Genomic DNA, 115,343 nt, shown 5'->3' with positions numbered 1-115,343 from the left:
ATGGGCGCCGACGATTACATACCAAAACCATTCAATCCACGCGAACTGGTCGCACGCATCAGTGCAGTGCTGCGCCGTGTCACTCCCGATGAAGCGCCAGGCGCACCATCAGAAACACCGCAATCATTTACCTTCGGCGAATTCACGCTGGATCTGGGTACGCGTACCTTGAAGAAAAATGATGAAACCGTGCCGCTGACAACCGGCGAGTTTTCCGTCTTGAAGGTTTTTGCACGTCATGCGCGTCAACCGCTTTCGCGCGAAAAATTGATGGAACTGGCACGTGGTCGCGAATATGAAGTCTTCGATCGCAGCCTCGATGTACAAATTTCACGCCTGCGAAAATTGATAGAACCTGATCCATCGACACCGCTTTATATCCAGACAGTCTGGGGTCTGGGCTATGTGTTCATTCCAGAAGGCAAGCCGCGCTAAAACCTTGGCCCGCTGAAAAATTCAAAGGATGTCGATACCTTTACCACTTACGCGCCTGAGCTGGATAAAAAGCGGCCTGTTCTGGCGTACCTTTTTCCTGCTCGCCTTTTTGATCGCGGCCAGTATGGCTGCCTGGGTCGCCAGCTATCGCGTGGTTGAACAAACGCCACGCGCCAATCAAATTGCAGCACAAGTCATTTCCGTCGTCACCATTACCCGCGCCGCACTCACTCACTCCGCCCAGGATCTTCGTCGCGAATTACTGTTCGATCTTTCCAGCAATGAAGGCGTACGCGTCTATCCACTGGAAGATACCGACGTAGTCGAACCTCCGATTGAAAACAGTCTGGTGCTAAGCATTCAGGCAAATGTACGCGCAGCCTTGGGCAAGGAAACGCGCTTCGCCCGCACGGTCAATGATGTGCCTGGATTCTGGGTCAGCTTCAATATTTCCGAGGACCAATACTGGCTGATGCTTGATCGCGATCGCGTAGAAGGCACTTTCGGTGTGCAATGGATAGGCTGGGGGGCGGCTACCTTGCTCTTGTCCTTGCTAGGCGCATTGATGATTTCCGGCTTGATCAATCAACCTTTGGCACGCCTCACCGCTGCCACTCGCTCGATTGCCAAAGGACAGCGCCCTGCTCCATTGCCTGAACGCGGCCCGACTGAAATTCGTGAAGCCAATCACAGCTTCAATCAAATGGTGGATGATCTTGCCCGCGTGGAATCCGATCGCGCTGTCGTCCTCGCAGGCATTTCGCACGACTTGCGTACACCGCTCGCCCGCATGCAACTGGAAGTTGAAATGGCGGGCTTGCCGGACGATGCGCGCAAAGGCATGCAATCCGATCTGCATCAAATGGATGCCATCATCGGCCAGTTTCTCGACTATGCAAAACCTGTCGATAGCAGCCATTTTGAAGTCATCGATTTAACAGCATTAATCAACGATGCAGCGCATGAAGCTGCACGACTCCCGGACGTCAATATCAGCAAAACAATAGAAGACAAGGTCACCGTTCTTGGCAATACCATCGACATAAAAAGGATAGTCAACAACCTGGTTGAAAATGCACGTCGCTATGGCAAGGCAGGCGATGCTTCACATGTCGACATTGATGTCTGCTGCTGCGTAGAAAACGATAAAGTCATTCTGGAAATTGCCGATCATGGAGCCGGTGTCCCCGATGATGAAATCAGCCGCTTGTTGCGTCCTTTCACACGGATGGACAGTGCGCGCGGTCAGGCGAACGGTGCGGGATTGGGCTTGGCCATCGTCGACAGAATCGTCAGACGACATAGTGGAAAACTCAATCTATTCAACCGGAATGGCGGTGGTCTGACAGTACAAATCGTATTCGCAAATCCAAAGAAAAAACACGGTGCTTTTCCGATTTGAAGCATGAATAAATACATGCATGAATTAAGAGTAGCGATCAGTTAAGTACGAACGAATCAAGTCAAGCTGATCCGCCAATAAAAAAACGCACATGCCTGCAAGCGATGTGCGTTTTTTTATTGAGCCTGATACATTCAGGCTTTATTTCTTAAACCTTGTCTTCTTTAATCTCGGTCACAACACCGTCGATGATATCGCCATGTGACGATTGTCGGTACGCACGCTCAGCTTCAAAACGTGCTTTCAATGCACGGCGTCTTTTATACATCAACACCGGGATCAGCAACCAGCTCAACAGCAACACCGTGACAATCAGCAGCAAGCCCACCATCAATACGACACCCAGCATCAACCACGCGAACAAGCGTGAAAAGAAGCCGCCCGATTGGCTGCGACGGAACATTTGTTGCCAACCTTGCGCATGCTGACTGAAAAGAAAAGATGCCATCTGGTGTTACTCCTGAATCACTTGGTAAAGCCGGTCAAAATAAAAAACGCTTATTTACACTATGCGTCAATCCGGCCGATGCTGCAATAGATGGTGATGTTTTTTGAGAATTCAATGTTTTTTAACGGATTGTATTTTTCACACCGTTTTACCGCATTTATTCGTCATGATCGCCGGTGATCGGGCCATCTTTAAACAGCGCATCACGTAATTCTTTGTCCATTTTTGGATCGCGCCTGCGTATCCATTCAAGCACCATTGCCGCATGCTCTTTTTCCTCGTCACGGTTATGTTTCAGGATCTTTTTCAGTTCGGGATCGGTAACGGCATCAACGCGCTGGCTATACCAATCAACCGCTTCCAGCTCCTCCATCAGCGACGTGATCGCCCGATGCATGTCCATGGTTTCTGCTGATAACTTATCAACTGGTTCGTGATAGCCTTCATTCGACATATTTCCATCCCTTTTCAAGCCATGTTTCCAGATAAATAATTAATACTTATTCTGTAGACAGGGTAAATGGAAATAAATTTCAGCTATTTTCATCAAGTTTGATAAATCAGTGCGACCGCTTCGGCAGCAATCCCTTCTTCGCGTCCCAAATAACCCAGTTTTTCATTGGTTTTCGCCTTGATATTGACTTGATTGATCGCAACGCCAAGGTCTGCGGCGAGGTTCGCAACCATCAGTGGAATATGCGGTGCCATCTTCGGTTTTTGCGCAATGATGGTGGCATCCACATTACCGATACGAAAACCAGCCGCCGCCACGCGCTTGGCCGCTTCACGCAATAACACGCGCGAATCAGCACCGACAAACTCCACTGCCGTATCCGGGAAATGTCTCCCGATATCGCCCAAGGCTGCTGCACCCAACAAGGCATCGGTAATCGCATGCAGCAAGACATCGGCATCAGAATGCCCCAGCAAACCTGTCGTATGCGGAATCGTGACGCCACCAATAATCAGTTTGCGGCCTTCGACCAGCGCGTGGCAATCATAACCCTGGCCGATCCTGAATGGCATCACTGCGGGAGTCACGGCTGAAATCGGGTTGCTCATACAAGTCCTTTTAAATAAAGTTCGGCAAGCGCCACATCATGCGGCAGCGTTACCTTGAAGTTGCGTGCATTGCCTTCCACCAGTTTTGGTTGCAAGCCCAATGCCTCGATCGCGCTCGCCTCATCGGTGACAGTGGCAGCCTGCTCCAATGCGCGTCGCAATAATCCATAGCGAAACATTTGTGGCGTCTGCGCTGCCCACAAGTGATCGCGTGCCACCGTTTGCTCGACACGGCCACCGCTGCCAGAGCGCTTCAAGGTATCCACCACCGGGACAGCCAGCAAGCCGCCGATTTCATCGTCCTGCAAGCTGTGTATCAAAGTATCGATCAAGGTAATTGTGAGGCCGGGACGTGCCGCATCGTGCACCAATATCCAATCGTCATCGCTGACCTGATCCCGCATGGCATGCAGGCCATTCAACACGGATAGATGCCGAGTTGCACCGCCCACACGCAGTACGGTGAGACGAGACATATCTACCGGCAAAGTAGTATCGATATACGCATCGTCCTGGCTCACCACAACGAAGGTATGCGTCACGGACTCGGCAATGGAAAACGTATCCAGCACCCGTCGCAGCATAGGTTTGCCTGCGATGGAAACATACTGCTTCGGAATTTTTTCGCCCATGCGCGCGCCAACACCGGCAGCAGGAATCAGTGCGAAATAACGGGGAGGATTCATAACAAAATAAGGGGAATGTGCACGGGTGCGCTCTATTGGTGGAAAAATCGATAACTGGTTTGCGCACGTGCCCAAGCAGAGCAGGACTCCGCCACGGGGCTTGGTTTATAATCTCATCATAATTTTTCACTGTCAAATGAAGTGCACGAAGGCAAGCATGCCGGCATTTTTTGACCACCCTGACATGCGTAATGTCGCTATTTGATGTCCTTCGACCTAAAAAAATCTCTTCCCAAGCCCGGTTCGCGTTTTGTCCTACCCTCAGTTCACGGTTCGGCAGACGCTTATGTACTGGCGCAAGCCGCCGCAGAACTGAAATCGCACAAACGCATGCTGACAGTCGTCGTTGCCAGCGCCAGCGATGCGCAACGCCTGCTGACGGAAATCCCGTGGTTCATTAGCGAAGGGCAGGAAAAGCTGCGCTGCCATCTGTTGCCGGATTGGGAAACGCTGCCCTATGACGCCTTTTCGCCGCATCAGGATCTGGTCTCCGAACGACTCGCGACGCTGTATGAAGTCTTGAATGGTCAATGCGATGTCCTGATCGTACCGGCCACCACTGCGCTGGTGCGCATGGCACCGCCCTCCTTCCTCGCGTCCTATACCTTCTTCTTCAAGCAAGGTGAGAAGCTGGACGAAGCGAAGCTGAAGGCGCAGTTGCAGCTTGCCGGCTACAGCCCCGTCAAGCAAGTCATGTCGCCTGGCGAATACTCGGTGCGCGGTGGCTTGATCGATATCTATCCTATGGGTTCCGTGCTGCCGTATCGCATAGACCTGTTTGGCGACACGATAGACACGATACGCACCTTCGATGCGGATACCCAGCGCTCGCTGTATCCGGTGAAAGAAGTACGCTTGCTGCCGGCGCGCGAATTTCCGATGGATGAAGCAGCGCGTACCGCTTTCCGTGGTCGCTGGCGCGAATTATTCGAAGGCGATCCAAGTCGCTCGGTGATTTACAAGGACATCGGCAGCGGCATTGCTTCCGCCGGTATCGAATATTATCTGCCGCTGTTTTTCGAAGAAACCAAAACGCTGTTCGATTATCTGCCGACGGACACCACCTTTGCCTTGGTCGGCGATATCGATGCAGAAATCAAGCGCTTCTGGACAGATACGCAATCACGCTACCGCTTCCTCAAGTCGGATAGAGAACGTCCTCTGTTGGCACCAGAGCAAATATTCCTCAGTGACGAAAACTTTTTCACGCTGGCCAAACCGTTCGGGCGCTGGGTTATTCAAACTGAAGACGTGGCGTCGGAGTTATCAGCCTCATTGCCGAACATCGCCGTCAATCGCCGTGCCGATGATCCGCTGGTCAATCTGCGCGCCTATCTACTGCAAACCGACAAGCGTGTCCTGATCTGCGCAGAAACCAACGGCAGACGCGAAACGCTGCAGCAATATTTCAACGAATACAATCTTGCTCTCGCACCAGCCGACGGCTTTGCCGACTTCAGCACTGCAACTGCAAAACTGATGCTGGGTGTGGCACCCATGCATGCTGGCTTCGAACTTGGCAATACACTCGGTGGCCTCGCCTTCATTACCGAAACCGAGTTGTACGCCGGCTCAGGTCGCCGCGTCGGCAGCAAGAAACAGGAAGGCGCAACGCAAGTCGAATCGATGGTGCGCGATCTGTCCGAGCTCAAAATCGGCGATCCGGTCGTACACGTCAATCACGGCATAGGTCGCTACATGGGCTTGACCAGCATGGATCTGGGCGAAGGCGAAACCGAATTCCTGCATCTGGAATATGCGAAGGACACCAAGCTCTACGTCCCGGTTTCGCAACTGCATGTGATCTCGCGCTACTCAGGCGCATCGCCTGACGATGCACCGTTGCATGCGCTGGGCTCAGGTCAATGGGAAAAAGCCAAACGCCGCGCCGCTGAGAAAATCCGCGACACCGCTGCCGAATTATTGAATCTGTACGCCCGTCGCGCACTGCGCGAAGGCCACAGCTTCGAATACTCGGCACACGATTACGAAGCCTTTGCGGAAAGCTTCGGTTTTGAAGAAACCGTCGATCAAGCCGCCGCTATCAATGCCGTCATCAAGGACATGACTAGCGGAAAACCTATGGACAGGTTGATCTGCGGTGACGTTGGTTTCGGCAAAACCGAAGTCGCCTTGCGCGCTGCATTCGTCGCCGTCCTTGGTGGCAAACAGGTAGCGATTCTGGCACCGACGACGCTGCTCGCAGAACAGCATGCGCAAACCTTTGCTGATCGCTTTGCCGACTGGCCGGTGCGGATTGCCGAACTATCGCGCTTCCGCAGCGGCAAGGAAATCACGCAAGCGATGAAAGGCATGGCCGATGGCACGATAGATATCGTGATCGGTACGCATAAATTGTTATCGGCCGATACCAAGTTCGCGCGCCTGGGTCTGGTCATCATCGATGAAGAACATCGCTTCGGTGTACGACAGAAAGAAACGTTGAAAGCATTGCGTGCAGAAGTCGATGTATTGACGCTGACGGCAACGCCGATTCCGCGCACCCTGGGTATGGCGCTGGAAGGCTTGCGCGATTTTTCCATCATCGCCACTGCACCGCAAAAACGCCTCGCGATCAAGACTTTCGTACGCAGTGAAAACGCATCCGTGATACGCGAAGCCTGTCTGCGCGAATTAAAGCGCGGCGGCCAAGTCTACTTCCTGCACAACGAAGTCGAGACCATCGAGAATCGCAAGGCAATGCTGGAAGAGCTGATGCCGGAAGCACGTATAGGCGTCGCACACGGCCAGTTACATGAACGCGATCTGGAAAAAATCATGCGCGATTTTGTCGCGCAGCGTTTCAACATTCTGTTGTGTACGACGATTATCGAAACCGGCATCGACGTACCAACTGCGAACACCATCATCATGCACAGAGCCGACAAATTCGGTCTGGCGCAATTGCATCAGTTGCGCGGTCGCGTCGGCCGTTCGCATCATCAGGCATATGCGTATCTGCTGGTGCATGACGTACAAGGTTTAAGCAAGCTGGCACAACGTCGTCTCGATGCGATTCAACAGATGGAAGAACTTGGTAGCGGCTTCTATCTGGCAATGCATGATCTGGAGATACGCGGTGCCGGCGAAGTATTGGGCGACAATCAATCGGGCGAGATGACCGAGATCGGCTTCCAGTTGTACTCGGACATGTTGAACGAAGCCGTACGCTCGCTGAAGAACGGCAAGGAACCGGATCTGGCCGCGCCGCTCTCCACCACGACCGAAATCAATCTGCACGTGCCTGCGCTATTACCGAGCACCTATTGCGGCGATGTGCACGAGCGGCTATCGATTTACAAACGCTTGGCGAATTGCAAAACGCAGGATGCCGTCAACGATCTGCAGGAAGAGTTGATAGATAGGTTCGGCAAGCTGCCGGATGCGGCACAGGCATTGGTGGAAACACACAGGCTGCGCGTTGCAGCGGTGCCGGTCGGCATCATCAAGATAGATGCGCATGCAGAATCCGCGACACTGCAATTCGAGCCGAATCCGCCTATTGATGCAATGCGTATCATCGAGCTGATACAAAAGAATCGCCATATCAAATTGAATGGCCAGGATAAATTGCGTATTACCGCGAACATGCCCGACCTCGCCGCGCGCGTGCTCCAGATCAAGAACACGATACGCGCACTGCTAACATAACGATCCATCTTTAACCGACATCGCCATGAATCTGATTTTGCAAGGCTTGACCGTACAACGCCATATCGTAGAACAAATTGCCGGTCTGGCCCGTCCGCGTTCCATCGTCGCTATCGGCGATCATGCGTATCGCTGCGTCGACGTCAGCTACAACGATGAAGTGAAATCGCAAATCGATATGGCCGCATGGGCCGCGAAACTTGATTACGCGTTCATGGAACGCAGCCGTGTATTGTCCGACTTCAAGTTGGTCGCGATGGATATGGATTCAACCCTGATCACGATCGAATGCATAGACGAGATCGCCGACATGCAAGGCTTGAAACCGCAAGTCGCAGAAATCACCGAAGCTGCCATGCGCGGCGAAATCGAATTCAAGGAAAGCCTGACGCGTCGCGTCGCCTTGCTCAAAGGATTGGATGCAAGCGCATTGCAACGCGTCTACGACGAACGCCTGACGCTCTCGCTGGGAGCAGAGAAAATGCTGGCAGGTATACAAGCGGCAGGCATGAAGACCTTGCTGGTATCCGGCGGTTTTACCTTCTTCACCGATCGGATGAAGCAGCGCCTCAATCTCGACTACACACATTCCAATCAACTGGAAATCGTAGACGGCAAATTGACCGGCCAGGTTATCGGCGGCATCGTCGATGGTGAAGAAAAAAAAGCCACCGTCGAACGCGTCTGCAAGGAGTTGAACATTTCGCCACAACAGGCAATCGTCATGGGCGACGGCGCCAACGATTTGCAAATGATGCGCATCGCCGGCTTGTCGGTTGCATTTCGCGCCAAACCTGTCGTCAGACAGCAAGCGAATATCGCCTTGAATTTTGTTGGTCTTGATGGCGTGTTAAATCTGTTCCACAGCTAGAGGCTCCCTGTCAGTTCTGACATTGACGCAAGCGCGTTCAGTCGCGCTTGCGCACGGCCATCTAGCGCCTTGAATTTCTTTTCAGCAACCTCTCCGCATTCCATGATGAAAAGCCTTTGCTTTTCCATTTTTTAATTCTGCATCTGCGCCCCCAAAACTCCAGAAAAGCGAGCAAAATAAGGTAGATTTTGCTCATCAATACATTTCATCTATCGATTAATTTTATGCATCAATAAGCTAGGGAGCCGCTGATATCGTAGCGGGCTTCCAGACTGCAACGATCAGCCTGGGTTAAAAAAATAGTAAGCCAACCAATCAAAGGAAAAGATCATGATATGGCAGCAAATCTACGACCCGCTTAACAGCTTCGGTTTCTCTACACTGGCGGCCGGCATTCCGGTTGCGGTCCTGTTGACCGCACTTGCGTTCTTCCATATGAAAGCGCATCTCGCAGCCGGCCTGGCGCTGGTAGTCGGCATCGTGATTGCCGCTTTCGTCTTCGGCATGCCGGTTGCGATGGCCGGCAAGGCAGCAGGTTACGGCATTGCCGCAGGCCTGTTCCCGATCGGCTGGATCGTGCTGAACATTATTTTCCTGCACCGACTAACCACGCTGAACGGCTATTTCAAGGTATTGCAAAACAGCATAGGTAGCATCACGGAAGATAGGCGCCTGCAATTACTGCTGGTTGCCTTCTGTTTCGGCGCCTTCTTTGAAGGCGCAGCCGGTTTCGGCACACCGGTGGCAGTTACCGGCGCGATCCTGATCGGCCTCGGCTTCTCGCCGCTAGCGGCATCCGGACTGGCATTGATCGCCAATACGGCACCGGTCGCTTATGGCGCACTGGGCGCACCTGTCATTGCGCTGTCTGCAGTTACCGGCATCGATTTGCTGGACCTGTCTTCGATGATCGGACGCCAATTGCCGTTCTTCTCGGTGCTGGTACCGTTCTGGCTGATCTGGGCATTTGCCGGTTTCCGTGGCATGCGTGAAATCTGGCCGGCGATTCTGGTCGCAGGCGTATCGTTTGCAGTACCGCAGTTCATCGTCTCAAATTACCACGGACCATGGCTGGTGGACGTGATTGCCGCTATCGTTTCGATGAGCTCGCTGACGCTGTTCCTGAAGGTATGGCAACCAAAGAAAATCTGGACCTCGACTGCCTTGCGTAACCGTCATGACAACTCCAAGGATGACATCAAGGACGAACCGATCGTTGTAGATAATTCCGTTGTCGCCAGCATCAGCGTGGCGAAATCGTGGATGCCTTGGGTAATCCTGTCGGTATTCGTGTTTATCTGGGGTACGCCGTTTTTCAAGAAAGCGATTGATACGATCTGGTCATGGAAGTATGCAATTCCAGGTCTGGACAAGATGGTCATGAAGATGCCGCCAGTGGCGAAGGAACCGTTCCTCGAAGCTGCCGTGTTCAACTTCAATGTATTGTCGATGGCAGGCACCGGCATCTTGGTATCCTCCATCGTCGCCGGCGTAATGATGGGCTATTCATTCAAGCGCCTGCTCAAGGAATACTGGCACACGATCGTGCTGGTACGTTATTCGCTGCTGACCATTTGCGCGATGTTCGGCATCGGTTATCTGACCAAATACTCCGGTCTTGATGCCACCCTCGGTCTGGCATTTGCACATACCGGCGTGTTCTATCCTATGTTCGGCACACTGCTGGGCTGGCTGGGCGTGGCGCTAACCGGCTCTGATACCGCTGCCAACGTACTGTTCGGCAGTCTGCAAAAAACCACTGCAGAACAACTGGGCCTGCCGCCAGTTCTGATGGCATCAGCCAACAGCGCCGGCGGCGTGATGGGCAAGATGATCGATGCGCAATCGATTGTAGTGGCCTCCACCGCAACCAAATGGTACGGCCACGAAGGCGACATCTTGCGCTACGTGTTCTTCCACTCGATCGCGCTGGCCATCCTGGTTGGCTTCCTGGTGACATTGCAAGCCTATGTGATACCGTTCACACACATGGTCGTCAAATAAACCCTAGTCAATGCAAGAAAAACGGAGCCCTCAGCGGCTCCGTTTTTTTGTGCCAAGAATAAGTTGACGCAGACGATGCGATGTTTGACTATCGTCTGGAATGTTTGCAAAAATATTGCAAAAGGAACTTTGTTTTCCTTCGTGCATCAGATATGACTGAATACATATAAGGACGCGCCATGAACCAGGAACTCGTTTTAGACAGTCCATTGCAATCAGCAAAAAATCTCGCGTGGTGGTTGTATATCGCGCATGCTGCCAGTCTGATATTTTCGCTAGGTGCTTTTTCCTTCATTCCGCTGATCATCAATTACGTCAAGCGCGAAGACGCGGCCAACACCTTTGTCTACAGCCATCACGGCTGGCAGATACGTTCGTTCTGGTGGTATCTGGTATGGATGACACTGGGTGGAATTTTGTTCATGACCGTTATCGGCATCCCCGTCGCCTTCCTGATCTGGACTGTGGCGTGGTTATGGAAACTCTATCGCCTGATCAAGGGCATTGTGGATTTGAACGACAACAAGACTATGCCTTGAAGTATTGTTTCCACCCATAAAAAAAAAGCATCCATCCGGGTGCTTTTTTTATTCAGGAGAGACAAGACAGGTTTGCTTTCCCGTTTAAATTTACTTATGCTGTGAATCAAAAGACAGGTAATGAGATACAGCCTGAGTTATTGCCATTCGCAGTAAATTGAAAAACAGACTGTAGCAACATCAAGCGTCATTCATTAATCACATCATTTGCTTCATTCATCGCGATGAATACTTTTGGTCCGAGACAGGTTGATACTTCCAGCTGGCGCCGCTGGCTCAGCGAAGCATTACATTTATCCAGCAAACATTTCGTACTGAATGTCACCCTCGTTCTTTTTACACTGGGTATAGCCAGCCAGTTCCCTGCACTGGTACTGACAATTATTTCTCCTGTCCTGGTCGGCGCCTTTGTCCTTGTGGCATATAGCGCAGATTCATCCGTATCAATTGCAAAGATACTGAAATCATCGCCCTTGTCCCTGTTGCGCATCCTGCTTTGTTCCGCAGCAACGGTACTGACGCTGAGCATGGCGATGTTCATCATTCTTTATATTGTTCAAGGGACCGCTATTCCCTCAGCAGAGCCGTCTGTCTATATTGAGAAATCGTATGCAATGAGTGAGTTCATGGCTGGCTCGAAAGCGCTGTTTTCCATCGGTATCTGGCTGCTGGTGATCCTGCCCTGGTTTGCGATTCCGCTCATCGTATGCACCGATCTTCCGCTCAGACTGTGCCTGGATCACACCTTCAAGGCTTTCAATCAAAACAAATTTGTTGTCATCGTCGTCTTTGTCTGTGCCGTGTTATTGATGGTCGGCGCCCTGCTCCACGGTCTTACCGTGGTGCCGTTGTATCCTATTCTAGGTGGCATTCTGTACGCATCGTACAGACACATTTTCCTCGGCCTTCCACCGCTGGAAACGGCCAGTGAAAAAGTAAAATTGCCGCACTTCGTGCGCAGCCTGCAGAACAAGTAGGCTTGCGCTAACAATGCCATGCCTTAAGCACAGCTTCATCAATAAAAAAGCATCCCGATGGATGCTTTTTTTATTTCGTACATCACAATTTTAAACGGCTAGCGCTTCCCCTACATCAGCACTTGTTTCAAGCGGCACAACCGGATTCCAGCAGGCCAGTCGTTCGCCACCGACAGAAAGAATCGCCGGCCTTTCGCTTAAACAACGCTCGCTCGCATTGTCACAACGCGGCGCAAAGCTGCAACCCGGCGGCAATGCTGCCAGATTCGGCGGTGCACCCCGTACTGCTGGTAAAGGTTTGCCACGATTGTCGTGACCAACTGTCGATGCCAGCAAACCTGCGGTGTATGGATGGCGCGGTGTGGTGACAATACCCTTGACTGTGTTTTCTTCAACGATGCGACCGCCGTACATGACAGCGATGCGATCAGCGACTTCGACCGCAGCACCGATGTCATGCGTGACAAAAATTACCGACATGCCTGTCTCTTTTTGCAGTTCGCGCAACAGCAGCAAAATCTGAATCTGCACTGAAGCATCCAGTGCAGTCGTCGGTTCATCCGCCAGCAACAATTTAGGTTTGCATGCAAGTGCCAGTGCAATCATTGCACGCTGCCGCATACCACCCGACAGTTCATGCAGATACGCATCGTAACGACGACGCGATTGCGGAATTTGCACGCGATCCAGCATCTGCAAGGCACGTTGCATCGCTGTGTCCTGGCTCACAGCTTCGTGTGCGCGTATCGCTTCGGTAATTTGCTGACCTACCGTGTAGACCGGATCGAAAGCCAGACCCGGCTCTTGGAAAATCATCGAAGTCGTGCCGCCACGATACATCTCCAGCGCACGACCTTTCAACGCCAGCACATCCTGTCCATCGACTTCGATATGACCGTTAATGCGCGTGGTGCGTTGCGGATGCAGACGCAACAAGGTGCGCAAGGTCACGCTTTTGCCGGAACCTGATTCACCCAGCAAGCCCAATACTTCGCCAGCCTGCAAATCGAAGCTGACATTATCCAGCGCATTGGCGCGCCGGTTGCCATGAAACTCCACGCTCAAATCGCGTACTGATACCAAGGGTTTGTTCATGCTGCCACCTCTTCGATTGCTTTTGTGTGGCCGGAAACCGGATCGTTCATATGACATGCGACTGCATGCCCTTCACCATTTGCAACTTGCAACAAGGCAGGAATTTGCGTTGCGCAAACAGCTTCCGCATGCGGGCAACGTTCACGGAAGCGGCAACCGCTAGGCGGGTTGATAGGGTTAGGTGGATCGCCAGCCAGCGGTGAATGCTGGGTACGGTTATCCGGATCCATCGACGGCACTGCCGACAATAACGCTGTCGTGTAAGGATGGCGAGCGCTGCCGTAAATCTGCTCGACCGGCCCCATCTCAACCACCTGCCCCATGTACATCACCATCACATCGTCGCTGATGTAATGCACGACGTGCAAATCGTGCGAGATGAACAGATAAGTCAGGTCGTGTTCAGCCTTGAGTTCCTGCAGCAGATTCAAGACTTGCGCCTGCACTGATTTATCCAGCGCCGCAACCGCTTCATCGAGAATCACCAGACGCGGTTGAAATGCCAGCGCGCGTGCAATGTTCACGCGCTGTCTTTGACCACCAGATAATTCATGTGGGTAACGCGAGGCGAATTGCGATGGCTCCAGCCCGACGCGCGCCAATAATGCACGCGCCTGTTCGTTCGCATCTTTCTCGGATACGCCATGCACTTGCGGACCGTAGGCAATCGTATCGCCTATCGTCAGACGAGGATTCAACGAAGCGAATGAATCCTGAAATACCATCTGCAGATTGCGGCGAAATTCCTTGAATTCGATACCGCCAAATTCCGCCACACCGTCGCCATCAAAAATCATGTTGCCGCTATCCGGATCGATCAGACGTGCGACCAAACGTGCCGTCGTCGATTTGCCGCAACCGGATTCACCGACTATGCCCAGCGTCTTGCCTTTGGCGACGGAAAAACTCACCCCATCGACTGCGTGTACGAATTTTTTTTCACGCTGCAAAACACCTCCACGCACCGGGAAATATTTTTTCAAATTTTTCACTACCAGCAGCGGCTGCGCAGGACCGCCGCGATCAACTGAATTAGCTGCTGGACTAACACCAGTAAGGTTCATGTCATCAGGTTTCATTTGCGTATATCCATGGCTGAACGAACACCGTCTGCCAACAAATTGAAGGCAATCGACGTCATGAAAATAAACACGCCTGGCAATGCCGCAACCCATGGGTTACGGAAAATTGCCGAGCGCAATGTATTGAGCATCAAGCCCCATTCCGGCTCAGGTGGACGCACGCCGAGACCGAGGAAGGACAAGCCAGCTGCGAGGATCATGCTGACGCTGAGCAAGCCGGTGGCATACACGAACACTGGCCCAAGTACATTACCGAGCACATGCACACGAATGATAGAGAATGCACTGGCACCACTCATGCGCGCCGCTTCTATGTAATCAAGCTTGCGCACTTGTGTGGTGACGCTTTCTGCGACGCGCACAATTTGTGGTACGAACACCAGGGTCAGCGCGAGAATACTGTTGCTTATGCCAGGTCCCAATGCGCCGGAAATCGCCACCGCCAACAACACCGATGGGAACGCATAGAACACATCAAGCACACGCATGATGATCATGTTGAGCTTGCCGCCTACATAACCGGCCAACAAGCCGATCGAAGTACCGATACCAAACGCGGCCAGCACCGGCAGCACACCCATCATCAAGGACAGCCGACCGCCATGCATCAAGCGCGTCAACATGTCGCGACCGAGTTCATCAGTACCCAGCCAATGGCCTTCGCTACCTATAGGGAGCAAGCGGCGAATCATGCTGCCCTTGAATGGATCGGCCGGTGCCAACCAAGGTGCAAACACCGCAGCACCGACGATCAGCAAAATCACCAATGCCGCACCCATTGCGACTGGGTCACGCAGCAATTGGCGCAGCACGGTGGTCCAGTAACCGCGCGGCTGCGCTGTCACGACAGGCATCACCGGTTGTGGAAAAAATTGAATAGAAGAAGCCATGGTTTTAACTTTCTCAGCGACCCATGCGGGGATCAAGTAGGGGTTGCAGAATGTCGACCAGCAAATTGAGCGCGACGAAGAACATGCAGAGCACGAGGATCGTGCCTTGCAACAACGGCATATCGCGCTGGAAGATGGCGGTGTTCAATAAGAAGCCGGTACCCGGCCATGCGAATACAGTTTCCACCAAAATCGAACCGCCCATCAGATAGCCGATCTGCAAACCAGTTACCGCCAATACAGTCGGTGCGGTGTTTTTGGCGATGTGGCGGAAGATCGTGCCATTGCTGAGACCGCGCGCACGCAGCGCGACGACAAATTCCTGCTCCAGCATTTCCGCCACCAACGCACGCACGGTGCGTGTGATGATGCCCATGGGGATCACAGAGAGCGTAATTGCCGGCAGAACCAGGTAACGAAAATGTTCGAGATCCCACGCCCAATCGGAGGAGCCGCCAGGCCCTGCGCCCATCGCCGGAAACCAACCCAGCTGGGTGGAAAAAATAATCGTCAGCACCAAGCCCAGCCAGTAATGCGGCACACTGACGCCGATCACGGAAATAAAGGTAGCAATACGATCAATCACACTGCCGTGCCAGTAACCGGCCAACGCACCAAGTACGCAACCGGCAATCACGCCAGCCAGACCAGCGACACCGGCCAGCAACAGCGTATTACTCACTGCGCTCATGACTTCAGTCACGACTTCACGGCCTGATGCAATCGAGGTACCAAGATCTCCCTGCACTGCGCGTAACAGCCACATGCCGTATTGCACAGGCACTGGTTTATCCAGGCCATAGGCGCTCTTCAGCGCGGCGATGACATCGGCAGGTGCATCAGCAGGCGCGATCGCATTCAGCGGATCGCCAGGTGCCAGATACACCAGCATGAAAGACAAGACCGTCACACTCAGTGCAATCGGAATCGCGTACAGCAGACGTTTCAAAATATAGGAGAGCATAAACAACTTTCAGCGATACAGCTTGATAAATACAACTTGATAAAGAATTCAATGCCTCGGAGCCGTGACGCGATACAGCTTGCGCTGCACCGCGTCCGGGAGGACTTCAAGGGAACTGCATCACTACAACTTCAAAAAATCACATGCAAAATTACATGCAGATCGTGATCACATACGAATGGTGGTCAGATCCTGGAACCAGTGCTGTGCCTGCACGAAGCCTTTCACCTTAGGCGAAATCGCGTGCGGGTTGACGTCATGCACGACCCACAACATCAATGCATCGTCGACCATGGTTTGATGCACTTGTGCCAGCAATTTGTCCTGGGTTTTCACATCGAAGCTGGTACGAATCTGATCCAGCATTGCATCCATTTTCGGATTCGAATAACCACCCCAGTTGACGCCATTCGGTGCGATGTAACGACTATCGACGAAACGAGTCAGCGCGTAGAACGGATCAGCTGTCACGTAACCCAGATTCAAACCGGTCACGCCTTTGCTCGCATTGATATCGCCCTTGGCACCACTACGCCATTTCAGGTACAGGGTTTCCAGTTCGACGACTTCAAACTCGACTTGAATGCCGATCTCGGCCAGGCTTTGCTGGATGTATTCATTCATAGGCAGGGACAACATTTGACCGGTACCACCCTGAGCGATGGCTATCTTCGCTTTCAACGGTTTGCTCGGGCCATAACCGGCTTGCGCCATCAAGGCACGTGCAGCAGCCACGTCATACTTGATCTTGAAGGTCGGATTGCCAAACCATGTACTGGTCTTGTCGAGCTGGCCAACTGCAGGCGTCGCCAAACCATTCATCAATGCCACGATGCCGTCTCTATCGATTGCCAGGTTAGCTGCCTTGCGCACACGAATATCCGTCCATGGCGAACCTGGGAAGGTGCTGAAGTGATACGGCCATACGTGTGGTGTAACGTTCGTCACCAGCTTGAAGCCGGATGACTTCAGTTGTGGCAATACATCAGGCGGTGGTGTTTCTATGATGTCGACCTGACCATTCAGCAAAGCGTTGGCGCGGGTCAATGCATCAGGGATAGGCAACAGGATGATGCGATCGGTTTTAGCGATACGTGTCTTGTCCCAATAAGCTGCGTTCTTGACCAGTTCAGCGCGTTCGCGTGGAACCAGTTTGTCCAGCTTGAAAGGACCAGTGCCGGAAGCCTGCGATGCAAACTTGTTCCAGTCCTTGCCGACTTTTTCCCATTGCGCCGGGCTGGAAATCAGGAACCATGGCAATTGATATGGGAACAGCGCGTCTACATCCTTGGTGGTGATTTCCACCACGTAGTCGCTGATCTTCTTATACGAAGCGATCGATGGAATGCGTGGACGCACCTGCGCACTTTGCTTGGCATCGAACTGCGGCGATTTATCGGCGAGGACTTTATCCAGATTCCAGATCACGGCATCCGCTTTGAACTCGGAACCGTCATGGAACTTGACCCCCTTGCGCAGCGTAAAGGTCCACTTCTTGTTGTCTTTAGGATCGACTTTCCATTCCGTTGCCAGACCTGGAACCAGCTTGCCCGGACGCGAATCGATATTCGCTTCCCACGCGACCAGCGGATCATAGATCGTGTGGCCGGTGAATTGATATGCGCCGGCGCCGCGATCAGGCTGGCCGGTTGTCAGCGGAATGTCCGCCATTGAAATACCGTAACGGGCTACCGTTTCAGCGTGCAGGCCCGAATGCAGTGACAGGGCTAAAGGAACCGCCATCAACAAGCGGGGAATCCATTTATACGAATGCATGGCAATCTCCATTTAAAAGACACAAAAATGATGTGACATGTCAGACATAAGCATGTCGCATGCCAGTTCGTGGCTTTATATGAAAATCCCAATAAAAACGCGCTTATTAGGCTATGTTGACGCGCAAACAAGACTATCTACCTAGCTGCTGCACCCCGTTTACAAGTTACTTATAGGTAAAGGCACCATTTTGGAACAGGCCTGCCCCGTCATGGGAGATAGCAATAAATGGTGATGGCAGGAAATGGAATTGAAATGAAGTCTGAATACGAATGCAGCAATTAATCTGCGCCACAAATAAAAAAGCATCCCTAACTGGATGCTTTTTTTCATAATGCCTTGAAGGCTTGCTCGATATCGGCGATCAAATCCTGTGGATCTTCCAATCCGATATTCAAGCGCACCAGTTGCCCTTGATGCGGCCAGTTATGTCGCATGTGCTGCATGCGGTATGGCACCGCAAGACTGTTGACGCCGCCCCAACTGAAACCGATCTTGAACAGCTTCAGGCTATCCACAAAACGATCTGTCTGCGCTTCGGCATAGCTTGGGTCGAACAAGATAGAAAACAATCCGCCGGCACCGCTGAAGTCGCGTTTCCATATTTCATGCCCCGGGCATTCCGGCAAGGCGGGATGCAATACCGTGGCAATTTCCGGTCGAGTCTGCAGCCAGTTTGCGATCTTGCGCGCCGCTGCATCATGCGCCTCGAAGCGCAACTTCATTGTAGGCAAGCTGCGTAACACCAGATAACTGTCATCTGCGCTGACACCAAAACCAAGTCGCATATGCGCCAGTTCCAGCCGATGATTCAAGGTTTGATCCTGCGTAATCACCGCGCCCATCAATACATCGGAGCCGCCGGACTGATACTTGGTCAGAGCCTGCATCACGATATCCACGCCCAGATCAAATGCGCGCAAGGCGATTCCTGCTGACCAGGTGTTGTCGAGTGCGACCAGCACACCTTTCGCATGCGCTGCTTCGCAGATCGCGGGAATATCAGGCACTTCCATCGAGACTGAACCGGGTGCTTCGGTCCAGATCAATTTGGTATTTGGCTGAATCAAATCGGCAATGCCGCTGCCGATCAAGGGATCGTAATAGCGCGCAGTAATACCGAAGTCGTGCGACAGCCAGTTGGCCAGTTCGCGATTCGGGTTGTAGACATTATCGGGAATCAGTACATCGTCGCCGCTTTTCAAAAAAGCGAAGTCGACCATCGCAATCGCCGACAAGCCGCTGGGCGCAAGCAGACAATGCTTGCCGTCTTCTATCGCAGCGAGGCGCGCTTCCAGCGTAAAGGTGGTTGGTGTGCCGTGCAGGCCGTAGGTGTATGCAGTCTTGTCCTGCCAGCTGCGTGAGCGCATGCTGGCTACATCCTTGAACAATACCGTCGATGCGTGGTGTATCGCTTGCGGGAATGCGGCGAATCCTTCCGGCGCCACATACTCATTGTGTATCAGTGCGGTCTGGAAGGATGTGCGATCTGTCACGCGATTCTCCGATAAGGAATTATTGTTTACTGACTACGCCCTTCTGGACTGCCTTGGACAAAGTTTGTTTTTGCGACGACTTTTGTACTGGCGAAATAATTTTCAGCGAAAACGGTTTAGTAATCGAGCCATCCGCCGACATCCATGTTCCTGCGAGGACATCGCCTTCCAGCTTGCCATCCCACTGCCCGGAAATATCCTTGCCATTCACGGACTCTTCCATGAAAAGAACGCCATCTTTCTCGATTTCACCAGCCAGCAATATCTTGTTCGAATTGCCGAAAATGAAGTACTCGCCCTCATGTCCTTCATCCACTTCTTCTTTTGGACGAAGATTGACTTGTATCTGTACATCACCGACGGTACCTCGCAAGGCGACCGGTTTCTGGAAAATGACCGGGGCAGACGATACCGCTACAGGTATTGATGCGGGGACTACCGCAGTTGGTGCAACTGCTACTGCATCTGCAGCAAAACCATTCGCTGCCAAAGCCAGCGTTGCAATCAGCGATGCGATAAAAACTCTTTTCATCATGCCTCGGCCCACAAATCATGCGCATCGGCGCCAGTGATTTTCACATCGACGAATTCGCCGACCTTGTATTTGATATGCGGCTCGTACGGTGCCTTGACGTAGACCACGCCATCGATTTCCGGCGCATCGGCACCGGAGCGTGCGGTTGCTGCACCGGTGCGACTGACTTCATCGACCAGTACGCGCATGGTTTTGCCGACTTTTGCCTGCAAACGTTTTTTGGAAATTTCTTCCTGCAACAACATCACGCGACCGCGGCGTTCTTCACGCACTTCTTCCGGCACTGCATTTGGAATGTCGTTGGCGGTAGCGCCTTCGACTGGCGAATAAGCGAAGCAACCGAGACGATCGATTTCTGCTTCTTTCAAGAAGTCGAGCAGGTATTCAAATTCAGCCTCAGTCTCACCCGGGAAACCGGCGATAAAGGTAGAACGAATAGTCAGGTCAGGACACATCGCGCGCCATGCCTGTATGCGTTCGATATTCTTTTCACCGCTGGCTGGGCGCTTCATGCGCTTCAACACATCCGGATGCGCGTGCTGCAAAGGCACGTCCAGATACGGCAGGATCTTGCCTTCGGCCATCATAGGAATGATCGCGTCCACGTGCGGATATGGGTACACATAATGCAAACGCACCCACGCGCCATACGGAGCCGCCAGTTCGCCCAGCGCCTCGACCAGTTGCGTCATGTGGGTCTTGACCGGCTTGCCGCTCCAGAAGCCCATGCGGAATTTGATATCCACGCCGTATGCGCTGGTATCTTGCGAAATGACCAGCAATTCCTTGACGCCGGCCTTGAACAGATTTTCTGCTTCCATCATCACGTCGGCAATCGGACGCGACACCAGATCGCCACGCATCGATGGAATGATGCAGAAGCTGCAACGATGGTTACAGCCTTCAGAAATTTTCAGATACGCAAAATGTTTAGGCGTCAGCTTGACGCCTTGCGGCGGCAGCAAATCGAGGAAAGGTGCATGCGGCTTGGGCATGTGCAGATGCACGGCATCCATCACTTCGCCCAGTGCGTGCGGACCGGTAACAGCCAAGACTTTAGGATGGACTTTCAGAATGATGTCGTCGCCCTGCGCATCCTTCTTCGCGCCTAGGCAACCCGTCACGATGACTTTACCGTTTTCATTCAGCGCCTCGCCAATCGCATCCAGCGATTCTTGCACTGCGGCATCGATGAAACCGCAGGTGTTGACGATGACCAGATCCGCGCCGTCGTAGGACTTGGCGGTGTCATAGCCTTCTGCGCGCAATTGGGTGAGGATTTGTTCTGAATCGACCAAAGCTTTCGGGCATCCGAGGGAAACGAAGCCGATTTTTGGCGTTACTTGAAGTGCGTTGGTCATGGCTGAGGCGGGCAAAAAGCGTGCTGTGTAAACGAAGCCGCTATTGTACCCTTTTGCCCGGCCAGCCTGCCACCGGATGCGACTGGCCCGGCCATTCGGTAAAACGTGTTGTTTTACTTACTACTTTACTGATCGTTTTACTTATTCTTGTCACTTGGCGGTGCTGGTGGTGCAAAAGGGAAAGCACCGAACATGTTTTTAGACTGATTCTGCATCTGCTCCTGCATCTGCACGAACAGGTTTTTGCTCTGCTCGATGTAATTACTCATCATCCCTTGCATCATCGGGCCCTGCACATTCATGAATTGCGTCCACATTTCCGGACTGAAAGGTTTGCCTTCGTAAAGGCCCTTGGAATTTTCCGTCAGCTTGTTTTGAATATCGATGAAGGCCTGGATATTCTTTTCCAGATACGAACCCATCATGCCCTGCATCGCGTGACCATAGTAACGAATGATTTGCGAGAGAGCCGCGCTGGAGAACATAGGCGAACCGTTCGCTTCTTCTTCCAGAATGATCTGCAGCAGAATGCTGCGCGTCAGATCTTCATCTGTCTTGGCATCGACCACCGAAAACTGTTCGCTATCGAGCACCAGTTGTTTGACGTCGGCGAGCGTAATGTAGGAACTGGTTTGCGTATCGTACAAACGACGATTCGGATACTTCTTGATTAAACGCTCGGCAGTTTTTTTAGTACTCGTCATCAGAATTCCCAACTTGTTGCGTCGCAACGCATTTATGTCTATCGTCTCAGAAAGCGAGCGGCGCCCACTTTTGCAACTCATTATAGTGCTAAAAAACAAAGGTTTACGCAACTCGTGCCAGGTTTTACATTCCTGCCGCAGCGCAAGAAAACCCCTCTTTCTGAACTTGCTCTTCTTTAATTCAGGCCGTCAGCTCGCTTTTGCCTTCACATAACGGCCAGGTGCAGGTTCTATCACCTTGAATTTAGCATTACCCAACTCGCGTGACGCCTTGATTTTTTTGCCTGCGTGTTGCGCCAGAAAATCAATCCAGGCCGGCCACCAGCTACCGGCAACTTCGGTCGCGTCGGCCAACCATGTCAAGGCATCCGCATCATTTTTCGTCGCGGGTTTGTCCTTAATCCAGTAATGCCGTTTGTGCTTGTCTGGTGGATTGATAACACCGGCGATATGACCGGATGCACCGAGCACGAAATGATTTTGCTGCGGTTTTTTATGATTCAAAATATTGATCGATGCGTAGGCACTGGTCCACGGCACGATATGGTCGTCGCGTGAAGCATAGATAAAGGCAGGGACATCAATTTTTCCGAAATCAATTTTTTTGCCGGCCAGTTTGAACTTGCCGCATTGCTTCAGGTTATTTTCCAGATAGGTATTGCGCAGATACCAGCAATACATGGGGCCGGGAAGATTAGTGCAGTCTGCATTCCAGTACAGCATGTCGAAAGGTTCAGGATTTTCACCCTTCAGATAATGCGAGGTAACGTAATTCCAGATCAACTCATTCGACCGCAAGCTGGAAAAGGCTGCGTTGAAATCCAGCCCTTTCATCAAACCGCCATGTCCTATGGCCTGCTCTACCTCCTTCACTTTCTCTTCATCGATATACACATCGAGCATGCCGGTATCGGAAAAGTCTATGAAGGTTGTCAGCAAAGTCAAACTGGCAGCTGGCTTGTCGCCACGCGCGCAAGCCAGCGCCAAAGCATTCGTCAGCAGCGTACCGCCAACGCAAAAACCCAGCACATTGATTTTTTCCTGAGCTGAAATCGCCTGTACAACTTCGACCGCTTTCAACACGCCGGTTTCGATATAGTCATCCCAGGTTGCATTCGCAATCGATGCATCCGCATTACGCCATGAAATCAGGAAAACCGTATATCCCTGCTCGACCGCATAACGCACAAAGGAATTATGCGGCTGCAAATCCAGGATGTAATACTTGTTGATGCAAGGCGGCACCAATAGCAAAGGCCGCTCATACACGGTAGGCGTCAGCGGCGAGTATTGCAGCAGCTGGAACAACTCGTTTTCAAAAACAACTGCACCTTCGGTAATGGCCACATTGCGCCCCACTTCAAAGGCTGTTTCATCGCTCTGCGAAATACGGCCCTTTTGTATATCTTCAAACAAATGCTTGAGACCGGCACTCAGACTTTCACCATTAGTCTCTATGATTTTTTGTTGCGCCTCGGGGTTGGAAAAAAGAAAGTTGGCCGGCGACATCGCGTTCACCATTTGCTCAACGGCAAAGCGGATTTTTTGCTTGGTTTTGGGCGGCACGTGCATCGCATCTGCCATCGCCGCCAGAAATTTCGCGTTCAACAAATACGCCGCCGCATTGAATGCATGCAAGCTGCTCGATCGCCAAGCTGGATTGGAAAAGCGTCTATCCGCAAGCGGCGGCACTTGGGCTGTCAGCATCTGCTGCCATAGCGTCGCAAACTCTTGCACATAACGTCCCTGCAGTTCGGCTGCAATGGCAGGATCAATCACTGGATCGATGTGCATACCTGCTCCGCTTGCTGAGGATTTTGGCGATTCTGTTTTATTCATGTTGGCAACTCTCTTTTCGAGTATCTTTGCGTTTTGAATTCCACTTCATGCATCCATGTACATTATTGCCATCGCCTGGATCTACGTCGTTTTCATGATGGCTATCACGGAAACCACGCCTATCGCTGGGGTCATGACTTTTCTGTTTTATGGCGTGCTGCCCGTGTTGATTATTGTATACGTGATGGGCACAGGTGGGCGCAAACGACGTGCGCAGGAAATGCAGAGGCAGCACGAATTACAACAAGAAGCCTTGAAGCAAGAATCGCTAAAGAAAGAAACTGACGAGGCTCAGCTTGCAGAACACAAGCCGGAAATTTGAAGTGCGGATTTAAAGCAGGATTAAAGTTGAAATTTACAGAAGGTTTGTTGCAAGCTACTCCAGCCAGATCAATGAGGCCATGCGCCCAGTAACGCCATCGCGACGGAAGGAGTAAAAGCGCTGCGGCTCGCACACAGTACAAAACTTGCCGCCGGTTACCTGCGTTACACCTACATGTGCCAGCGTCTGCCTTGCCAGTTGGTAAATATCAGCCAGATATTTACCCGGACGTTCGGTTATCGCTTTAAAAGCACTTTGCATGGCCGCATCTTTCGCAATGAATGCCTGCGCCACGTCCTCACCCACTTCAAACTGTTGCGGACCGATTGCCGGCCCCAGCCATGCGTGCAGATTGCCTGCACCCGCCTCTCGCATGGCCGCGACTGTATTTTCCAATATGCCACCAGCCAGACCGCGCCAACCTGCATGTGCCGCACCGACTGCACGCCCTTCTGCATCGGCAAATAGCACCGGCAAACAATCGGCGGTCATGATGGTGCACACCACACCTGACTGTGTAGTGAAACTTGCATCAGCTTGCGGTGCGTCCTGCACTTGCGCCGCATCCAGCACCGTGGTGCCATGAACCTGCGTCAACCATGCCGGCTCGGCTGGAAAATATTTGCGTATTTGCGCGCGATTCTGTTGCACATGTTCAAGTGCATCGCCGACATGTACGCCCAGATTCAAGCCGCCCCCACCTGCGCCATCGCCATACGGCGACAGACTATGACCACAGGCGCGCGTTGTCGCCAGCGCGCGCACCGATGGCAAAGTTAGGCCCCATTGCGGCAATATGATTTCCATTGTCAGGTTTTATCGCGAACGTGAATTAAAAAGAAAAGCCAGCGGCGATCAGGAAGCGCCGAATGAAAAAGTACTTCACAACAACACTCCCTGATGAAGCACGAATCAATAAGTCTTGATGCCGGTACGCGCAATCAACTCCGCAAAATCTTGCGGCAATTCCGTCGACCATTCGACTGTTTCGCCGGATACAGGATGGATTAATCCCAAACGCCGTGCATGCAATGCCTGGCGTGGAAATACCGTAGTCAAATGTTGCTTGCCATACAGCGCATCACCAACCAACGCGAAACCTATCGATTGCATGTGCACACGAATTTGATGCGTACGTCCAGTTTCCAGTTGGCAAAGCATCAGGCTGACCGGGCGGCTATCCAGCATGCCTGTTGCCAGACGCTGGAAATGCGTGACCGCAGGTTTCGCCGTCAGATTTTCGGAAACCGCCATCTTGACGCGATCACGCGAATGACGACCGATGGAAGCATCGATTTTCCCGGCAGCATTCGGCGTACCCCAAACCAGCGCCAGATACTCACGTTTGACGGTGCGCGCCTGCAACTGGCGTACCAGATCGGTATGCGCAACCAAGGTTTTTGCTACTACCATCAATCCTGTGGTGTCTTTATCCAGTCTATGCACGATACCGGCGCGCGGCACACCGGCAATCGCCGGCATGTAATGCAGCAAGCCATTCAACATCGTACCCGACCAGTTACCGGCCGCCGGATGGACGACCAGACCTGAAGGTTTGTTCAATACCAGAATCGCAGCATCTTCATGCACTATGTCCAGATTCATCGCTTCCGGTTTGAAAGCTTCATCTTCAGGGGCTGGTTGCGGATAAATGACCACTTTTTCGTCGCCATACATGGTCATTTTGGCACGTGCAACTTCGCCATCCACGTTGACGTGGCCGCCATCTATCCATTGCTGCAGGCGGCTGCGGGAATATTGGGGAACAAGGGTAGAAAGCACCTTGTCCAAACGGATGCCGCAAACTTCGGGCGTCAATTCAAGCTCTATCGGAGCGACGTCGAACAGGTCGCCATCCATTTCTTCGATGCTGTCCAAATCTGTTGCGGGCATCGTTTTATTCACAATCGGTGTTTCAGTTGGGTTCACTGCAAGTCCCATCGGCTATAATCATTCATTGTCTGGCGGTATCCTCGCAAAATCTCATGCAAAAACAAATGTTAAAACTTACTTACATCGCTCTTGCCTTCCTGTTGTCCGCGTGCAGCCTCACACCGGACCAAATTGACGAGACCAAAAACTGGTCGCCGTCCAAATTATACTCGGAGGCCCGCGATGAGATGAGTGCGGGTGACTTCACCAAGGCAATCAGTCACTTCGAAAAACTCGAATCACGCTATCCATTCGGCACTTATGCGCAGCAAGCCCAGATGGAAATCGCCTATGCTTACTATCGCCAAGGCGATCAGCCACAGGCACTGGCCGCCGTCGAGCGCTTCATCAAGTTGCATCCAGATCATGCCAATGTCGATTACATGTACTACCTGCGCGGCCTGATCAATTTCAACGATAAAAAAAGTATATTTGATTTCGTATCCAGCCAGGATCCAACTGAGCGCGATCCGAAAGCTGCACGTGAAGCCTTCGATGCATTCAAGCAGTTGACAGAACGTTTTCCTGACAGCAAATACACACCGGATGCCGCCGCACGACTGGCCTACCTGGTCAACGCAATGGCGCAATACGATGTTCACGTCGCCAGCTATTACTACCGTCGCGGCGCCTATCTTGCTGCAGCGAATCGGGCACAGGCAGCAGTCAAGAACTACCCGGGTGCCCCAGCGGCCGAAGGTGCTTTATATGTCATGATGAAATCATACGAAGCATTGAACCTGCCACAATTGCGCGACGATGCAGAACGCGTATTAAAAACCAACTTCCCTAACAGCATCTATTTTTCGGGTGGACCCAAGAAGGATGTGCCTTGGTGGCAGATCTGGAATTAAATCTTGCGCAATTAAAAAAGCCTCGCAATGCGAGGCTTTTTTAATTTAAATTTTAATTTTCAATTCGTCGCCTGAATACCCAAGACTTTTCATTCGAAGCGGCTTTGTCAAAAGCATAGCCATCGACATTAAAGGATTGAAGAGCTTGCGGGCGTACCACGCCTTTCACTGCTGCATAACGCGCCATCAAACCACGTGCACGCTTGGCGTAAAACGAAATGATTTTGTATTGTCCATTCTTCCAGTCCTGAAAAACTGGTGTGATCACCGGCACGTTCAACAATGCCGGCTTCACTACTTTGAAATACTCTTCCGACGCGAGGTTGATCAAGGCAGAAGATTTTTGTTCGGCAATCACATCATTCAGCGCATGGGTTACCGTGTCACCCCAGAATGCGTATAAATCCTTGCCTGCAGGATTCGCGAGTTTAGTTCCCATCTCGAGGCGATACGGCTGCATCAAATCGAGAGGACGCAGGCTTCCGTACAAGCCGGATAAAATGCGTATATTCGACTGCGTATAGGCTAGTTGTTTGGCATTCAAACTGGCCGCGTTCAATCCCTCATACACATCACCGTTAAATGCGAGCATGGCCTGCTTGGAATTTTCTAACGTGAACTTGGATGACCACTCGGCAAAGCGATGGGCATTCAGTGCGGCCAGTGGATCCGAGATACGCATCAAGCTGGCTATCTGATCCGGCGAATACTCGCGCAAGATAGAAATCAGTTCCGCAGATCGCTTGATGAAATCAGGCTTGGTACTAATCTCCGTATTGGCAGGTGCTTCATAATCGAGTGTTTTGGCAGGCGATAAAACAATAAGCATGTATAGTTCCGACGAAATAATTTTGCCTATGATACCGAAGATGATGAAGCCCAAGATAATGAATCCGAAGATAGCGACGCGCATCGTCCTCGATACAAATGTCTGCCTGGATCTGTTTGTCTTCCGTGATCCTCGCTGGACGCGCCTGCACGCAGCGTTGAAAGATGGCAGCGTCGAAGCAATCACGCGCGATGACTGCCGAATGGAATGGAACATCGTCTTGCGCTATCCACATTTGAAACTGGATGACGCAGCACGCACACAAGTCGCCGCTGAATTCGACGCACTGATACGTTGCACACCGATGCCTGAACTAAATGATACCGCGGTCAAACTTCCGATCTGCAAGGACAAAGACGATCAAAAATTTCTGGAGTTATCGCGCGATATCAATGCCGATGTCTTGATCACCAAAGACAAGGCGCTGTTGAAGCTCGCCAGAAAAACACGCCGCGATGGTTTGTTCTCCATCATGACGCCAGAAGCGTGGACACTGGAAATTTCTGCCTTGCCGCAAACGACAGAATGATTGTGCGTGTAACAGGCTTCAATATGAACGCGACTGCCAGTCGCCCATCGTTCAGCGCTTACGCAGAATAAAATCTGCAGCAGAACATCATGGTGCCAGCTGCTTCAATTTCTGTTCGACGAAAGCCTGCAAATCGGCCGTCAACGTGGCGCTCTCGCGTGCACGGATAAATGCTTCGCGTGCTTCGGCCGCACGATTCTCCGCCTGCAGGGAAATACCCAAGCCCATCCACCACAAACCGTTTTGCGGCATCTTGCGTACAGCGGCAAGGTATTGTTCCACTGCATCCTTGTGCCGCCCTTCGCGCTGCAGCAAAGCTGCCAGAAATGCCTGGTATTCCGCCCTGTCCTGCGCATAAGGCAAGGTGCGCTGCAAGGTGTTGATCGCAGTCTGCTGCTCCCCTTTTTCAACTTGCAGGCGCGCCAGTATCATTGCAAAGCCAGCTTGTTTGTTGTCGAGATTCAAACCATCCTGGGCACGACGTGCAGCCTCGTCCTGCCGCTTGTTGCTGATCAATAGCGCAATCAATGTTTGCCGCGCGCCTGCATTTTGCGCATCGGATTGCAATGCCTGTTCGAGCAGACTGGTCGCTTCCGCGATGCGTCCCTGCTGCATCAATCCGGTCGCCCTGCGATAATCGTTTTCAGAACGCTGCTGTGGCGTCAGCTCCTTGATTTGCTTGCTCAGCATGGCTGGCGCATCCGGTGCTGCAGCTTTGTCCGGTGCCACTTGTCTGCTTGCTGTCTGATTACCGGAGTCACGTACAGATAGTTGTGCATCAGACGTCGTTTTTGTTTTTTCTGCAGCTGGTTTGTTTACCATGACCGGTGCCGCAGACACGGCAAGATTCGGCTTGCTGTTGCCGGCTTTGCCAGCGGATTTTTCGACGATGCTGATATCAGCAATCGTGTCAGTTGCGGCCAACTGCCTCGTTTCACTACTTGCCTGCGTAGCGGGTACAACCACTTCAGGCATGACCATCAAATCCGGCTCAAGCTTCAATGTCAACTCGGGTGGTGCAGGTGTAGGCACAGGCGTCGGCAAGGGTGCAGCGACAACGCTTGCCGGCATAGTCTGAACAGGTGGTGCAGGACGCAGCCATAACCACAGCAGTACGCCACCCAGCAATATCGTCGATATTGCTGCGACCAACCATGCAGCATGGCTTTTTCTTTCCTGCGGTACCGCCCGTACCTGTCCGGTCATATCACCAGCCACAACGCCATCCGCATGACGCTGCTCCAGATCCTGCAACATTTGATTAATAATACTCATCGCAAATAAATCCAGACCATACCCGTCAAGGCGATCAAAAATCCGCCACCTGCCAACCAAAGCACACGCGGCGGCAACATGCGGCGCGCCGCCTCCGTATCTTTTACCGCAGCACGAATATGCTGGGCGCGCACTTGTTGCCGGCCTTCTCCGTACGCCAGCATCAAGGCCTTGTGCGCAAGGATGTTCACCAGCCGCGGAATGCCGCCGCTGGCCTTATGCAAGGCCCGAATCGCATCGCGCGCCAGCAGACGGCTACCGGAAAAACCGGCAACATTCAGCCTGTGTACCACATAGAAATCCAGATCGTCGCGTGACAAGGGGCTAAGGCGATAGTGGAAGGTAATACGTTGTGCGAGCTGTCTGATTTCAGTCTGCTGCAGTTTGACATCCAGCTCAGGCTGGCCGAACAAGACGATTTGCAGCAGCTTGCGTTTTTCCGTTTCAAGATTCGTCAATAAACGCAATGCTTCCAGACTTTCCAGCGGCATTGCCTGCGCTTCGTCGAGACACAGCAATACACGCTTGCCGTCGCGCGCCAGCACCAATAAACGGTGATTGATCGCCTTCAGCAATTGATGCTGATCGATTTCTTTTTCCAGTTCGATTTCCAGCTCATCCGCCAGCGCCAGCATCAGGCTGCGCGGTTCAAGATAGGGATTCGGGATATAGGCGGTGACAAAACTATCGTCCAGCGATGCCAGAAATTTACGGCATAACAGCGTTTTACCGGTGCCAACCTCACCGGTAATCTTGATGAAACCTTCACCGCTTTTTGCCGCGATCAGCAAGGTGTTCAACGCCTGCTGATAATTCGGGCAGGCGAAAAAATAACTGGTGTCGGGCGTAATACCGAAAGGTAATTCGCGCAAACCAAAGTGATGCTTGTACACGTTACTCCCGCACTTTATCGCGCGGCGCCATGCCTTGAATCCGGCCTTGCGCATCCAGAATATCCTGCGCCCAGCTGCTTGCATTATGGATGATGGTCGGTTTCAACAGGATGACGAGTTCACGCTTTTGCGTTGCCTGGCTGGTATTGCGGAACAGATTCCCCAGCACCGGCACATCGCCTGCACCCGGCAACTGCGAACGATCGGATGAAGATCCCTGCCGCATCAAGCCGCCCAGCGCAATGATGTTGCCATCTTGCGCGCGCACCACGCTGTCAGTTTCGGAGGTATTGCTTTTCGCCAGTGGCAAAGTCAGCACGCCGCCGCTGGTGCCCAGGTTGATGATTTTTTCCGATGTTTGTACATCGCTGACCGACGGATGAATGTGCAGGATGATATTGCCCTGTTCGTCGATCTGCGGCGTAACGTCCAGCACAACGCCGGAAAAGAACGGTTGCAGCGTAACGTTCGGCGTCACGGTATTCCCTGCCGTCCCTCCCGAGCTAGTGATATTGCTGCTGACATTCGTGACGAAAAACTCATCGGTCCCAACCTTGAGCACCGCCTTCTGATTATTCAGTGTTGCAATGCGCGGGCTGGACAGCACATGCACATTGCCTTGCGTTTCCAGGAAGGAGATCAAGGCAGCAAAATTTTTGGTTTGTAATGCCAGACCAAACATGCTGCCAAGATTAGACGCGCCCGATACCAAATCCTGACCGGGCACGGCCGTCAGCGCACCGCCCGAGAATGTTCTTGCTGCCGAATCGATACTTGATGCACCTGTAGCCACTGCGCCGCCAGTTTGCAATACGGTACCAGGCGTGATCGAACCAGCAGATATGCGGCTGCTGCCTGTCCTGAAAGCCGACCAGTTCACCCCGGTTTGAAAGCCGTCGTTCAATTCCACTTCGAGAATTTTTGCTTCCAGGATCACCTGCCTGTCTACCGAAAGTTGCGTCGCTTTCAAATAAGCTGCAACGCTGCGCAATTCGTCCGGCATCGCCTTGATGACGACCACGCCCGATTGCGGACTGATGACAACACTGCGTCCATCCTTGCCGCTGCCGACAATCGCATCCAGCGCAAATTTCAGCTCGGCCCAGAAATCGCTGGTAGAAGTCGTGCTGATCTTGCTGCTTTCCAGCGCAGTGAGATTGGCACCGGAATTATTGCTGTTTGAATTATTGTTGTTTGACGTATTCGCGTTGTTGCCGTTGTTTTGCCCCTGTACGCTGACCGAGCCGGAAATCACGCGCGTATCCGAAGTACCCTTGCGATTGCCAGTCAGATAGTTGACCTGGAAGATACTGGTTTGCATGGTCAACGGCTTGATGACGATACGCGAACCTTCCACCTTGTAATCGTAACCGTACAAATCCTTGATCGCATCCAGTGCCTCAAACAAGGTCACATCCTTCAGATTGGCCGATATCGTCCCGCTCACCTCTGGATGAACCAGCATGTTGTAGCGCGTACCGATCACGATCGAATTGAAGAACTGGCTGGCTTGTACATTATTGAACGCCAGACTGAAACGCTCTTCCAGCGGTTGCCGCACTTGCGGCATCTCGATATTAATCGGCGGCAGAAGCGCGGCAGCAACCGCATCCTGTTTTGCCGGCTGAACGCTGGCCTGAGCGGCCTTGCTCATCTCGGCATTCATCAAATCGTAGGTTTCTCGTTTGGATGTCGGTGCTGCACATCCAGCGACAGAAATGACCACTATGGCTAATAGAATTTTACGCACGCTTGCCTACCTCTTCACTTCCGATTATCAGGATTTTGACGGCCATGCACAGACGTCAATCGCTTACCAATACCTGCGAACAGTTTCAACGTTTGAAGCTCGCCGCCATTACGCAACACAACTTCGCTTTCAGTAATCTTTATCAAAGTAGAACCGTTGAATTTCTCGCCCAATTTGACAGTCTGGCCGCTGATGATGGCCGCTTTGCGCGTCGGCGAAATAAACACCGACTGCAAAACCGGTCCACTGCTGGCACCGGCTGTCGTGCCGTCCTGCATCAGCAGGCTGGGCGGTTGCGTTGGATCTCGCAATTGTTGTGCCCATGCGGAAGGAAGCCATGTCAGACTGCCGGCCAGCACGATCAGCAATACCCGCGCGCTCATAGATTCAGCCATTTCTTGTCCAGGCTTAAGGTAAACAGCGTCAAGGTCAGCGTTGCCTTCGGATAATCGTCCACCGTCAATTCCGCATTTCCCCAGAATATCTGCCATGGCATGTCTTCCAGCGATTTCATGTACGCCATCATGTCCATGTAGCTGCCTTGAACCTTGAGTTCGACTGTATGTTTGAAAACACCTTTCACGGCATCGGTTTCTTCATCAGCCAACGACGATATCGTCAACGCATCAGGTGCCGGCTTTTCATCTGCATCGACAGCGTCATTCAATCTTTTTACCGGTAACGTTTTCAACGACAGCAAAAGCAATTTGTCATTTTTCTTCAATACACTTTCGAGCAAGGCCGTCATCCTGTCCGGCGGAACCAGACCTTTCTGCACATCGCCCAAGGCATCATTCATTTGCTGCGCACGTTGACGCAAGGCCTGCATGCGCACACGAATGTCGTAATCCGGATCGTTTTCCTGCGCTTTCACCCTTTGCTGAATTTGATTCTGAATATCGGCAATCTTCGCCTGCTGTTCCTTGATCTGTTGCGACAACTTGCTCTGCTTCGCATATTGCGGATCGAGCAGTGCTGCATTAATCAGCAGCACCAGAATCAGCACGGCAATTGCAAAAATGATGACGCGCTCACGCAGAGACATGGTGTCGATCTTCAACGCCAGTTTGTGCCATGCCTGCTTCATTTTCCTTCCCCTGCTGCTTTGCGTATCTGCTCTTGCAAATTGAACGCCGGTTGACCGAAAGTATCCGATTCGTCAGCCAGACCTTTTTGCGGTTTCACACTGGAAGAATGCAGATTGAAATTGATGTAGGCAGCCGGTGCCGCCGGCTTTTCCCCCGGCGCTAGCGGCTTGTCGCTCTTGGGCAGCTGCATTTCCAGCGTGGCAAAAGAAGCGCCCTGCATGACCGGCTCTGCCTTGAGCCGTGTCAGATAGGCCGGCACCAACTCCGGACGCAAGGCGCCGCCCTGCAGTGAAATCGTACTGCCTGCTCCCTGTATCGTAAAACCGGTCAGCCATACGCCATCGATAATCTGATGCGCAAACGCGCGCAGGTAATCGGCATAGCCGTCGGTATTACCCAACTCGCCCTTGCGTAAAACATCCGACACCTGTTGCAAGGACTTCACTTGTGCCTCGGCTCGTCGCAACCTCGCTTCCAGTCGCATGTCCTTTTCTCGCGGTGCATAGTCTGCTGTCACCTTCGCCAACTGGTTCTGCGCCAGTTGCAATTGCGTCGTCACCGATTTCTGTTCGTTCTGCAATGCTGACAATTGGTAGGACGCATAGGCAGTCAGCAACAAGGCTACAGCCAGAATGACGCCTAATACCTGCGCCATCGTCAGCGCGGAAAAATGCTTTTCCTGCTTGAGGAAAATCGGATTGAATAAATTGATCTGCTGGCTCATAGCGCTACCGTTTCCTGCCGCAGTGCGGCACCCAGAACCATGAAATAGCGCTGTTGCATTTCCAGAGATTTTAATTCTGGCGTTTTTGTGAAATCCAGAATCGTTGCAAGATCCAGAATTTCAACCGAGATATACAAATTCTCAGCCAGATGAGAAGCCAGCTTTTCAGCTTTCCCGGACAGCGGTGCCAGCAACAGTTTCGACAAGCTTATATAGTGGTATTGCCGCTCAAAATGATCCAGTGAACGTTGCAACTCCAGCGTCACACGTTCGTGGAAGACCTGTCTCTGCTCCTCGTCCGTTTGCATCAATTGCTCAAGCGTGACATCGATACGCCGGGACAGATAAAGTTCACCCGCGTACGTCATGGTCAACAGACCGCCTTCCGCATTGAACGACAACAGCGCCACGCCGCGCTCCGGTTGCTCCAGCAAGGCAGCCAGGTTACGTTGCGCCATCTCGGGAATATCGATGACGCGCAGAGAAATTTTTGCATCGATGAAAATCGTCTGCCGCTGTTCGATCAATTGATTGCGCGCCGCCACCGCATACATCGCATGATTGCGGTTACCGGCATGCTTGTCGAGCGGGACATCCAGTACATCGACCGTTGCATCGTCGATATGGAAATCCAGCATGTCCTTCAAGCGCCAGCGTATTGCGGTCTTCAATTCATCGGCTGGCACATTGGGAGCTTCAACCGACAGCAATTGATATTCATTGGCCGCCATCAGATTGATGCAGTGATAGCGCTCTGCATGCAATTCCTTGGCGAGTTTTTCCAGTACGGCCGGAACCTCGGCACCTTGCAATGCAAAAGAAGTCGCCAATTCCACCACCGGCCTCGCCGAAGGCGAGCGCTTTACACTGGCAACGCTAACGCTATTCGGCTGTATAGATACAACCATCCAGTCTGCGATCTTGTTTTTTTTGCTGAACAAACTCATCCTGAAATTTTCGTCTAGAACCTGCGTGAACTTAGGGGATTAAACTATTGATGTCAATCGCTTTCCCGTCTCACAGCATCATAAAAGGAAAGGAAAAACGATTAACAACGTATTTGTAAATTTTCGTCAACTATTCGGTTAAATCATCAATAAATCTCGCGCAGATAAACCACTGGTCCACTTCTGAAGATACCGAGAGTAACGCGTGCACCCGGATCGTCATCGTAAAGAGTGCCGTTCCATTTGCCCTGCAGCCACGGCATATTGGCAGGTGTCGCCGTACTACACACTGTGCCCGGCGTGTTGTCGCTAGCCAGATCGATGCAAACATCCACGCTACCTTTTGCAGTTGGCGTAGGAAGCGGTTTTTTCACGATAATGGAAGACTGGCCTGCAGCAAAGGAAAGTGGCGACGCGATGAAATTATTTGCCGGCATATTGCTCGCATTCAGACCAAGCAGCTGATTTTGCAGTTTGATGGCCGATGCATCTATAACAGTGCAATTGTCATCTGTGTTGGTCACAAAGCCGGTGCCATTTTTCCAGTACTCTGCGCTTGCCTGTAACGATGCATTCATCAACTCCGAACCGTTGACGTTCGCCAGTTTCAGGCGGCCGAAGCGAAGCGCAGTTGTATTCGACAATACGCTATTAGTATTGGCCACCGTCGCGACGCCATTCAAGGACGTAATGAACACTCCATCTGTGTCATTGATCGTCGTTCTGAGTGAGAAATTCTCATATGATCCATCCGGTGTGGTGGCACGTACGAAGTTGTAATTATTTGCATCTATCGAATAAAAGCCACTATTCCATTCGGAGCCATCCAGTTTAGGCAGCACAGGAATACCTGATGATGTCGATACCAGATAGTCTCCCGTGCGACTGATTGCCGCACCTGCGTCATTACCGACGATAGAAAACTTGGAAAGAGGGGAATATCCGGTGCCATAGCGCACGAGTTGTGTACCGTTTGCACTCATGGCCTGCAAGCCAATAGTAACTCCCAGCGCAGGCTGTCCCATATAGGTAAATTTGTTTTCGCATGCCGCCGTCAGCGTGGCCGTCACATCGTAATGATCCGGCCTGAAACGCCCTGCTGATAGCGTGCTACTGCCTATGGTGCATCCGTAACGTCCACCGCTGGCTGCATTTGTTGCACTACCATTCAGGCAATCCGGTGAGGTACCGTGATTAACACCATTCACGACACCCGTTACCTGATCAACAGCAGTAAAGTCGGGATCAAAGACAGCAGTAAAGTCCGTAGGCGCGATGTTGAAATCCAGCGTTCCAACATCGTCATATTGGAAGGTGCCTTGTGACGTTGTGCCACTTGCCGCAGAAAAATCCCCACTCAAAGGAATATTGGTGCTTCCAGGAGTTGCTGTTACCTGCGTCAGATTCAATGTCGGGGTTCCATCGTAACCCGTGACTGAAGTTGCAGCGATATGAAAATCTGTGCCGGCCGCATAGGGACCGGGCGTACCTGCATCGGTGGATAGATTAAACTGTTGCGGCCGTATTGCAAAATTATCTGTCGAACAGGTTGATATCCCACCTGAGGTCATCCGAGCCTTTACATTCTTTGCAGCATTCGCATAGTTAATCCCATTAACTGTTCCAATTCCATTAGTCAGATTGATCGTCTGCGATGTGACCAAACCGGCGGCCGTACCATCACAATTGCCAGCGATGGTCGGATCCACCAGTGTCACTGTGACAGAACCGTTATTGGAAGTATCGATCGCACTATTTCTAATTGCCAAAATACGCAAATTGAAAGAAGTATTCGCCAACTTGGTATAGATCGGAGTGGCCGGCGTGTTAGTACTTGTTTCAACCGCATCGAAACAGGCACTGACAAAACTCACATTGCAATTTGTTGCACCGGTATCGCTCAAACAAGTTGTTGCATTACCTGTGATTGGCGACGTCGCCGTGCCGCCAATGCTCACAATGGCAGCGCTACTGGTATTGGTCTTGTTCAATGTCACCGTTGTTTGTCCACCGGTAAAAGTGACCGGATCCAGCGAAAAACTGGGGGTGCCAGCACCACTTGTTCTGGTAGCTGCAAGATCAACCGTGACCGTACCAGTATACAAAGCCGTACAAGCAGCATCAGCACAAGCTTTGACCGTCACTCCTCCCGAGCCACATATCTTGCCAGGATATTCGAGCTGAATATGGTGTAACGTCAATGCTCTCTGCGTAATGGAGCATACCTGCAGCGAATCAATTTCATGGATGTTGCCACTGCCGCCAGTCGCTCCTGTGTAGGAGATACTCCAATTGGTTGGTACCGCCGCTTGCCCGGACTCAGCCTTGGCATCAAATGCCGGCACAACAAAACCATAACTGTTGCCAGTGCCGGTGGTATCGCGTTCAACTGAAGTCCATGCATGAACACCATCACTATGATCAACGATGATGCGGTATTTGTGTCCCGGCGCAGCGGTTGCAGATGCGGCATTATCAATACCCACTGGCAAGGTTCCGGTGCCGCGTAAATATGAGTAGCCAGTGAAACCGCTACCCGAACCGCGAATAGCGACGGAATCTGGTGTAAATCCTGGTGCGCTGCCTCCTGATCGTCCTTCGGTGTTACTGGAATAATTGCCGAACTCATCCAGTGCAACTCCAAGCCAGCCGCCGGAAAAACCTTCGTGCGTCGTGTCACCACCCAGGCTAGTCTGCTTCGGTGCATAACCCAACGACCCGCCGAACGCACCGGCGATCGGTGACTCCGCAGCGTCTGACAACACAATGCCCATACCATCTGCGCCCGTACCAGCATACGAATATTGCATGAACTCGATAACGATCTTGTTGCCCGCGGCAGGAAATAACCTCTGCAGTGTCGCGTAGGTCGATACCTGCGCGGAATTATTGGTTAGTCGCAACCTGTTATTCACAATAGCCGGATTGCCAAACGTTCCGCCTACGTTACCAACCAGCCAGTCAGTGCCGGGAGCACCATTCGCCCGATCGAAACCATCACCAAAGCAGGACAAACCACCCGAAGGATTGATTGCCAATGATTGTGTCGCACCCAAATCCGCATTGCCATTGGCCGTGGCCTGTCGCGTACCGGTAGCGCCAAAAGCCGGGCGCAACTCATAATTCATTTCCATGGCAAGCCCCGCCGCATCCGGCACTGGTCGCGATGCAATGTCCACTGCCTCGGTCATGCCGCCGGGCGGCGTCCAGGTGCCTGAACTACTGTATTCATGCACGGTTACCAGCATGCTATTGACTTTACTGGTAATGACACTGGGCGCGATGTGAGTGGTCGCGCTGTTTGTCGCCGCACCGGCTTCATTCGCGATGGGCGTCACTAAATCCACACCGCTGAATGCCGTAATACCGCCTACGGCACCCACATGTGTACCACCGGAAAACGTCCATGAAAAACTCGCGGGGTCGCTGGCAGTTGCAATCCGGTAGTAAGTTTGCAAAGTGCTGGAATTAGCCCCGCTGCGCACGACCTGCCGCACCAAAATCCAGCCGCTGGGCGGCGTCACAATGATCGTACTTGACCCAACCGAGACCGATGCAATCATGAGGTCATCAGCCAACACACCAGCCGGTTTGTTGATGGTCAGGACATTGCCGCCAGCCGGACGCAACGCCAGCAATGCCCCCGTGCTCTCTGCCGCAACGTTAGTGGTCGCCACAACAGGGCCTACTGTTTGCGGCGTTGGCGTTAGCGGCCCTGTATCGAACAGCCCGACTCCTGAGTCAAGAGCATTACCAGTCGTGGAAAAAATACGGTTGGTCCATGTACGGCCACCAGTCGTCGTCATCGTCAGCGATCCCGGATTCTCTGCCATATGATTGGCGAACAGCACCCATGCGCCATTGGTAATGACATTAATCGAACCCGATTCGATTGTGGTATCGCTGACAGAAGTGGCAGATGAAAAAGGAACGTCGAACGGCGTTGTCTGATCGATTCCCCGATACGATGCGCAACGAGAAATAATGCTATTACCAGCGGAATGACCAATCGTTGGATCAGCGAGCGAAGTATTCGCCGCAATCCGCCAGAATAGCGATGCACGATGCCCATTGCCGCTGGTGAGCGAATACAGGGTATTCCAACCGCTTGAAATAGTATGGGCAACGTTATCGTGCGATTCCACCACACATAAAATCAGGTCGCCGGTTTGATAAGTAGGCAGACCTGGGGAAATACTACCCGAACTGGCATTGTCCACACTCCCGCGACCAACATAACTGATACCGGGACTACCAGCTTGCAGAGCGGCCGAACTCGCGGCGCGGAACACCACCTGCGCAGAAGCATCGGTGGTAAGCCCCAACAGAAGAAATATGCAACAGACAAGCGAAAACAAGCCGCAAAGCGCATCTTTGCAAAATCCTTTCTTTCCTTGTTTGCTATCGTATTCCATCGTTTTTATTTGCTTCTAACATTTGTTTAGATTGAATTGCACACGCGACACAACCAACGTTCATCAAAGCCATTTACAAACGCGCCTGCACCACACGCTGCACATAATCGCTGCTATTAGGTGCAGCATTCGGACACACCCCACCTGCCGGTATATTGCACGCCGTCGCCTGGATAACCGCGCCATTGATATTCAATCCCAAACCGTTATCCGGCGTACACACCACCGTCACGGTAAAGCCGGCCAGCGATGTACCTGCAGGCAGCACAATATTGTTTGTTACGGCACCTGCGCAATAAGCCGGCACCTGCAACCTCTGATACACACCCCACTCCATGCCTGCACGCGCGGCTTGATAAGCACGCGTACCTTGCACGTCCAGTGCCGAGCTTTGATGCTGCACGGTTGAAATCGTGACCATCGCTACGCCGAGTGCAGCCAGCACCACCAGCAGGAAAATGGCGCTGACCAGACTGAAGCCGCGCATCTTGCGCGTGCATGTCATGCCTTGAGATTTGGCTCGCAAGGATCGTTGAAAAATCATGGCGTATTGTCCACGCGAATCTGATGAAACAAGGTAACGGTACCGCTACCTGCACGTTGCATGCCAAGGGTGATGCCGACCAGCGCGCTACGCACATTGGCAAGCGTGGCGTAATTGAAATTGCAAGCTGTTATTCCATTGGCCAACAAACCTCTACCTGCGCCAGCTACCGGTTCAGTCGTCGGCTGTATCGCCTGAATGGCGTAACCGGCATAACGCGTTAGCGCGCCGGTTGTCAGGTTGCAGGCATAGGTCACCGGGGTACTAACGACCTGGAAGCGATGCGCAGGTGAACGCATGGTGACCGGCGTCTGCGCCGCGAAGGGATTGCTTGCCAAGGTAATCGTGCGCGTGATCGCGTTGACCCCGGCAATCTGGGCACGATTACAGGAGCCTGTACAGTTGTAGGCATTTGCCGGCTCCTGCCCCAGGTTGTAGATGACAAGCTGGTCGCCGTTTTGAATCTGTTGCGCAGCTTCTGTCGGTAAAGGACCGACCACTCTGAAAGACGTATCTGCGGTATTCGAGAAATCAAGAATGTCGCCGCCTGCTACTGCATCCTCTTCATCCAGATAACGACCGCCCGTGCGAGTCAGCAGCAACTCAAGAAAATTGGTATTGCCAACCGACGCGACGCGTACGCTGTTCGGCAGCGCCAGACGCAGATCGCGTGCCATACGTCGCACTGCGGTATCTGCTTGATCCGCCAATTCCGCACGGCTCACCATATCGACATAACCCTGCACCGGCGTACGGAGAAAAACTGCGACCACTGCGCCTATGATGCCGGTAATGACGATGACGATGACCATCTCCACCAGCGTAAATCCGCGCCGGTATTTTGCAGATGAAAACAAGAGGGAAAGAGATCGCTGGCTCATGGCATCAGATTCGGTGCGTAACGGGTTCGGTAGGCATCCAGCCTTACTGTATCGGCGCCGTAATTCACGTTGATCGTAATCAGCAAGGAGTCTGTCGCTGGAATGCCGTTGAATGCCTGTTGCGTAATTGTGATCGTCGACGTGTAGGCGTTCAGATTCGGAATTGCAGCACCGTTCACATCCGAGATGGCAATAGGCTGTGCCACACCGTATGCGGTGACGTAATCATTTACATTGTCGAAAGGACGTACATTGCCAGCCTCTGGGCCTACGCCTTCCGGCACAGTACATTCCCCTGCACTGCCCACCGATTCCGCATTCGGGTCGGCCGGATCGCAAAAGGTAAACCCCGCCAGCGATACGCTTTCCAACAATGCTTCCGCAACTGACAAAGCCTGCTTGCGCAATTGCGGATCGGCGCTGTGGCTCGTTGTGACGTTCATGACTTGCAGCACACCTATCACGGCGATGCTGACGATGACGATGAACATCACCAGTTCCACCAAAGTGAAACCGGAGCGTGTCTTGCAAAAAACCGGACGGCTATTAATGGACATAGCCGGTTTCCGGTTCTATCGTGATTGTGCTGTTCAAGCCACCACCAGTCATGGTGATGGTCAGAAGGGTAAAAGTGGATGCGGGATCCACGTTACCTATATTGAACGGACGGCCCAAAGCATTGAAAAAGAAACTCTGATTTGCCGGTGCAATCACAACGTTGGCAGGCAAGGCATCACACATCCATATGGTGCTGTTTGCACAAGCGGGAACTGCATTTCTGGCAGTCGGTGAACGCACAGGATTTGTGCATGCTGCATCGAAACAAAGTGCAATGCGGCCACCGCCGAAGTCGACGAAAACCGAACGATTCTGCGCAATGGCAGTTTTTTGTGCATAGCGCACTGTCGCTCGTGCGCTATCGCCAAAGGCGCGCGTATCAAAAGTATTGCGGTCGAAAAACCGCGGCATGACAAAAAGCGAGAGAATACCAACCAGGATCAAAACCAGGACAAGCTCGACTAGCGTAGAACCTCTATCGAACAACCTAAGTTCATCTCTCACAGCATCTCCACAGCAGTATCAAAACAAACCCGCGCCTGTCGCCAGGCGCGGGTTCAAATAAACAATCTGTTGATTAACAACCGCCCGTAGTTGCTGCAATCGTAGGCGCATTACCGGCAGCTGGTGCGGTATAGGTAACGATGCAAGATGCAGGCGTGGTCGCTCCTGTCAAAGTAAATACACCTGCTGCAAAAGTGAACCCGTCTCTGGCAGACAAGGCAGAGTCGATACCCGTTGCAGTTGGATAGCTATTTGCAATCGCGACAGATCCACCTTCCATGGTAACGGTGCCATTAACAGTATTGGTCACCAACGCCTGCGCATGTGCAATAGCGGAAGCAGACTGTACCGCACCCAACATCCCGTTTACCGCCGCAACACGTGCTTGTTGTGCCATTCCGGTAAAACGCGGGATCGCCGTAACAGCCAAAATACCCAGAATAACGATGACTACAACCAGTTCAATCAAAGTAAAACCAGCTTGTTTTTTCGAAAAAGACTTCACGTTCATTAGAAACTCCTTGAATAAAAAAATAGTAAATCTGCCTCAATGCCATGCATACGGAACGATCTGTTCTAACACCACACCCTCAATAGCTTTCCCAGCGACCTGTCCGCCTGCACCTGGAAAATCTTCTACAGCCAACACTAATTTCGTCTTGAAGCGGAGCTGAGGTAATACGCCATCAGCATTTTTTGAATCGGCGCGATTATGTACGAAATACACCAGATCGCGATCCTTCAAATCAAAATACCAATGCCCAGAAACGTTCCCTTCCGGCAGTTGATCAAAATATTCACCCGCATAATTTGCCGGCTTTTGCGCCAACCACAGCATCGGATTCTGCTTCACGAGATTAGGCGCCTCACCAATCTTGCTATTCACAATCAGCGATGTAAACCGCAATTGCAACGCACTTTGCAGCACTCCTAATGTCTGCTCCACCGAGGCTTTCTCGGCCATCTTTTGATAAAAACGAACGCGATCTAAAAGTACTGTCGCCAGAATCGCCACAATACATGCCACAACCATCAACTCAAGCAAAGTAAAGCCCGCGCACCTGTCGTAGCGTTTGCCCTTAAATACAAGCAAGTCGCACATCACCGAGGTAACGCCGCTTTACCCAGATCCCATATCGGCAAAAATACGCCCAAGGCCAGAATCAATACCAAAATGCCCAAACCGACAATCAGAATCGGTTCGATCTGCGCCGACAATGTCTTCAATTCATAATCGACTTCACGTTCATACATGGCAGCGATTTCATCCATCAGACTATCCAGTTCACCGGTTTCTTCACCGATCGCAATCATTTGCATCACGACTGGTGTAAACACGCCGGTTGTCACTGCCGTACGCAAAATGCTTTCACCGCGTTCCACACCGTCGCGCATCTGTTCGATGCGGCTGGCGATATAGGTATTGCCTACCGTCTGCGCCACCACATTCAAACCCTGCACGATGGGTACGCCACTTTTGCTCGAGAGCGCAAAACTGCGGGCAAAACGCGCCAGCGTCCCCTTCAACATGATTTTTCCGGCAATCGGGATCCGCAGCTTTAACTTGTCCCATTCGTGCCTGCCGTTCGCTGTATCAACATACATTTTGAAAGCGAACGCTGCACCCAGCGCCAAGGCCAGCAACAAATACCAGTACTGCACCGTAAAGTTCGACGTACCGATCAGCATCTTTGTCATGAACGGCAGCTCGGCCTTGAAGCCTGCATACACCTTGGCAAAAGTCGGGATGACGAACAGATTGATCACGATCATTGCGACCATCAATGCCGATACAACAAAGATCGGATAACGCAAGGCAGTACGAATTCGTTGACGCATATCGCGATCAAACTCGAGGTAATCGAACAAACGTAAAAAGACTTCTTCCAGCCGCCCTGTCATTTCGCCCACGCGCACCATGTTGGTATAGAACGGGCTGAATACTTTTGGATGACGACGCATTGCGGCAGATAATTCACGCCCTGCATCCAGCGATTCGCGCAGATCCTTGACCACAAGTCCGAACGATTTGTTGATTGCAGATTCCTGCAAGCCTGCCAGCCCGCGCATGATGGGCACCCCGGCCTTTAGCAAGGTATACAACTGGCGGCTGAACAATTGCACATCGATGGAACGTATCTTCGGTGCCGTCAGCTTGCTCCACCAGTCATTGCCATCGCTACCGGCAGGCTTGATCGTTACAACGATTTCGACTGGCGTGACACCGGTGTTAAATAACTGGTCGGCCACGCTGCTGCTGTCCATGCCTTCAAGGACACCTTGCAGCATTTCTCCACGTGCATTACGAGCCTTGTATGCAAAAAACGGCACATCAATTCCTAAAATTGAACCATGCGCGAGATTAAGAGAAAAAAGCTTCCTCTAAAACAAGTAATTACGCCAATTAATAAAATTTAACGAATTTGTTGGAAATAAGAGTAATTAAATTTCCATGTGGAAATTTAATTAAATTATTCGACATTATTGAGCCGCACCGGAGAAAATGAAATTATTTCCAAGTGGAAATAATGTTGGAATTCAAGGGAATATTGGAAGTGGAATTCCATTGAGGAAATGACACATTTGCGACAAAATTGATGTCATATCACGCGTGATGAAAAACGGTTTTTATCATCAGCAGAAAATCGAAAACAGAGCAATACAGAATATATGGGAGACTTTGCAAACCCACCCCATTGATGAGTCCGCTCAATCCTCCTGCTGATTGGTAATTCGCATCGCTTCGCTGACCGTAGTTTTGCCAACTGCAACCAGAGATACCGCATGACGTCGCAAGGTTTGGCCTGCCATTTGCCTTTCGGCAGCCTTGATGAAATGAACAGGGTCATGACTATTTGCTGCATGAGCCACGGCTTCTGTCATTTCCAGCATTTCATACACACCGGTACGGCCACGATAACCTGTGCCATTACAGTGCGAACAACCGCGTCCGTGTTTATAGCGATGCGTATTGATCGCATCGCCCAATTCGCTTTGCAACCATTCGCGTTCGGCAGGAAGCAACTCATAGTCGGTCGCGCAGCTTTCGCAAATAACCCGTACCAGGCGTTGCGCCAGCACCACCTGCAATGAAGTGGCGACCATATAGCGTGGCACGCCCATATCCAGCAGACGAATCGGCGTACTGATTGCATCGTTGGTATGCAGGGTGGATAACACCAGATGGCCGGTCAGCGCAGCGCGCATGCCGATGTGTGCGGTTTCCTGATCGCGCATTTCGCCGACAAGAATCACGTCCGGATCCTGTCGCAATGCAGAACGCAAAACGCGGGCAAAACTCAAATCAATCTTGTCATTGACCTGTACCTGGTTGATGCCAGGCAGGCGATACTCGACTGGATCTTCAACTGTAATCAGCTTGCGTTCCAGCGAATTCAACTCTGCCAGCGCACCATACAGGGTCGTGGTTTTACCACTGCCGGTAGGGCCGGTTACCAGCACCAAACCGTTCGGGCGCCGAATGATCTGACGCAGGCGTTTCATCATCTCGACCGGCATGCCGATCGAGTCCAGCATCAAGGTGCCACCGCTCTGATTAAGCAGCCGCATCACGACTGATTCGCCATACTGTGTCGGCATGGTCGAAATCCGGACATCGATATTCTGATGGCGTACCTTGATCGCAAAACGTCCATCCTGCGGCAAACGTTTTTCCGAGATATCCAGCTCGGACATCAACTTCAAACGCAATGCCAGCGACGCCGCAATCTTGATATCCGCTTCCGTTTGCAGATGCATCACGCCATCGATACGAAAACGAATCTGCAAACGCCCTTCTTGCGGCTCGATATGAATATCGGACGCGCGCACCTGCGTCGCATCGTCGAACACGGATTGCAGCAGCTTGACGATAGGAGCCTCTTCCAGCCCCGGCGTCATGCCCGTAGTACCAAATTCAACCGGGCCGTCGCTCAGATCTTCTTCAAGCTCGCGTGCAAAATCGGTGATTTCTTCGGTGCGGCGATAAATGCGATCAATCGCGTGCAGCAACTCGCTTTCATTGATGACGGCGAGTTCAAGATCTCTTTTGAGTGAACGGGAGATTTCATCGTAGGCAAACAGATCGGTCGGGTCGGCCATACCGAGCAACAGCGACTTGCGGCGATCTTCCAGCACGATTGCGCGAAAACGACGCGCCTGCGTCTCCGGCAACAGACGCACAGTCTCCGGATTGACATTGAAAAATTTGATATTGATATACGGGATGTCCAACTGCTTGGCGAGCGCGGTTGATATCTGCTCCTCAGTTACCAAACCGTTTTCCACGAAAACGCGTCCGAGTTTGCGACCTGTTCGTTTTTGCTCCGCCAGAGAAAACAGAAGTTGCTCTTCGGAAATTAATTTTTGTTGAACCAGGATTTCGCCTAGACGAACCTTTTCGGGCCGAGCCATAGAGTCCTCTAAATATAAAAATACGTGCGTATTCTATGCTGGAACAATGCCATTCCAAGCGCAGTTATCGTGAATTAACAATTCAAGTGTCGTCAAAACAAACCGGCGGCATATGACAATTGTTTGCAGAATTCCTCCTGCAGGCGCATGCAATGCAACGAAATCCACCAGCAGATTCTGTACAACAGAATGCCTTCATGTATATTCTCTGGCACTAATTGATTCTATTGAGACCCTATGTCCGCTGAAATCCAAGCCTCGCGCCACGAAGCAACGCTCATACTCACGCTCTCCAATCCCGGCGCGAAAAACGCGCTGCATCCGGATATGTTTGCCGCGGCGATTGAAGCCTTGTCGACCGCTGAACGGGACGATTCGATACGTGCCGTGATTCTTACTGGCGCAGATAATTTCTTTTGCGCCGGCGGCAATCTCAATACATTGTTGGAGCTACGTGCAAAAGACAGAATCGACCAAGCCGACGCCGTCGACAGTCTGCGCGGCTGGATAGAAGCGATACGCGATTGCCCGAAGCCGGTCATCGCAGCGATCGAAGGCGCCGCCGCCGGTGCCGGTTTTTCTCTGGCGCTGGCATGTGATTTGATCGTCGCTGGTAGCTCCAGCAAATTTGCCATGTCTTACGTCAAGGTCGGCCTGACACCGGATGGCGGCGCGTCATGGTTTCTCAGTCAAATGTTGCCGCGCCAATTAGCCACCGAAATTCTGCTGGAAGGCAAACCGGTTCTGGCACCGCGCCTGCACGAACTGGGTGTGATCAATCGCATCGTCGCTGATGGTTCTGCACTCAACGTCGCACTGCAATGGGCAGATGAACTGGCAGCGCTTTCTGGCAATGCCGTGGAACGCATCAAATCATTGTCACGCGAAGCGCGTGATCATTCACTGCCAGAACATTTTGAGATCGAGAAAAGCAATTTTGTTGATTGCCTGAATCATCGCGATTCACTCGAAGGAATCAATGCCTTTCTGGAAAAACGCGCACCGCATTACAAATGAATGCGATGCAAAGAAGACGCGTCTATCTGATGCGTCATGGCAGCGTCACCTACTTCGATGAAGATGGCCGACCTTATCCGCCCGACGATGTTCCCTTGAATGAAAAAGGTCGCAAGCAAACCAGTGCCGCCGGCCAGGCCTTTGCACATCAGAACATTCTTTTTGATCGCGTGATCGTATCCAACCTGCCACGCACAATTGAATCTGCGCTGCGCGTGCTGGCAGAAACAGGTCAGCAAATCGAACTCGAACAATGGCCGGAATTTCAGGAAGTACGTGGCGGCGTGCTGGAAGACATACTCGATGATGATCTGGAAGAAGCCTTCACCAGCGCCTTCTCCTGCATGGCAGAAGAACATAAAAAATTTCTCGATGGTGAAAGCATAGGCCAGCTCATCGATCGCATTCATCCCGTCATCGATAGATTGCGCGCCGATCCATCGTGGGATACGGTTCTGCTGGTTCTGCACGGCGGTGTAAATCGCGCAGTGCTGTCCTACGCTATCACTGGCCAGCGACTGTTCCTCGGCAATCTGGAACAATCTCCCGGCTGCATCAATGTGCTGGATGTCGGTGAACGCGCCAACGACTGGGTCGTGCAAACAATCAATTACGCGCCGCTACTGCCGCTGCAGACAGAGTCGCGATACACCAGCATGGAAGCAGTGCTGTATCAATATCGCAAATCGCGCGGACTGTAAGCGCATACCTTCTTCTTTGCTACGCCTGCAATTGCAGGACAAAGCAGACAAATCCGAATTTCTGCATAATCGTACAAAGTTTGCGTGTGCACTTCTGCACGCCACGGCTATTTCTGGAGAAAAAATTGATAGACCTCTATTCCACTGCCACGCCTAACGGTCACAAAATTCACATCATGCTGGAGGAATGCGGTTTTCCTTATCGGATGCATCATATCGACATCGGTGCCGGTGACCAGTTCACGCCAGAGTTTCTGGCAATTTCACCCAACAATAAAATCCCGGCAATTGTTGACAGCAAGGGACCGGACGGCAAAGCTATGTCCTTGTTTGAATCAGGTGCCATTCTGGTTTATCTCGCCAGCAAGGCAGGCAGATTTCTCGGCACTACCGATAGAGAAAAATTCACGACCCTGCAATGGTTGATGTTTCAAATGGGCGGTGTCGGGCCTATGCTGGGTCAGGCGCATCACTTCCGTCTCTATGCGCCGGAAAAAATCGACTATGCAGTCAATCGCTACACGAATGAAGCAAAGCGTTTGTACGGTGTCATCGACAAGCGGCTTGGTGAGAGCGCATACCTCGCTGGCGACACTTATACAATTGCCGATATCGCGACCTTCCCGTGGTTGCGCTCGTGGAAAAACCAGGGGATAGAGTTAGCCGACTTCCCCAACGTGCAACGCTGGTTCAATGAAATCAGTGCACGTCCGGCAGTACAAAAAGGCGTTACGCTGTTTACCGATGTACGCAAGCCGATCACGGACGATAAATCGAAGGAAATATTATTCGGCGCAACGCAGTACGCCAAGCATTAATCAAGACAGGTCCGACGAACGTTTTTTCGCCGCAGGAAAAATCGTTCGTCTTAGGCGTAATGCCGAAGTATCAGTTCCGCCACGCAAACCGGTTTTTCATTACCAGCACATTCCATCGTCGCGTCCCATATCATCTGCACGCCGCCGGAAAATTCTTCAACAGCTTGCAGTATCAGTCGTGCCCGCACCTGGCTGTCGACCGGTACAGGTGCCGGGAAGCGCACCTTATTCAAGCCGTAATTCACCGCCAGTTTGCAAGGTGGAAAAGCAATTGCCGACTGCAACAACATCGGCAACAGGGAAAGCGTCAGAAAGCCATGTGCAATCGGCACACCGTATGGTGATTCGCTACGGCAGCGTTCGATATCAACATGTATCCATTGATGATCGCCACTAGCTTGTGCAAACTGATTGATGCGCGCCTGATCGATGAGTACCCAATCGGATACTGCGACTTCCTGGCCCGCCAGATTCCTGAGTTCGTCCAGCGATGCGATGTGACGCATATCGGTTCCGATCAAATTATTGCAGCGATTGTTTCAATGTATTTGGCAGCGGCAAGGATACGACATCAATACCTTCGTCGGCGAGCGCAGCGCGTTCGTCAACCGTTGCCACGCCGCGAATGCCGCGCTCGGGCGCCTCATTGTAATGAATACGGCGCGCTTCTTCGGCAAACTGAGTACCAACGTCTTCAGTATCGGCTATCACCTTGCGCGCAAATTCCAGCAATTGATCCTGCACGCGATTGCTGTCCTCCCGTGCACGCGCAGTCGCACCGGATAAATTCAAACGAGGAGAGGATGGCAAGCGTTTGATCGCTTGATTGCCGCAGAGTGGGCATTCGATCAAATGTTGCGAGGATTGCGTGAGAAAGTCATCTTCGGAAGAAAACCATCCTTCAAAGCGATGATCATGTTCACAACAGAGGTTATAGACTTTCATGAGTTTGGTGCCCGGGGCCGGACTTGAACCGGCACGCCTGTTAGAGCGAGGGATTTTAAGTCCCTTGTGTCTACCGATTTCACCACCCGGGCATAATCACGATTTTAAAGCACGATCTTAAAATAAAAGCGCCGACGGCGCTTTTGGAAAAACTGGAGGCGGGGGTCGGGATCGAACCGGCGTAAACGGCTTTGCAGGCCGCTGCATAACCACTTTGCTACCCCGCCACGGGTCCGTATTGTACCGCGAAATAAAATCATCCTGCTTGCGGCACAAACGAAACACTAAAACTGACTTGCTAAACTCACTTACTAAAACTTGATACTGCTCACGAATAAAAAAGGAAGCTTGAGCAGCTTCCTCTTTTTGAAATTTGGAGCGGGAGAAGAGTCTCGAACTCTCGACCTCAACCTTGGCAAGGTTGCGCTCTACCAACTGAGCTACTCCCGCATGTACTTCAAACGCTATTACAAAACTATCGATCAAACCTTGATTGAAATTAATACGTCTATCAATCAATAAAAAAGGAAGCTGGATCAGCTCCCTTTTAAAAATCTGGAGCGGGAGAAGAGTCTCGAACTCTCGACCTCAACCTTGGCAAGGTTGCGCTCTACCAACTGAGCTACTCCCGCATCAACAACAGGTGCACATTATAGAGGAATGACTTTAGTTGTCAAGCACTCCAGCACCCAAACTTACAGCAAATGCCCCGCGCTTTCCTTGATCAAGGGCCAAGCCTTGCGTAAATAATAAAACATTGACCATACAGTCAGCACTGCGGCGATCAGCAATAGCCATTGACCCCAGATACGGGTATCGATGCCAAAGAAATTTTCGTAATACAACAACATCGGAATTGCGATCATTTGCGCGATGGTTTTGATCTTGCCGAGCGAACTGACCGCGACCGATTTCGATGCACCGATTTGTGCCATCCATTCACGCAAGGCGGAAATCGTAATCTCGCGACCGATGATGATGAAGGCAATGACTGCATTCACACGACCAAATTCGATCAGTACCAGCAAGGCGCCGGCGACCATTAATTTATCTGCAACCGGATCCAGGAACGCACCGAAGGCCGAGGTCTGATTCCAGCGACGCGCCAGAAAACCATCGATCCAGTCAGTCAAGGCAGCGACGATGAAGATCACAGTGGATGCCAGGCTTTTGTCGAATGGTCCCAGCCACGAATCTGGCAGATACAACACACCCACCATCAGCGGAATCAGCGCGACGCGCAACCATGTAAGAAGAATAGGGATATTGAAGGGCATATCAAACTTTACATTTTCATGAATGTGCACAATGCACGCGTTGCATGCGCACCCGTAATCTAATGCAATTGCTTGTAAATGTCTTCAGCCAATTGGCGGGAAATGCCTTCGACTGATGATAAATCTTCGACACTGGCATCTATTACGCCGCGCAAGCCGCCAAAACGTGCCAGTAATTTTTGTCGCCGTTTCGCACCAATACCTTCAATCTCCTCCAGACGCGAGGTCTGGCGAGCCTTGGCACGCTTGGCACGCATGCCTGTAATGGCAAAGCGATGCGCCTCATCGCGAATTTGTGCGATCAACATCAAGGCACCGGATTCCTTGCCCAGTTCCTGCGACGCACGACCGTCGACGAAGACCAAGGTTTCAAGACCGACCTTGCGGCCCTCGCCTTTCGATACGCCGACGATCAGGCTGATATCCAGTCCAAGCTCGACGAATACTTGGCGCGCCATTTCCACTTGACCTTTGCCACCGTCAATCAGCACGACGTCCGGCATCACGCCGTCACCATTCGCGACTTTTTCATAGCGACGCATCAATACCTGCCGCATTGCTGCGTAATCATCGCCGGGCGTGATGTCGTTGATGTTGTAACGACGATATTCGCCATTTTGCATCGCGTGATGATGGAACACGACGCACGAAGCCTGCGTCGCTTCCCCTTGCGTGTGACTGATGTCGAAGCATTCAACGCGGAAGGCTTCGATATCGTCCACATCTATCTTCAAGGCGTCGACCAACATGCGGGTACGCGTTTGTTGTGAACCTTGTTCCGACAACAGACGCGCCAATGAAATCTCTGCACCCTTCTGTGCCATTTCCAGCCATTGACGCCGTGGCTCCTGCGGTTGAAATACCAAGTTGATGCGATGGCCGCATTGTTCCATCAGCGCCAGCATCAGTTCCGGTTCATCAAACTCGGTATTCAGCACCAATGTTCCGGGGATGAACTTATCGATGTAATGCTGCGCGAGAAAAGCCTTCATCACTTCTGTTGCGACCGACTCATCCGCATTCGTCAACACGTTATCGACATGCGTGGGAAAGTAGGCGCGATCGCCCAAGTGCCGTCCACCGCGCACCATTGCCAGATTGACGCAGGCACGACCGCCCTGCACGATCACCGCGATGATATCGATATCGGCATCGCCGCCGGTATCCATGCTTTGCTGGTGCAATACGCGCGACAAGGCATTGATCTGATTGCGCACCAGTGCGGCTTGCTCGAATTTCAATTCTTCTGCATATGCCAGCATCTTGGCTTGTAAAACTTCCAGTACCTCGGTCTGCCGTCCACGTAAAAATTTCGCCGCATTGTCGACGTCCAATGCGTAATCTTCACGGCTGATGTAATTGACGCAAGGTCCACTGCAACGATGGATCTGATGCAGCAAACAAGGTCGCGTGCGATTGGCGAATACGGAATCTTCACAGGTACGCAGCAAGAATACCTTCTGCAAAATCTGCATCGATTCCTTGACCGCCCAACCGCTAGGGAATGGTCCGAAGTACTGATTTTTTTTATCAACCGCGCCACGGTAATACGCCATGCGTGGAAATTCCTGGCCGGTGATTTTCAGGTAGGGATAGGATTTGTCATCGCGAAACAGGATGTTGTAACGCGGCTGCAAAGTCTTGATCAGATTATTCTCAAGCAGCAGCGCTTCGGCTTCACTACGCGTGATCGTGGTTTCCAGGCGCACGATTTTTTCGACCATCAGCGCCGTGCGCGGGCTGGCGAGATTTTTCAAAAAGTAACTGGAGACGCGCTTCTTCAAGTCGCGCGCCTTGCCTACGTACAGCAAATTATTTTCTGCATCGAAATAGCGATACACGCCCGGCAGGTGCGGCAGCTTGGCTACCGTTTCCAGCACGACTGCGCGCGGATCTGGTGTTTCAATGTCAGACATATTGCTCTTACCAATCCATTACCAAAAAGCGAAAAATGGCATCAGGCTGCAGCCAGCGACAATGCAGCCTTCTTCGCTGCGATATAGCGCGCTTCGCCTTGCAGATCATTCCATGTCAAGGCTGGTGATTGTGGTGTCAATGCCGCAATGCGTGCAGCGGATTGTTGCATCGCTTTGCCATCCTTGATTTTCAAGCCATTCAGCAATTGATCTGCCTTGTCGGGCGAATTGCAAATCAGGACCATGTCGCAGCCGGCTGCCAATGCTGCGTGTGCGCCATCAATCACATTGCCGGCGACACTCGCACCTTCCATGCTCAAATCGTCACTGAAAATAATGCCGTCAAAACCAAAATCCTTGCGCAGCATCGTCAACCACTTGCGTGAAAAACCGGCTGGATGTTTATCGACTTTAGGATAAATGACGTGTGCCGGCATTACACCAGAGAGGCTCAAACCAAGCCAGTCGTAAGGTGCCGCATCTTCAGCCAGAATCTCTTTCAACTCGCGTTCATCGACCGGGATTTCCAGATGCGAATCGGCTTTCACAAAACCATGGCCAGGAAAATGTTTGCCGCAATTAAGCATGCCAGCCAGCATCAAGCCGTGATTCAAACTCTTGGCCAGCAAACTAACCACGCGTGCATCGCGATGAAATGCACGGTCTCCGATCACGCCTGATTCGCCGTAATCAAGATCAAGCACAGGCGTGAAAGATAAATCGACGCCGCAAGCACGCAATTCGGCCGCCAGCACATAACCGATATCGGTTGCGGCTTTGGTTGCGGCCAACACATCCTTGTCCCACAAGGCACCCAACTTGCGCATCGCCGGCAAATGAGTAAAACCATCCGTTTTAAAACGCTGCACACGACCACCTTCGTGATCCACGGCGATCACTATGCCCGAGCGTGCTGCATGTATCGCCGCCGTCAACGCTGTCAGTTGCGCCCTGTTCTTGTAGTTGCGCGCAAACAGAATCACGCCACCCGTCAATGGATGCTGAATTCTGCGTATATCGTCTGCTGTTAATTCTGTACCCACTACGTCCAACATCACCGGACCAAAAGCAGAATCCACTGCCGAATTTGTAGCCACTACTGCGTTCATTTTTTCTCCACAATCACAAAAGCGACCGCGTACTCGACTTCATCTGTAATCGAGACCTGCGCGGTCAGTCCATTCAATTCCATAAATTCTGCCAGTTTGCCACTGGTGACTACGATAGGTTTGCCACTGGGCGCGTTTAGAATCTGCGCCGAACGCCAGGTCATAGGCATGTGTATACCCAAGCCTATCGCTTTTGAAAACGCTTCTTTGGCTGCAAAGCGAGTCGCCAGAAAACGCAAGCCGCGCGCTGCCACTTTGGCTTTGCGTCGCTGATATTTTTCCAGCTCTTCCACGCCGAGTATGCGTTCGGCAAAGCGATCGCCGTGGCGCTCAAGTGCCGCCGCGATGCGGTCTATCTTCATGATGTCGGTACCAATACCGTATATCATTTTTGCAATCCGTTCAGCCGTGCAGCGGTCATGATCGCCTTCATTTCACGCACAGCGTTTTGCCAGCCGACGAATACTGCGTGCGCGACGATGGCGTGACCGATATTCAGTTCGGTAATGTCCCGAATCGCAGCAATCGCCTGAACATTGGTGTAGTGCAAACCGTGGCCGGCATTCACTTTCAAGCCGCGCTTCACACCTTCCAGAACGCCCTGCTGCACACGCTGCAATTGTGTCTGCTGATCGGCTTCATCATGTGCATCTGCATAACGTCCTGTATGCAATTCAATCACAGGCGCACCCGCTTCGGCTGCCGCCTGTATCTGCGCAACGTCGGCATCGATGAACAGACTCACGCGTATGCCTTCGGCTTGCAACTGCTTGATGGCAGTTGATACTTCTGAAAAATACTTTACGACATCCAGGCCACCTTCGGTCGTTACTTCTTCGCGACGCTCCGGTACCAGGCAGACATCTTGCGGTTTGATGCGACAGGCAAAATCGACCATCTCGGACGTGACGGCAGATTCCAGATTCATACGCGTGCGTAATTGCGGACGTATCAATTCGACGTCGGCATCCTTGATGTGACGTCTGTCTTCACGCAAATGCAAGGTGATGGCATCAGCGCCAGCCTCTTCGGCCAGCAATGCTGCTTGCAAGGGATCGGGATAGACCGTGCCGCGCGCATTGCGCAAGGTCGCAACGTGATCGATGTTGATACCGAGATCGATGATGGAAGATTGTGGCTGGAGAAAACTCATCTTGAATTGTGTCCGTTATAGCTGCAACAGGTCTATCAATATCTGGCGCGTGTTCAGGGGCGCGCCATTCAAATGATGCGCGAGTAAAAAGCGCATCAGAAATTTGCTTTGCATTTGCGTGGTCGCATGGCTGTAATCTTCGCTTTCCATATCCAGCAAGGTCTTGCCGGCAACCTGAGGCCAGATATCTGAAGCGCGTGCCGGACGAGGGCCGCGTTCAGGATCAATGACGTAATTAATGTCAGCGATCAAGGGATTGCGGGTCGCTGTACAAATCTGCCAGCTGCCGGAGACACCGGTTTCTTTCAACAGTGCGCGCTCAAATTTACGCAAAACGATGGCCGGCGGCTCGTCATGTGCCAGCTGATTCAAGGCACTGACGTAATGATCGAATAGCGCAGGATGAGGATCGTCACGCGCCAGCAATTTAACTAGCAATTCGTTCAAATAAAAACCGCACAACAAGGCCGATTTTTCCAACGGTAAAAGTCCGCCTACCCATTCTGCGGCGGTCAGTGTGCGTACTTCCGCTTTGCCGCTCCAGCCTACAGACAGAGGCTGAAAAGTTTGCAATACACCGCGCAATTTGGAATGAGGACGCTTGGCACCTTTGGCGACCAGCGCAATGCGTCCGTGGTCACGTGAAAAAACGTCGACGATCAGGCTGGTTTCTTTGTAGGGATAACTGTGCAGCACAAAACCGGGTTGATCGGCAATGCGTATGTCTTTTTCAATAGAGCGCGTGCGACGCGGTGCAGCTTTTGGTGTGGATGCTGATGTTGTCGAAGATGTGGCTGACATGATAGAAGAACCGACATCATTGGCATGCACCACCGACTTTTCTTCATCGGAAGTACGGGACAAAGAATTGACGTCGGCGATGAGTGCAGTCATCTTTAAATCGATTTTATTCGTAGCCGTATGCGCGCAAACCGGCTTCGTTATCGGCCCAACCGGATTTGACCTTGACCCAGATTTCCAGGTAGACCGGACCGCCGAACAGACGCTCCATGTCGAGGCGGGACTGAGTGGAGATATCCTTCAGACGCTCACCCTTGTTACCGATGACCATGGATTTATGCGTATCGCGCTCCACCAGGATCGCGGCAAAGACACGGCGCAGATTGCCTTCAAGTTCAAATTTTTCGATCAGTACTGTACTGGTGTATGGCAACTCGTCACCAACAAAGCGGAATAATTTTTCACGCACGATTTCAGCGGCAAGAAATTTCTCGCTGCGATCAGTGATGTCGTCTTCACCAAAAACCGGTGGATTTTCCGGCAGGTATTTTTTGATTTCGCCTTGCAGATTGTCGAGCTGAAAACGCAATTTAGCTGATACAGGTACGACTGCAGTAAAGTCGCGCTTGGCTGCGATTTGCTGCGCAAACGGCAACAGCACTGCTTTGTCTTTGACGCGATCCGATTTATTGATCACTAATATGCACGGCACATTTTTTGGAATCAGATCCAGCACTTGCTGATCGGCCTGGCCGAAAGTACCGGCTTCGATTACAAACAAAATCACATCAGATGCGGTGAGCGTAGTCGTCACCGTGCGATTCAAAGTCTTGTTCAGCGCATTCGAGTGACGAGTCTGAAAACCTGGCGTATCAACATACACGAACTGCGCATCTTCTATGGTTTGAATACCAGTGATGCGATGGCGTGTGGTTTGCGCCTTGCGCGATGTAATGCTGACCTTGGCGCCTATCAGCTCATTCATCAAGGTCGATTTGCCGACGTTAGGACGACCGACGATCGCGATATAACCGCATCGAAAGTGAGACAGTGCGGTGGATTCAGTCATGCAATTTTGGAATGGGAAGTGGTAGAGGATTTTTTTACGACATCATCTGCTGCAGACGATGGTGTATCGGATATAGATTTAGATACGGTTGTTGCTGGAGCGGTCACTGAAGCTGGCACAAGGTCGGCTTCGGCAATCAGGCTTTTTTGGCCATCGGATACATGATCTGATTTGATATTCAGCTTCGCTTCAGCTTCAGCTTCAGCTTTCGCATCGGCCTTGGCATTTTTCGCATCAAGCTTGGATGAGGCCTTGGATGCAGGCTTGACTTCATCCAGTGGTGCATCCGGCTGTACGGTGGCAATGCCGGCCAACTTCAATTGTGCGGTACGCGGCTTGCTTTTGCGGCTGGAACCTGGCGTTTTTACCAATGCGGCCTGCACTGCGTCCAACGCGAGTTTGGCTGCTGCCTGCTCGCCTGCGCGGCGGCTACCGCCAGTGCCGAATACCTGAATATCCAGCTTGGGCACCAGACATTCAATTTCAAATTCCTGATTGTGTGCGGCGCCATGCGTGGCCACGACATTGTATTGCGGCAGTGCGATTTTTTTGCCTTGCAGATATTCCTGCAACAAGGTTTTTGCATCCTTGCCCAGCGTTTTTGGATCGACGCTATCGAGTATCGGAATATAAAGTGAACGAATCACATCGCGCGCAGCATTGAAACCGGCATCGAGGAAAATCGCGCCAAATAATGCTTCCAGCGTATCAGCCAAAATCGATGGGCGACGAAAGCCGCCTGATTTCAATTCACCTTCACCCAGACGCAAAAACTGCGACAATTCCAGACGCTGTGCGATTTCATACAAGGATTGTTGTTTGACCAGATTGGCACGCAGGCGCGACAAATCGCCTTCATCGATTTTGCTGTAACGATCGAACAATAAAGAAGCAACCACGCAGTTCAAAATGGAATCACCAAGAAACTCGAGGCGTTCGTTATGCACACTACTATGGCTGCGATGCGTCAAGGCCTGCTGCAGCAATACAGCATCCTTGAACGTGTGGCCTAGCCGATTTTGCAATAACGTTACATCCATTTTTCTATCGATTCTTACCTTAAGGTGCCGCTTTTTTCTTCAATCTGTTTTCGTTGGTTGAGCCAGCGTAATCGATCATCAAACTGACGGGCCCCACGAGCGGAATAATCTTCTGATACGCGAAATTGATTTCCACATCATCGCCATTTTTCAGAATTTCCAGATCCTGGCCGCTGATGGCATCAATGTAGCCAACTTCAGCCTGACGGTTGAATGCAGCACGCATTTCAGGAATCCCGCCGCCAACTGCCTTGACGCTGCCGATTGCTTTTTTGATCGAAAAGTATTCTGTCACAGTCGGCGTCACTTTCATCGCAAGTACTGCAATCAAGCCAATGATCGCCAGCACCAGAATCAATCCAACCAGGGTGACACCCTTTTGCTTACGATGCATATGTGCTGCCAATGTCATGTTTGCCATCTACTCGCGCTCCTGACTATGATTATTCAAAACTGCCGATGCGACCAAGATTATTCGGGAAATTACTCAAATTCAACCATACAAAAAATGCTTTTCCGACAATATTCTTGTCTGGTACGAAGCCCCAATAGCGGCTATCCAGACTGTTATCCCGATTATCGCCCATCATGAAATATTGTCCAGCCGGGACTTTACAGGTAAATCCTTCTGCGTCGTAGGTACACAAATCGCGATTCGGGAAATCATGCGGATTCGATACATAGGACGGCGCACGTGGATTATTCAGTATTTGATGCGCCACACCGTTCAGATTTTCAGTCAGCAACTTCGAATAACTGAGTGTCTCTTCATCCAGATAATCAGGCAATGCCTTGTAAGAAACTTGCGCACCATTAACAATCAGGCGCTTGTTACGATAAGTCACCGTGTCGCCAGGAACGCCGACCACGCGCTTGATGTAATCCAGCGTCATGTTTTCCGGGTATTTGAAGACCATGACGTCACCGCGCTGCGGGTCGTTCACTTCGATCACTTTTTTATTCAGAATAGGCAGGCGGATACCGTAAGTATATTTATTCACCAGAATCAGGTCGCCAACCTGCAGCGTCGGCACCATCGATGTCGATGGAATCTTGAACGGCTCATACAGGAAGGAGCGCAAGACGAATACCAATGCAATCACCGGGAAAAAGCTACCTGAATACTCTATCCAGGTCGGTTGGCGCATCAGGCTGGCTTGCAACGCGGCGCGGCCATTGTTATCCGGCTTGACACCCTCGCCTGCCAGTTTGGCATTACGCGCATCGAATTCAGCCAATACCGCATCCGCATGGGCGCGGCGTTTTTTCGCCAGATAAAAAACATCCAGCACCCAGACGATGCCGGTCCCTACCGTCAGGATGAAAAGGATCAGTGAAAAATTGCCCAACAGATCTTGCAATGTCATTTATCGTCCACTTGTAGAATTGCCAAAAACGCTTCCTGCGGGATCTCGACGGAGCCCACTTGCTTCATGCGTTTCTTACCGGCTTTTTGCTTTTCCAGCAGTTTTTTCTTGCGGCTGATATCGCCGCCATAACATTTTGCCAACACGTTCTTGCGCAAGGCCTTGACGTTTTCGCGCGAGATAATATTTGCACCGATGGTCGCCTGGATCGCGACGTCGAACATCTGGCGCGGAATCAGTTCACGCATCTTGGCCGCGACCTGACGTCCGCGGTACTGGCTGTTCGATCTATGCACAATGATGGCGAGCGCATCGACTTTTTCGCTGTTGATCAGCATGTCGACCTTGACCACATCCGAGGCACGATATTCCTTGAACTCGTAATCCATAGACGCGTAGCCGCGCGACGTCGATTTCAATTTATCGAAGAAATCGAGCACGATTTCAGCCATCGGCATTTCGTACACCAGCTTCACCTGACGGCCGTGGTAGCTCATGTCCATCTGTACGCCACGTTTGGCAATACACAGCGTGATGACAGAGCCAACATACTCCTGCGGCATGTACAGATTGACGGTGACGATAGGCTCGCGGATTTCTTCAATCTTGGACGGCTCAGGCATTTTGGATGGGTTGTCTACCTTGATCAGGCTGCCATCGCCCATGATCACCTCATACACAACGGTAGGCGCCGTCGTGATGAGGTCCATGTCGAATTCACGCTCGAGGCGCTCTTGCACGATTTCCATGTGCAACAAGCCGAGGAAGCCGCAACGGAAACCGAAGCCCAGCGCTTGCGATACTTCAGGCTCGTACATCAAAGCCGCATCGTTCAATTTTAATTTTTCCAGCGAATCGCGCAGTGCGTCGTACTGATTCGCTTCGACCGGGAACAGGCCGGCAAACACTTGCGGCTGCACTTCCTTGAAGCCTGGCAGCGCTTCAGCGGCCGGACGGCTGGCCAGCGTGACGGTATCGCCAACCTTGGCAGCCTTCAATTCCTTGATGCCGGCGATGATGAAACCTACCTGCCCGGCTGACAAAGTCGGCAGCGATACCGAGCGCGGCGCAAAGACGCCTATGTTTTCGACCAGATTGACCGAACCGCTCGCCATCAGCAGAATTTTTTCTTTCGGTTTCAGGGTGCCGTTGACCACACGTACCAGCATCACCACGCCGACATAGTTGTCGAACCATGAATCGACGATCAGCGCTTGCAAGGGCGCATCCGGGTCGCCCTTAGGTGGTGGCACCTTGGCGATCAGCGACTCAAGTACATCAGCTACGCCCAAGCCGCTTTTTGCCGAGCATTGCACTGCATCCGTCGCGTCAATACCGATCACGTCCTCGATCTCGGCAATCGCAGCCGGTGGATCGGCATTCGGCAAATCAATCTTGTTGAGAACTGGCACCACCTCTACGCCCAGATCCAGCGCCATATAACAGTTTGCTACCGTCTGCGCTTCCACACCTTGCGAGGCATCGACCACCAGCAGTGCACCTTCGCAGGCGGACAGCGAGCGGCTGACTTCGTAGCTGAAATCGACGTGACCCGGTGTATCGATCAGGTTCAGGTTATAAACCTTGCCATCGCGCGCCTTGTACGACAACGCTGCGGTCTGCGCCTTGATCGTAATGCCACGCTCGCGCTCGAGATCCATGGAATCAAGGACTTGCGCTTCCATTTCTCGATCGGATAAACCGCCGCACAATTGAATAATGCGGTCGGCAAGTGTCGATTTACCGTGGTCGATATGGGCGATGATGGAGAAATTGCGAATGTTGTTCATTAACCAAGTGACAATTACAAAAAAAGCGCTCTATGCTGGGATGTTTTCCCCGAGCGAGCGCCTTGTTACAGAGGGATGACGGCCCCGGCATTTTACCGGATTTCAGAGGGGAAAGCCCAACAATTCCGGCTCTGCCAACTACCCAGGTAAAAATGTGCACAGTGCATGCTTGCCGCGCCATACTCAAACGCGGGCAACAAACGTACGTACTGCCGCCTCATCCAGAAAATAATGGCAAAGCTGCTGCGCCGCTTGCTCATCCTTGCTGGCAAGCAGCACCGGAACCAATTCATCATACTTGGCGACCAGCGCCTCGTCTGCATCAACATCGATCACCGCGATGGACATTGGCTCAACAATTTCCAGCGCACGTAATGCGGCCAGCATGTCGTCACACAAATGACAGTAAGTTCGTGAGTACAAAGTGAAATGAATCAAGGATGGATTCCGCTTAAAAGAAAAGGCTGCAAGCTTTTCAGCAGGCAGCCTTTTTCTTGAAGATTATCTTATTGTGCGTGCGGCTTAACCGTCACGAATTGCGAAGAGTCGCCACGACGCACCAGCAGCAAGGTCGTTTTCTTCACATCCAGTTTTGCCACCAATGCATTGAATTGACGAGCATCCTTGATATCGGTGTTATTCAATCGCAAAAGAATATCGCCTGCACGCAAACCTGCACGTGCCGCCGAACCTTCGGCCGATTCAACAACAATGCCGCCGTCAATTTTCAGCTCCTTGATTTGTGCGGCAGTGAGATCGCTGACAATCAAACCCAGGGTATTCGCTACCTGCTCGACCTTGGCTTTTTTCTCGGTTTTTTGTGCAACTTTTTCCGGTTCCAGTTCAGTAATCGTCAATGGCAAATCACGCATCGCACCTTTGCGCCACACGGTTATCGTCGAACGTGTACCTGGCTTGGTACTACCAACCATGCGCGGCAAATCGCTGGCACGTTCGATATTGGCGCCGTTGAATTTCAGGATCACGTCACCAGCTTCAATGCCGCCTTTTTCAGCCGGGCCACCGGTTTCTACACGCTGCACCAATGCACCTTGTGCACGCGTAAGACCCAGGGATTCCGCAACGTCTTTTGTCACTTCACCGATCTGTACACCGATGCGGCCGCGCGTTACTTTTCCGCTTGCGCGCAACTGATCGGAGACGCGCATCGCCTCATCCATAGGTACCGCAAATGAAATGCCCATGTAACCACCGGAGCGACTGTAAATTTGCGAGTTGATACCGATTACTTCGCCGCGCATATTGATCAGCGGACCACCCGAGTTGCCCGGATTAACCGCAACGTCGGTTTGAATCAACGGCAGGTATTCACCTGTATCGCGCGCCTTGGCAGAAACAATACCGGCAGTCACTGTGTTGTCCAGACCAAACGGTGAACCGATAGCGATCACCCATTCACCGACCCGAATCTTGTTTGAATCACCGACAGTCAGACGCGGCAGGTTGCTGCCTTCAATCTTGACTAGCGCCACATCAGTACGCTTGTCAGCACCGATGATTTTTGCCTTGAATTCGCGCTTGTCAGTCAACGTGACATACACCTCGTCTGCACCCTCGACAACATGCGCATTTGTCATTACATAGCCGTCAGCAGAAATGATGAAACCCGAGCCTACGCCGCGCGGTACTTCTTCATCCGCATCAGCGTCTGGTTTATTACGACCACGTGGTGCAGGCTGCTGGCGCGGAGGAATTGGAGCACCGAAGAAGCGGCGGAAAAATTCCTGCATCTCTTCATCTTCGCTCGCCGCATTGCCTTGACTGACCTTGGCTTTTTCAGTAGTACGAATATTGACGACCGCCGCTCCGGTTTTTTCAACCAGATCGGTAAAGTCGGGCAAGCCGGCCACCGATGCCGCAGCCATCGCAGATGGTGTCAAACCAGATACGGCAGGAATTAGAAATGTGCTCGCAACAGCAAGCAAAACAGCAGACAGTTTTTTCTGAACAATGAACATTGTTTTCATACACTCACAAAAGCCTGATTAAGAATCTAACAAAGAATTAGGGCTGCGCTTTCAATTCAATCGAATTGGCAACCTGCTTGATGGCCGACGCCGGTACTTCACCGACAACCGTCAACCAATACTCTCCATGCCGCTTACCGACAATATTCATCGCGCCCTGCTGCATTGAACCTTCGGTACGACTTTGCGAAGCCGGTTCGATAAAGACGGAAATCGCAGCCAGGCCATCGGAATAAACAATTTGCGATACTTCGCGCTGGGTTGGCGACGCATTTTCTGCTGCTGCACTTGCCGGCGTATCCGTAATCAGGCGCTTCATTTCACGCACCTTCTTGAAACCTGCAGGCATTGCATTGACGGACCAGCCGGAAAGATTGGTCTCGCTCATCACTGCGTTCTCTACGCGCCAACCCTGAGTATTCTTGACACTTGGTTTGACACGGCTGGCATCGATATGGCCGATGACCAATTGCGTAAAGGCGATCTGTTCGACTACATCGTTTTTCTCGTTGATGGTTTGCGCCTTGAGCAAAAGACCTGTCGATTTTTCTGCCCACAGTTTGTAGCCGTAACGCAGCTTGTCTTTCGGCTCCAAAATGATGGCTTGGCAATCGAAGCCCGCAACACGACCAGTCTCGCCCATCTTCAGCTTGTAATGCTCGGCCAGCTCGTTCGGATGAGCACCCAGAATTGCCGGGAACACATCCTTCGTCACACGCTTTTCTATGCGTATCGATTTACTTTCAGGCACATAGCAAACAATTTCTTCATTGTTACGTATGTATTCACGTGGTTTGCCATCGAGAATTTCAAGTTTTTCGACTTCGTTCTTGCCATTCAGAATGTGCGTGATACGCGACGTGCGAACCTGATTACCCTGTTGATAAACAAAGGTACCCGAGTAGTTCAACTTTTGCGCCGATGACTGGATTTTCTTCAACCAGGCTTGCGTATCGTGTTGAGCTGTTAATGGCTCAACACTTTCTGCACGGGCAGTTACCTGTGCAGCAAACGCAATGACGCTGGAGAAAAGAAAGACGAGCCTGAAAATTCCGAATGTCTGCCGCATGTCAATTACTTATCAGAGTCAACAGCAAACGTAGCTGAACGTGCATATTGCGCAGTGCTGTAAACCGAAGGGGAAAAGCGCTGGTGCGCCAACAGATACTCGTCGATGCGCGGATCACGCAAGACGTCGCCGTCCTGGCTGGCAACCGTTACTTTGTCAGGCGTAGCCGAGGCCAGCACGATAGGCGCTGGGTTGGATGCAATCACCGGTGCATTTTGCGTCATCATCTGCGGCACAGTCAGGAATGCAGCGACTGCAACCGCAGCAACCGCCATACCCGGCATTGCAAAACGCTTCATCACATCCTGCTTGGCGACGGGCACGCGCTGTTTTGCCGCCACCATAATGGTCGGCTCCGCATCCAGACTGGCAAATATGCGGGAGGTCAAATCAGTATTCACTTGCGCGTTCAAATCGTCGGAACGCAAAGCATCACCGATTTGATGATAAAGATTCCATGTATCACGTCCTTCTTGCTGACGTAAAGCCGCCAAGGTGACATCGAGATGTCCATCGGACAATTCGTTGTCAGCAAAAGCTGAAATCTGTTCACGCGTCATATTCATCGTATTCATCACTACCTCGAAAAAATTAAGGCTTACCCCTATATTTGCAGCAAAAAGTACTTCTTTATTTATTTTTCACCAACGTTTATCGAGTGCCGTATCCAACAGCGGCCTTAATTTTTCCGAGATAGCCTCGCGTGCCCGGAATATCCGGCTACGCACCGTACCGATAGGGCAACCCATCGATTCGGCAATCTCGTCGTAACTTAACCCTTCGATCTCTCGCAATGTAATCGCCATGCGTAATTCTTCCGGCAACTCGTCCATCGCCGTATTCAAAGTCTGCGCGATTTGCTTTGTTGCCAATAACGATTCTGGCGTGTTGATATCTCTTAGGCGGTCTCCGTCGTCAAAAGTTTCTGCTTCTTCGACATCTGCTTCAGTTGATGTCGGTGCACGACGACCTTGTGTGACCAGATAATTTTTTGCAGTGTTGATTCCGATGCGATAAAGCCAGGTATAAAAGGCTGAATCGCCGCGAAACTGCGGCAATGCACGATACGCCTTGATGAACGCTTCCTGCACCACGTCTTCAGCCTCAGCCTGGTCGCGAACAAGCCGCGACACCAGTCGCATTAACTTCCGTTGGTATTTGATCACTAACAGCTCGAAAGCTTTTTTGTCGCCACGTTGTACACGTTCGACAAGTAGCTGATCAATTTCGCGTTCTGTCGTCAATCCCAATTCCCTTGTTATTTTGCAACACGCACGCGGTTCGCATTATTGACTAAGCGAAACATGATTGGTTCAAAAATTCCAGAATTAATTCTTGGCTTAATGCCGAATATCGGGCTCTGCTGCATCTGCATGGCGTAACACGATCCAGCGACAGGCTATCAGCAAAGCTCTAAAATTTTCCGCAGAAACCATATCAGGCAAAATCGTTAAAACCATAGTGTGCTGCCGTTCATTTTGCAAATGCAAGAGGAGCAAACCTGACCATATTGTCGATACCGGCAACAGATGAACAAGCTCACTCTCTGCAGCACTGTCGGCAATGGCTTGTTCATTTCTCTTCTCGGTAGCCAAACGAATCTGGCCGGTTCCCGAGATGTGAATTACATATTTGGTTTTGCGGAACATTGCACGAGAAAATGCAGTGATCGCAACGCTCGCGCATAGTCCCGCCAAAACAATTCTTGCTGACAGTGACAGATTTCCAATCGAGTCAGTCGCAATCAGAGCGGCAATACTCAATAAAATTGTACTCATCCCGCCAACCAGTGCAAGCAGGAGTCTGGATGGTTGAATCACGGCAGAGACCGCGATAGACATGTGGGGGAATGAAGTAAAAAATCCGGTCAACCTGTGAAGGTGACCGGATTTTTATCAGGCTTTACCAAAAACCAGGGTACCGTTCGTACCGCCAAAACCGAAGTTATTTTTCATGGCGTACTGAATCGGCATCTCGCGCGCCGTATTGGCACAGTAATCGAGATCGCATTCCGGATCCTGATTGAGGATATTGATCGTTGGCGGAGAAATCTGATGATGTAGTGCGAGAACTGTGAACACCGACTCCAGACCACCCGCGCCGCCAAGCAAATGACCGGTCATCGACTTGGTCGAATTCACAGTCAATTTTTTCGCATGCGCGCCAAATGCGGCTTTCACTGCATCTGTTTCATTTTTATCGCCCAACGGGGTCGATGTGCCATGCGCATTCAGGTATTGCACTTGATCGGCTGCGATTTCCGCATTCTTCAAGGCATTGACCATACTGCGACGTGGACCATCCATGTTCGGCGCAGTGATATGGTAAGCATCGCCACTCATACCGAAGCCAAGCAACTCTGCATAGATTTTCGCGCCACGTGCTTTTGCATGTTCATACTCTTCCAGCACCATGACACCGGCACCTTCACCAAGCACGAAACCATCACGATCCTTGTCCCATGGACGAGAAGCTGTCGCCGGATCATCATTGCGCGAAGACAGCGCACGAGCCGAGGCGAAACCACCCAGGCCCAAAGGCGAAAGGGTCGATTCTGCACCACCTGCAATCATGACATCCGCATCACCGTATTCAATCATGCGACCGGCAGCGCCTATCGAATGCAAACCGGTAGTACATGCAGTCACAATCGCCAGATTCGGCCCTTTAAGACCATAAGTGATCGACAGATGGCCGGAGATCATGTTGATGATCGAAGCAGGCACAAAGAACGGGCTGATACGGCGTGGGCCGCGATTAACCAGTTCAGCATGCGTATTCTCGATCAGCGGCAAACCACCGATACCGGAACCGACGATGACGCCGATACGCTCGGCATTTTCTTCGGTGACAACCAGTCCGCTATCCTGCCAGGCTTGCATGCCCGCTGCCACGCCGTAATGGATGAATGTATCCATGTGACGCGCTTCTTTACCAGGAATGTAATCCTCGATATTGAAGTTTTTTACTTCTCCAGCAAAGTGCGTGCTGAAAGGAGTCGCATCAAACTTGGTGATGGTAGCAATACCGGATTGTCCTGCAAGGATGGCATTCCATGCATCAGCAACATTGTTACCAACGGGAGAAACACAACCTAGACCAGTGACTACGACACGACGTTTACTAGAGCGGCTCAAGCAATTCTCCTGGAGTCGTTCAACAAAACTTAGGCGGCTTTGACGTGTGCCTTGGCGTAATCAATCGCCTGCTGCACAGTAGTGATTTTCTCAGCTTGTTCGTCAGGGATTTCCATTTCGAATTCGTCTTCGAGTGCCATCACGAGTTCAACGGTGTCGAGCGAATCGGCACCCAGATCGTCAACAAACGACGATTCAATTTTGATATCTGCTTCGGCGACGCCCAGTTGTTCAGCGACGATTTTCTTAACGCGTTGTTCGATATCCGACATGTTTTAACTCCAATGAGTGGTTACAGAAAGTGCGCGCATTTTAGCAGATTTGCGCACCGAAAATTCACTTTTAGCTTTTGTCTTCAAGAAAGCTGAAACTTCAGCCAAAAGTACCTAATTACAACTTTAACTCATGTACATACCGCCGTTGACATGCAAGGTGGTACCCGTAATGTAACTCGCTTGCGGGGATGCAAGGAAGCTGACAGCAGATGCAATGTCTTCAGGCATGCCTAAACGTCCCAACGGAACTTGTTGCAGCAAGGCAGTAATTTGTTGTTCGCTCAGCGTTTTGGTCATATCGGTATCGATAAAACCAGGCGCTACGCAATTGACAGTGATATTACGGCTGCCGATCTCGCGAGCCAGCGCGCGGCTCATGCCGGCAACGCCTGCCTTGGCAGCAGCATAATTCATTTGGCCGGCATTGCCGGCAGAGCCCACAACCGAGGTAATGTTAATGATGCGGCCATGTTTGGCCTTCATCATGCCACGCAGAACAGCGCGCGACAAACGCCCTACCGATGTCAGATTGGTAGCGATCACGCTATCCCATTCATCATCCTTCATGCGCATGGCTAATTGATCTTGTGTAATCCCGGCATTGTTGACGAGGATGGTGACAGCTACACCGAATTCTTTTTGAATTTCATCTATCAATGCGACTGAACGTGTCGCGTCATTAACATCCAGTACGACGCCTTTACCGCCATCGGCAAGATATTCCGAAATCGCCACCGCGCCGGCTTCCGACGTTGCGGTACCGATTACTTTGGCGCCCTGCTTCGCCAATGAAACTGCAATAGCACGGCCAATACCGCGCGAAGCTCCGGTTACCAGGGCAACTTGGCCCGTCAAATCAACTGTAGTCATTATTTCAAAAGCTCCAAGACAGCGTCCAGCGACGCTTGATCGACAATTGCGTGCCCCGTGAGTTCGCCATTGATACGTTTAGTCAAACCGGCCAGCACTTTACCTGGGCCGCATTCAACCACATCTGTCACGCCTTCAGCAGCCATTTTTTGCACCGATTCAACCCAACGTACCGGATTCGCAGCCTGACGCACCAGTGCATCCTTGATGCCATCCACATCGCTGACAATTGCGACATCGACGTTATTGATCAATGGAATTTGCGGAGCACTGAAAGCCACTCCAGCCAGGTATTCACGCAAACGATCCGAAGCTGGCTTCAGCAAGGATGAATGGAAAGGCGCAGAAACCGGCAGCACCAGTGCGCGCTTCGCGCCTTTGGCTTTGGCAATCTCGCAAGCACGTTCAATTGCTGCCTTGTGTCCTGCAATCACGACTTGAGCTGGTGCATTGAAGTTAACCGCTTCGACCACGTCGCCCTGCGCTGCTTCTGCACATACGGCAAGCACATCTGCATCCGACAAACCGAGAATCGCTGCCATGCCGCCTTGACCGACAGGAACAGCCTCCTGCATGGCCTTGGCACGAAAACGCACCAGCGGCACTGCATCCTTGAATGCAATCACACCAGCAGCAACCAACGCAGAATATTCGCCCAGGCTATGACCTGCGACCAGCACCGGTGTTTTACCACCAGCAGCTATCCATGCACGATGCATCGCAACTGCTGCTGTCAACATCACAGGCTGGGTGTTGGTAGTCAGATCGAGTTCTTCTTTGGGACCTTCAGCAATCAACTTGGCCAGATCGAACTGCAATGCGTCCGATGCTTCTGCCAGAGTTTGTTGCACCACAAGGTTGTCGGCAAAGCCGTTCAACATACCGATCGCTTGCGACCCTTGCCCCGGAAAAACGAATGCGAATTTGCTCATGTTATTTTTTAATTTGAATGATCAACAGATTGACGCGAAAACAGAATTACATGCGTACCAGCACGGCACCCCAGGTAAAGCCGCCGCCCACGCCTTCCATCATGACGTTCTGACCTGGCTTGATACGACCATCGCGCACGCCGACATCAAGTGCCAGTGGAATCGATGCGGCAGATGTGTTGCCATGCTGATCAACCGTCACAATCATCTTATCCATGCTGAGGCCAAGTTTTTTCGCAGTGCCTTGCATGATGCGAATGTTCGCTTGGTGCGGGACTATCCAGTCGACTTCGGATGCATTCATATTTGCAAGTTGCAAAGCTTCATTGGCGACTTTATCCAGCAATCCGATTGCCAGCTTGAATACTGCCTGACCATCCATGTACATGAACGCGCTGCCTTCAAGCACGCCATTGCTGATTCTTCCAGGTCCGCAAAGAATATCGCCATAACTACCGTCTGCATGCAGCTTGGTCGCCAGCACACCTGGTTCATCAGAAGCAGTCATGACGACAGCACCGGAGCCGTCGCCAAACAGCACGCAAGTCGTTCTATCCTTGAAATCGATGATGCGCGAAAATACTTCAGCACCAATCACCAAAACGTTTTTATGTGAGCCAGACTTGATGAATTTATCAGCTGTCGCAAGCGCATACACGAAACCGCTGCACACCGCCTGCACATCGACGGCGGCACAGCCATTCGTGATACCCAACTTGCGTTGCACCACGCATGCAGTGCTTGGGAAACCACCGAAAAAATCAGGCGTCGAGGTAGCCAGAATAATCAGGTCGATATCATTAGCCGCCAATTGGGCCATGTCCAGCGCGCGTTTTGCAGCCTCAACCGCCAGATCGCTAGACTGCATATCTGCACCGACGTAATGGCGCGCGGAAATCCCGCTACGAGAAACGATCCATTCATCGGATGTTTCTATGCCATCGAGAGCAAGCCGTTCTATTAAGTCCTGATTCGTCACCCGGTTAGGCGGCAGAAAACTGCCGGTACCGATAATTTTGCTATAGAGAGTCATGCGGTTTTCTGTTCTGTTTTTTCTGTTGCGGTAACTGGATTTTCGGAAGACGCCGTCAATGCCGATTGCGGCATCAGATCAGCGATTTTTGTCGAAATACGCGCCAGCACATCATATTTGGCCGCATCGAAAGCGCGCTTGATCGCCCATTGATAACCATAGGCATCCGCTCCGCCATGGCTTTTGAATACCAAGCCGCGTAGTCCCAGCAAGCTGCCGCCATTGTAGCGGGAAGGATTCAAACGTTGTGAAATTGCTTTCAATGCCGGACGCGCAATCAGGGCACCAAGCATAGTCAGCGGAGTCCTCTTGAACTCGGTAGTCAAAACGCTTTTCACAAAACGTCCCAGGCCTTCCGATGCCTTCAAGGTCACATTGCCGACAAAGCCGTCGCACACGACGATATCCGTCGTACCTTTAAAGATATCGTTGCCTTCGACGTTACCGTAAAAATTCAAGGTGCCGCGCTCATGGTCCGCGCGTAGCAATACAGCCGTCTGCTTGACGATGTCGTTGCCCTTGATATCTTCTTCACCAACATTCAACAAACCGACTGTTGGTTTCGGTTTGCCTTCCATCGCCGATACCAGCGCAGAACCCATCAATGCAAATTGATGCAAATGCTGCGGCTCGCAATCGACATTGGCGCCGAGATCGAGCATGTAGGTCGGACCGTCTTTTTGATTGGGGAGAATACTGCAGATGGCAGGACGATCAACACCTGGAATCGTCTTCAACACGTAACGAGAAATCGCCATCAAGGCGCCCGTATTACCAGCGGAGACACACGCGTCAGCCTGACCTTGCTTGACGAGATTGATTGCCACACGCATAGAAGAATCCTTCTTGCGACGCAATGCAACTTCAAGGGTGTCGTCCATCGTCACAACTTCAGTCGCGTTAACGACCGACAGACGCGGATGCTCGCTTGCCTTGTGCTTTTTTAGTTCAGCCAAAAGCTGATCTCCCAGCCCGACTAAAATAAGCTCGGCGTCTGGCTCGCTTTCGACAAACGAAATGGCGGCGGGAATAGTAACTGCGGGGCCGTGATCGCCACCCATGCAGTCTATGGATATTTTTATTGTCATTGGCTTGACTCGTGCCTCACTCTAGCCGCAATTATGGGCCAAACTTGGCTTGATTCAAAATGACGCACCGTGCTGTCTCGGCACATGAAAAAACGGCGCAAAGTTTACACTCATCGCGCCGCTTTCTTCGCCAGAACGACAAACAAATTATTCGTCGTTTTTGGTTTTCAGTACTTTACGACCACGGTAAAAGCCGTTTGGGCTGATGTGGTGACGCAGATGCGTTTCACCCGTGGTTTGCTCAACGCTCAGTTGCGGAGCAACCAGGAAGTCGTGCGAACGATGCATACCGCGTTTCGACGGTGTCTTTTTATTTTGCTGAACAGCCATGATAACTCCTAAACCTTAAGTTCTAAAATTCTAACACATTCAGTTTGCAAACTCACCGCAAACCGACAATCTTTACTACAAATTACAAACCGCCCGCTCAGACAGCCGCGACCGTAAATTCTATTGCTTCAAACCTTTAAGCACATCGAAAGGCGACGCTTTCTTTGTACTCATCAAATCATCCAGTACCGCATTGCCAGGACAAATATCATGCTTGGGCGCCAGCGGTATCGCCAGCAAAGCTTCATCTTCAATCAGCTCCATGACATTCATGGCCTTCGAACCGACAATGACGTCAACCGTATCATCTGCCAGCAAAATGTCGATTTCATCCGCACGCTCATCGGTTTTCGCGAGAATCAATACAGACTCTGACTCAACCGCAAACTTCAGTGGCGTCATGCAACGCTGGCACATCAACTCAATCTCGCCCGAAACAGTCAGGATCAATTGCGGATGATTCAGTGAGTCTGCACCGCCTTGCAAAGTCCAATGCAACGATGCGGATTTATTCACGGACTCGGCGGAGAGTCTTGCCATATCGGCGATAGAAACATCGCCCTCACGCCGCTCTTTAAGCCGACTGAACTCGAAGGCATCGATTACAAAAGCGCTCATAGGCTTAGCTGAACCCGGAAAACCTGCGATAATAACAGGCTTTTCCTTTATTCGTCAAAGTGTTAGAGCACTTTTATTGAGCGGTCATTCAAATAAACATCAAATAATGCCTTCTCCATCCCCTCAACCTCGACTAATACTCGGCTCCAGCTCGATTTATCGCAAAGAGTTGCTATCCCGTCTACACCTTCCGTTCGACGTGATGGTGCCGGATATAGATGAAACACCTGCAGAAAATGAGTCACCAGACGCAACGGCTTTACGGTTAGCGCAAGAAAAAGCCACCGTTATAGGACTAAGAAGCCCGAACTCGCTGGTAATTGGCTCCGATCAAGTCGCAACCCTGGATGGCGAACAAATTGGCAAACCCGGCACCCACGAAAACGCGCTCAAGCAATTGCAGAAAATGCGCGGCCGCAAAGTGGTATTTCATACTGCCTTATGTCTGTTTGACTCACGTATCGACACTACTTCGCCGCAAATCCAGCTGGAAAACATCCAGACTTTTGTGACCTTTCGAGATTTACCGGATGCCGAACTCGATGCCTATTTACGTATAGAGCAGCCATATGATTGTGCTGGAAGTGCAAAAAACGAAGGCTTGGGCATCGCCATCATCGAAAGAATTGAAAGCAGCGACCCAAGCGCATTAACCGGCCTCCCCCTGATTACACTGACAGCCATGTTACGACGGGCCGGCCTTGGTTTTTTCGGCGCTTAAGAAGCTCTATTTCAGCCACGCATTTATCCATACTCATATAAACCAGCACATGCCCGGCATCCTTTATCTCATCCCCAACACCCTAGGTCAAACTGAAATTGATGGCGTCGATCCACTCGCGCACATCATTCCAACCGAAGTACAGTTGCTGACGGCCAAGCTCGATTATTTCATTGCGGAAAACGCCAAGACCACACGTGCTTTTCTCAAATTGATAGGGACACGCAATACTCTCGCAAAATCGATACAGGAAATTCATATCGCGGAACTGAACGTCAATACTGATGCAAAGAATTTACCTGCATTACTGGAGCCGATCTTGGTTGGACAAGATGCAGGATTGATTTCCGAAGCGGGCGTCCCGGCGGTTGCAGATCCGGGTGCTAATCTAGTGCGCCTTGCCCATGCACAAGGTATTCAAGTCAAACCTTTAGTCGGCCCTTCGTCTTTACTACTCGCTGTGATGGCTAGCGGCTTGAGCGGGCAGAATTTTGCGTTTAACGGGTATTTGCCTATCGATGCTGCCGCACGTATCAAGCGCATCAAGCAACTTGAAGAACGTTCGCGCGCAGAAAAGCAAACTCAATTTTTTATCGAAACACCGTATCGCAATGCAGGCATGCTGGAAACACTGGCAGCCACTTGCAACGCCAATACCTTGATCAGCGTAGCAACCGATCTGACTCTGCCATCCGAACAAATTCAAACTAAAACAGCAGCAAAATGGAAAGCCGAATGCGCATCCGGCAAGACACCGGATTTTCATAAAAAGCCAACCGTGTTTTTGCTGCTTGCAGAGTAAGTAAGAAATGAACACGTAAACGCAAAACGACGGTGTTTCACCGCCGTTTTGCCTGCTTCCGAAGGAAGCATGAGGAGAGGTCAAAAGACCTACTGTTTTTTACTACGACACGCCACCAAAATGCGAGCGGTTACAACTTAGTAGTTGCAGACGTTGTTGCATTCACACCTTCAGATGTCGGTAACGCACTAACAATATAGTCAACGGCAATTAAATTACAAGCCGATTTTTCGAATGAGAGAAAAATCTTTTTCTTCCATTTCAATAAAGCAAATTATTTAAGACTAGGTGTCATTTCCAGAGCGAAAGTCTTGACTGCCGATGCGCCTGCTGCAGCGCCAAATTTTCTCAAGACCCGATCCGACAAACCTTCGCGTTGCGTGTAGTCAACGATGTTGGTTGACTTGAATTCTTCACGCGCCACGCTCTCGACTGTGCCGAAGCCATCAGCCAGTCCAAGCTCAACTGACTTCGCGCCGCTCCAGAACAAACCGGAGAAAATTTCCGGCGTTTCTTTCAAGCGCTTGCCGCGACCTTTGCGTACCACGTCAATAAATTGCTGGTGGATCTCATCCAGCATGCCCAAGGCATACAATTTTTGTTTTTCGCTTTGCGGGCTGAATGGATCCATGAAGCCTTTGTTCTCACCGGCTGTCAGCAAGCGACGTTCGACACCCAGTTTTTCCATCGTGCCGGTAAAACCAAAGCCATCCATCAATACGCCGATCGAGCCGACGATACTGGCTTTGTTAACGTAAATGCGATCAGCAGCTACCGCGATGTAATAACCGCCGGATGCACAAATTTCATTCACGACGACATACAAAGGCTTCTTCGGATATTGCTTGCGCAAACGGGTGATCTCATCGTTGATGATGCCGGCTTGCACCGGACTGCCACCAGGGCTGTTGATTTGCAAAATAAGGCCGACCGAACCAGGATCTGTATACGCTTTTGTTAACGCAGTAATCACGCTTTCTGCATCGCCAGCCCCCTTGGCTTCGATGGTGCCATCAATCTTGATTAGCGCCGTATGCGGCCCGACGTTTTCCATATCACTCACGCTAGGTCCGAAGCTGGTCCACAATGCGAATGCGATCAGGGTCAAGGTGACAAATTTAAAGAAAATTCCCCAGCGGCGGCGTGCGCGTTGTTCTCTGATGGTTGCAAAGGCCAGTTTCTCCAGTACTTCTCGTTCCCAACCTTCTTTTTTAGGTGCGGCTGCGCTTGGCGTTACAGCCTGCTGCCAGGACGGAGATTGATTTGTTTGATCGTTATCGTTGCTCATGTTTGTGTCATCACTGTTTTTTCGTCGCTGCTTATGCTCGCGCCGGTCTTACATATTCGTCTGGCTGCCAGAATACCTGATTATCTTTTTCCGTGATTTCAATGCGTCGCAAACTACGGCCACGACAAGGACCACCTTCACAACGACCGGTTTCTGGCGCATAGACTGCGCCATGCGTGGCACAGATCAGATACAAACCACTGGATTCAAAAAAATCGCCTTCATTCCAATCCAGTTCCATAGGCACATGCGCGCAACGATTCAAGTACCCGCGGACAAGGCCGCTGAATCTGACGACAAAACCGGTTGCATCTTCGCCACCTGCCGTGACAGGGAAGCGCACGCCTTTGCCGCGCTCCTCAAGTGCACTCGCATCACAAATGGGAATCAGCTCGGTAGTCAATTTCTTTATCCGTTTGCATCCAGCCAGACATGCAATTCGGAAACCGAATTGGCAGCATACAGCGGATTAAGTACCTGCAATTCTGCTGGTGTATGCGCGCCGTAATGCACTGCAACACCGGATGCACCGGCGTTTTGCGCCAGTAATAAATCATGCGTGGTGTCGCCTACCATGACGGTACGTTTCATATCCTGCCCCAATTCGCGTGTCAGCTCTTGCAACATCGCCGGATGCGGCTTGGAAAAAGTTTCGTCGGCACAGCGCGTTGCATCAAATAGCGACAACAATTTGGATGCATCCAGCGCGCGATTCAAACCGACGCGACTTTTGCCGGTTGCAACCGCCAGAAAATAACCTTGTTGCGACAAATCACTCAGCATCTCGCGCACACCATCAAACAGAACCAAGCCACCATCCTGATTCAAGTAGTGGTAGCGATAACGCTCAACCATGCGCGGATAATATTTTGGATCTATGCCCGGCATCGCCACTTCCATCGCATTCTGCAAACTCAGCCCGATAACATGCGACGCTGCCTTTTTGTCCGGGATAGGCAAACCAAGATCCTTGGCTGCTGCTTGTATACAGTTGACGATCACCGCCGTGCTATCCATCAAGGTGCCGTCCCAATCGAAAACGATGAGGTCAAATTGCTTTCTTGCCATGTAGCCTGACAGCACGCGCTGCCAACTCCTTTTCCGATATCTATGAGCCTTTAACAGCCCGCGATTAATTTAATTAGCTGGATGTCTTTTTCAAGCTCTTGAGGAAGCGTTCGCATTCTGGCGGCAACGGCGCATTCAGCGTCACCGGCTTGCCGCTCTCAGGATGAATGAAGGTAATTTGGTGTGCGTGCAGAAACATACGTTTTAACGCGACGCGCTCGCCATCAGCTTTTTGCAAATCACGGTTCAATGCAAAATCACCATATTTGTCATCGCCGGCAATCGCAAAACCACTTGAGGCAAGATGCACGCGTATCTGGTGCGTGCGACCAGTTTTCAATTCCGCTTCCAGCAAGGCGAATTCGCCATAACGCTGGATCAGATTGAAGATCGTATGCGACTCCATGCCATCAGCCTGCACGCGAACGCGTCGCTCGCCATCTGCCGTCGAATACTTATGCAAAGGTAATTTAATATGCTGGCGCGTGTTCTTCCAATCGCCATGCACTAATACTAAATAGCGCTTGTCCGGCTCGCCGCCACGTATCTGCTCATGCAAATTTGTCAATGCCGAGCGTTTTTTGGCCAAGACCAAAACACCGGATGTATCACGGTCAAGTCTATGCACCAGCTCAAGAAATTTCGCATCCGGGCGCGCAGCGCGCAACTGTTCAATCACACCATAACTGACGCCGGAGCCGCCATGCACTGCAACGCCGGCCGGCTTGTCGATAACCAATAAGTGATTATCTTCCAGCAATATCTTGAATTCTGCGCCGGGAGCGGTCGATGGTGCTTTTTCGGCAATCCGAATCGGCGGGATGCGAATAATATCGCCTTCGGCCAAACGATAGGTTTGATCAATACGGCCTTTATTGACGCGCACTTCTCCCGAACGCAACACGCGGTAGATATGGCTTTTTGGCACGCCTTTGCAAACACGTAACAAATAGTTATCTATGCGCTGGCCGGCTTCTTCTTCGGAAATAGTGACAAGCTGAACTTGGACCGGAACTTGGGATTGAACCTGTGACGAGTGGGTGGGTGATGGCATTTCAGCCTGTTTCCCTGAAAATCTCGCTAAGTCCTTCATTTTGAATATATAATCGTTTCGCAATGGTCACAAACCATTGCTGGTGTAAGAATAAAAAGCACATTCTACACAGGGGCGTCTCCATCGGCCTCGCCAATTTGCAAATTCGATGGAAAAGATGTGTATGCACCGCCCCTGTGCGAGTCAAGGTTGCACCGTTGTTGTAATCGGATAACGCGCAAGGGTGTTGGTCAAGAATGTTTGGATCGTTAGGATAAAGTCCGGCAAGCTCGCCGTTTAATGGAAAGCTTGCTGGTTGATGTAGTTAAACTGTTTGCCGATTTTGCCTATGTTTTATATGGCTCAAGCACTGTGTTCACCACCCGCGACTTTCGTTGCGCTCGATTTATTCGACGCGCACGATGCGGAGCTAGTGAGCGCTCGGCATCCGTTTTCCTGCATCCGCGCCCCGTTGTGAATACAGCGCGTCTGCGCTAAGTATCACACACCAAGGCAATTCCCTCCCCAAGCACTCCTGCCCCGCGTACATCCCTGTACTGTTGCTATAGATGGCGCATATTGCCGTCAATGCAAGATAGAAACGCTCAGTGAGCCGCAATTCGCTGCGATTTTCCCCGATAGCCACGCTATCGCCGCTAATCGCTTCACGCCGGCCAGCCAGTAGCGGTTACGTCTGCATGTGATGTCACTATGCAAAGCTACGGCATTAAAACGGCCTTCGGGTCACGGAGCACTTACATGAAACGCATGTTATTTAATGCAACGCAGCAAGAAGAATTGCGCGTTGCGATTGTCGATGGGCAAAAACTCATCGACATCGATATCGAAACAACCGGGCGCGAACAGCGCAAGTCCAATATCTACAAGGGTGTTATCACCCGCATCGAACCTTCGCTCGAAGCCTGCTTCGTTAGCTATGGTGAAGATCGCCACGGTTTCCTCCCGTTTAAAGAAGTCGCACGTACCTACTTCAAGGAAGGCGTCGATGTTCGCAGTGCATCCATCAAGGATGCATTGCGCGAAGGCCAGGAAATCATGGTCCAGGTCGAGAAGGAAGAACGCGGCAACAAAGGCGCGGCACTGACTTCATTCGTTTCACTGGCTGGTCGTTACCTGGTTTTGATGCCTAACAATCCACGTGGTGGCGGTGTATCGCGTCGCGTCGAAGGTGAAGATCGCCAGGAACTGCGCGAAACGATGGATAAACTGGATTTGCCACAAGGCATGTCCGTTATTGCACGTACCGCCGGCATCGGCCGTAACGTTGATGAACTGCAATGGGATTTGAATTACCTGATGCAGTTGTGGCGCGCGATTGAAGGCGCAGGCCAAACCAGCGCAGGTGCTTTCCTGATTTATCAGGAGTCGTCACTGGTTATCCGCGCCATCCGCGATTACTTCCAGCCCGATATCGGCGAGATCCTGATCGACACTGACGACATCTACGAACAAGCTCAGCAGTTCATGAGCCACGTGATGCCGGACATGGTCCATCGCGTCAAACGTTATAACGACGACGTACCGCTGTTCTCGCGCTTCCAGATCGAACATCAGATCGAAACCGCATACTCGCGTACCGTACCGTTGCCATCCGGCGGCGCCATCGTTATCGATCATACCGAAGCCCTGGTTTCCGTCGACGTCAACTCGGCGCGCGCCACCCGCGGCAGCGACATCGAAACCACTGCATTCCATACCAACTGTGAAGCCGCTGAAGAAGTAGCCCGCCAATTGCGCTTGCGCGATTTGGGCGGTCTGATCGTCATCGACTTCATCGATATGGAAAATTCTAAGAACCAGCGCGAAGTCGAAACACGTCTGAAAGACGCGTTGCACTACGATCGCGCTCGCGTCCAGATGGGCAAGATCTCGCGCTTCGGCTTGATGGAATTGTCGCGTCAGCGCCTGCGTCCATCGCTGTCCGAAGGCAGCCATGTAACGTGCCCACGTTGCAACGGCACCGGCCACATCCGCGATACAGAATCATCCGCGTTGCAAGTCCTGCGCATCATCCAGGAAGAAGCAATGAAGGAAAACTCGGCATCTATCCACGTGCAAGCACCGGTCGATGTTGCAGCCTTCCTGCTGAATGAAAAACGCGGTGAAATCCTGAAGATCGAAACGCGTCACCGCGTCTCCGTCATCCTGATCCCGAACAAGCATCTGGAAACGCCGCATTACAAACTGGAACGTATCAAGCACGACGATCCACGTTTGGAAGAAACACAAGCCAGCTACGCGATGACCGAACAAGCGGACACCGACATCAGCTACGGCAAGCGTCAGAAAGAAGACGTCAAACCACGCCAGGAAGCCATGGTCAAAGGCATTACGCCTGATCAACCAGCCCCTATCGTGGAACGCAAAGCGGTAGAAGCTGTAAAAGCAGTCCCTGCCGAAAAAGGTTTCTTCCAAAAACTGATGGCTTTCTTCAGCGGTGCGCCGGAACAAGCGAAAACAGCAGCAGTACAAACTGCACCGGAAGAAAAGAATTCACGTAACCGCGAACGCGGCGAGCGTAATTCCAGCGGCCGCAATCAACGCAATCGCAATCGTGGCGGCCGTGGCGGCCGTGAACGTGACGAAGGCGAAGAAGTTACAGCCAAACCAGCAGCAAGCGAGGCACAAACTGCACGTCCACCGCGCCCACCGCGTGAGCCACGCGAGCCGCGTGAGCCACGTGAAGGCAATGAAGCTCGCACCGAAGGTCGTCGTGAACGCACACCGCGTCCACCGCGTGAAGATCGCAAGGAAGTTATTGCGGAAGATCCATCGTTGTTGCAAGCCGCTCCAGTTGCAAATGCTGCTCCGGGCAGAAACGCACCGAAAGCAGGTGCAGAAGCGAATGCTGAAACTGCGGTTGTGCTGGACGCAAATGGTATTCCTGTAGAAACCGTCGAAGGCGAAGAGCAACCGCGTCGTCGTCGCCGTCGTGGCGGCCGTAACCGTAATCGTCGTGATCGTGACAATACCGAGTCCGGTACTGAAAACGAAAGCAATGAAGATGGCGTAGTCGCACTGCAAGAACAAACCTTGCTGGATGAAGCAGCACAAACACCAAGCACTGCTCATGTCAGCGCAGCGGAAGTCGCGTCGACCATCGTCAATACGACTAAGCATGAAACATTTGTCCGCGTAGCTGAAACCAGTGCCGCAGTCGAAGCGCCGGTCAGCGCCCTGAACTCTGCGATTGCTGCGCCAGTCGTGCCGCAAGAAGTTGCGCGTCAGGTTGAACGTGTGGTTCCTGAAGTTGTAGCGCCGGCAGTTGCCGCCGCCGCTCCTATCCAGGCTCCTGAACCAGTAGCCGTTGCGACAGCAGTCATTGAAGCAGCTCCAGCTATTGAAGCGACTCCGGTTGCACCTGTTGCTGTTACCCCGGCACCGGCTCCTCAGCCAGCTCCTGTCGTTGCTGCACCAGTTGCACCAACACCTGCTCCTGCAGCACCGAGCAAAGTCGAAGACTTGAGCGAAGTGTTACGCACTGCTGGTTTGGAGCTTGCTGCTACCAACCCTGAAAAGCTGCGTGCTGCGCAGGCAGAGGCTGCCAATTATGTGCCGCCAGTCCGCGTGCCACGTGAACGCAAGCCATTGCCACCGCAATCGACGGAGCCTTTGGTTCAAATGGAAACGAAGCGCTAAGATTTGCTCATCCTGTTATGCAGGATGAATCGTCACAAAAAAGGGAGCCTAGGCTCCCTTTTTTTATTTCGTCACGCTACAGCTTAATCAATACTGATTCCGCCCATTCATGGATGTCGCAAAAACAGTATCGAACAGAGATTATGCGGCGATGCGATCCTGTGTAAGCGCGTCTATCTGTTGCAAACGCTTGATCGTATCGGCGCATGCATGTGCGGCTTCCTTACCCTTCACCAGGAAGTGATCGAAGAAAAAGCCTTGATGCTCGTCATGTGAATGGAAATGATGCGGCGTCAACACTGCTGAAATCACCGGCACTTCAGTTTCCAGTTGCACTTGCATCAAACCGCTGATGACAGCTTGCGACACGAATTCGTGCCGATAAACACCACCGTCAACTACGAGGCCGGTGCCAACCACTGCGGCATAACGACCACTCTTCGCCAGCAATTTGGCATGCAGTGGGATTTCAAATGCCCCTGCAACTTCAAAGAAGTCGATCACATCTTCCGAATAACCGCGCGTCGCCATTTCAGCTACGAAGGCGATACGGCATTGATCGACGATTTCCTTGTGCCAGCTGGCTTGAATAAAAGCGATACGACGTGTTGCTGATTTTGTTTTGATATCGATAGCTTGTTGCATGTAAAGCTCCTGTGTACAAATGAAAGTACAGGGCAATTTGAATATCAAGCGGGAATGGCAAACGCACAAGACCGTAAAATCCGGTGCGTAAAAAGTCATCCCGTTCTCTATCATCCGGACTATGACCGTCGGCCTCGGGATCACACCGAGTCTGCTGACCTTGTTGAAATAAGCCGAAGAAACAGCTTGAAGCTTCAACAAGCGCTCGCGGGCTAGACACAATCGTGTCATTACCGCCGGTGGGGAATCTCACCCCGCCCCGAGAACGTACTGATGAATGTGTACTGAAAATTCAGCGCATCACTTCATCAGTGAGGCGTGAATTTATCATGATTTAAAAACCGTTGCTGGCGGCGAACAAATTTCTACTCTTTATCGTCCAGCAAATCACCCAGCGGCAAATCAACGCCCAGCAGCTGCTGCGCTGCCTCGCTGGGGAGTGCCTCTACCGATTTCAGTTTGCGCGTCATTTGACGGCTTCTGGTCTCTGCCTGCTCGATGTTCTTGGCTGCGCGTTCCAGCGTCGCCTTGGTCGCTGCCAGCACATCGCCGAATTTGCCGAACTCGGTTTTGACTGCGCCCAACACTTGCCAGACTTCTGACGAACGTTTTTCCAGCGCCAGTGTACGGAAACCCATTTGCAGACTGTTCAACAATGCAGACAAGGTTGATGGACCGGCGATGCTGACACGATGCGTACGCTGTAAATCGTCAGCCAATCCGGGTCTACGCATGACTTCTGCATACAAACCTTCGGTCGGCAAAAACAGAATTGCAAAATCAGTGGTCAATGGCGGCGACAGATATTTCTCGGCGATTTTTTTCGCTTCACCACGCACGACGGCTTCCAATTCTTTTCCTGCCAACAGTACGCCATCTGCATCAGCACGATCGGCTGCTTCAGCCAAACGTTCGTATTGTTCCTTCGGAAATTTTGCATCAATAGGCATCCAGATCGGCGTCTGACCGTCATCGTTGCCCGGCAATTTGATCGCGAATTCGACACGTGCACCGCTACCGGGAATGGTTTCCACATTCTTTGCATACTGGTCTGGCGTCAACACCTGTTCCAGCAACATCTCAAGCTGAACTTCACCCCAGGTGCCACGTGTTTTGACGTTGGTCAGCACGCGTTTCAAATCGCCGACGCCGATTGCCAGTTGCTGCATTTCACCCAGGCCTTGATGGACTTTTTCCAGTCGATCCGAAACCAGTTTAAAAGATTCGCCTAGACGTTGTTCCAGCGTTGCGTGCAATTTTTCATCGACGGTCTTGCGCATTTCTTCCAAGCGAGTGCCGTTATCGGTTTGCAGATCCTTGATCTTCGCTTCCAGTGTGGCCCGCACTTCTGCCATGCGCTGCGCGTTGGATTCCGTCAGCGTCGTCAAAGTCTGGTTCAAGGTATCGCCAAAACGCTTGAGCGCCGTTGCCTGCTCTTCCCTGCCGGTCTGTGCCTGCAAGGTAATCGCTTGGCGCATCGCTTCCAGTTGTTGCGCATTTGCTTCGTTCAACTTGGCGAGCTGTTGCGCAAACGAATCGATCTGATTGTTTTGCAGCGTCGCGACGCTCGTTAATTGCGCTGCCAAAGCTTGCTGGAACTGCATGAAATTACTACCCAGTTCCTGACGCGTGGCTTGTGCCGTCGATTGCACCTGCTCGCGCAACTCACGTTCTATACGTTCGCTGCCTTGTTGTTGATGCCGCTGCAATTCGTTTTGCAAGCTTGTCAGTTGCGGCGTGATATCGACGGCGCGATTGCGCAACATGGCGACGATCTGCAGCGCAATGATGACAACTGCGACGAGTAGCAAAATAATGAAATGCAGTTGTGTCATGTCAATTTATGTCCAGGACAAGGGAAATCGAATCGGAAATATGCGTAGAGCGATGTGCCTGCCTAACCATGCGTGTTGCGCATCCAGTCGGCAGTTTCGGCAAAAGATTTTTGCAAATGCTCTTGCAGTGATGGAACGATGCCGACGTCTTGCATCGCCATCTCCATGCAACGCAACCATTGGTCGCGTTCATCGGTGGCAATAGCGTACGGCAAATGACGCGCACGCAGGCGCGGATGGCCGAAACGTTCGACAAACAGATTCGGGCCGCCAGTCCAGCCCGACAAGAACCAGAACAGCTTGTCGCGCGAACCATCGAGCGTAGTCGGATGCATGGCCCGAATACCGGCAAACGCCGGTTCCAGATCCATCAAATCGTAAAAACGGTCGACCAGGGCACGTACGCCAGTTTCGCCATCGAGAAGTTCGTACAGAGTGCTTTGTTGATTTTCAGTCATAGTCGACATGATAACGCATCGCGCCGTGTCCCAGCTCTCTCATAGGCGCTCTCAAGCTCTTTAGCATGCGATGAAATCCCGCATATGAACACTCGCTGGAAACTCATCGCACAAGCACTGCTCTATCAAACAACGATCACTATCCGGAGCCTTCAGTGTCGGCTATGCCCTTTGATGCAATGCGTGGACGTCATCGAGACGTCTTTGATTCCTGCTCGGCAATTGCACGAATGTCGCAGCTTTCGAGAATCGATTTCGGGGCGCCATGCCGGGCCACCGCCAACATCGCCTGCCCGATCTGGCCAGTCGTCAATATGTGATTCGGGAACAGCGCACGTAAGGGCGGCAGCAATACCTTGAAAAACAAATAAAGAATCCGATACAGCGCTGTCTTCGACTGCACATCATGCAATGCCTGAATCGCTCCCGGACGAAACATGTACGCAGCCTTGAAACCGGCATGCAGCAATCGATTCTCGGTTCTGCCTTTGACGCGCGCCCACATGCTGCGGCCTTGCTCCGTACTGTCGGTGCCGGCACCTGACACGTACGTGAATGTCATTTGCGGGTTCAGCCTTGCCAGCGTGGCCGCTGCAGCCATCGTCAGGTCCTCCGTCACGCGCGTGTATTCAGCCTCACTCTTGCCTACCGACGATGTACCGAGACAGAAAAAACACGCATCGAACCCGCTTAATTGCGCTTCGATACTTTGGTAGTCATACATGTCGCTATGCACGACATCGCGCAACTTAGGATGGGGCTGACCGGTCGCCGTGCGCCCGATGGTCTGCACAAGCGTCACGTCATCGGCAGCCAAACACTCCTGCAGAACGCCATGGCCAACCATGCCGGTTGCACCAAATACAAGAACGTTCATCGTGTACCTCCATTTTCCAGACCCATCACTTTCGGCAAGCCGAGAAACGCACGCGTCAACGCATTGGACATCCGGTGACTGAGCAACCACGGAATCAGCACGAATATTCTGGCGATACTTGCAGGGACATAAACCGTTTTCGGACGCGCGGCAGTTGCTGCCTGCAGAATCAATTTTGCAATCACGTCGGGCGAATCCAGCATAGCGCTATCGTTGCCTTTTTTAAAGGTAGCAGCCATCGCTTGCACCGCTTGCCGGTACGGTCCGTTGCCAGATATCTTGAGCAGACTTTCTGTTGCGATACCGCCCCACTCGGTTTTTGTACCGCCCGGCCTGATCACAACGACGTCGACGCCAAAAGGCTCAAGCTCCTGACGCAACGCCGTCGAATATCCTTCCAGTGCGAATTTGGTCGCGTGATACCAGGCACCGTAGGGCGTGGCGCCCACGCCACCGACCGATGAGACATTGATGATGCGACCCCAGCGCTGTTCCCGCATATGCGCGATGACCTGCTGCGTCAGCCGTGCCAGACCGAAAAGATTGACTTCAAACTGTCTGCGTGCGTCCTCCATCGGCACTTCCTCGACCGCGCCGTATGAGCCATAACCGGCGTTATTCACGAGCACATCGATATCACCACTTTCTTGCCGTATCGTTTGCAGACAGGCAGTAATCGAATCCTCGCTGGTGACGTCCAGCCCGATGACCTTGATACCGTGCATACGCAAATCGGCCATCCGATCAATGCGGCGGGCTGCAGCGTAGACGACAAAACCCGCTGCAGCCATTTGCAATGCAGTGGCCGCTCCTATGCCGGACGAAGCGCCGGTGATCAATGCTACTTTTCCGCTCATGATTTTTCCTTTTTATGCCTGAGTACTCACGCAATTAAATAACAAAAAAAATTGAATCGATTTAAAAAAATTTTACATATTTGCCACGCCATTCCACCACACCTCAAAACCTGACTTGCGATATCGCGCCGCGCCTTTCGGATCCTGCAAAATAAAATCCATCGTCATCTCGGCCAGGCTGTTCATCGATGCTGCAATAAACGCCACCGGATAATTACGCAATATTTTGTCGTCAACGTTCTGCTGCAGTATCTGCAAAATTTCGACAAAAGGTGCTGCGCCCGCCTCCCGCGATTCCGGCGTGATTTGCGCAGAATACGTCAACTGATCCATCACACGTTTCTTCTGCTGGTTGGCAACGCCCCACGCCACATAGTTATCCCACACATACTGGAATTGCCTGCGCACTTCTGCCTTGTGTGGAAAATTCGTCATCAGCACCTCAGCCATTTCGGCCTTAAGCCCCAGATAAAGCGCATTGACCAACTCATCCTTGGTTTTGAAATACGTGAACAGGCTGCCTTCCGCAACACCGGCAACGGCTGAAATCGCCGACGTCGGCGTCGCTGACAAGCCACGCTCGGCAATCACCTGGATCGCGGCGTCTAGCAACGCTGCACGTTTTTCTTCACTTCTCGGTCTGGCCATGTTCGCTCAATGACTATTATTGCTGAGTATTCACTCAATTATAATCAGCATCTGCAAACTCTGCAACCGACCACCATTTTTAAACGACTCAGGCTTCACGCAGTGTTTGCAAAGGCGGTTGATTCAGCACATTGCGCAAGCTGACCCAGCCACCTATAAATGCACATGCGGCACCTATAGTGAAGCCGGCAATCCATACCACCGGACTGAATTTCCATTCGAAGTCGAATACGAAATGCGCAAGCGACCAGCCGACCACTGTCGCACCGGCAGCTGCCAGCAAGCCGGCCAAGCCGCCTACCAATGCGAATTCTATCCACTGCGATTGCGACAATTGCTTGCGTGTCGCACCCAGCGCACGCAACAGCCCTGCTTCACGCGTGCGTTGATCCTGTGAACTGGCCAGCGCGGCATACAAGACCAGCACACCGGATGCGAGCGTAAACATGAACAGGAATTCGACTGCAGTGACAACTTGATCGATCACATCCTGAATCTGTTTGACCACGCTACCAATATCGACCACGGTCAGATTCGGATAATCGCGCGTCAGCTGATTCTCGAACGTGGTGCTGCCTTCAGGAAGATGGAAGGACGTGATCCACGATTGCGGCATGTCCTTCATCGCAGCAGGATTGATGATGACGAAGAAATTGACCTTCATCGATCCCCATTCCAGTTTGCGCAAGCTGGTGATCGGCACTTCGACAGTTTCGCCGGCGACTTCAAACTTTAATTTATCACCTATCTTAAGGCGCAAGGTTTCGGCCAAGCCGGCTTCAACCGAGGCTTCCGGTTTGCTGTTGTCGAACCAGCGACCGGCAGTAATTTGATTCGACGCCGGCATCTTGCTCATCGTCGATAGATTGAATTCGCGATCGACCAGACGTTTGGCTCTGTCTTCGACAAAACTCTCGCCCGTGATCTCTACATTGTTAATCGCGAGCAGACGGCCACGTATCATCGGGAACAGATCGGCATCGGCAATCTTGTTTTGCGCGAGCCGCGCTTCAAGCTCGGCTTTTTGATCCGGCTGAATATTGATGACGAATCGATTCGGTGCATTCGGCGGTGTCGCACTGCGCCACGCATCGACCAGATCGCCGCGAATCACGGTCAACAACAGCAAAGCCATCAGGCCAAGTGCCAACGCAACGACTTGCACTATCGTCGCACCCGGACGCCGCTGCAACGCAGTGACGGCAAAACGCCAGCTCGCGTTATTGATAGCTCCTCGCAAGGATTGCAGCGACTTCAACGCCAGCCAACTGATGAATGCGAAACCGGCGAGGCCGCCGACAAAACCCGCCGCTGTCAGCAAACCAAGTTTGATATTTCCCGCCTGCCACAACAGTAGACCGATAAAGGTTGCCAGGCCGAGCGCATAGGTAGCTATCGTGATCGGTTGCGGCATATCCTGCTCGCGTCGAATCACGCGGTTATGCGGCACATTACGCAATTGCAGAATAGGCGGCAGCGCAAAACCTATCAGCAGCAGCAAGCCGGTCGCCAAGCCCTGCACCGCAGGCAGAATAGATGCAGGTGGCAAGTCATTCGTGATCAAGCGTCCCAACCATTCGATCAACACAAAATGCGCAGCGAAACCGACTGCCGCACCGATGACACTGCCGACCAAACCCACCATCAAGAATTCAATCAGATACAAGGACGTCACCTGATTCTGCGTCATGCCTAGGCAACGCAACATCGCGCATGCATCGACGTGACGCAGCATGAAACGGCGTGCTGCCATTGCGACAGCGACTGCGGCCAACATGGCCGACAACAAACCCACCAGAGACAGAAATTCTTCCGCACGTTGCAAGGTTGCACGCATTTGCGGCTGACCGGATTCCAGTGATTCGGTGCGCACGCCTTTCAGCTTGTCTGTCTCGATTTTGTCCTGCACCCATTTATCGAATTTGTCGACATCGGCCGGTTTTCCTGCAACCAACAAACGATAAGTGATACGCGAGCCGGGTTGTATCAAACCGGTCGCCGCAACGTCGCTGGCGGACAGCATCACGCGTGGCGCAAAGTTCATGAAACCCGCGCCGCGATCCGGCTCATTCGTAATGAGTTTGGAGATGGTAAAAGTCTTGTCACCGAGTTTCAGTGGATTGCCGACTGCAAGATTCAAACTGGTCAAAATTCCGGCATCCACCCATACCGTACCTGGATCAGGAATAGACTTTGCGGCAACACCGTCACCGTTGATCTGCGTCGCTATTTTTACATTGCCACGCAATGGATAACCCGGAGTCACCGCCTTGATAGACGCCAGTTTGGACACTGCCTGGTCGCCTTCTCCGGCAATTGCCATACTTGGAAAGACGACAGTCTCAGCCAGTTGCAAACCACGTTTTTCAGCTTCGGCTTTCCAAGCCGGTGCAATCTGTTCATCTGTACGTATCAGCAGATCAGCGCCCAGCATCTGATGTGCATCGCGATTCAAACCGGTGCGCATGCGATCGACAAAGAAACTGACAGACGACAGTGCGGCGACCGCCACTATCAATGCCACCAGCAAGAAACGCAACTCGCCGGCGCGCCAGTCGCGCTGCGTCATACGAAAAGATTGAGCAAACATCAAGTCATTCGCTTTCTGGATATCTCTGGTTTGCCGACCAAATAATGACAAAAATCTGGCACGACAAACCCGACAACAATGTGGGGAAACAGTGTTTGCGATTGCAAACCTGCATAAGACTAGCGTAAAAGCGCGCGCGCCGCCGACGTCGAAAAAATCGCGCAACTCTTATGCATCAATACAGACTCAATTGGCAAAGAATGCGTCAACCTGAGCCAGATACTTCTGCTTGAGATCGGTATCGATGAAGGCGGCAGTAAAACTATTACGCGCAAGCTGCTGGGCATGATGTCGTTGCACAGGCAGCGCTTCGACAATCGCGACAAAATTGTCATTCATGTAGCCACCAAAATAGGCAGGGTCATCGGAGTTGACGGTAATCACAAGCCCCGCATCCAGCAAGGTCAAAAGATTATGCTGCGACATTTTTTCAAACACGCATAACTTGATATTCGACAAAGGACAAACCGTAAGCGGCATGGTCTCGTGCGCCAGACGTCGCATCAATATCGGATCTTCTATGCAACGCACGCCATGATCGATGCGTTCCACCCGCAACAAATCGAGCGCCGTTTCGATATAGGCTGGAGGACCTTCTTCACCTGCATGCGCAACCAGATGAAAGCCCAGCTCCTTGCAACGAGCGAACACACGCACAAATTTCTCTGGCGGATGACCGCGTTCGGAAGAATCCAGCCCGATGCCGATGATGTGCTCCCGATAAGGTAAAGCCTGCTCCAGAGTCAGGAAAGCCTCTTCCTCCGACAGATGACGCAAGAAACACATGATCAAACCGCCCGTCATGCTCCATTTTGTATATGCATCCTTCAAAGCGCGTTGTATGCCGCTCACGAAGACGCCAAATTCCACACCACGCGCAGTATGCGTTTGCGGATCGAAAAACAATTCCGTATGCAACACATTGTCGGCATGGGCACGCTCAAGATATGCCCAGGTCATATCGTAAAAATCCTGCTCGGTCAGCAAGACGCTGGCACCGGCGTAGTAAATATCGAGGAAGGATTGCAGATCGGTAAATGCATACGCCGCGCGCAACGCCTCTATGGACGTATAGCTAAGTGCGACGCCATTACGTTGCGCCAGTGCAAAGATCAATTCGGGTTCCAGCGAGCCTTCAATATGAATATGCAGCTCCGCCTTCGGCATATTTTTCACGACATCGATCAGAGCAGCATTCATTATTATTTTCCTAGTTTTTCCATAGCGTGAGCAGCCATATTATTTCATGTAACTGCGTCAGGAAGTACGCAGGACGTATGTACTTGGATTTCACGAAAATCCAAAACGACAGATGATGCCGAATAGTTAACACAAAGAAAATGAAATCTTTGTCAGATACTCTAGTCAGTATTATAGTTAAGCAGCTAATCGCCAATTTTCAGAGCAGCATGCTAGAGAAAAAGAAAAAGCAATCGTCATGCAAAACCGTGGATTCATTGGATAAAAATGGAAAGCAAGGTATGCCTCCAATCAGTATTTCAGTCTCGCCCGACGCACATCAAAATTTGTTGAATAGTTTTCAGCAGGCTGTAGATGCAACACCATCAGGTGCCTTAGCGCCCAGCTTTGATGACTGGTTGCTTGCCAGAATTTCTACCGCGCCCAAGACAGACACGTCGGCATCCGAGCTCAATGATATTTATTCGTTCAACGCGATTGAACACATGGTGACACGCCTGCACAAACATGGTTACGGATTGGCGTGTTATCCGAAAGCTGCTGCTCAGGCAGAAATGTCGGCAGCCCTGCTCGCCAGCGCCATCGTAAAGGACTTGAAGCTGACAGCACCCTATGTAAAACGTCTGGAGGATCTGTTCGCGCACTACCAAAAAGATGCAAAGGAGATTGCTGATGCAGCGCAGATCGGCATTACCAATCGTGCCTATGGCGCCATCAGCGAAGCCTTCAGCCAGCTCGTCGCCCGTACTGAAAAGGCCGAAGAAAATTTGAATGATGAACGCGCACTCGGCCGGGTCGAAGGCGGGATCGCGATGCTGCTTCATCTCGACATCATGACACGTGCAATTGCCATTAAAAAAGCGGCTGAATTCAAGACCAGATTCCTGACGCAGGAAAAATCAACGTCGAAGGAAACTTGGGTCAACAAGGTATTCGGCACAGCGAACAATCGAAAATAATGGAAAGGAACGCGCATGCAATTCAACAAGAATCAGTTCGGCGTGCCGCAGTATCCACACGACGATGCGCGCCGCTTATTCGTTCTTGCATCAGCCATCGATTTGCTGGAGCGTCCCACATCAAGCGCTATCGATGACTTGACCGGCATAGACAAAACCACCATCGATAGCGAGGTAGATAAATTACGCGAACAGTATGGAATGGTGATTCATAAATTCGGCGAAATTTATCGCATTGAATCGTGGGGAAAAATACTCAACAAGGAAATCGTCGCCAAGGCGATGAAGGCAGAAGATTAAGATGCATCCAACTACGCTTCTGAAGTGTTAACGCACACTTTTCTTGATGGCTGAAACTTCCGGCTGCGGTGTACCGGACCACGTCAACTCATATACCGTGCCGCGTCGTACGTTCCCCACCAACGCCGGGCGAAAGCACGCCAGATTAGTACCACCTGCATGCCTTACGCTGGGATAGATAATGCCCAGCGAACCCTCTTCCAGCAGTTGCGCTGCCAGCTTCTGCGATGCGATGTAACTGCCCGGCGCCAAAGATTTTGCATGGCCCCTGGCATTACGCAAATCATGAAATTCACTATTGAAATCAGCCAACAGGTTTTGATAACGCACGCTATCGTCGAAACGATCGATCTCGTAATACTCAACTGTTTTGTGGAAGATGATTTCGTCCAATGCAGTCGCGATATCGAAGGCGCAATACCAGGCGCCGCGTTCGTCGTTATTGAAGCGACTGCCTTCCGGCCGTGCATACGTATAAGCGGCATTGATCATGCGGAAGTTCGGGACGCCGAATACAAGCTCATCCACACCAATGCCACTCGCGCGCCCATGCTCGGCAATCAGGCGCTGGTTGGTGGCATTGTCCAATTCGAAAATGTCGGCCAGATGATCCGCGTTTTCAGAAAGTGGTACCAGCACAGAATCTTCTTTATCGACGAAACGCGACGGAATCAATCGGCACGTATCGAACTGACGCAATTGCACTACCGGTAAAGCCGCCATTACAAACCACCACGACGTGCATCCAGCAACTTGCGCACTGTTTGCATCGCAAGCAAGCCACCTGTCTGCATGAATGCCAATGGCGTTTGACCGGAAAAAATAAGATTCTTGTTGCTGAGGCTGACCCATTCATCCGCCAGCTTGTCGCCGTACAAAATATGCAATGCCTTGTAGATACCGATCAGGTAGGAAATACGCGTGATGCGATCCACCTCAAGCACGCGCTCAGGATTCTTTTTCCATTCGTAAAAAGCACTGCTAGAGAGCCCGCCCAGTAATTCACGCGCATCCTCATCACGTACCTTCCACGCGTCTGCAAGACGAAAAAATCCCTTCAGTGCAGAGCGGGAAAGACGCTCACGTTCTGACTTCGCATTCAGGTCAACCAGGCCGGCTGGCTCGAAGCGGCTTTTTGGATAGGCGTAGGCAGCACTCATGATTAACTCCTTATATGGACATAATATACTCCATTTTAGAAAAGCAAGGAAAAGCGAGCGAAGGCGAAATTGCCGGACAGTGATTGATGGCCACTCCTTGAGCAATCCCATCAATCGAGTTTGATCCGGACTCCCAGCAGCAGCAGATTGTTGAGCAAACCGCCGCGACCGAACTGAACATCGTAATTGGCGTACCAGCTCACCCTACGGTTGATGGCAGTCGATATGCCGACACCGCTCCAGCCGGTGTTGCGCGCCAGTCCAATTCCCTGCACCGTAAAATTGCTACCGGGTGCGGCAGCAAATGCGGCTTGCAAATCCAGCTTGACGTTTGTCATCGCATGTTGCCAGGCGGCGTAGGTCTGCATCGTACTGCGACCGGCAAACCAATTGAAGTCAGACTCGGCACGCACACCAAGCTGCCCTACCCATTGCCGATAATTCTGGCTGTCGGCAACCAAACCGAAGCTGCCGCCACTTTCTGCAAAAGCACCGCGCCGAAGATGGTCATAGCTGATGCCGGCAAACGGTGTGAGCAAGGCATTGTCAGATAACTTCATCGAATAGCCGGTTTCGGCGTAAGCCGACAGCATGCGGTCGGTATGCTCGCCTTGCAGGTTTTCAACTTCGGCTCCGGCCAGCGCCACACGGTTGACGGTACTCGACACAGTCGCCGCACCGATTCGGCCAGCTACATAGGCATTGCTGTTGCCGGCGGCATCGGTCGCCGGTATCGCATAGCGCCCGTATACAGAAACACTGACATCCCTGCCCTTGGCAACTCCGCCGAGGCGGTCAAAGCTGGCCTTGCTGTCGGAATACGACAATGCCGCGCCGGCGATAACATGTTCGCCGAGTCGGGTATCGACGCCGAACTGCCCGCCCCACATGCCAGTGTCGCCACTGGCATAACCACTTTGCGCCAGTTTGCCGGATGTGCCGAAAGTGGCGCCCCACAATCCGGTCGTTGTCTGCTTGTTTTGATTACCCAATAAGGCCATGCGGTCGGACAAGGCACGATTGACGGTCTGCGATTGCTGGAACGTCAGTGCCTGCGACGAGGCATGAATCTGTCCGGAAAGACTATCCAGTGCATCGCCGAGAGCCGCGATATTCGCAGTCTGCTGCAGTGCCGCCGCGCTGGTGAGCAAGGCACTGCCATTGGGATTGGCGGCTGCGGAAGCATCGGCTATCAGCATCGCCTGTTCAACATTGGCCGCAGTATTCGTGCGAGTGGCATCGCCGGCAAACGCTTGCGTGGCAACGGAGGTAGTAGAAACACGACTGATGGTCAGATTCACTTCCTTCGGAGCGTAATTCACCTGAGCAGCCAGCAAGGGCGGGAAAGCGGTTCCGACAGTTTGAAAACCGATATCGCCGAAGGTATTGACGACAGCACCAGCAGTCAAGATGGTCTTTGGCGTGTTGCTAGCTTGCGCGGTGACATAGTTAGTGGCGTTACCACTGCCAGTTGGCACTGTCGCCACCAGATGCGAATTACCCAGCGCCGCAGTGCCGCCGACCACCAGCCTTGAATTGATATCGTTAGCCAGAATCGAAGTCGCTGTCCCTGTGTAATTGCCTGCAATCGTCAGGCCTTTTCCAGTATTACTCAAACGACCGCTATTGCTGACGTTGCCACCGATCTGCCCGCCATCACCGGACAGATTGCCGGCGGCATCGATTTGCACACCGGAACGAACCGAACCTGTGATGTTGAGAGTGCCATTGCTGATTCGGCTGTTGCCGCTATACGTATTGTTGCCGGATAAGGTCAAGTTACCAGTGCCGCTTTTGACCAGCCCTGCATCACCGCCTATGTCATTGCGGAAGGTAGACGACATGCCATCAAAACTGACATTCACATTCGATCCCAGTGCCAGGCTTTGCGCAAACAAGGCCGGACCATCGATCGCTTTGCCAGCATTCAGCAAACCCCAGCCGTAGGTTGCGGTATCGCCCATGCTGGTAGCAGTAGATAAAATGGTTTGTCGTAACAAGTCCGCATTCATCCACGGATAAACCTGCTGCACCAGCGCCAGCGTACCGGTCACTGCCGGTACTGCAAACGAGGTGCCGTACACCCGGCGACCGGCAGTTGGCGAGACAAAGTCACCCGGCGCTGCCAGGCACCAGTTGGCGGCGACGCCACAACGGTTGGCATAGCTGGAAATAACGCCAGGCGTTGTATCCGCGCTGGAAAATCCCTGTCCACCGCCAACCGCATTCACGGCCGTAACTGCCAGCCAACCAGTTTGCAGACTCGGATACAGCGCCGGCAAGCCAGCCGTCATGCTCGGCTGCGAACTACGGTCATTGCCGGTAGCCCAAACGAACAATCCACCCTTGGCAACGAAGGGCTGATAAATATTGTTATACGTTGCACTATTGGATGGAGTAGCTATAGAGCCTACTGTATTTGACTGATTGAAAATCCGTACGCCGCTGTTGTAGAGGCGATCATAGATAGCGGTATTGAGTTGCAAGTTGTTACCAGTAGTGCCGGAAGCGATACCGTAAATACGTACGCCCGGTGCGACGCCGGTGTTAGTGCCACCCAAGGCTTCCGCCACTTCGGTGCCATGTGGATTGCCGTTTCCGCTGCCGCCGATAAAACCTCCCGGCGTATTACCGCTGGCAGGTGAATACACGTCTTTGGTAATACGCCCAGCAAGTTCGGGAGCGGCGACATTGAAATCAGTATCGACCACTCCGACCGTCACGCCGGCACCGGTAATGCCGCGCGCATGTGCCGCGTCGGCGTTGCTGAGATCACTGGCGATGAAGGAGGTAGTGCGGGCTCCGCCACTGCCACCACCTCCCCCGCCGCAACCGGAAAGCACAGCCGAAACCGACATTGTGAGCAGAGACAGTTGAAAGGAAATACAGGCTAAAGGACTTCGAAAAGAAGTATGGGATGTGCGCTGGTTGCTCATAGTGATCTATATAGTTGCAAGAGGGAGACGTGACAAAACTCCACAACAAGGCAGACACACAATGACGGTGGCGCAGACGGGGCGGTGGTGCGTTGATGGCGCAGCGAAGGGATTTTCCGCTGGCAAAAGAAATCAATCGAAAAAGAAACTAGCGATGCACTAAGGCACTGCGTCTTTTTTCATAAGTTGAAAGGCCGTTATTCCATAGCAGGCGAATCATCAATGCAAAAACCAATCTGCCGACCAGAACCGCAAGCCTGACTTAATTGGGATGCAGCTGATCATAGGGGGGTGAGGCTAAGCTTTCCCGACAAAACCTTGTCAAAATCAGCCAATATGCATGCAAAATATTGACAAGTTGTCTCGGAGTACAGTAGCGACGATGACGTTCATGAAACACTGCTGGCAAACAATTATCAGGACATCAATATCGATGTCTGTATTGCATAACGGAGAATGCCGAGCATCTCACTTTTTGTTGATACAGGCCGATGGTCAATTGAAAAAGTGGTCAGAACAGTCACTGCAAAGAACGAGCCGCTGCGTGGTATATATTTTCTCTGCCTGCACTAGTCCTCGCATCGCATCACTGCATGCTGCGATGCGAGGACTAGTGCACTGTTATGCTGTTGGAAAAAATACTAGATTCGCACTCTGACTTCACACGCTCGTGCAATATCATTTGAGCAGCAATATCCACGGCAGATCATGCTGCGATCAACCACAGTCGGTTCGCAACTATTGGCTGCCGAGAAGTTTCCTGTCTATGTACAGGCGTCCCTGTCGCAGCGCATGCAAGGCCGCATCCTCGGAAGAATCGAATATCGCATCAGTTACGCTGATGCTGATCCTGGGAATGCCGTGCTGCGCGATATGAAAACTACCCACCCACTTGCCGGTGTCGTGTTTTTCGCTGGTGCCGTGGACGGAATAACCGTGATGCTGCTCAACGTCTGTATGGCTCATGATGATTCCTTAGCGTATTTGAATCGTGCTAAAACTTTCAACTCACTATGCAAGATGCTTGCTTCAAAAAGACGGACTGTCGCAACACTATAAATTTTCATGTCACGCTCAATTACTCAAGCCAGTACTGCAGTACGGTCATCATCTTGCCTCACCACTTTTTCTTTGTTCCTGGCATTAGCTACGATAATTGCAAAAGAAGAAAGTTCGTCTGCCATGCTTATTAAAAAATCAAAAATCCCATAAATATGGGAGTTTCTTTTTATCAACAAGTGATAATGTTAGATCCTGTTTCCAAAAGAATGAGCCTATCAAATAGGCCAAACCAAGCAGCGTTCACAAATAGTTCGTTCAAGTATGTTTCTCATCTAAGTTTCAAGGGAGATTCGAATGTTCGCAAACATGAAGGTAGGCAGCAAATTAGCACTGGGCTTCGGTATCACTGTTTTGCTGACATTAGCGATCGCCCTTTTTTCGCTGATGCGGATTACCCAGATCGATGACGTGATTGTCGAACAAAATTCCATACGAACTGAACAGCTGGAGCGGCTTTATACAGCCCGCGAAGCGCTGGGACAAACAGGCCTCGCAGCGCGCAATGCCTACGTATTTACCAGCGACACCGATGCAAAAAAAGAACTGGATATCCTCGATCAGCAAAAAGCCATTTATCTGGATGCGCTGAACAAGATGGAGCCTTTATTCAAAGGCAACGCAGAGTTCGACAAAGTCAGCAAGGGATTGCGCGCGATGGCCGAAGAGTTGAATCGACCGCGCAAATATCGTGAATCTGGAAAGATGGAAGAATTCGGCAAGTTTCTTGTCACAGAATGCAGCCCATTGCGCAGGCAGATCGTCGATGACATGGCCGTCGTCGTCAAATCGGTACAAAGCACCGTCGATGCAAAAAGCGCCGAAGCCAATAAAACTTCCACTCAATCAGTTACGATTATTCTCACCATTACAGGCATCGCTCTTTTGCTGAGTATTACGCTTGGCTTCTTTATCACGCGCGCAATCACGCGGCCCTTGAACCAGGCAGTGACAGTTGCACAAACCGTCGCAGCGGGCGACCTGACCAGCCGCATCGAGATCACCAGCAAGGATGAAACCGGTCAGCTGCTGCAAGCGCTCAAAGACATGAATGAAAGTCTGGTCGGCATCGTCACCGAAGTACGTGGTGGCACTGCAACCATCGCCACCGCATCCAACGAAATCGCCAGCGGCAATCTGGATCTATCCAGCCGCACCGAACAGCAGGCAAGTTCACTGGAAGAAACCGCATCCTCGATGGAAGAACTCACCTCCACCGTCAAGCAAAATGCCGAGAATGCACGGCAAGCCAACAGCCTGTCATTATCCGCATCCGAAGTTGCCGTCAAAGGCGGAGCAGTTGTCGGACAAGTAGTGGAGACCATGAATGGCATTAACGAATCCGCCAGAAAAATTGCCGACATCATCAGCGTAATTGACGGTATCGCATTTCAAACGAACATCCTGGCATTGAATGCAGCGGTCGAAGCGGCACGTGCCGGCGAACAGGGTCGCGGCTTTGCCGTCGTCGCAACGGAAGTGCGCAATCTGGCGCAACGCTCCGCCGCCGCAGCAAAAGAAATCAAGTTGCTCATTGATGATTCAGTCGGCAGAGTCGATGTAGGCAGCAAGTTGGTAGCACAAGCCGGAGCAACGATGACCGAGGTCGTCAGCAGCGTCAAACGTGTGACCGATATCGTGACTGAAATCACTGCTGCCAGCCAGGAACAAAGCAGCGGTATCGAGCAAGTCAATGAAGCGATAGTGCAAATGGATGAGGTCACACAACAAAATGCAGCGCTGGTGGAGCAGGCAGCGGCAGCAGCAGCTTCGCTCAAGGAACAAGCCGCCAAGCTGGAGCGCACTGTCGACGTGTTCAAGATCGATGGTCCGGCAGCATCCGGACAAAAAGCTATCGCTGCCACCCAGGTCGCTGTTGCGCCAGCGCGCTCTGCCGCAAAACCAGCAAGTCGCAGCATTCCGGAACCGCGCCCTCGCCTTGCCGCTGCACAGGTTGGCGATGAATGGGAACAGTTTTAACGCACGAAAACCAAAACAGGCAACTCATGACATTACACATGAGCTGCCTGTAATTTTTTCCACATCCCATAATTAAAAAAGAAGCGCAAAGCGGATTCGCCTTGCGCTTCTTTTTTGACCTTCAATTAATCTAATGAGAGTCGCGCTTCTCTTCGCGCAACTCATTCACTGCAAATTCAGATTCGGTATCCAGATTTTTATCTGGCATCTCTGCGTTATCGCGCGAACCAGATTGCTTGCCCGAATGATTCTTTTTATCTCCGGATTTATTTGTCTTATCAAACGATGTTTTGCCTTGCTTAGCCATGAAATTCTCCTTCGTTGATGAATAGTCATGTGTTTGATACTAAGTGCCAGCGATCGGTACACCAATCAGACAAACGGGTATTTGAATGTAAGACTGCAGGTAGCCTCGCCAGCGCATTCCTACGCGGCTAATTTTTGCAGAAAAGAAAATCTCTTTTAGTTCAAGGACATACGGTACTAGCGCAACGGTTATCCACTGGACTATCCACATATTCCGGGGATAACTTATGCCGCAAATCAACTTGCAACTATCGTCCGAAAGAGAATGATCCGCCTCGTTCAACATGCGCGAGCCGTTAAAATATCGCATGAAAAAAATACTGCCTTTGCTTTCCCTTCTTATCTCGATTTCTGCCTACGCGAAACAACCTAACCTGCTTGACGAACTATCCCAGGTTCTCCAATCAAGAACTACAACGGCTCCAGCCACAGGACTCATCGAAAGCGCATTCTCGCCAAATGCCGGTGCAGAAAAGCTTGTGCTCAAGATTATCAATGCGTCGAATAAAAGCATCCGTCTCGCTGCATATTCATTCACCTCGCCTGCCGTGACAAAGGCGCTGCTGATGGCAAAGAGGCGTGGGGTCGATGTGCGCGTACTGGTCGACGAAAATGGCAACAAAGGAAAGGCGAGCATTGCGGCCCTTAATTTACTTGTAAACGGAAGCATCCCGACGCGGACAATTTCCAGCTACGCGATTCACCATGACAAGTACATCGTGCCCGACGAACAGCACGTACAGAACGGCAGCTTCAATTACAGTCAGGCCGCAGCCAAGTACAACAGCGAGAACGTTTTGGTGGTGTGGAATAACCCCGTTTTGGCAGCATCATTCCAAAATCACTGGCAAACGCGCTGGGTGCAAGGGAGAAATTTCAGGTCGGCGTATTGACGATACTCAAGGCAGTTTTTGAGTGCAGAAAAAGTGGCTAACGTGGAATAAAGCAGAGGTCGTCCATTTGGACGCCTGATGCTTTGTGCCGTTAGCTAATTTATGACCAACAAATAAAGCATAAGCTGTCCTCCTTACCTAGAGGCCTCAAACGCCCGTCAATAACGATAAAAAGCATTAAGTGGCCGAACGCCACGAAATAAAACATATCGTGTCCAAAAGAAAAATCACTCTGTTGCGCGCCCAAAGTTTTTCTTAGTTTCTCTACGTTTTTCGGTCAATTCGCTCATTACACTTTTGAACAGTGATTGCCATTTTCGTGCGCGGCAATTCACTTTTTTGAATAGCGAATTTTAAAGGAGAAGCAAAATGACTATCTGGCCTACACGCTCCGTCGAAGAACAGGGCACACTTTCGCTTTGGTCCTGGCAGGTCCTCGAACTACCCGATGGTGACCGTCACCTTATCGGTTATTGCATGGAAAATCGAGAAGGCAGAGTTAGTTCGGCCGTTGTCGAGCTCGATTTAGAAAACTTACGAGCGACGACAAATTCCGGCCGCGTTTATTTACTCATCGGCGCCTCAGGAAATAACTTAGATGCAAATTATGTGTGGGGTCGTTGGACGCAACAACTATCAATACAAATGTGGAATGACGTCAGCGATTCAGTCTGGCAAGAACATTTAGCTCGAAACGATGGGAAACCTAAAAACAATCGATAGATTTACTAATTAGTAAATCCACTACTAATTACTACTATTCGGAATTTCATAGCCAGTCTGGAGAAACGATGGAATATGAATTCACCTTGAAGTATCTGCTGCGGGAAAATGATTGCAATCTTGACCAACTGGTCGAGCGCTTCGGCGCGTGCGGATGCAACGATGCTTTAATTGGAATTGGCCAGGAGGGACGTATTGGCCTGAAGTTCACACGTGAAGCTACATCTGCAAGGGATGCTATAAAAAGCGCTATCGTTAGCATTCGTAATGTTGTTCCCACGGCCAAGTTGATAGAAGCCGGTCCGGATTATGTGGAGCTTGCCGATACGGCGGAAGTGCTTGGGATGACTCGACAAAAGCTGCGCAAGCTGATGCTGTCGAGCGTGTCATTTCCACCTCCAGTCCACGAAGGAAGTTCCTGCTTATGGCACCTATCGGATTTATTGAAGTGGCTTCAAGAAAAAGGCTATTTGGTCTCGGACAGTGTGAGAGACGTATCAATTACAACTCGACATATCAACGTAACCAAAGAAATGCTTCAGCTTTCAGCCGAGACTCAACTAGAGATGGCTGAACTTCTACCCTAGTCGTCAGCGAGAAGAAATTATTTGCTGACTTTTAGATGGCGCACATTCGTTCCATGGCATTGGACAAAAATGAACGACCAACTGCTCTCCCTAGAACTCCCGCCTGCAGCAATGAAGCAGTACATCAATGCACGGCAGGTATTTACCGCATTCGAACAAGCCTTAATCCCTGGCAGCAGGCTCGCTGTTAATCTTATCGGACTTCGAGAATCGCTAATCCTGCAAGCGAAACTCAATGTCGTATATGAGGTGGGTAACGTCGACTTGAAGACAATGGACTTGCTATGCCACACAGACTTGGGAGACGCGGTGGTGGTGGGCGCAGGCGCGCTGTATGCGTACGCTGCAGCAGCTGGCATTCGTCTTGAGCGCGATACGCTGCAGAGCACTGTAAAACTGATACATAACTATCCTGACCAACCTTATGAAGCCATCGTGATTGGGATAGATGGACGAATGGCACGTATGCGCGCGATGCAGCCCTCTGAATATGCTAAGACAGATAATCTTATGGCCGACTTGGTTCAGCTGATGATAGACGACTACAGACTTTACCCGCCCGACGATGAAGACGGATGAAAAAACAGTGGGGTTCTTTTCTTCTTTAGCTACACGGGAATGTTGCTTCAAGCGAAGTGTAAACGGCTGTTATCGACCCAAAGCGGACATTGTTGATAAGCAAAAAAGCTCGCATCTGTAAAGACGCGAGCGGAGCTTTATTGCGCGATGCTGAGCGTGAATCATAATTACTGATTTCCGCATTCACTTCTAAATTTCAGCGAGGTATTGAGTAGTTTGTTGGCACGAATTCATATGCCTTTCCTTTGGCACGGATATGACCTAATCCCGGAAATTGCAAGTGGGCCGCACCAATTAGATAGCCTTGCTTAGTCGCTTCAGCGAAAACCGCTTTACGTCTTGCCTCCGCAGCTTTGGCGTCACTGTCAAAAGCGATAGTGACCGCTGGGTTATCGAACTGAACAGCTGCAACATGCACCAAGTCGCCTAACAGAACTAACTTCTGCCCTTTGCTCTCAACGACATAAGTTGTATGACCTGGGGTGTGTCCGTAGTTAGAAACAGCTCTGATTCCAGTTTGCAGTTGGGTATTACCGTCAAATGTCTTTAGCTTACCGGCATCCGCATATTGGCCTATCGTACTTATCGCGCCCTTGAAGAAATCCTTTTGCTTTGCAGGTGCTTTTTCCATGTTGGCTTTACTCAGCCAGTAATCAGCATCACGCCTATCTGCTCGCACGATTGCATTTGGAAACACCGATGTACTCGTTCCTAAACCACCGATGTGGTCTGGATGCATATGCGTGATATAAATTTCATCTACTTGGTCCAGTTGGTAACCTGCAGCTTTAAGGTTAGCAGCGAGATTCCCCAAAGTAGGACCAAACAGCGCGCCCGCACCGGTATCAATTAGTATAAGTTTCTCGCCTGTATTGATTAAGAAGCTGTTGAATGATGTTTCTGTTGGAGAGTTTAAGAAGGACTTATGTAGCGCCTTTTTCGTCTTTTCTGGCGACTCATGTAGTAATTCATGTACTGGCAAAACCGCAGTGCCGTCGCTTAGAGCTGTGACTTCATAATCACCGAGCATCATGCGGTAGTAGCCTGGTGCTTGAGTCTTGACTAATGGTGCGGCTGCGAATGCGGTTGCTTGAATCAGCAGGCTAAAAACCACTGTGATAGTTCCAATGATTGGCGTACGAAAGCGAAGTATGTTCATGAATCCTGCCTAACTATGAATAAAGTAAAAAATCAAAGGGGGCCCACACGTGTCAATTATATCGATGAATATGTAGGCTTGTGATAGTCCGCATTTGGCCGATAGCGGACATCGATTCGAAAATCCAATGCCTGATATGCGAACCGGATACCAGCGGAGATGGAATCCGTTTTCTAAAAAATGAAGCATTACAAATGCTTGTCCATCCACAGGCTTATTTTCAGATTATCGAAAAGGCGATGCTTAGTCATACCAGCTCGATTCTTGGTCAACAAATTTTCCTATCAACGACAAAGTAGGTAACAACGTCAAATCTGCATAAGAGCATCCAACGGCTTCAACCACTCGCTGATTTTTTTTGTTTGCAGCGTCAGGCGCATGACCTCCGCCTGACAGCAAACGCTTGAGCATCGGCGCATACCCCGGTTCCCAAGCGACCATGTTTGGGAAAGAATTGCGTAATGCTTTGAGGATGGCCATACCCGAGTAGTCTAAGTCGCCCCAGAACGCACATGGAAGCAGAATCGTTGAAGTCAACCATTGCTTAAATGCTTCACGCGAAACATCGTCAATACGTCCATGTGCAGCGAAGTATAGTGAGGCTCCACCCTCGCCCCGTAGGCGCAATGCACTACCTTTAAATCCAGAGCAAAAAATGAGTGCATAACCGGCGTACTTAGCACCCAGCTCCCGGGTCGCTCGTTCAAAAGTCACTTGATTCTCAATGAATAAGATTCGCTCGAACCCTTCTGCCGGCAAATGTATCTGTAACTGAACCGGCACTTCCGCAAAAGGGCATTCGTCCAGCCCTAAGGTCGCCGCTACGAGCGCCTGGCGTCCATCCAGAATTTTCGATTGTCCCCAGAACAATCTCGCTGACACTTCGCGCAACATCAGCGGTTGGCCGACGAGTGCCTGCAGACTATTAAGTTGACGTGCAATTTCTTCAGGTAAGCGGCCTGGGATGTCGATGCGGTACTTGGAAACGTTTAGCTTCGCAATGTCAGGTGCAGAGAGCTCAGAAAATACTGCTTCCCTCCATCGTTCCATTGGTGACTTGCTGCGCTCGAGACGCCCAGTCGCATTTCTGATTGCGACCAAGTCAAGGACCTTCACCTTAGGTTTGCGTTCGTACTGTGCCATGCCAGGCTGCGCCTTGTCTAGGCGCAGGTCAATCCACTGCATCTTGGCAAGCGACAGGACATAGTCCCAGAGCTCTTGGCGGTCGCCGTCAAACTCCGCCTTATATAACGCGGGGAAGGTACGGGCGTCGAGCGTCGTTGCACGAGCTTGTGTGCTCTGCGCTAATTCAGCGCGCTCGGTCCGGTCGAGCAGCATATTAAGCAGTTGCTGTACACCCGAGTGTGACAGCCAAGCTGGCGCTATCATTGCGCCTCTGATTCCTCAAAAGCAATTTGTGCTTGAGTGCGCTTCATTTTGCGATGCGCTTCCCACAGCTCTTGCAGTCGGTCCGGACGCAGCTCTCGCTCATCGGCTTCTGTTATGTAGTGCACTTCGCCTCCACCCGTCGACTCAACACGAGAGAAATTCCATTCTCGAGTAAATTCTGGTTTCAATGGCCCTGCTCCCCGCGACGGCATCGCGCAGATAAATTGCATACCGAGACCATCACGCAAGAACTTCAGGACATCCAGCGAGCGGCGCTCATCCATCTTGGAGAAGGACTCGTCATTGACGATGAACTTGAGGTTCATCCCTTTTTCAAAATGTTTCAGCCGATTTGTTACCACTGCGGCGCGGATGATGTAAGCCGGTGTCTCAAGTTGCCCGCCTGAACCGGTGCCCCACTCGGAAAGCGCAATCTTTGAACCAATGTCAGAGTGTTTCCAGATTTCGTAACGACGATAGTTGCGGTAGTCGGCAATGCGCAAAACTTCTTTTTTGGATGATTCGATATCCGTCTGAAGCAAAATGTCGCGTAATCTATCACGCACTTTTATGTGCGATTCCGACAGGGTGTCGTCGGCGAACAAACTGCCACCTTCGTTGGCACTCATCTGGGCAGCCGCCACAAAGAAGTCGTAATACTCTTTGTATTCAGGAATCCACTCAGACCAGTCGATGGCGAATTTGTCTGTACCGAACTTTAGTTGGGCTAGCTCGTTATTCAACGCCTTGAGCGATTTGATGCCGTTGTCCACCGACTCCCGTACGGACATACAGAATTGACCGGTGAACACGTTAGTAAAGGTTTGCTCAGAATCCGTAACTTCTTTAAGGTTTTTGACAATGCCAATCCCTTTCTGGGCCGCAAGCTGCTCCTGTACTTTTGAGCGCAGGGTCAGATTTTGCGCATAATCTTCCAACTCGGCCGCCACGCGCGGCACCCTGAGTGTTGCTTCTAGGCGTTCGTCGGCTGCGGCACCCGTGTTGTATTCGACCAGTAATCCATACACGTCTGCTATTGCAAGAGCGGATTCCGCGCTTAGTTCGTTGATGCGAATATTAAGCGTTGCATAGTCCCACTCATGATTCTCTATCCACGTGCCAATCTGCTCCTCCATGACGCGCATGGATAGTGCTTGGTTGGCCAGGCAGAAGTTACTCAGGCGTGAGCGCTCCGCATCCACTTCAGCTATTTTCTTTTCCCGATATTGTTTCAGCTGAGTAATTTGCGTTGCATGTTGTTTCAATACTTGGCGCAACTCACCTACATGGGTAGCACTGCCAGAGATTTTCAGCTGTAGTTCAGTAAACTCTTCGGTCAACTTTTTGTCTGCATCAGCGTATCCATCGAGCTCCGTCAGGTCCAAACGACTTAATTCAACTTCACAAGTTTCCAAGGCAATGGCAGCGCGCTCTAGTGTTTCAGCCTGTTCAAAGGAGGGCAACGTAACGCTCGTTGCAATAGCCAACAGCTCCTCCAAGGTTTTCAGTAACTCATCCTTTTTACGTATAAATTCAATGACAACTTGGTATTCTTCTTTGGCGCGCTCAAGCGCTACGCGTTTTGCTTCTTTACCAAAAACAAGTTTGACGCCGGCAAGGTCATTGATGACAAATATTTTGCGTTCAGAGCTTGCGCTGCCTTGCAAGGTAAGTCCGCGTGCTGTCCTCTTTAATTGCTGCTCTTCAGCGACTTTCAGTACTGGGCCGAATTGTTCGTGCAAGTACGCGTGCGCTACAGGATGTTCAGACTTCAGCTCGTGAACGATGGAGTCAGGATGCAGGGATATGGCTGCCGTTCGCTCTAGACACATGGCGCCCTGAATGATTTTCAGTGGCAAGCGATGCGTTCGGCAGTATTCGAGAGCACTTAGCTCAAAATCAGGAGTAACGACTACGTGGAAGCGGGCATCTTCCATGAAGCCTTCAATGACACGTTGCCATTCTCCGGCTTGAGGTTCGACCAAATCACAGAGCAGTTGTGCTTGCGCTTCTGGGAGGCCATCCTGCAACGCTGTTAACGAAACGTAGACGCGAGGTGGGGCATCCGAGAGACCCCCGGCCAATTGTTTCTTCCTGTTAGTCAGCTTGGCTTCTTCAATTGCAGCGTTTTGTTTGGCATTGTTGACCAAGGCATGTTGGCTATGCAGTACGCCGACAAACCCGCCCCCATCAGCAAAGGCCGCATGTAGTTTGCCAAATTGCGCATCCGCCCCCTGCAGTAGCCTTGCCGAACTTCTCAAAGCCCCATAGTCCATCGAGTCAGCTTGCTGCAATTGACGAAGAAGCTCTGAATTTACGCCACCCGACAAACCCGCGCATCCACCGTAGGCTGCAGAAATGCGGCTGGCGACATCGTCCAGCGCGCGGACCTCATGTGGAAATTCAGTCGCCATCACCTGTCTGGAGACCGCAATGAGTTTTTCAGCAGCAACTACACCCGTGATAAGTGAGTTTAAAGCGGTGCGGGAATCGATTTTGGCCTGGTCAGCTCGTTGCACAATATTTGTTTTTTGAACTAGCGCAGGCACGCCTTGCATCCGGGCACGCAGGTCAACTTGCGCTTGGGCGGTATTAGCTTGCGCGGTAACCAAAAGCTCTCCCTTATGCACTTCAGTTTCCAGCGCTTCTTGCGCAGTCTCAACGGCCAATTCTGCGTCTCGCTCTGCGCTTTCGTCGATTTGGAGTGAATTTCGCGCTTTGTACAAACTGAGCATGCGAATTTCTTCCGCCGCTCGGGTCGAGCCATCAAGCTTTTCTGCAATAACTCCCAACTTGGCAATGTTATTTTTTAATCGCTCGCCCACCTTCCGCAGGTCATGAATGTTGCGCATCATCCTGCTGATTTCTGTAATTTGGCTCGCTTGCGCTTCGGCGTCATGCTCCAAAATTTGTGTTTTTACCAGCTCGTCAACACTACCAATCGGTCGAACTGCAATCGATTGACTCCACGCCTTTGCTGCAGCCGACGCCTCAGGAAACGAAACCGCCCGCATGCCGCGGAACCGACCATACAACTGGCACAGATATTCGCGCTTGTTATCACGATGATTGATAACTTCTTTGTATTTGATATCGAGCTTGCGGAAGATGTCTTCTACTGGGACGACTTCCATCCCGCGCTCACTTTGAATCGCAAAATCCTCAAACGAACATTCGGAGCCGTCGACCAGTACGAGGGACAGTCGCTCTTGAACCGGTTGACGCTTACTGCCTGTACCTTCAATTTTTGCTGCGGCACCAATAATTGCCGTAAACGGCTCAGCCTTATCTCCCTCATCAGGAGCAAAGACAGCCACAACGTAACCATGCGCGCCGTCTGGCCTAGCAAACAAATTATCTTCCAGACCCGTCACGTACGACCAAATGGTGCGCTTCGATTTACCGTTGCGCGAACCTTGGGACGACTCTTCTTGCCCAGGGTTGTAGCTGAAGATGCCTTGGTATACTGCGGTCATCACCGTTTGAACGGCGTCAAGAATGGTCGACTTGCCTGAGCCCGTTGGGCCTGTCAGCAATGTCATGTTGCCAAAGGGGTACTCACCACTACGTAAATGACCCCAGTTCACAAGGATAAGTTTTTTCAATTTCATGGTTGTTGCTCCGCCTCGTCCTCATCCGTATCGGAATCCGCGTCTTCTTCTGTTTCTAAAACACCCTCAGCTGCCATGGCTTGAACCAGTACATCCTCTCCCATCAAGCCCATAATGGTCGGCAAAATAGCAATGAGCTCATCTTCGTCTGTCATGGTGAAGTTGGATGAAGTCCGAATAATGCGATGACGCCGTAACTCCATAATCACTGCGCGGCGCTCTGTCATGCTTTCAGGGAATGGTCGCTTAAGCTGTGTTTGCAACGTGGTAGCTAACGCTTCCAACTGAATGTGGACCTCTCCCTTATCAGACAATGTACTGCCATCGGCAAGGCCTTGTTGGTAGAGAAAGCGCAAAGCGAGCGCTGCGGCTACAAAGTCGGCACTGGTCTTGGCGCGTAAAGATGGCACCGGGTCAAGCTCGTCGTTTTGAACGCCGGGGATATGCGTGCCTGGTGCATACAGGCGGAATGCTTCTATTTTTTCATCGTGGATAAGTCGAAATCCGGAAAAGCCCAGATAATCTTCAAGGAGTTCGGCGATGCGGCGTGCATCGTCATACAGTCGCTCTTCAACGCCACCTTCCGCACGCACGATGGTACCCACCGCAAAAAGTCGGGTGGTAACTTCACGAAAGCGGTCCTGAGTAATATTACGTTCCGTGAGTTTTGCTTCCAATGATGTCATCATTTTGTAAATTCAATCAGGTAGTCGTTGCCTTGGTAGAAGGGCGTAATCAGCTTGGTATCAAGCTTTGTCGCCTTCACGTTTGTGGTTTGCGCGTTACGCACAGACTCCACCGCTTGCATGGAATGTAAGACTTCAATCGCGGTATTCATGGGAAGACTGGATAGGCGGAAAGAACCATTCAACAGTCGAAGGTTGGCCACAATAGCGTCTTTGACCTCCGACTCTGATAAGGAAAAGGCACCGGCCTGCGCACGCTCCAAGGCGGCGTTCAATCGACCTTCGTAAGTTGAAACTGGCACAGCGGTCACCGTCAGGGCCTTACGACGCTGGCTTGTCTCCCGGAGCTTGAAGCTGGCCGGGTCCAAAAGTTTGACGTTGGTTACGGCAATGTGTTGCCCAAGTCGTTCGAGGAAGGCCGTCTGCTTTTCTTCAGTTAAGGTGGCCACGTGAGAGATGGTGGCCGAATAGGCGTGGCGCGTTGCACTGCCTTTCAACACCATGGCCTGGTGGACAATGCTTGCCGCGCGCCCCATGTATGAGTTCATTACTCGGATAAGCTCAGGCTGCTTTGTCGCGCATGCGGAATCGATTGAGTCCTCGATACGGTCCAGCATCCAGTCAAATGCGGTGCCCGCCCCCTTCTCTGCCACAGCGAATTCGGCGACGTCATGCAATTTTTGTTCGATAACGTCAAACTTGGCCTGCTCCATATGGCGCAAAGAATGAAGTGTTTCCCGGATGGCCGTGCGGTGCAGCATCACACTGTCTGCCGAAAACTGAATCTTGAGCCGCTTATCGAAGTGGTCCAGGAACGCCAGAAAGTCTTCCCATGGATTGGTTGAGGCCTCCAGCATCAGCCGGCGAACCATATCTTGGAAATAAGTCACGCTGTCGGATAGGTCGCTGATAACTTTCGCAGCATAGTCGTAGGCGTCAATGAGGTCGTAAGCGTCCACATTAATAAGTGTTGCTGAAAGCGCATTGCGGCAGCTGCGCATGTTGCGCTGTCTGGCTCGGGACTGGGGTTTATCAACTGCCCAGAGCGCTTCGGCAAACAATTTTCCTGCACGCGTGAATCGAAAAGCAATGACGAGACCAGCTCGGTCAGCAAATGTTTCGAGCCAGCCATCGTCGTTAAGCATCCGGATAAGCGAGCTGGCCATGGCTTGGTCGTCGTCCGTATCTGCCAGCGACAGGTCCTCTGCAACGAATGGTTCATCCGGCAGCTCGGCCGACAAGGCAGCTTGAATAATAGGGGTAATTAAGTTGCGAACAGCTTCGCGCGTGAGATTTTGTGTGTAGTCAGCATTGCTTCCGTGCAGCCGGTCGTAGATGCACTCAAGACAGTCGACGACCATGGCCCTGCGTTTACCAGCAAGTGGACGGAAGAAATTGGGGCGTTTTTCGAAAAAAATTTAATTCTCCGGTTCCGGCACTATAAATCCTATGACAACGGCCAGCAATAATGCAATGAAAAGATTACTATAAAACCACGTCATGAGCGGCCAGAAAAGCAAGCGCTTAAAAGAGGAATTTCCCACTCATCGATTGCGCAAGACTTCTTTTCTTTCCATGTGTTCTTACTCTTTTAAACTCTCTCGGCGATAACGGCATCCGTCGCCTTTACGAGGTCCTTGACGAAACGAATTGCTTTCTCTAGTTCATCCCTGCGAACTAAGTGCGGAGCCGCTTGGCCATTGTTAGCAGGCTTGGAACGGTGGACAGCATCACCTCTTTTCGCAATCAAATCATTCAGGGTGCGTTTTGCCTTTTCACTGTCCATGTGCAGCCATACCCAGCCTTCAGTAACATCTATACCCAGATAGTCTGAAAAGAGCTTTCGTGTTTTTTCTGCGTTAGGGTTGTGGAAAGTCTTTAATTCTTGCGCTAGTTTCAGATGCACGAAATTTCCAATAAAGCTTCCGCGAACTATTTTAAGTTGACTGTCCATTTCTTCGGAGATACGGTCTTCAACATAAGTCTCCCAAGCAGTAAACGCCATTACCAGCGCCGCGCGCTTTAACACTTCTGCGCTTGTTGGCGTCGGGGGCTTTGCATTCAACGCATCAAAGTGAGCTAAAAGCTCATCCGCATCTTTGATGCTGGACTCAAAATTGGTTAGTGCGACTGACATTTCAATTTCCTTAAACGATTGCAATATGGCATTCGGTATTAGGCCTCACCGTATTAGAAAACAATACCCATGAATATGGGAGCTCGCGAGTCACTGAAGCCTCTCGATGAACATCGCCCAGAAATATTCAGATGCTCCCTCTTGAGAGAGCTGTTCTTTATCAGCTCTACCAAACATACCCATTCCAAGTGGTTTCAGGTACAAGGACTGATTATCGTTTTCTACATGCAGCATTTCATTCGACGTGCCAGCAGAGACATTCTCGCCACTTGCATATGTAATCTCTCGATTACTGAATCCCCCCATTCGGACAGTACAAGCAGCTTGGCTTTTCCCATCGCGATACACCGCAGCCGTAAAGCAACGACCATCTACACGTTGAAATCGAGTTTGAATACCAGTATTTCTAGCTTCAAGCTCTTGCAGCGAAGCTTCAAAAAATTCGGCCATAAACTCGTGCGTATCCTGACGATACTGGTCACGGTCAAATTCCGTAAATTCCTTTTTTAGTCTCAGATTACTAGTGCGAAGCTGCGCAGGTTGAGCTTGGAATTCAATCTCTGGTAGCGATTCCGATATTCCTCTTAATGGACGTGCGTGCGCTGGCTCTGCAACCGTCTGTAAGCTACTAATGACTTTACGGACCTGCTGAGCGATGTCAGCAAATGCCTCGTCATGGTTTGCCCAGCTCGTCACCGCTTTACCGTCTTTAGGAACAGCAAGCAGCTTGCCAAAGGGTGCCGAATGCCAATCACACGGCTTCAAAATGACAGGAATGACCCTTGCACTTTTATCTTCGTGGCGTTCCATCGCTCTATTCATTTCCTTACCGAAACAGTAGTTCGACGCAGTGAAACTTGAACTTATCAATAAGAGGATGACGTCTGCTTTCTCAAGATTGACACTGATTTCATCATCAATTTCTCTACCAGCTTCAATTCTGCGGTCATGCCAAATCTCGATGAAACCTTGGGTCTTCATTAATGACAGATGCTCCTCGAGCTGGTCTCTTAGGTCTTCATCTTTGTGACTATATGAAAAGAAAACTGATGCCATGATGTGCGCTTTTCGTCGTTAGGTGATATGAAACGTTCGATTCAAGGTTGTGCGGGATGTACTGCATGGAGATGATTTGAGAACCCATCCGCTGCTTCGCAGCGCCAAGTGACCCAAAGCTTGCATTTGCCCTCATTATCTTTTCCCGTATCCAATTCGAGTGCAAGCCAGTTTCGAGCTGGCATCACATATTGGTTATGGCCCGGGAAAAGCATCATATCCACACCATACTGAACATCAATTATCTGGCTGTCCTTTGCCGAGCTATTCAGATATGCGAGAAAAAGACGTTCCATCATCCCTACCAACGATGGGTGTACAACCCCTGAGGAGGTGAACTGCTGAATCTGTGCCCAGTTCGATGTGGGTGGAATATCCTTCCGATAAGCGGTACCCCATGCTGCCACATGTACATCACCAGAAACGATGGATACGCGAAGCTTTCCAACTTCAGCAACGCGTGCCAGATTTTCGAGCAGGCGCTTGCGCTCACCTTCATGGTCATCATGCGACCAATGGTCTTTGAGGTCATCAGCGCTGCTATCTGTGACGTGCTCTTGCCCAAATCGGTCAAGAAACCCTTCTGCGAAACTTAGCTTAGGGTGAGCAACTGGAACCGAAGACAGAAGAATCAAATGCTGGCACTTTGCCTGTTCAGCGACGTCAACAGTTGCGACGGCATTCATCCAATTCTGCAAAGCACCCCAAGTATCAGGGCCCATTACTTGAGTCCGAGAACGCTCAGTACGCAGGTCGGCTGCGACTAATGCCAGGGGCCCTACCCTATAGACCGATGTAAATCCGGGTTGTCCGGCCAGTACAGGTAATGCAAGCGCGTCGGTTGCTTGGGTACCAGGCCAGTCAATCGCCTTATAAAGCGGGTCACGGGGCAGTATGTTCCGCTCTATGGTGGCCAGTTCAGGCAAATCTTCAATGGCATGCTGCATCTGAAATACCCAAAATGCTTGGCGCGCATATTTGAAAAGGGTCTTAAACACGTCAGAGCTTTGCATTTCAGGGCTATATGAGCCCCAACCGTCGAAGATGTCATGGTCATCCCACATCATGATGGATGGGATGCGCGATAAAGCATCTGCACAATCGCGATTGAAATCGCCGGCACCCCATGCGCGACGTTCATTTGGAAGCCAGCGTTGGCTGTAGTGTCCGAAATAGTAGTTCGCAATCTCGGTTTCCAGAGCTTTGGTGACCTTAAAGTTGATTTGCTCATCACGAGAGAGATTTATCCACTTCTTTAGACCTGTGACATCCTCCCAGATTGAATCAAAGTAGATTTGGTCACCGCCCATCAACAATAAATGGAAACGCTGGAAACCCTTATCATGCGTTCTCGTTTCATGCCAAAGCTGTTCTTTGTCCATCAAGTAGTCTTTGGCTCGCAAAGACTTATCGTGATTGGATAGCAAATCCTCCCAGACTGCATTGGCTGGCCTTACCAGCTTTCGCATCGCACTGGGGTCAGACACCCCGTTGCACGAAACATAAGCCATACGTGGTGCGTAGCCGCGGCCTGGCACGGTGAAATTCCATTGCAACTCATCCCCGATGCCAAACGTCACCTTGCGCTCGACGTCTTGCAATGTGCATGTAAGGTCGTACCTGAGGAAAACGTGCTTTTTATGAGTGCAAAGCACACGAGGATGTTCGCATTTAACACCCTCTAAAATTAGCTCGGGGATGTCGACATCTTTAGAAATACCAACCAACCCTGTGACAATCCATTTGTCGTCCTTTGCTCCCCTGAAGGACAAGACAGGGCCTAAAACCAGTAGTTGCGCCATTACTTCACCTTCTTCTTGTTTTCATCCGCGATGACATTCACGATTCGAGCCCGTGATTTAGCGCGCGCAGCTAGCTCGGAAGCCTCCCCCGATTGCTCCAACCATTCCATGAATCGTTGAAATGCATGCCGCGTGTGTGTCGAATCGCGACAATTTGTTAGGAAAGCAAATTGCACTTTCTGAGTATTGTCGGCGACGTACACACCAAACTCGCCACTGACAACTGTCGCGTCAGGGAAACCCAGTAAATTGGAGGCCTGCGTCTCGGTAGCAGACTTATGACAGGCAATAATATGCAGTGGACCGGCCGCTTTCTTCAAACTGCTAGCTAGTTCATGGTCCTGAAGAAACGGGCGGCCAACCAACTCGCGGGCCGCTGCAATGGTGAATGCTGCAGGAATAGCATGAATTATGGTGAGAATACTAGTTTCACCTACAAGCAGATTAACACCAGCATCCGCGGCCTGGGCTCCCTTGTAAGTGACCATCGAATCGCGCAGGACTTTCTCCATTGCGGATTTGCGTTGATGGAAGTTCAGGCGAGACCAGTCCAGAGCCTGACCTTTATTGAATTTGCTAGAGCCAAAAGCAGCAACTCCACGCTGAGTCAGTGAAATGAGCGCTTCGTTGATGGCATCCCGAACGCGCTTCTTCAAATCATCGATTGTTTTGGCTTCTCCACCATGGAATGGCGATATCTGACTCAGATACTCTTGAAAGCGCCTGTTGCGCTCACCCTCTTCGCCCTTTTTATCAGTGACATTGGGGAGTGCAACCACTCGAACCTTGGCCTGTGTGGTCGATAGGCCTTCTGCGTATTCAGCATGACAGATGCCAATATCTCCGGCAGTTTTAGCCCATCCGGCTTCACCATTAGAAATCACAATCAAGATATCGCAGTCACGAACTTGCACAAGGCATGCTTCCCAACTGTCGGCGTCGTGGCCAACAGGAGCGGAATCTTCATTAATCCAAACATCAAACAACTGATGACCCAGCAGCTTTTCTCCTTGGATTTCTTTTTGAAGTTCCTTCCTTATCTCGGTCAGAGATTTTCCGGTTGCATCGTTTGGAAACTTCGTAGTGCAACGACTCGACAGCATGATGCTGATTCTTTTAGATTTGGCCACTTCCCTGTCTCCCACAATTAACGCAATTTTTATGTCATGGGCACCAATAATATGCGATGTTCAATTGCCACACTGCTATAAAAAGACATTGCCCTTCCCAATAATATTTCCACAAGGTAATATTTCATCGTTTTGAGGCAAGATATTCCATATCTCCAGGCCGACGTCCGGTTACATCATTGACCACTCATCACAGCACCTAAAGTCTGGGACTCTGCACTGAAAAGGAAAATGTAGTTGAGCAAGTTAGAACACCCTGTCGCCGTTTACTACGATAAACATGGCAAGCGTCACGAAATTTTGGCTTCAACACTTTCAAACCCAGCCAAATTTGCAGAGTCACGAAACAATGACTTGTTGGATGAATCTGAACAAATTTCCTTAGGCGTTAGAGAAGAGAGCACCGCCGCTGTCGCGCATTTTTTTGAGAAAGCCGAATCAAGGGGAAGTCGTAAGATATCTTTCTGCGAATCCGACCCAAGACACAATGAGAGGGTAGACAAACTAGTTAGCGCCCTCCAACGCACCACAGAGTTAACCCTTGAAATTTGCTTTCGCAAAACGGTCAATGGTGAGAAAACGGAAACCACCGAGAATATCGCGAACTTGAGTGGGTATCGATGGGGGCCGGAAGTGCATCGAATACAAGAT

At 51.4% G+C, this 115,343-nt stretch carries 111 protein-coding genes, 4 tRNA genes and 1 riboswitch (2 of these 116 cut by a window edge); of the genes, 24 read left to right on the top strand and 91 right to left on the bottom strand.

The window, feature by feature from the left end:
- Both ompR and Hfont_RS07100 read left to right on the top strand, forming a co-directional pair.
- Window positions 1-435, top strand: partial view of an osmolarity response regulator transcription factor OmpR gene (ompR, locus tag Hfont_RS07105; RefSeq protein WP_112991561.1) — the 3' portion only. It extends 333 nt beyond the left edge of the window; the window shows 435 of its 768 coding nt (coding positions 334-768); its start codon lies beyond the left edge, outside the window; its stop codon occupies window positions 433-435.
- Window positions 436-463: 28 nt separating this feature from the next.
- Entirely contained in the window at window positions 464-1,837 is a 1,374-nt protein-coding gene (locus Hfont_RS07100) for an ATP-binding protein (protein ID WP_181666423.1), read from the top strand.
- Window positions 1,838-1,985: 148 nt separating this feature from the next.
- Here Hfont_RS07100 and Hfont_RS07095 read toward each other — a convergent pair whose 3' ends face one another.
- From Hfont_RS07095 to ispD, 4 genes are all read right to left on the bottom strand, one after another.
- Window positions 1,986-2,285: a hypothetical protein gene (locus Hfont_RS07095; RefSeq protein ID WP_112991560.1), complete on the bottom strand. Its 300-nt coding sequence runs from the start codon at window positions 2,283-2,285 to the stop codon at window positions 1,986-1,988.
- A gap of 157 nt (window positions 2,286-2,442) precedes the next feature.
- Window positions 2,443-2,739, bottom strand: coding sequence for an encapsulin-associated ferritin-like protein (locus Hfont_RS07090; RefSeq protein WP_112991559.1), 297 nt, complete (start codon window positions 2,737-2,739; stop codon window positions 2,443-2,445).
- Between the two features lie 92 nt (window positions 2,740-2,831).
- On the bottom strand, window positions 2,832-3,347 hold the full coding sequence (ispF, locus tag Hfont_RS07085) for a 2-C-methyl-D-erythritol 2,4-cyclodiphosphate synthase (protein WP_241523027.1): 516 nt from the start codon (window positions 3,345-3,347) through the stop codon (window positions 2,832-2,834).
- A complete protein-coding gene (gene ispD / locus Hfont_RS07080; protein ID WP_112991558.1) occupies window positions 3,344-4,033 on the bottom strand; it encodes a 2-C-methyl-D-erythritol 4-phosphate cytidylyltransferase in 690 nt (229 codons plus the stop codon). The genes ispF and ispD overlap by 4 nt, the downstream gene beginning before the upstream one ends.
- Window positions 4,034-4,237: 204 nt before the next feature.
- Here ispD and mfd point away from each other — a divergent pair, with 204 nt between their 5' ends.
- The 4 genes from mfd to Hfont_RS07060 all read left to right on the top strand — a co-directional run bounded on the left by mfd (window position 4,238) and on the right by Hfont_RS07060 (window position 11,098).
- A complete protein-coding gene (gene mfd / locus Hfont_RS07075; protein WP_112991557.1) occupies window positions 4,238-7,684 on the top strand; it encodes a transcription-repair coupling factor in 3,447 nt (1,148 codons plus the stop codon).
- Window positions 7,685-7,709: 25 nt separating this feature from the next.
- The gene (serB, locus tag Hfont_RS07070) at window positions 7,710-8,555 is read left to right on the top strand and encodes a phosphoserine phosphatase SerB (RefSeq protein ID WP_112991556.1); all 846 of its coding nucleotides are present in this window, start codon (window positions 7,710-7,712) and stop codon (window positions 8,553-8,555) included.
- 333 nt (window positions 8,556-8,888) lie between these two features.
- Window positions 8,889-10,559, top strand: a complete 1,671-nt coding sequence (locus tag Hfont_RS07065; RefSeq protein ID WP_181666435.1) for an L-lactate permease — start codon at window positions 8,889-8,891, stop codon at window positions 10,557-10,559.
- 179 nt (window positions 10,560-10,738) lie between these two features.
- On the top strand, window positions 10,739-11,098 hold the full coding sequence (locus Hfont_RS07060) for a DUF4870 family protein (RefSeq protein ID WP_112991554.1): 360 nt from the start codon (window positions 10,739-10,741) through the stop codon (window positions 11,096-11,098).
- A gap of 187 nt (window positions 11,099-11,285) precedes the next feature.
- On the opposite strand, the gene Hfont_RS14980 is transcribed toward Hfont_RS07060, so the two are convergent.
- The gene (locus Hfont_RS14980; protein WP_133467276.1) at window positions 11,286-11,642 is read right to left on the bottom strand and encodes a hypothetical protein; all 357 of its coding nucleotides are present in this window, start codon (window positions 11,640-11,642) and stop codon (window positions 11,286-11,288) included.
- Here Hfont_RS14980 and Hfont_RS14975 point away from each other — a divergent pair.
- Window positions 11,626-12,075, top strand: a complete 450-nt coding sequence (locus Hfont_RS14975; RefSeq protein WP_133467275.1) for a hypothetical protein — start codon at window positions 11,626-11,628, stop codon at window positions 12,073-12,075. The two genes, Hfont_RS14980 and Hfont_RS14975, sit on opposite strands and share 17 nt — an antisense overlap.
- 90 nt (window positions 12,076-12,165) lie before the next feature.
- On the opposite strand, the gene Hfont_RS07050 is transcribed toward Hfont_RS14975, so the two are convergent.
- From Hfont_RS07050 to Hfont_RS07005, 10 genes are all read right to left on the bottom strand, one after another.
- The gene (locus Hfont_RS07050) at window positions 12,166-13,170 is read right to left on the bottom strand and encodes an ABC transporter ATP-binding protein (protein WP_112991552.1); all 1,005 of its coding nucleotides are present in this window, start codon (window positions 13,168-13,170) and stop codon (window positions 12,166-12,168) included.
- Entirely contained in the window at window positions 13,167-14,249 is a 1,083-nt protein-coding gene (locus Hfont_RS07045; protein ID WP_277740035.1) for an ABC transporter ATP-binding protein, read from the bottom strand. Before Hfont_RS07045 ends, Hfont_RS07050 begins: the two co-directional genes overlap by 4 nt.
- Entirely contained in the window at window positions 14,246-15,142 is an 897-nt protein-coding gene (locus Hfont_RS07040; protein ID WP_112991551.1) for an ABC transporter permease, read from the bottom strand. The genes Hfont_RS07045 and Hfont_RS07040 overlap by 4 nt, the downstream gene beginning before the upstream one ends.
- 13 nt (window positions 15,143-15,155) lie before the next feature.
- Window positions 15,156-16,106: an ABC transporter permease gene (locus Hfont_RS07035; RefSeq protein ID WP_112991550.1), complete on the bottom strand. Its 951-nt coding sequence runs from the start codon at window positions 16,104-16,106 to the stop codon at window positions 15,156-15,158.
- A 168-nt stretch (window positions 16,107-16,274) separates the two neighbouring features.
- Entirely contained in the window at window positions 16,275-17,882 is a 1,608-nt protein-coding gene (locus tag Hfont_RS07030) for an ABC transporter substrate-binding protein (RefSeq protein WP_112991549.1), read from the bottom strand.
- A gap of 329 nt (window positions 17,883-18,211) precedes the next feature.
- Window positions 18,212-19,378, bottom strand: coding sequence for a cystathionine beta-lyase (locus tag Hfont_RS07025; protein ID WP_112991548.1), 1,167 nt, complete (start codon window positions 19,376-19,378; stop codon window positions 18,212-18,214).
- A 19-nt stretch (window positions 19,379-19,397) separates the two neighbouring features.
- Window positions 19,398-19,913, bottom strand: a complete 516-nt coding sequence (locus tag Hfont_RS07020; RefSeq protein ID WP_112991547.1) for a hypothetical protein — start codon at window positions 19,911-19,913, stop codon at window positions 19,398-19,400.
- Window positions 19,910-21,274: a 30S ribosomal protein S12 methylthiotransferase RimO gene (rimO, locus tag Hfont_RS07015; protein WP_112991546.1), complete on the bottom strand. Its 1,365-nt coding sequence runs from the start codon at window positions 21,272-21,274 to the stop codon at window positions 19,910-19,912. The genes Hfont_RS07020 and rimO overlap by 4 nt, the downstream gene beginning before the upstream one ends.
- Before the next feature lie 137 nt (window positions 21,275-21,411).
- Complete coding sequence (phaR, locus tag Hfont_RS07010; protein ID WP_112991545.1) at window positions 21,412-21,978, bottom strand: polyhydroxyalkanoate synthesis repressor PhaR; 567 nt, start codon at window positions 21,976-21,978, stop codon at window positions 21,412-21,414.
- Window positions 21,979-22,167: 189 nt separating this feature from the next.
- Window positions 22,168-23,817 carry a PHA/PHB synthase family protein gene (locus tag Hfont_RS07005; protein WP_112991544.1) on the bottom strand — a complete coding sequence of 550 codons (1,650 nt, stop codon included), beginning with the start codon at window positions 23,815-23,817 and terminating at the stop codon, window positions 22,168-22,170.
- Between the two features lie 55 nt (window positions 23,818-23,872).
- Between Hfont_RS07005 and Hfont_RS07000 the strand changes: the two genes are divergently transcribed.
- Window positions 23,873-24,139, top strand: a complete 267-nt coding sequence (locus tag Hfont_RS07000; protein ID WP_112991543.1) for a hypothetical protein — start codon at window positions 23,873-23,875, stop codon at window positions 24,137-24,139.
- Window positions 24,140-24,193: 54 nt separating this feature from the next.
- On the opposite strand, the gene pgeF is transcribed toward Hfont_RS07000, so the two are convergent.
- A complete protein-coding gene (gene pgeF, locus Hfont_RS06995; protein WP_112991542.1) occupies window positions 24,194-24,946 on the bottom strand; it encodes a peptidoglycan editing factor PgeF in 753 nt (250 codons plus the stop codon).
- 105 nt (window positions 24,947-25,051) lie between these two features.
- A complete protein-coding gene (locus Hfont_RS06990) occupies window positions 25,052-26,032 on the bottom strand; it encodes an RluA family pseudouridine synthase (protein WP_241523026.1) in 981 nt (326 codons plus the stop codon).
- 92 nt (window positions 26,033-26,124) lie between these two features.
- Here Hfont_RS06990 and Hfont_RS06985 point away from each other — a divergent pair, with 92 nt between their 5' ends.
- Window positions 26,125-26,925 (top strand): outer membrane protein assembly factor BamD, encoded by an 801-nt coding sequence (locus tag Hfont_RS06985; protein ID WP_112991540.1) that lies wholly within the window; start codon window positions 26,125-26,127, stop codon window positions 26,923-26,925.
- A 52-nt stretch (window positions 26,926-26,977) separates the two neighbouring features.
- Here Hfont_RS06985 and yaaA read toward each other — a convergent pair whose 3' ends face one another.
- Entirely contained in the window at window positions 26,978-27,754 is a 777-nt protein-coding gene (yaaA, locus tag Hfont_RS06980; RefSeq protein WP_112991539.1) for a peroxide stress protein YaaA, read from the bottom strand.
- 58 nt (window positions 27,755-27,812) lie between these two features.
- On the opposite strand from yaaA, the gene Hfont_RS06975 reads away from it, so the two are divergent.
- Window positions 27,813-28,283: a putative toxin-antitoxin system toxin component, PIN family gene (locus tag Hfont_RS06975; RefSeq protein WP_241523025.1), complete on the top strand. Its 471-nt coding sequence runs from the start codon at window positions 27,813-27,815 to the stop codon at window positions 28,281-28,283.
- A gap of 87 nt (window positions 28,284-28,370) precedes the next feature.
- Here the strand turns inward: Hfont_RS06975 and Hfont_RS06970 are convergent, their stop codons facing one another.
- From Hfont_RS06970 to Hfont_RS06895, 16 genes are all read right to left on the bottom strand, one after another.
- A complete protein-coding gene (locus Hfont_RS06970) occupies window positions 28,371-29,558 on the bottom strand; it encodes a tetratricopeptide repeat protein (RefSeq protein ID WP_112991538.1) in 1,188 nt (395 codons plus the stop codon).
- Entirely contained in the window at window positions 29,555-30,451 is an 897-nt protein-coding gene (locus Hfont_RS06965) for an ExeA family protein (RefSeq protein WP_112991537.1), read from the bottom strand. The genes Hfont_RS06970 and Hfont_RS06965 overlap by 4 nt, the downstream gene beginning before the upstream one ends.
- 1 nt (window position 30,452) lies before the next feature.
- A complete protein-coding gene (gene mshL / locus Hfont_RS06960) occupies window positions 30,453-32,201 on the bottom strand; it encodes a pilus (MSHA type) biogenesis protein MshL (RefSeq protein ID WP_112991536.1) in 1,749 nt (582 codons plus the stop codon).
- A 14-nt stretch (window positions 32,202-32,215) separates the two neighbouring features.
- A complete protein-coding gene (locus Hfont_RS06955) occupies window positions 32,216-32,596 on the bottom strand; it encodes a hypothetical protein (protein ID WP_133467274.1) in 381 nt (126 codons plus the stop codon).
- The gene (locus Hfont_RS06950) at window positions 32,581-33,288 is read right to left on the bottom strand and encodes an MSHA biogenesis protein MshJ (protein WP_241523024.1); all 708 of its coding nucleotides are present in this window, start codon (window positions 33,286-33,288) and stop codon (window positions 32,581-32,583) included. The genes Hfont_RS06955 and Hfont_RS06950 overlap by 16 nt, the downstream gene beginning before the upstream one ends.
- Window positions 33,285-34,013 (bottom strand): PilN domain-containing protein, encoded by a 729-nt coding sequence (locus Hfont_RS06945; protein ID WP_162845870.1) that lies wholly within the window; start codon window positions 34,011-34,013, stop codon window positions 33,285-33,287. The genes Hfont_RS06950 and Hfont_RS06945 overlap by 4 nt, the downstream gene beginning before the upstream one ends.
- The gene (pilM, locus tag Hfont_RS06940) at window positions 34,010-34,960 is read right to left on the bottom strand and encodes a type IV pilus biogenesis protein PilM (protein ID WP_162845869.1); all 951 of its coding nucleotides are present in this window, start codon (window positions 34,958-34,960) and stop codon (window positions 34,010-34,012) included. Before pilM ends, Hfont_RS06945 begins: the two co-directional genes overlap by 4 nt.
- A gap of 146 nt (window positions 34,961-35,106) precedes the next feature.
- Window positions 35,107-39,285: a DUF6701 domain-containing protein gene (locus Hfont_RS06935; RefSeq protein WP_133467273.1), complete on the bottom strand. Its 4,179-nt coding sequence runs from the start codon at window positions 39,283-39,285 to the stop codon at window positions 35,107-35,109.
- Window positions 39,286-39,448: 163 nt separating this feature from the next.
- Window positions 39,449-39,919, bottom strand: coding sequence for an agglutinin biogenesis protein MshP (locus Hfont_RS06930; RefSeq protein ID WP_241523023.1), 471 nt, complete (start codon window positions 39,917-39,919; stop codon window positions 39,449-39,451).
- A complete protein-coding gene (locus Hfont_RS06925; protein ID WP_112991533.1) occupies window positions 39,916-40,800 on the bottom strand; it encodes a prepilin-type N-terminal cleavage/methylation domain-containing protein in 885 nt (294 codons plus the stop codon). Before Hfont_RS06925 ends, Hfont_RS06930 begins: the two co-directional genes overlap by 4 nt.
- A complete protein-coding gene (locus tag Hfont_RS06920) occupies window positions 40,797-41,357 on the bottom strand; it encodes a type II secretion system protein (protein WP_112991532.1) in 561 nt (186 codons plus the stop codon). Before Hfont_RS06920 ends, Hfont_RS06925 begins: the two co-directional genes overlap by 4 nt.
- On the bottom strand, window positions 41,347-41,862 hold the full coding sequence (locus Hfont_RS06915) for a prepilin-type N-terminal cleavage/methylation domain-containing protein (protein ID WP_112991531.1): 516 nt from the start codon (window positions 41,860-41,862) through the stop codon (window positions 41,347-41,349). The genes Hfont_RS06920 and Hfont_RS06915 overlap by 11 nt, the downstream gene beginning before the upstream one ends.
- A gap of 73 nt (window positions 41,863-41,935) precedes the next feature.
- Entirely contained in the window at window positions 41,936-42,373 is a 438-nt protein-coding gene (locus Hfont_RS15260; RefSeq protein WP_112991530.1) for a type II secretion system protein, read from the bottom strand.
- Window positions 42,374-42,409: 36 nt separating this feature from the next.
- Complete coding sequence (locus Hfont_RS06905) at window positions 42,410-42,955, bottom strand: type II secretion system protein (protein ID WP_162845868.1); 546 nt, start codon at window positions 42,953-42,955, stop codon at window positions 42,410-42,412.
- A gap of 8 nt (window positions 42,956-42,963) precedes the next feature.
- Window positions 42,964-44,193 carry a type II secretion system F family protein gene (locus tag Hfont_RS06900; RefSeq protein WP_112991528.1) on the bottom strand — a complete coding sequence of 410 codons (1,230 nt, stop codon included), beginning with the start codon at window positions 44,191-44,193 and terminating at the stop codon, window positions 42,964-42,966.
- Window positions 44,194-44,571: 378 nt separating this feature from the next.
- Window positions 44,572-46,275 (bottom strand): GspE/PulE family protein, encoded by a 1,704-nt coding sequence (locus Hfont_RS06895; protein WP_112991527.1) that lies wholly within the window; start codon window positions 46,273-46,275, stop codon window positions 44,572-44,574.
- Between the two features lie 237 nt (window positions 46,276-46,512).
- Here Hfont_RS06895 and Hfont_RS06890 point away from each other — a divergent pair, with 237 nt between their 5' ends.
- From Hfont_RS06890 to Hfont_RS06880, 3 genes are all read left to right on the top strand, one after another.
- Window positions 46,513-47,292, top strand: coding sequence for an oxepin-CoA hydrolase, alternative type (locus Hfont_RS06890; protein WP_112991526.1), 780 nt, complete (start codon window positions 46,513-46,515; stop codon window positions 47,290-47,292).
- Window positions 47,289-47,993 (top strand): histidine phosphatase family protein, encoded by a 705-nt coding sequence (locus tag Hfont_RS06885; protein WP_112991525.1) that lies wholly within the window; start codon window positions 47,289-47,291, stop codon window positions 47,991-47,993. The genes Hfont_RS06890 and Hfont_RS06885 overlap by 4 nt, the downstream gene beginning before the upstream one ends.
- A gap of 125 nt (window positions 47,994-48,118) precedes the next feature.
- Window positions 48,119-48,811 carry a glutathione binding-like protein gene (locus tag Hfont_RS06880; protein ID WP_112991524.1) on the top strand — a complete coding sequence of 231 codons (693 nt, stop codon included), beginning with the start codon at window positions 48,119-48,121 and terminating at the stop codon, window positions 48,809-48,811.
- A gap of 50 nt (window positions 48,812-48,861) precedes the next feature.
- Here the strand turns inward: Hfont_RS06880 and Hfont_RS06875 are convergent, their stop codons facing one another.
- The 31 genes from Hfont_RS06875 to Hfont_RS06725 form a co-directional block, all read right to left on the bottom strand.
- On the bottom strand, window positions 48,862-49,317 hold the full coding sequence (locus tag Hfont_RS06875; protein ID WP_112991523.1) for a MaoC family dehydratase: 456 nt from the start codon (window positions 49,315-49,317) through the stop codon (window positions 48,862-48,864).
- Window positions 49,318-49,333: 16 nt separating this feature from the next.
- On the bottom strand, window positions 49,334-49,756 hold the full coding sequence (locus Hfont_RS06870; protein ID WP_112991522.1) for a DUF1178 family protein: 423 nt from the start codon (window positions 49,754-49,756) through the stop codon (window positions 49,334-49,336).
- Between the two features lie 5 nt (window positions 49,757-49,761).
- A tRNA-Leu gene (locus Hfont_RS06865) sits at window positions 49,762-49,848 on the bottom strand.
- A 61-nt stretch (window positions 49,849-49,909) separates the two neighbouring features.
- Window positions 49,910-49,983 (bottom strand) — tRNA-Cys (locus tag Hfont_RS06860).
- A gap of 147 nt (window positions 49,984-50,130) precedes the next feature.
- A tRNA-Gly gene (locus Hfont_RS06855) sits at window positions 50,131-50,206 on the bottom strand.
- 106 nt (window positions 50,207-50,312) lie between these two features.
- Window positions 50,313-50,388, bottom strand: a tRNA-Gly gene (locus Hfont_RS06850).
- A 63-nt stretch (window positions 50,389-50,451) separates the two neighbouring features.
- A complete protein-coding gene (gene pgsA / locus Hfont_RS06845) occupies window positions 50,452-51,033 on the bottom strand; it encodes a CDP-diacylglycerol--glycerol-3-phosphate 3-phosphatidyltransferase (RefSeq protein WP_112991521.1) in 582 nt (193 codons plus the stop codon).
- Between the two features lie 59 nt (window positions 51,034-51,092).
- Window positions 51,093-52,949 carry an excinuclease ABC subunit UvrC gene (uvrC, locus tag Hfont_RS06840; protein ID WP_112991520.1) on the bottom strand — a complete coding sequence of 619 codons (1,857 nt, stop codon included), beginning with the start codon at window positions 52,947-52,949 and terminating at the stop codon, window positions 51,093-51,095.
- Between the two features lie 41 nt (window positions 52,950-52,990).
- Window positions 52,991-54,058: a beta-N-acetylhexosaminidase gene (nagZ, locus tag Hfont_RS06835; protein WP_112991519.1), complete on the bottom strand. Its 1,068-nt coding sequence runs from the start codon at window positions 54,056-54,058 to the stop codon at window positions 52,991-52,993.
- Window positions 54,055-54,447 carry a holo-ACP synthase gene (gene acpS / locus Hfont_RS06830; RefSeq protein WP_112991518.1) on the bottom strand — a complete coding sequence of 131 codons (393 nt, stop codon included), beginning with the start codon at window positions 54,445-54,447 and terminating at the stop codon, window positions 54,055-54,057. The genes nagZ and acpS overlap by 4 nt, the downstream gene beginning before the upstream one ends.
- A complete protein-coding gene (gene pdxJ, locus Hfont_RS06825) occupies window positions 54,444-55,211 on the bottom strand; it encodes a pyridoxine 5'-phosphate synthase (protein ID WP_112991517.1) in 768 nt (255 codons plus the stop codon). Before pdxJ ends, acpS begins: the two co-directional genes overlap by 4 nt.
- Window positions 55,212-55,226: 15 nt before the next feature.
- A complete protein-coding gene (gene recO / locus Hfont_RS06820; protein ID WP_421800989.1) occupies window positions 55,227-56,012 on the bottom strand; it encodes a DNA repair protein RecO in 786 nt (261 codons plus the stop codon).
- 106 nt (window positions 56,013-56,118) lie between these two features.
- The gene (gene era / locus Hfont_RS06815; protein WP_112991515.1) at window positions 56,119-57,021 is read right to left on the bottom strand and encodes a GTPase Era; all 903 of its coding nucleotides are present in this window, start codon (window positions 57,019-57,021) and stop codon (window positions 56,119-56,121) included.
- Window positions 57,018-58,061 carry a ribonuclease III gene (gene rnc / locus Hfont_RS06810; protein ID WP_112991514.1) on the bottom strand — a complete coding sequence of 348 codons (1,044 nt, stop codon included), beginning with the start codon at window positions 58,059-58,061 and terminating at the stop codon, window positions 57,018-57,020. The genes era and rnc overlap by 4 nt, the downstream gene beginning before the upstream one ends.
- Window positions 58,062-58,080: 19 nt before the next feature.
- Complete coding sequence (locus Hfont_RS06805; protein WP_338322770.1) at window positions 58,081-58,482, bottom strand: DUF4845 domain-containing protein; 402 nt, start codon at window positions 58,480-58,482, stop codon at window positions 58,081-58,083.
- A 22-nt stretch (window positions 58,483-58,504) separates the two neighbouring features.
- Complete coding sequence (gene lepB / locus Hfont_RS06800; RefSeq protein ID WP_112991513.1) at window positions 58,505-59,428, bottom strand: signal peptidase I; 924 nt, start codon at window positions 59,426-59,428, stop codon at window positions 58,505-58,507.
- On the bottom strand, window positions 59,425-61,218 hold the full coding sequence (gene lepA / locus Hfont_RS06795; RefSeq protein ID WP_112991512.1) for a translation elongation factor 4: 1,794 nt from the start codon (window positions 61,216-61,218) through the stop codon (window positions 59,425-59,427). The genes lepB and lepA overlap by 4 nt, the downstream gene beginning before the upstream one ends.
- Window positions 61,219-61,401: 183 nt before the next feature.
- Complete coding sequence (locus Hfont_RS06790; protein ID WP_338322773.1) at window positions 61,402-61,641, bottom strand: glutaredoxin family protein; 240 nt, start codon at window positions 61,639-61,641, stop codon at window positions 61,402-61,404.
- 83 nt (window positions 61,642-61,724) lie between these two features.
- Window positions 61,725-63,197, bottom strand: coding sequence for a DegQ family serine endoprotease (locus tag Hfont_RS06785; protein WP_112991510.1), 1,473 nt, complete (start codon window positions 63,195-63,197; stop codon window positions 61,725-61,727).
- 46 nt (window positions 63,198-63,243) lie between these two features.
- Window positions 63,244-64,275 carry a MucB/RseB C-terminal domain-containing protein gene (locus Hfont_RS06780; protein WP_112991509.1) on the bottom strand — a complete coding sequence of 344 codons (1,032 nt, stop codon included), beginning with the start codon at window positions 64,273-64,275 and terminating at the stop codon, window positions 63,244-63,246.
- Between the two features lie 5 nt (window positions 64,276-64,280).
- Complete coding sequence (locus Hfont_RS06775; RefSeq protein WP_112991508.1) at window positions 64,281-64,850, bottom strand: sigma-E factor negative regulatory protein; 570 nt, start codon at window positions 64,848-64,850, stop codon at window positions 64,281-64,283.
- 66 nt (window positions 64,851-64,916) lie between these two features.
- Window positions 64,917-65,519 (bottom strand): RNA polymerase sigma factor RpoE, encoded by a 603-nt coding sequence (gene rpoE, locus Hfont_RS06770; RefSeq protein WP_112991507.1) that lies wholly within the window; start codon window positions 65,517-65,519, stop codon window positions 64,917-64,919.
- A 96-nt stretch (window positions 65,520-65,615) separates the two neighbouring features.
- A complete protein-coding gene (locus tag Hfont_RS06765; protein WP_112991506.1) occupies window positions 65,616-66,116 on the bottom strand; it encodes a protein YgfX in 501 nt (166 codons plus the stop codon).
- A 54-nt stretch (window positions 66,117-66,170) separates the two neighbouring features.
- Window positions 66,171-67,412, bottom strand: coding sequence for a beta-ketoacyl-ACP synthase II (fabF, locus tag Hfont_RS06760; protein ID WP_112991505.1), 1,242 nt, complete (start codon window positions 67,410-67,412; stop codon window positions 66,171-66,173).
- Window positions 67,413-67,441: 29 nt separating this feature from the next.
- Window positions 67,442-67,684 carry an acyl carrier protein gene (acpP, locus tag Hfont_RS06755; RefSeq protein ID WP_011871492.1) on the bottom strand — a complete coding sequence of 81 codons (243 nt, stop codon included), beginning with the start codon at window positions 67,682-67,684 and terminating at the stop codon, window positions 67,442-67,444.
- 126 nt (window positions 67,685-67,810) lie between these two features.
- A complete protein-coding gene (gene fabG / locus Hfont_RS06750) occupies window positions 67,811-68,557 on the bottom strand; it encodes a 3-oxoacyl-ACP reductase FabG (RefSeq protein ID WP_112991504.1) in 747 nt (248 codons plus the stop codon).
- Entirely contained in the window at window positions 68,557-69,489 is a 933-nt protein-coding gene (gene fabD / locus Hfont_RS06745) for an ACP S-malonyltransferase (protein ID WP_112991503.1), read from the bottom strand. The genes fabG and fabD overlap by 1 nt, the downstream gene beginning before the upstream one ends.
- Before the next feature lie 46 nt (window positions 69,490-69,535).
- Window positions 69,536-70,522 (bottom strand): beta-ketoacyl-ACP synthase III, encoded by a 987-nt coding sequence (locus Hfont_RS06740; RefSeq protein ID WP_112991502.1) that lies wholly within the window; start codon window positions 70,520-70,522, stop codon window positions 69,536-69,538.
- Entirely contained in the window at window positions 70,519-71,610 is a 1,092-nt protein-coding gene (gene plsX, locus Hfont_RS06735) for a phosphate acyltransferase PlsX (RefSeq protein ID WP_112991501.1), read from the bottom strand. Before plsX ends, Hfont_RS06740 begins: the two co-directional genes overlap by 4 nt.
- A 147-nt stretch (window positions 71,611-71,757) precedes the next feature.
- Window positions 71,758-71,940, bottom strand: coding sequence for a 50S ribosomal protein L32 (gene rpmF / locus Hfont_RS06730; RefSeq protein ID WP_112991500.1), 183 nt, complete (start codon window positions 71,938-71,940; stop codon window positions 71,758-71,760).
- Window positions 71,941-72,060: 120 nt separating this feature from the next.
- Window positions 72,061-72,558: a YceD family protein gene (locus tag Hfont_RS06725; RefSeq protein WP_112991499.1), complete on the bottom strand. Its 498-nt coding sequence runs from the start codon at window positions 72,556-72,558 to the stop codon at window positions 72,061-72,063.
- Window positions 72,559-72,664: 106 nt separating this feature from the next.
- Between Hfont_RS06725 and Hfont_RS06720 the strand changes: the two genes are divergently transcribed.
- Window positions 72,665-73,279, top strand: a complete 615-nt coding sequence (locus tag Hfont_RS06720; protein WP_112991498.1) for a Maf-like protein — start codon at window positions 72,665-72,667, stop codon at window positions 73,277-73,279.
- Window positions 73,280-73,328: 49 nt separating this feature from the next.
- Window positions 73,329-74,081, top strand: coding sequence for an SAM-dependent methyltransferase (locus Hfont_RS06715; RefSeq protein WP_112991497.1), 753 nt, complete (start codon window positions 73,329-73,331; stop codon window positions 74,079-74,081).
- Window positions 74,082-74,355: 274 nt separating this feature from the next.
- Here Hfont_RS06715 and Hfont_RS06710 read toward each other — a convergent pair whose 3' ends face one another.
- The 4 genes from Hfont_RS06710 to Hfont_RS06695 form a co-directional block, all read right to left on the bottom strand.
- Window positions 74,356-75,369 carry a S49 family peptidase gene (locus Hfont_RS06710; RefSeq protein ID WP_112991496.1) on the bottom strand — a complete coding sequence of 338 codons (1,014 nt, stop codon included), beginning with the start codon at window positions 75,367-75,369 and terminating at the stop codon, window positions 74,356-74,358.
- 31 nt (window positions 75,370-75,400) lie between these two features.
- Window positions 75,401-75,772: a Rieske (2Fe-2S) protein gene (locus Hfont_RS06705; protein WP_112991495.1), complete on the bottom strand. Its 372-nt coding sequence runs from the start codon at window positions 75,770-75,772 to the stop codon at window positions 75,401-75,403.
- 5 nt (window positions 75,773-75,777) lie between these two features.
- Window positions 75,778-76,437 carry an HAD-IA family hydrolase gene (locus Hfont_RS06700; protein WP_112991494.1) on the bottom strand — a complete coding sequence of 220 codons (660 nt, stop codon included), beginning with the start codon at window positions 76,435-76,437 and terminating at the stop codon, window positions 75,778-75,780.
- Between the two features lie 73 nt (window positions 76,438-76,510).
- Window positions 76,511-77,530, bottom strand: a complete 1,020-nt coding sequence (locus Hfont_RS06695; RefSeq protein WP_112991493.1) for an RluA family pseudouridine synthase — start codon at window positions 77,528-77,530, stop codon at window positions 76,511-76,513.
- Between the two features lie 699 nt (window positions 77,531-78,229).
- Between Hfont_RS06695 and Hfont_RS06690 the strand changes: the two genes are divergently transcribed.
- On the top strand, window positions 78,230-81,130 hold the full coding sequence (locus tag Hfont_RS06690) for an Rne/Rng family ribonuclease (RefSeq protein ID WP_112991492.1): 2,901 nt from the start codon (window positions 78,230-78,232) through the stop codon (window positions 81,128-81,130).
- A 141-nt stretch (window positions 81,131-81,271) separates the two neighbouring features.
- Here the strand turns inward: Hfont_RS06690 and Hfont_RS06685 are convergent, their stop codons facing one another.
- From Hfont_RS06685 to Hfont_RS06650, 8 genes are all read right to left on the bottom strand, one after another.
- Window positions 81,272-81,775 carry a 6,7-dimethyl-8-ribityllumazine synthase gene (locus tag Hfont_RS06685; RefSeq protein ID WP_112991491.1) on the bottom strand — a complete coding sequence of 168 codons (504 nt, stop codon included), beginning with the start codon at window positions 81,773-81,775 and terminating at the stop codon, window positions 81,272-81,274.
- Between the two features lie 98 nt (window positions 81,776-81,873).
- Window positions 81,874-82,046: riboswitch (FMN riboswitch) on the bottom strand.
- Between the two features lie 94 nt (window positions 82,047-82,140).
- Entirely contained in the window at window positions 82,141-83,610 is a 1,470-nt protein-coding gene (locus Hfont_RS06680) for a DNA recombination protein RmuC (protein WP_112991490.1), read from the bottom strand.
- Between the two features lie 62 nt (window positions 83,611-83,672).
- Entirely contained in the window at window positions 83,673-84,077 is a 405-nt protein-coding gene (locus Hfont_RS06675; protein ID WP_112991489.1) for a group II truncated hemoglobin, read from the bottom strand.
- A 181-nt stretch (window positions 84,078-84,258) separates the two neighbouring features.
- Window positions 84,259-84,945, bottom strand: a complete 687-nt coding sequence (locus Hfont_RS06670) for an NAD(P)H-binding protein (RefSeq protein WP_112991488.1) — start codon at window positions 84,943-84,945, stop codon at window positions 84,259-84,261.
- The gene (locus Hfont_RS06665) at window positions 84,942-85,802 is read right to left on the bottom strand and encodes an oxidoreductase (RefSeq protein WP_112991487.1); all 861 of its coding nucleotides are present in this window, start codon (window positions 85,800-85,802) and stop codon (window positions 84,942-84,944) included. The genes Hfont_RS06670 and Hfont_RS06665 overlap by 4 nt, the downstream gene beginning before the upstream one ends.
- A 72-nt stretch (window positions 85,803-85,874) precedes the next feature.
- Window positions 85,875-86,450, bottom strand: coding sequence for a TetR/AcrR family transcriptional regulator (locus Hfont_RS06660; protein ID WP_112991486.1), 576 nt, complete (start codon window positions 86,448-86,450; stop codon window positions 85,875-85,877).
- A gap of 88 nt (window positions 86,451-86,538) precedes the next feature.
- Complete coding sequence (locus Hfont_RS06655) at window positions 86,539-89,040, bottom strand: ABC transporter permease (RefSeq protein ID WP_112991485.1); 2,502 nt, start codon at window positions 89,038-89,040, stop codon at window positions 86,539-86,541.
- 186 nt (window positions 89,041-89,226) lie between these two features.
- Entirely contained in the window at window positions 89,227-90,240 is a 1,014-nt protein-coding gene (locus Hfont_RS06650; protein ID WP_421800984.1) for an adenosine deaminase, read from the bottom strand.
- Window positions 90,241-90,380: 140 nt separating this feature from the next.
- Here Hfont_RS06650 and Hfont_RS06645 point away from each other — a divergent pair, with 140 nt between their 5' ends.
- Both Hfont_RS06645 and Hfont_RS06640 read left to right on the top strand, forming a co-directional pair.
- Entirely contained in the window at window positions 90,381-91,199 is an 819-nt protein-coding gene (locus Hfont_RS06645) for a hypothetical protein (RefSeq protein WP_133467271.1), read from the top strand.
- Window positions 91,200-91,214: 15 nt separating this feature from the next.
- Entirely contained in the window at window positions 91,215-91,499 is a 285-nt protein-coding gene (locus Hfont_RS06640) for a hypothetical protein (protein ID WP_112991482.1), read from the top strand.
- Between the two features lie 27 nt (window positions 91,500-91,526).
- On the opposite strand, the gene Hfont_RS06635 is transcribed toward Hfont_RS06640, so the two are convergent.
- From Hfont_RS06635 to Hfont_RS06620, 4 genes are all read right to left on the bottom strand, one after another.
- Complete coding sequence (locus Hfont_RS06635) at window positions 91,527-92,222, bottom strand: RES family NAD+ phosphorylase (protein ID WP_112991481.1); 696 nt, start codon at window positions 92,220-92,222, stop codon at window positions 91,527-91,529.
- Window positions 92,222-92,659 carry an antitoxin Xre/MbcA/ParS toxin-binding domain-containing protein gene (locus Hfont_RS06630; protein ID WP_112991480.1) on the bottom strand — a complete coding sequence of 146 codons (438 nt, stop codon included), beginning with the start codon at window positions 92,657-92,659 and terminating at the stop codon, window positions 92,222-92,224. Before Hfont_RS06630 ends, Hfont_RS06635 begins: the two co-directional genes overlap by 1 nt.
- Before the next feature lie 110 nt (window positions 92,660-92,769).
- On the bottom strand, window positions 92,770-95,517 hold the full coding sequence (locus tag Hfont_RS06625) for an autotransporter domain-containing protein (RefSeq protein ID WP_241523021.1): 2,748 nt from the start codon (window positions 95,515-95,517) through the stop codon (window positions 92,770-92,772).
- Between the two features lie 816 nt (window positions 95,518-96,333).
- Window positions 96,334-96,561: a hypothetical protein gene (locus tag Hfont_RS06620; RefSeq protein ID WP_112991478.1), complete on the bottom strand. Its 228-nt coding sequence runs from the start codon at window positions 96,559-96,561 to the stop codon at window positions 96,334-96,336.
- Between the two features lie 390 nt (window positions 96,562-96,951).
- On the opposite strand from Hfont_RS06620, the gene Hfont_RS06615 reads away from it, so the two are divergent.
- Entirely contained in the window at window positions 96,952-98,634 is a 1,683-nt protein-coding gene (locus Hfont_RS06615; protein WP_112991477.1) for a methyl-accepting chemotaxis protein, read from the top strand.
- A gap of 130 nt (window positions 98,635-98,764) precedes the next feature.
- On the opposite strand, the gene Hfont_RS15060 is transcribed toward Hfont_RS06615, so the two are convergent.
- Window positions 98,765-98,941, bottom strand: coding sequence for a hypothetical protein (locus Hfont_RS15060; RefSeq protein WP_162845867.1), 177 nt, complete (start codon window positions 98,939-98,941; stop codon window positions 98,765-98,767).
- Window positions 98,942-99,248: 307 nt separating this feature from the next.
- Here Hfont_RS15060 and Hfont_RS06605 point away from each other — a divergent pair, with 307 nt between their 5' ends.
- From Hfont_RS06605 to Hfont_RS06590, 4 genes are all read left to right on the top strand, one after another.
- Window positions 99,249-99,833, top strand: a complete 585-nt coding sequence (locus Hfont_RS06605; RefSeq protein WP_112991754.1) for a phospholipase D family nuclease — start codon at window positions 99,249-99,251, stop codon at window positions 99,831-99,833.
- Window positions 99,834-100,202: 369 nt separating this feature from the next.
- Window positions 100,203-100,556 (top strand): hypothetical protein, encoded by a 354-nt coding sequence (locus tag Hfont_RS06600; protein ID WP_112991475.1) that lies wholly within the window; start codon window positions 100,203-100,205, stop codon window positions 100,554-100,556.
- 68 nt (window positions 100,557-100,624) lie between these two features.
- Window positions 100,625-101,143 (top strand): helix-turn-helix transcriptional regulator, encoded by a 519-nt coding sequence (locus Hfont_RS06595; protein WP_112991474.1) that lies wholly within the window; start codon window positions 100,625-100,627, stop codon window positions 101,141-101,143.
- Between the two features lie 69 nt (window positions 101,144-101,212).
- Window positions 101,213-101,722, top strand: coding sequence for a hypothetical protein (locus Hfont_RS06590; protein ID WP_112991473.1), 510 nt, complete (start codon window positions 101,213-101,215; stop codon window positions 101,720-101,722).
- Window positions 101,723-101,918: 196 nt separating this feature from the next.
- Here the strand turns inward: Hfont_RS06590 and Hfont_RS06585 are convergent, their stop codons facing one another.
- From Hfont_RS06585 to Hfont_RS06545, 9 genes are all read right to left on the bottom strand, one after another.
- A complete protein-coding gene (locus Hfont_RS06585) occupies window positions 101,919-102,881 on the bottom strand; it encodes an MBL fold metallo-hydrolase (RefSeq protein ID WP_112991472.1) in 963 nt (320 codons plus the stop codon).
- Between the two features lie 243 nt (window positions 102,882-103,124).
- Window positions 103,125-104,270 (bottom strand): Wadjet anti-phage system protein JetD domain-containing protein, encoded by a 1,146-nt coding sequence (locus Hfont_RS06580; protein WP_241523020.1) that lies wholly within the window; start codon window positions 104,268-104,270, stop codon window positions 103,125-103,127.
- Window positions 104,267-107,881: an ATP-binding protein gene (locus Hfont_RS06575; protein WP_112991471.1), complete on the bottom strand. Its 3,615-nt coding sequence runs from the start codon at window positions 107,879-107,881 to the stop codon at window positions 104,267-104,269. The genes Hfont_RS06580 and Hfont_RS06575 overlap by 4 nt, the downstream gene beginning before the upstream one ends.
- The gene (locus Hfont_RS06570) at window positions 107,878-108,570 is read right to left on the bottom strand and encodes a DUF4194 domain-containing protein (RefSeq protein WP_112991470.1); all 693 of its coding nucleotides are present in this window, start codon (window positions 108,568-108,570) and stop codon (window positions 107,878-107,880) included. The genes Hfont_RS06575 and Hfont_RS06570 overlap by 4 nt, the downstream gene beginning before the upstream one ends.
- Window positions 108,567-109,928, bottom strand: coding sequence for a Wadjet anti-phage system protein JetA family protein (locus Hfont_RS15055; RefSeq protein ID WP_181666422.1), 1,362 nt, complete (start codon window positions 109,926-109,928; stop codon window positions 108,567-108,569). The genes Hfont_RS06570 and Hfont_RS15055 overlap by 4 nt, the downstream gene beginning before the upstream one ends.
- A gap of 230 nt (window positions 109,929-110,158) precedes the next feature.
- A complete protein-coding gene (locus tag Hfont_RS06560) occupies window positions 110,159-110,704 on the bottom strand; it encodes a HEPN domain-containing protein (RefSeq protein WP_112991469.1) in 546 nt (181 codons plus the stop codon).
- Window positions 110,705-110,794: 90 nt separating this feature from the next.
- Window positions 110,795-111,760 (bottom strand): toll/interleukin-1 receptor domain-containing protein, encoded by a 966-nt coding sequence (locus Hfont_RS06555; protein WP_112991468.1) that lies wholly within the window; start codon window positions 111,758-111,760, stop codon window positions 110,795-110,797.
- Between the two features lie 41 nt (window positions 111,761-111,801).
- Window positions 111,802-113,562: an alkaline phosphatase D family protein gene (locus Hfont_RS06550; RefSeq protein ID WP_112991467.1), complete on the bottom strand. Its 1,761-nt coding sequence runs from the start codon at window positions 113,560-113,562 to the stop codon at window positions 111,802-111,804.
- The gene (locus Hfont_RS06545; protein ID WP_112991466.1) at window positions 113,562-114,692 is read right to left on the bottom strand and encodes a DUF4062 domain-containing protein; all 1,131 of its coding nucleotides are present in this window, start codon (window positions 114,690-114,692) and stop codon (window positions 113,562-113,564) included. Before Hfont_RS06545 ends, Hfont_RS06550 begins: the two co-directional genes overlap by 1 nt.
- Before the next feature lie 237 nt (window positions 114,693-114,929).
- Here Hfont_RS06545 and Hfont_RS06540 point away from each other — a divergent pair, with 237 nt between their 5' ends.
- Window positions 114,930-115,343 carry the 5' portion of a hypothetical protein gene (locus tag Hfont_RS06540; RefSeq protein ID WP_112991465.1) on the top strand. It continues 378 nt past the right edge of the window, so the window shows 414 of its 792 coding nt (coding positions 1-414); it begins with the start codon at window positions 114,930-114,932; the stop codon falls past the right edge of the window.

This window comes from Herminiimonas fonticola, from assembly GCF_003293745.1.
GTDB lineage: Bacteria > Pseudomonadota > Gammaproteobacteria > Burkholderiales > Burkholderiaceae_D > Oxalicibacterium > Oxalicibacterium fonticola.
This window is presented reverse-complemented; position numbering and strand designations above follow the sequence as displayed.

Bases quoted from the DNA above. Each gene is read 5' to 3' on its own strand.
- Hfont_RS07100 (WP_181666423.1), top strand. From the start codon at position 464: ATGTCGATACCTTTACCACTTACGCGCCTGAGCTGGATAAAAAGCGGC.
- Hfont_RS07095 (WP_112991560.1), bottom strand. From the start codon at position 2,285: ATGGCATCTTTTCTTTTCAGTCAGCATGCGCAAGGTTGGCAACAAATG.
- Hfont_RS07090 (WP_112991559.1), bottom strand. From the start codon at position 2,739: ATGTCGAATGAAGGCTATCACGAACCAGTTGATAAGTTATCAGCAGAA.
- ispF (WP_241523027.1), bottom strand. From the start codon at position 3,347: ATGAGCAACCCGATTTCAGCCGTGACTCCCGCAGTGATGCCATTCAGG.
- ispD (WP_112991558.1), bottom strand. From the start codon at position 4,033: ATGAATCCTCCCCGTTATTTCGCACTGATTCCTGCTGCCGGTGTTGGC.
- mfd (WP_112991557.1), top strand. From the start codon at position 4,238: ATGTCCTTCGACCTAAAAAAATCTCTTCCCAAGCCCGGTTCGCGTTTT.
- serB (WP_112991556.1), top strand. From the start codon at position 7,710: ATGAATCTGATTTTGCAAGGCTTGACCGTACAACGCCATATCGTAGAA.
- Hfont_RS07060 (WP_112991554.1), top strand. From the start codon at position 10,739: ATGAACCAGGAACTCGTTTTAGACAGTCCATTGCAATCAGCAAAAAAT.
- Hfont_RS14975 (WP_133467275.1), top strand. From the start codon at position 11,626: ATGGCGATGTTCATCATTCTTTATATTGTTCAAGGGACCGCTATTCCC.
- Hfont_RS14980 (WP_133467276.1), bottom strand. From the start codon at position 11,642: ATGATGAACATCGCCATGCTCAGCGTCAGTACCGTTGCTGCGGAACAA.
- Hfont_RS07050 (WP_112991552.1), bottom strand. From the start codon at position 13,170: ATGAACAAACCCTTGGTATCAGTACGCGATTTGAGCGTGGAGTTTCAT.
- Hfont_RS07045 (WP_277740035.1), bottom strand. From the start codon at position 14,249: ATGAAACCTGATGACATGAACCTTACTGGTGTTAGTCCAGCAGCTAAT.
- Hfont_RS07040 (WP_112991551.1), bottom strand. From the start codon at position 15,142: ATGGCTTCTTCTATTCAATTTTTTCCACAACCGGTGATGCCTGTCGTG.
- Hfont_RS07035 (WP_112991550.1), bottom strand. From the start codon at position 16,106: ATGCTCTCCTATATTTTGAAACGTCTGCTGTACGCGATTCCGATTGCA.
- Hfont_RS07030 (WP_112991549.1), bottom strand. From the start codon at position 17,882: ATGCATTCGTATAAATGGATTCCCCGCTTGTTGATGGCGGTTCCTTTA.
- Hfont_RS07020 (WP_112991547.1), bottom strand. From the start codon at position 19,913: ATGATGAAAAGAGTTTTTATCGCATCGCTGATTGCAACGCTGGCTTTG.
- rimO (WP_112991546.1), bottom strand. From the start codon at position 21,274: ATGACCAACGCACTTCAAGTAACGCCAAAAATCGGCTTCGTTTCCCTC.
- phaR (WP_112991545.1), bottom strand. From the start codon at position 21,978: ATGACGAGTACTAAAAAAACTGCCGAGCGTTTAATCAAGAAGTATCCG.
- Hfont_RS07005 (WP_112991544.1), bottom strand. From the start codon at position 23,817: ATGAATAAAACAGAATCGCCAAAATCCTCAGCAAGCGGAGCAGGTATG.
- Hfont_RS07000 (WP_112991543.1), top strand. From the start codon at position 23,873: ATGTACATTATTGCCATCGCCTGGATCTACGTCGTTTTCATGATGGCT.
- pgeF (WP_112991542.1), bottom strand. From the start codon at position 24,946: ATGGAAATCATATTGCCGCAATGGGGCCTAACTTTGCCATCGGTGCGC.
- Hfont_RS06990 (WP_241523026.1), bottom strand. From the start codon at position 26,032: ATGCCCGCAACAGATTTGGACAGCATCGAAGAAATGGATGGCGACCTG.
- Hfont_RS06985 (WP_112991540.1), top strand. From the start codon at position 26,125: ATGCAAAAACAAATGTTAAAACTTACTTACATCGCTCTTGCCTTCCTG.
- yaaA (WP_112991539.1), bottom strand. From the start codon at position 27,754: ATGCTTATTGTTTTATCGCCTGCCAAAACACTCGATTATGAAGCACCT.
- Hfont_RS06975 (WP_241523025.1), top strand. From the start codon at position 27,813: ATGAATCCGAAGATAGCGACGCGCATCGTCCTCGATACAAATGTCTGC.
- Hfont_RS06970 (WP_112991538.1), bottom strand. From the start codon at position 29,558: ATGAGTATTATTAATCAAATGTTGCAGGATCTGGAGCAGCGTCATGCG.
- Hfont_RS06955 (WP_133467274.1), bottom strand. From the start codon at position 32,596: ATGGCTGAATCTATGAGCGCGCGGGTATTGCTGATCGTGCTGGCCGGC.
- Hfont_RS06950 (WP_241523024.1), bottom strand. From the start codon at position 33,288: ATGAAGCAGGCATGGCACAAACTGGCGTTGAAGATCGACACCATGTCT.
- Hfont_RS06945 (WP_162845870.1), bottom strand. From the start codon at position 34,013: ATGAGCCAGCAGATCAATTTATTCAATCCGATTTTCCTCAAGCAGGAA.
- pilM (WP_162845869.1), bottom strand. From the start codon at position 34,960: ATGAGTTTGTTCAGCAAAAAAAACAAGATCGCAGACTGGATGGTTGTA.
- Hfont_RS06930 (WP_241523023.1), bottom strand. From the start codon at position 39,919: ATGATTTTTCAACGATCCTTGCGAGCCAAATCTCAAGGCATGACATGC.
- Hfont_RS06925 (WP_112991533.1), bottom strand. From the start codon at position 40,800: ATGAGCCAGCGATCTCTTTCCCTCTTGTTTTCATCTGCAAAATACCGG.
- Hfont_RS06920 (WP_112991532.1), bottom strand. From the start codon at position 41,357: ATGTCCATTAATAGCCGTCCGGTTTTTTGCAAGACACGCTCCGGTTTC.
- Hfont_RS15260 (WP_112991530.1), bottom strand. From the start codon at position 42,373: ATGAACGTGAAGTCTTTTTCGAAAAAACAAGCTGGTTTTACTTTGATT.
- Hfont_RS06895 (WP_112991527.1), bottom strand. From the start codon at position 46,275: ATGGCTCGGCCCGAAAAGGTTCGTCTAGGCGAAATCCTGGTTCAACAA.
- Hfont_RS06890 (WP_112991526.1), top strand. From the start codon at position 46,513: ATGTCCGCTGAAATCCAAGCCTCGCGCCACGAAGCAACGCTCATACTC.
- Hfont_RS06885 (WP_112991525.1), top strand. From the start codon at position 47,289: ATGAATGCGATGCAAAGAAGACGCGTCTATCTGATGCGTCATGGCAGC.
- Hfont_RS06875 (WP_112991523.1), bottom strand. From the start codon at position 49,317: ATGCGTCACATCGCATCGCTGGACGAACTCAGGAATCTGGCGGGCCAG.
- Hfont_RS06870 (WP_112991522.1), bottom strand. From the start codon at position 49,756: ATGAAAGTCTATAACCTCTGTTGTGAACATGATCATCGCTTTGAAGGA.
- pgsA (WP_112991521.1), bottom strand. From the start codon at position 51,033: ATGCCCTTCAATATCCCTATTCTTCTTACATGGTTGCGCGTCGCGCTG.
- uvrC (WP_112991520.1), bottom strand. From the start codon at position 52,949: ATGTCTGACATTGAAACACCAGATCCGCGCGCAGTCGTGCTGGAAACG.
- nagZ (WP_112991519.1), bottom strand. From the start codon at position 54,058: ATGAACGCAGTAGTGGCTACAAATTCGGCAGTGGATTCTGCTTTTGGT.
- acpS (WP_112991518.1), bottom strand. From the start codon at position 54,447: ATGATATACGGTATTGGTACCGACATCATGAAGATAGACCGCATCGCG.
- pdxJ (WP_112991517.1), bottom strand. From the start codon at position 55,211: ATGAGTTTTCTCCAGCCACAATCTTCCATCATCGATCTCGGTATCAAC.
- recO (WP_421800989.1), bottom strand. From the start codon at position 56,012: ATGTCAGCCACATCTTCGACAACATCAGCATCCACACCAAAAGCTGCA.
- era (WP_112991515.1), bottom strand. From the start codon at position 57,021: ATGACTGAATCCACCGCACTGTCTCACTTTCGATGCGGTTATATCGCG.
- rnc (WP_112991514.1), bottom strand. From the start codon at position 58,061: ATGGATGTAACGTTATTGCAAAATCGGCTAGGCCACACGTTCAAGGAT.
- Hfont_RS06805 (WP_338322770.1), bottom strand. From the start codon at position 58,482: ATGGCAAACATGACATTGGCAGCACATATGCATCGTAAGCAAAAGGGT.
- lepB (WP_112991513.1), bottom strand. From the start codon at position 59,428: ATGACATTGCAAGATCTGTTGGGCAATTTTTCACTGATCCTTTTCATC.
- lepA (WP_112991512.1), bottom strand. From the start codon at position 61,218: ATGAACAACATTCGCAATTTCTCCATCATCGCCCATATCGACCACGGT.
- Hfont_RS06785 (WP_112991510.1), bottom strand. From the start codon at position 63,197: ATGTTCATTGTTCAGAAAAAACTGTCTGCTGTTTTGCTTGCTGTTGCG.
- Hfont_RS06780 (WP_112991509.1), bottom strand. From the start codon at position 64,275: ATGCGGCAGACATTCGGAATTTTCAGGCTCGTCTTTCTTTTCTCCAGC.
- Hfont_RS06775 (WP_112991508.1), bottom strand. From the start codon at position 64,850: ATGAATACGATGAATATGACGCGTGAACAGATTTCAGCTTTTGCTGAC.
- Hfont_RS06765 (WP_112991506.1), bottom strand. From the start codon at position 66,116: ATGTCTATCGCGGTCTCTGCCGTGATTCAACCATCCAGACTCCTGCTT.
- acpP (WP_011871492.1), bottom strand. From the start codon at position 67,684: ATGTCGGATATCGAACAACGCGTTAAGAAAATCGTCGCTGAACAACTG.
- fabG (WP_112991504.1), bottom strand. From the start codon at position 68,557: ATGACTACAGTTGATTTGACGGGCCAAGTTGCCCTGGTAACCGGAGCT.
- fabD (WP_112991503.1), bottom strand. From the start codon at position 69,489: ATGAGCAAATTCGCATTCGTTTTTCCGGGGCAAGGGTCGCAAGCGATC.
- Hfont_RS06740 (WP_112991502.1), bottom strand. From the start codon at position 70,522: ATGACTCTCTATAGCAAAATTATCGGTACCGGCAGTTTTCTGCCGCCT.
- plsX (WP_112991501.1), bottom strand. From the start codon at position 71,610: ATGACAATAAAAATATCCATAGACTGCATGGGTGGCGATCACGGCCCC.
- rpmF (WP_112991500.1), bottom strand. From the start codon at position 71,940: ATGGCTGTTCAGCAAAATAAAAAGACACCGTCGAAACGCGGTATGCAT.
- Hfont_RS06725 (WP_112991499.1), bottom strand. From the start codon at position 72,558: ATGAGCGCTTTTGTAATCGATGCCTTCGAGTTCAGTCGGCTTAAAGAG.
- Hfont_RS06720 (WP_112991498.1), top strand. From the start codon at position 72,665: ATGCCTTCTCCATCCCCTCAACCTCGACTAATACTCGGCTCCAGCTCG.
- Hfont_RS06715 (WP_112991497.1), top strand. From the start codon at position 73,329: ATGCCCGGCATCCTTTATCTCATCCCCAACACCCTAGGTCAAACTGAA.
- Hfont_RS06710 (WP_112991496.1), bottom strand. From the start codon at position 75,369: ATGAGCAACGATAACGATCAAACAAATCAATCTCCGTCCTGGCAGCAG.
- Hfont_RS06700 (WP_112991494.1), bottom strand. From the start codon at position 76,437: ATGGCAAGAAAGCAATTTGACCTCATCGTTTTCGATTGGGACGGCACC.
- Hfont_RS06695 (WP_112991493.1), bottom strand. From the start codon at position 77,530: ATGAAGGACTTAGCGAGATTTTCAGGGAAACAGGCTGAAATGCCATCA.
- Hfont_RS06690 (WP_112991492.1), top strand. From the start codon at position 78,230: ATGAAACGCATGTTATTTAATGCAACGCAGCAAGAAGAATTGCGCGTT.
- Hfont_RS06685 (WP_112991491.1), bottom strand. From the start codon at position 81,775: ATGCAACAAGCTATCGATATCAAAACAAAATCAGCAACACGTCGTATC.
- Hfont_RS06680 (WP_112991490.1), bottom strand. From the start codon at position 83,610: ATGACACAACTGCATTTCATTATTTTGCTACTCGTCGCAGTTGTCATC.
- Hfont_RS06675 (WP_112991489.1), bottom strand. From the start codon at position 84,077: ATGTCGACTATGACTGAAAATCAACAAAGCACTCTGTACGAACTTCTC.
- Hfont_RS06670 (WP_112991488.1), bottom strand. From the start codon at position 84,945: ATGAACGTTCTTGTATTTGGTGCAACCGGCATGGTTGGCCATGGCGTT.
- Hfont_RS06665 (WP_112991487.1), bottom strand. From the start codon at position 85,802: ATGAGCGGAAAAGTAGCATTGATCACCGGCGCTTCGTCCGGCATAGGA.
- Hfont_RS06660 (WP_112991486.1), bottom strand. From the start codon at position 86,450: ATGGCCAGACCGAGAAGTGAAGAAAAACGTGCAGCGTTGCTAGACGCC.
- Hfont_RS06655 (WP_112991485.1), bottom strand. From the start codon at position 89,040: ATGTTTGCTCAATCTTTTCGTATGACGCAGCGCGACTGGCGCGCCGGC.
- Hfont_RS06650 (WP_421800984.1), bottom strand. From the start codon at position 90,240: ATGAATGCTGCTCTGATCGATGTCGTGAAAAATATGCCGAAGGCGGAG.
- Hfont_RS06645 (WP_133467271.1), top strand. From the start codon at position 90,381: ATGAAATCTTTGTCAGATACTCTAGTCAGTATTATAGTTAAGCAGCTA.
- Hfont_RS06640 (WP_112991482.1), top strand. From the start codon at position 91,215: ATGCAATTCAACAAGAATCAGTTCGGCGTGCCGCAGTATCCACACGAC.
- Hfont_RS06635 (WP_112991481.1), bottom strand. From the start codon at position 92,222: ATGGCGGCTTTACCGGTAGTGCAATTGCGTCAGTTCGATACGTGCCGA.
- Hfont_RS06630 (WP_112991480.1), bottom strand. From the start codon at position 92,659: ATGAGTGCTGCCTACGCCTATCCAAAAAGCCGCTTCGAGCCAGCCGGC.
- Hfont_RS06625 (WP_241523021.1), bottom strand. From the start codon at position 95,517: ATGTCGGTTTCGGCTGTGCTTTCCGGTTGCGGCGGGGGAGGTGGTGGC.
- Hfont_RS06620 (WP_112991478.1), bottom strand. From the start codon at position 96,561: ATGAGCCATACAGACGTTGAGCAGCATCACGGTTATTCCGTCCACGGC.
- Hfont_RS06615 (WP_112991477.1), top strand. From the start codon at position 96,952: ATGTTCGCAAACATGAAGGTAGGCAGCAAATTAGCACTGGGCTTCGGT.
- Hfont_RS15060 (WP_162845867.1), bottom strand. From the start codon at position 98,941: ATGGCTAAGCAAGGCAAAACATCGTTTGATAAGACAAATAAATCCGGA.
- Hfont_RS06605 (WP_112991754.1), top strand. From the start codon at position 99,249: ATGAAAAAAATACTGCCTTTGCTTTCCCTTCTTATCTCGATTTCTGCC.
- Hfont_RS06600 (WP_112991475.1), top strand. From the start codon at position 100,203: ATGACTATCTGGCCTACACGCTCCGTCGAAGAACAGGGCACACTTTCG.
- Hfont_RS06595 (WP_112991474.1), top strand. From the start codon at position 100,625: ATGGAATATGAATTCACCTTGAAGTATCTGCTGCGGGAAAATGATTGC.
- Hfont_RS06590 (WP_112991473.1), top strand. From the start codon at position 101,213: ATGAACGACCAACTGCTCTCCCTAGAACTCCCGCCTGCAGCAATGAAG.
- Hfont_RS06585 (WP_112991472.1), bottom strand. From the start codon at position 102,881: ATGAACATACTTCGCTTTCGTACGCCAATCATTGGAACTATCACAGTG.
- Hfont_RS06580 (WP_241523020.1), bottom strand. From the start codon at position 104,270: ATGATAGCGCCAGCTTGGCTGTCACACTCGGGTGTACAGCAACTGCTT.
- Hfont_RS06575 (WP_112991471.1), bottom strand. From the start codon at position 107,881: ATGAAATTGAAAAAACTTATCCTTGTGAACTGGGGTCATTTACGTAGT.
- Hfont_RS06570 (WP_112991470.1), bottom strand. From the start codon at position 108,570: ATGATGACATCATTGGAAGCAAAACTCACGGAACGTAATATTACTCAG.
- Hfont_RS15055 (WP_181666422.1), bottom strand. From the start codon at position 109,928: ATGGTCGTCGACTGTCTTGAGTGCATCTACGACCGGCTGCACGGAAGC.
- Hfont_RS06560 (WP_112991469.1), bottom strand. From the start codon at position 110,704: ATGTCAGTCGCACTAACCAATTTTGAGTCCAGCATCAAAGATGCGGAT.
- Hfont_RS06555 (WP_112991468.1), bottom strand. From the start codon at position 111,760: ATGGCATCAGTTTTCTTTTCATATAGTCACAAAGATGAAGACCTAAGA.
- Hfont_RS06550 (WP_112991467.1), bottom strand. From the start codon at position 113,562: ATGGCGCAACTACTGGTTTTAGGCCCTGTCTTGTCCTTCAGGGGAGCA.